The organism is Achromobacter sp. CF-sbj1-Ac2-l, assembly GCF_052698165.1.
The window spans coordinates 1,919,411-2,031,878 of sequence record NZ_CP199855.1 but is presented as its reverse complement, the minus strand read 5'-3'; the positions used below and the strand labels follow the sequence as shown (position 1 = coordinate 2,031,878).

General features: G+C 66.6%; 102 protein-coding genes, 1 tRNA gene and 2 pseudogenes (1 of these 105 only partly in view). 26 read left to right on the top strand and 79 right to left on the bottom strand.

What is annotated here, in order from left to right:
* Positions 1 to 671: 671 nt before the first annotated feature.
* The gene (locus ACUDCK_RS09320) at positions 672 to 2,645 is read left to right on the top strand and encodes a bifunctional diguanylate cyclase/phosphodiesterase (protein WP_244976915.1); all 1,974 of its coding nucleotides are present in this window, start codon (positions 672 to 674) and stop codon (positions 2,643 to 2,645) included.
* Positions 2,646 to 2,809: 164 nt separating this feature from the next.
* Positions 2,810 to 4,192, top strand: coding sequence for a sensor histidine kinase (locus tag ACUDCK_RS09315; RefSeq protein ID WP_244976914.1), 1,383 nt, complete (start codon positions 2,810 to 2,812; stop codon positions 4,190 to 4,192).
* On the opposite strand, the gene ACUDCK_RS09310 is transcribed toward ACUDCK_RS09315, so the two are convergent.
* Positions 4,174 to 4,824, bottom strand: a complete 651-nt coding sequence (locus ACUDCK_RS09310; protein ID WP_231132862.1) for a response regulator transcription factor — start codon at positions 4,822 to 4,824, stop codon at positions 4,174 to 4,176. The genes ACUDCK_RS09315 and ACUDCK_RS09310 overlap by 19 nt on opposite strands.
* Here ACUDCK_RS09310 and ACUDCK_RS09305 point away from each other — a divergent pair.
* Complete coding sequence (locus ACUDCK_RS09305) at positions 4,714 to 5,121, top strand: hypothetical protein (protein ID WP_240317403.1); 408 nt, start codon at positions 4,714 to 4,716, stop codon at positions 5,119 to 5,121. The two genes, ACUDCK_RS09310 and ACUDCK_RS09305, sit on opposite strands and share 111 nt — an antisense overlap.
* Here the strand turns inward: ACUDCK_RS09305 and ACUDCK_RS09300 are convergent.
* Together ACUDCK_RS09300 and ACUDCK_RS09295 are read right to left on the bottom strand one after the other, a co-directional pair.
* Positions 5,113 to 6,600, bottom strand: a complete 1,488-nt coding sequence (locus ACUDCK_RS09300; RefSeq protein ID WP_064523260.1) for a protein adenylyltransferase SelO — start codon at positions 6,598 to 6,600, stop codon at positions 5,113 to 5,115. The genes ACUDCK_RS09305 and ACUDCK_RS09300 overlap by 9 nt on opposite strands.
* Positions 6,597 to 6,968 (bottom strand): DUF2069 domain-containing protein, encoded by a 372-nt coding sequence (locus ACUDCK_RS09295; RefSeq protein ID WP_054503895.1) that lies wholly within the window; start codon positions 6,966 to 6,968, stop codon positions 6,597 to 6,599. Before ACUDCK_RS09295 ends, ACUDCK_RS09300 begins: the two co-directional genes overlap by 4 nt.
* Positions 6,969 to 6,985: 17 nt before the next feature.
* On the opposite strand from ACUDCK_RS09295, the gene ACUDCK_RS09290 reads away from it, so the two are divergent.
* Positions 6,986 to 8,299: a YihY family inner membrane protein gene (locus tag ACUDCK_RS09290; RefSeq protein WP_054503896.1), complete on the top strand. Its 1,314-nt coding sequence runs from the start codon at positions 6,986 to 6,988 to the stop codon at positions 8,297 to 8,299.
* 31 nt (positions 8,300 to 8,330) lie between these two features.
* On the top strand, positions 8,331 to 8,789 hold the full coding sequence (locus ACUDCK_RS09285; RefSeq protein WP_006387928.1) for a CBS domain-containing protein: 459 nt from the start codon (positions 8,331 to 8,333) through the stop codon (positions 8,787 to 8,789).
* Positions 8,790 to 8,897: 108 nt separating this feature from the next.
* On the opposite strand, the gene dusA is transcribed toward ACUDCK_RS09285, so the two are convergent.
* Positions 8,898 to 9,878 (bottom strand): tRNA dihydrouridine(20/20a) synthase DusA, encoded by a 981-nt coding sequence (dusA, locus tag ACUDCK_RS09280; protein WP_244976920.1) that lies wholly within the window; start codon positions 9,876 to 9,878, stop codon positions 8,898 to 8,900.
* A 221-nt stretch (positions 9,879 to 10,099) separates the two neighbouring features.
* Here dusA and ACUDCK_RS09275 point away from each other — a divergent pair, with 221 nt between their 5' ends.
* On the top strand, positions 10,100 to 11,068 hold the full coding sequence (locus ACUDCK_RS09275; protein ID WP_175167659.1) for a homoserine kinase: 969 nt from the start codon (positions 10,100 to 10,102) through the stop codon (positions 11,066 to 11,068).
* Positions 11,069 to 11,133: 65 nt separating this feature from the next.
* Entirely contained in the window at positions 11,134 to 11,937 is an 804-nt protein-coding gene (locus tag ACUDCK_RS09270; protein WP_064523254.1) for a BPSS1780 family membrane protein, read from the top strand.
* A 6-nt stretch (positions 11,938 to 11,943) separates the two neighbouring features.
* Here the strand turns inward: ACUDCK_RS09270 and ACUDCK_RS09265 are convergent.
* The 10 genes and pseudogenes from ACUDCK_RS09265 to ACUDCK_RS09220 all read right to left on the bottom strand — a co-directional run.
* Positions 11,944 to 12,108 (bottom strand): annotated as a pseudogene (locus tag ACUDCK_RS09265) (DUF192 domain-containing protein); the annotation flags it as partial.
* Positions 12,109 to 12,173: 65 nt separating this feature from the next.
* A complete protein-coding gene (locus ACUDCK_RS09260; RefSeq protein ID WP_175167658.1) occupies positions 12,174 to 13,079 on the bottom strand; it encodes a type II secretion system F family protein in 906 nt (301 codons plus the stop codon).
* Between the two features lie 12 nt (positions 13,080 to 13,091).
* Entirely contained in the window at positions 13,092 to 13,937 is an 846-nt protein-coding gene (locus ACUDCK_RS09255) for a type II secretion system F family protein (RefSeq protein WP_175167657.1), read from the bottom strand.
* On the bottom strand, positions 13,934 to 15,595 hold the full coding sequence (locus ACUDCK_RS09250; RefSeq protein ID WP_175167656.1) for an ATPase, T2SS/T4P/T4SS family: 1,662 nt from the start codon (positions 15,593 to 15,595) through the stop codon (positions 13,934 to 13,936). The genes ACUDCK_RS09255 and ACUDCK_RS09250 overlap by 4 nt, the downstream gene beginning before the upstream one ends.
* A 4-nt stretch (positions 15,596 to 15,599) precedes the next feature.
* Positions 15,600 to 16,961: a type II and III secretion system protein family protein gene (locus ACUDCK_RS09245; protein WP_054503902.1), complete on the bottom strand. Its 1,362-nt coding sequence runs from the start codon at positions 16,959 to 16,961 to the stop codon at positions 15,600 to 15,602.
* Positions 16,958 to 17,848: a Flp pilus assembly protein CpaB gene (cpaB, locus tag ACUDCK_RS09240; protein WP_244976913.1), complete on the bottom strand. Its 891-nt coding sequence runs from the start codon at positions 17,846 to 17,848 to the stop codon at positions 16,958 to 16,960. The genes ACUDCK_RS09245 and cpaB overlap by 4 nt, the downstream gene beginning before the upstream one ends.
* Positions 17,788 to 18,447: a hypothetical protein gene (locus ACUDCK_RS09235; protein WP_244976912.1), complete on the bottom strand. Its 660-nt coding sequence runs from the start codon at positions 18,445 to 18,447 to the stop codon at positions 17,788 to 17,790. The genes cpaB and ACUDCK_RS09235 overlap by 61 nt, the downstream gene beginning before the upstream one ends.
* Before the next feature lie 110 nt (positions 18,448 to 18,557).
* On the bottom strand, positions 18,558 to 19,160 hold the full coding sequence (locus ACUDCK_RS09230) for a TadE/TadG family type IV pilus assembly protein (protein ID WP_175167655.1): 603 nt from the start codon (positions 19,158 to 19,160) through the stop codon (positions 18,558 to 18,560).
* Positions 19,157 to 20,575, bottom strand: coding sequence for a hypothetical protein (locus ACUDCK_RS09225; protein WP_175167654.1), 1,419 nt, complete (start codon positions 20,573 to 20,575; stop codon positions 19,157 to 19,159). The genes ACUDCK_RS09230 and ACUDCK_RS09225 overlap by 4 nt, the downstream gene beginning before the upstream one ends.
* A complete protein-coding gene (locus ACUDCK_RS09220) occupies positions 20,572 to 20,802 on the bottom strand; it encodes a hypothetical protein (protein ID WP_006393994.1) in 231 nt (76 codons plus the stop codon). Before ACUDCK_RS09220 ends, ACUDCK_RS09225 begins: the two co-directional genes overlap by 4 nt.
* 509 nt (positions 20,803 to 21,311) lie before the next feature.
* Between ACUDCK_RS09220 and ACUDCK_RS09215 the strand changes: the two genes are divergently transcribed.
* On the top strand, positions 21,312 to 22,448 hold the full coding sequence (locus ACUDCK_RS09215; protein ID WP_445659303.1) for an acyltransferase family protein: 1,137 nt from the start codon (positions 21,312 to 21,314) through the stop codon (positions 22,446 to 22,448).
* Between the two features lie 13 nt (positions 22,449 to 22,461).
* Here ACUDCK_RS09215 and ACUDCK_RS09210 read toward each other — a convergent pair.
* A pseudogene (locus tag ACUDCK_RS09210) lies at positions 22,462 to 22,752 on the bottom strand (MFS transporter); the annotation flags it as partial.
* 15 nt (positions 22,753 to 22,767) lie between these two features.
* Here ACUDCK_RS09210 and ACUDCK_RS09205 point away from each other — a divergent pair.
* Complete coding sequence (locus ACUDCK_RS09205) at positions 22,768 to 22,896, top strand: hypothetical protein (protein WP_269873711.1); 129 nt, start codon at positions 22,768 to 22,770, stop codon at positions 22,894 to 22,896.
* Positions 22,897 to 23,139: 243 nt separating this feature from the next.
* Here the strand turns inward: ACUDCK_RS09205 and ACUDCK_RS09200 are convergent, their stop codons facing one another.
* The 3 genes from ACUDCK_RS09200 to ACUDCK_RS09190 all read right to left on the bottom strand — a co-directional run bounded on the left by ACUDCK_RS09200 (position 23,140) and on the right by ACUDCK_RS09190 (position 25,888).
* Complete coding sequence (locus ACUDCK_RS09200; RefSeq protein WP_144655236.1) at positions 23,140 to 24,282, bottom strand: glycosyltransferase family 4 protein; 1,143 nt, start codon at positions 24,280 to 24,282, stop codon at positions 23,140 to 23,142.
* A gap of 569 nt (positions 24,283 to 24,851) precedes the next feature.
* Positions 24,852 to 25,142 (bottom strand): hypothetical protein, encoded by a 291-nt coding sequence (locus tag ACUDCK_RS09195; RefSeq protein ID WP_175167652.1) that lies wholly within the window; start codon positions 25,140 to 25,142, stop codon positions 24,852 to 24,854.
* Positions 25,143 to 25,279: 137 nt separating this feature from the next.
* The gene (locus ACUDCK_RS09190) at positions 25,280 to 25,888 is read right to left on the bottom strand and encodes a hypothetical protein (protein ID WP_054503909.1); all 609 of its coding nucleotides are present in this window, start codon (positions 25,886 to 25,888) and stop codon (positions 25,280 to 25,282) included.
* Between the two features lie 281 nt (positions 25,889 to 26,169).
* On the opposite strand from ACUDCK_RS09190, the gene ACUDCK_RS09185 reads away from it, so the two are divergent.
* Both ACUDCK_RS09185 and ACUDCK_RS09180 read left to right on the top strand, forming a co-directional pair.
* Complete coding sequence (locus tag ACUDCK_RS09185) at positions 26,170 to 26,451, top strand: hypothetical protein (protein ID WP_116793083.1); 282 nt, start codon at positions 26,170 to 26,172, stop codon at positions 26,449 to 26,451.
* 3 nt (positions 26,452 to 26,454) lie between these two features.
* Entirely contained in the window at positions 26,455 to 27,297 is an 843-nt protein-coding gene (locus tag ACUDCK_RS09180; RefSeq protein WP_175167651.1) for a DUF2243 domain-containing protein, read from the top strand.
* Between the two features lie 82 nt (positions 27,298 to 27,379).
* Here the strand turns inward: ACUDCK_RS09180 and ACUDCK_RS09175 are convergent.
* From ACUDCK_RS09175 to ndk, 20 genes are all read right to left on the bottom strand, one after another.
* Positions 27,380 to 27,458 (bottom strand) — tRNA-Ile (locus ACUDCK_RS09175).
* Between the two features lie 7 nt (positions 27,459 to 27,465).
* Positions 27,466 to 29,733 (bottom strand): RNA polymerase sigma factor RpoD, encoded by a 2,268-nt coding sequence (gene rpoD / locus ACUDCK_RS09170; protein WP_175167650.1) that lies wholly within the window; start codon positions 29,731 to 29,733, stop codon positions 27,466 to 27,468.
* A 718-nt stretch (positions 29,734 to 30,451) separates the two neighbouring features.
* Positions 30,452 to 32,518, bottom strand: a complete 2,067-nt coding sequence (gene dnaG, locus ACUDCK_RS09165) for a DNA primase (RefSeq protein ID WP_064523213.1) — start codon at positions 32,516 to 32,518, stop codon at positions 30,452 to 30,454.
* A gap of 19 nt (positions 32,519 to 32,537) precedes the next feature.
* The gene (rpsU, locus tag ACUDCK_RS09160; protein ID WP_006218592.1) at positions 32,538 to 32,750 is read right to left on the bottom strand and encodes a 30S ribosomal protein S21; all 213 of its coding nucleotides are present in this window, start codon (positions 32,748 to 32,750) and stop codon (positions 32,538 to 32,540) included.
* Positions 32,751 to 33,200: 450 nt separating this feature from the next.
* Positions 33,201 to 33,743 carry a phosphoribosyltransferase gene (locus tag ACUDCK_RS09155; protein WP_006387865.1) on the bottom strand — a complete coding sequence of 181 codons (543 nt, stop codon included), beginning with the start codon at positions 33,741 to 33,743 and terminating at the stop codon, positions 33,201 to 33,203.
* Positions 33,744 to 33,825: 82 nt separating this feature from the next.
* Positions 33,826 to 35,121, bottom strand: coding sequence for an adenylosuccinate synthase (locus ACUDCK_RS09150; protein ID WP_054417791.1), 1,296 nt, complete (start codon positions 35,119 to 35,121; stop codon positions 33,826 to 33,828).
* A gap of 76 nt (positions 35,122 to 35,197) precedes the next feature.
* On the bottom strand, positions 35,198 to 36,355 hold the full coding sequence (locus ACUDCK_RS09145) for an ATP phosphoribosyltransferase regulatory subunit (RefSeq protein ID WP_054503914.1): 1,158 nt from the start codon (positions 36,353 to 36,355) through the stop codon (positions 35,198 to 35,200).
* Positions 36,356 to 36,624: 269 nt separating this feature from the next.
* Positions 36,625 to 37,527, bottom strand: coding sequence for a protease modulator HflC (gene hflC, locus ACUDCK_RS09140; RefSeq protein ID WP_054434291.1), 903 nt, complete (start codon positions 37,525 to 37,527; stop codon positions 36,625 to 36,627).
* 18 nt (positions 37,528 to 37,545) lie between these two features.
* Positions 37,546 to 38,850 carry an FtsH protease activity modulator HflK gene (gene hflK / locus ACUDCK_RS09135; RefSeq protein WP_054503915.1) on the bottom strand — a complete coding sequence of 435 codons (1,305 nt, stop codon included), beginning with the start codon at positions 38,848 to 38,850 and terminating at the stop codon, positions 37,546 to 37,548.
* Entirely contained in the window at positions 38,816 to 39,922 is a 1,107-nt protein-coding gene (gene hflX, locus ACUDCK_RS09130) for a GTPase HflX (RefSeq protein WP_116793124.1), read from the bottom strand. Before hflX ends, hflK begins: the two co-directional genes overlap by 35 nt.
* Positions 39,923 to 40,006: 84 nt before the next feature.
* Complete coding sequence (gene hfq / locus ACUDCK_RS09125) at positions 40,007 to 40,243, bottom strand: RNA chaperone Hfq (RefSeq protein ID WP_006218585.1); 237 nt, start codon at positions 40,241 to 40,243, stop codon at positions 40,007 to 40,009.
* A 161-nt stretch (positions 40,244 to 40,404) separates the two neighbouring features.
* Positions 40,405 to 41,472 carry a histidinol-phosphate transaminase gene (gene hisC, locus ACUDCK_RS09120; RefSeq protein ID WP_054503917.1) on the bottom strand — a complete coding sequence of 356 codons (1,068 nt, stop codon included), beginning with the start codon at positions 41,470 to 41,472 and terminating at the stop codon, positions 40,405 to 40,407.
* 3 nt (positions 41,473 to 41,475) lie between these two features.
* Positions 41,476 to 42,831, bottom strand: a complete 1,356-nt coding sequence (der, locus tag ACUDCK_RS09115; RefSeq protein ID WP_054417793.1) for a ribosome biogenesis GTPase Der — start codon at positions 42,829 to 42,831, stop codon at positions 41,476 to 41,478.
* 25 nt (positions 42,832 to 42,856) lie between these two features.
* Positions 42,857 to 44,014 carry an outer membrane protein assembly factor BamB gene (gene bamB, locus ACUDCK_RS09110; protein WP_175167649.1) on the bottom strand — a complete coding sequence of 386 codons (1,158 nt, stop codon included), beginning with the start codon at positions 44,012 to 44,014 and terminating at the stop codon, positions 42,857 to 42,859.
* Between the two features lie 5 nt (positions 44,015 to 44,019).
* Entirely contained in the window at positions 44,020 to 44,658 is a 639-nt protein-coding gene (locus ACUDCK_RS09105; protein ID WP_064523204.1) for a YfgM family protein, read from the bottom strand.
* A 3-nt stretch (positions 44,659 to 44,661) separates the two neighbouring features.
* Entirely contained in the window at positions 44,662 to 45,948 is a 1,287-nt protein-coding gene (gene hisS / locus ACUDCK_RS09100; protein ID WP_116793158.1) for a histidine--tRNA ligase, read from the bottom strand.
* A 56-nt stretch (positions 45,949 to 46,004) separates the two neighbouring features.
* Positions 46,005 to 47,291 (bottom strand): flavodoxin-dependent (E)-4-hydroxy-3-methylbut-2-enyl-diphosphate synthase, encoded by a 1,287-nt coding sequence (gene ispG / locus ACUDCK_RS09095; RefSeq protein WP_054503921.1) that lies wholly within the window; start codon positions 47,289 to 47,291, stop codon positions 46,005 to 46,007.
* A 15-nt stretch (positions 47,292 to 47,306) separates the two neighbouring features.
* Complete coding sequence (locus ACUDCK_RS09090; protein WP_006387853.1) at positions 47,307 to 47,807, bottom strand: helix-turn-helix domain-containing protein; 501 nt, start codon at positions 47,805 to 47,807, stop codon at positions 47,307 to 47,309.
* Entirely contained in the window at positions 47,804 to 48,958 is a 1,155-nt protein-coding gene (gene rlmN, locus ACUDCK_RS09085) for a 23S rRNA (adenine(2503)-C(2))-methyltransferase RlmN (protein ID WP_175167648.1), read from the bottom strand. The genes ACUDCK_RS09090 and rlmN overlap by 4 nt, the downstream gene beginning before the upstream one ends.
* Before the next feature lie 41 nt (positions 48,959 to 48,999).
* Positions 49,000 to 49,425 carry a nucleoside-diphosphate kinase gene (gene ndk, locus ACUDCK_RS09080; RefSeq protein ID WP_006387851.1) on the bottom strand — a complete coding sequence of 142 codons (426 nt, stop codon included), beginning with the start codon at positions 49,423 to 49,425 and terminating at the stop codon, positions 49,000 to 49,002.
* A 432-nt stretch (positions 49,426 to 49,857) separates the two neighbouring features.
* On the opposite strand from ndk, the gene ACUDCK_RS09075 reads away from it, so the two are divergent.
* The gene (locus ACUDCK_RS09075; protein ID WP_175167647.1) at positions 49,858 to 52,752 is read left to right on the top strand and encodes a valine--tRNA ligase; all 2,895 of its coding nucleotides are present in this window, start codon (positions 49,858 to 49,860) and stop codon (positions 52,750 to 52,752) included.
* Between the two features lie 77 nt (positions 52,753 to 52,829).
* On the opposite strand, the gene ACUDCK_RS09070 is transcribed toward ACUDCK_RS09075, so the two are convergent.
* From ACUDCK_RS09070 to rpsP, 8 genes are all read right to left on the bottom strand, one after another.
* Positions 52,830 to 54,119, bottom strand: a complete 1,290-nt coding sequence (locus tag ACUDCK_RS09070; RefSeq protein WP_064523199.1) for an NAD(P)/FAD-dependent oxidoreductase — start codon at positions 54,117 to 54,119, stop codon at positions 52,830 to 52,832.
* 9 nt (positions 54,120 to 54,128) lie between these two features.
* Entirely contained in the window at positions 54,129 to 54,860 is a 732-nt protein-coding gene (locus ACUDCK_RS09065) for an amino acid ABC transporter ATP-binding protein (protein ID WP_024068345.1), read from the bottom strand.
* Positions 54,857 to 55,510 carry an amino acid ABC transporter permease gene (locus tag ACUDCK_RS09060; protein ID WP_006393967.1) on the bottom strand — a complete coding sequence of 218 codons (654 nt, stop codon included), beginning with the start codon at positions 55,508 to 55,510 and terminating at the stop codon, positions 54,857 to 54,859. The genes ACUDCK_RS09065 and ACUDCK_RS09060 overlap by 4 nt, the downstream gene beginning before the upstream one ends.
* Positions 55,511 to 55,630: 120 nt before the next feature.
* Positions 55,631 to 56,383: an ABC transporter substrate-binding protein gene (locus tag ACUDCK_RS09055; protein WP_024068344.1), complete on the bottom strand. Its 753-nt coding sequence runs from the start codon at positions 56,381 to 56,383 to the stop codon at positions 55,631 to 55,633.
* A gap of 90 nt (positions 56,384 to 56,473) precedes the next feature.
* Positions 56,474 to 57,148 carry a helix-turn-helix domain-containing protein gene (locus ACUDCK_RS09050; RefSeq protein WP_175167646.1) on the bottom strand — a complete coding sequence of 225 codons (675 nt, stop codon included), beginning with the start codon at positions 57,146 to 57,148 and terminating at the stop codon, positions 56,474 to 56,476.
* Between the two features lie 164 nt (positions 57,149 to 57,312).
* A complete protein-coding gene (gene trmD / locus ACUDCK_RS09045) occupies positions 57,313 to 58,131 on the bottom strand; it encodes a tRNA (guanosine(37)-N1)-methyltransferase TrmD (RefSeq protein WP_064523193.1) in 819 nt (272 codons plus the stop codon).
* Positions 58,131 to 58,748 carry a ribosome maturation factor RimM gene (rimM, locus tag ACUDCK_RS09040; protein WP_049075203.1) on the bottom strand — a complete coding sequence of 206 codons (618 nt, stop codon included), beginning with the start codon at positions 58,746 to 58,748 and terminating at the stop codon, positions 58,131 to 58,133. Before rimM ends, trmD begins: the two co-directional genes overlap by 1 nt.
* Positions 58,749 to 58,815: 67 nt before the next feature.
* The gene (gene rpsP / locus ACUDCK_RS09035; RefSeq protein ID WP_006387841.1) at positions 58,816 to 59,076 is read right to left on the bottom strand and encodes a 30S ribosomal protein S16; all 261 of its coding nucleotides are present in this window, start codon (positions 59,074 to 59,076) and stop codon (positions 58,816 to 58,818) included.
* 493 nt (positions 59,077 to 59,569) lie between these two features.
* On the opposite strand from rpsP, the gene ACUDCK_RS09030 reads away from it, so the two are divergent.
* The gene (locus tag ACUDCK_RS09030; protein WP_175167645.1) at positions 59,570 to 60,151 is read left to right on the top strand and encodes a hypothetical protein; all 582 of its coding nucleotides are present in this window, start codon (positions 59,570 to 59,572) and stop codon (positions 60,149 to 60,151) included.
* A 79-nt stretch (positions 60,152 to 60,230) separates the two neighbouring features.
* On the opposite strand, the gene ACUDCK_RS09025 is transcribed toward ACUDCK_RS09030, so the two are convergent.
* From ACUDCK_RS09025 to panD, 7 genes are all read right to left on the bottom strand, one after another.
* On the bottom strand, positions 60,231 to 60,500 hold the full coding sequence (locus ACUDCK_RS09025; protein ID WP_054417798.1) for a sulfurtransferase TusA family protein: 270 nt from the start codon (positions 60,498 to 60,500) through the stop codon (positions 60,231 to 60,233).
* Positions 60,487 to 63,111, bottom strand: a complete 2,625-nt coding sequence (gene alaS / locus ACUDCK_RS09020; RefSeq protein ID WP_175167644.1) for an alanine--tRNA ligase — start codon at positions 63,109 to 63,111, stop codon at positions 60,487 to 60,489. Before alaS ends, ACUDCK_RS09025 begins: the two co-directional genes overlap by 14 nt.
* 33 nt (positions 63,112 to 63,144) lie before the next feature.
* A complete protein-coding gene (locus ACUDCK_RS09015) occupies positions 63,145 to 63,582 on the bottom strand; it encodes a TrbG/VirB9 family P-type conjugative transfer protein (RefSeq protein WP_054503928.1) in 438 nt (145 codons plus the stop codon).
* Between the two features lie 243 nt (positions 63,583 to 63,825).
* Positions 63,826 to 65,166 carry an extracellular solute-binding protein gene (locus ACUDCK_RS09010; protein WP_054503929.1) on the bottom strand — a complete coding sequence of 447 codons (1,341 nt, stop codon included), beginning with the start codon at positions 65,164 to 65,166 and terminating at the stop codon, positions 63,826 to 63,828.
* A 4-nt stretch (positions 65,167 to 65,170) separates the two neighbouring features.
* The gene (locus ACUDCK_RS09005; RefSeq protein WP_054503930.1) at positions 65,171 to 66,427 is read right to left on the bottom strand and encodes a D-amino acid dehydrogenase; all 1,257 of its coding nucleotides are present in this window, start codon (positions 66,425 to 66,427) and stop codon (positions 65,171 to 65,173) included.
* Between the two features lie 194 nt (positions 66,428 to 66,621).
* Positions 66,622 to 67,668 carry a CDP-6-deoxy-delta-3,4-glucoseen reductase gene (locus ACUDCK_RS09000; protein ID WP_054503931.1) on the bottom strand — a complete coding sequence of 349 codons (1,047 nt, stop codon included), beginning with the start codon at positions 67,666 to 67,668 and terminating at the stop codon, positions 66,622 to 66,624.
* A gap of 75 nt (positions 67,669 to 67,743) precedes the next feature.
* The gene (panD, locus tag ACUDCK_RS08995; protein WP_054503932.1) at positions 67,744 to 68,112 is read right to left on the bottom strand and encodes an aspartate 1-decarboxylase; all 369 of its coding nucleotides are present in this window, start codon (positions 68,110 to 68,112) and stop codon (positions 67,744 to 67,746) included.
* Between the two features lie 267 nt (positions 68,113 to 68,379).
* On the opposite strand from panD, the gene sugE reads away from it, so the two are divergent.
* Positions 68,380 to 68,697, top strand: a complete 318-nt coding sequence (sugE, locus tag ACUDCK_RS08990; protein WP_054503933.1) for a quaternary ammonium compound efflux SMR transporter SugE — start codon at positions 68,380 to 68,382, stop codon at positions 68,695 to 68,697.
* Positions 68,698 to 68,746: 49 nt separating this feature from the next.
* On the opposite strand, the gene ACUDCK_RS08985 is transcribed toward sugE, so the two are convergent.
* The 6 genes from ACUDCK_RS08985 to ACUDCK_RS08960 all read right to left on the bottom strand — a co-directional run bounded on the left by ACUDCK_RS08985 (position 68,747) and on the right by ACUDCK_RS08960 (position 73,715).
* Positions 68,747 to 69,619, bottom strand: coding sequence for an MOSC domain-containing protein (locus ACUDCK_RS08985; RefSeq protein ID WP_054503934.1), 873 nt, complete (start codon positions 69,617 to 69,619; stop codon positions 68,747 to 68,749).
* Positions 69,620 to 69,838: 219 nt separating this feature from the next.
* Complete coding sequence (gene thpD, locus ACUDCK_RS08980; RefSeq protein ID WP_064526313.1) at positions 69,839 to 70,765, bottom strand: ectoine hydroxylase; 927 nt, start codon at positions 70,763 to 70,765, stop codon at positions 69,839 to 69,841.
* Positions 70,766 to 70,780: 15 nt separating this feature from the next.
* Positions 70,781 to 71,185 carry an ectoine synthase gene (locus tag ACUDCK_RS08975; RefSeq protein WP_006387829.1) on the bottom strand — a complete coding sequence of 135 codons (405 nt, stop codon included), beginning with the start codon at positions 71,183 to 71,185 and terminating at the stop codon, positions 70,781 to 70,783.
* Positions 71,182 to 72,489 (bottom strand): diaminobutyrate--2-oxoglutarate transaminase, encoded by a 1,308-nt coding sequence (gene ectB, locus ACUDCK_RS08970; RefSeq protein WP_054503936.1) that lies wholly within the window; start codon positions 72,487 to 72,489, stop codon positions 71,182 to 71,184. The genes ACUDCK_RS08975 and ectB overlap by 4 nt, the downstream gene beginning before the upstream one ends.
* Before the next feature lie 120 nt (positions 72,490 to 72,609).
* Complete coding sequence (ectA, locus tag ACUDCK_RS08965; RefSeq protein ID WP_049075228.1) at positions 72,610 to 73,170, bottom strand: diaminobutyrate acetyltransferase; 561 nt, start codon at positions 73,168 to 73,170, stop codon at positions 72,610 to 72,612.
* Entirely contained in the window at positions 73,167 to 73,715 is a 549-nt protein-coding gene (locus tag ACUDCK_RS08960) for a MarR family winged helix-turn-helix transcriptional regulator (protein WP_049075229.1), read from the bottom strand. The genes ectA and ACUDCK_RS08960 overlap by 4 nt, the downstream gene beginning before the upstream one ends.
* A gap of 249 nt (positions 73,716 to 73,964) precedes the next feature.
* Between ACUDCK_RS08960 and ACUDCK_RS08955 the strand changes: the two genes are divergently transcribed.
* A complete protein-coding gene (locus ACUDCK_RS08955; protein ID WP_054503937.1) occupies positions 73,965 to 74,906 on the top strand; it encodes a MurR/RpiR family transcriptional regulator in 942 nt (313 codons plus the stop codon).
* Between the two features lie 70 nt (positions 74,907 to 74,976).
* Positions 74,977 to 76,317 (top strand): aspartate aminotransferase family protein, encoded by a 1,341-nt coding sequence (locus ACUDCK_RS08950; protein WP_175167643.1) that lies wholly within the window; start codon positions 74,977 to 74,979, stop codon positions 76,315 to 76,317.
* Positions 76,318 to 76,329: 12 nt separating this feature from the next.
* Here ACUDCK_RS08950 and ACUDCK_RS08945 read toward each other — a convergent pair whose 3' ends face one another.
* From ACUDCK_RS08945 to parE, 5 genes are all read right to left on the bottom strand, one after another.
* On the bottom strand, positions 76,330 to 77,592 hold the full coding sequence (locus ACUDCK_RS08945; RefSeq protein ID WP_049077985.1) for a DUF418 domain-containing protein: 1,263 nt from the start codon (positions 77,590 to 77,592) through the stop codon (positions 76,330 to 76,332).
* Positions 77,589 to 78,212, bottom strand: coding sequence for a TetR/AcrR family transcriptional regulator (locus ACUDCK_RS08940; protein ID WP_049075236.1), 624 nt, complete (start codon positions 78,210 to 78,212; stop codon positions 77,589 to 77,591). Before ACUDCK_RS08940 ends, ACUDCK_RS08945 begins: the two co-directional genes overlap by 4 nt.
* Before the next feature lie 143 nt (positions 78,213 to 78,355).
* Positions 78,356 to 80,677, bottom strand: coding sequence for a DNA topoisomerase IV subunit A (parC, locus tag ACUDCK_RS08935; protein WP_175167642.1), 2,322 nt, complete (start codon positions 80,675 to 80,677; stop codon positions 78,356 to 78,358).
* Positions 80,678 to 80,712: 35 nt separating this feature from the next.
* Positions 80,713 to 81,324: a YcxB family protein gene (locus tag ACUDCK_RS08930; RefSeq protein ID WP_063582831.1), complete on the bottom strand. Its 612-nt coding sequence runs from the start codon at positions 81,322 to 81,324 to the stop codon at positions 80,713 to 80,715.
* Positions 81,324 to 83,285: a DNA topoisomerase IV subunit B gene (gene parE / locus ACUDCK_RS08925; RefSeq protein WP_049075245.1), complete on the bottom strand. Its 1,962-nt coding sequence runs from the start codon at positions 83,283 to 83,285 to the stop codon at positions 81,324 to 81,326. Before parE ends, ACUDCK_RS08930 begins: the two co-directional genes overlap by 1 nt.
* A gap of 326 nt (positions 83,286 to 83,611) precedes the next feature.
* Here parE and trxA point away from each other — a divergent pair, with 326 nt between their 5' ends.
* Both trxA and rho read left to right on the top strand, forming a co-directional pair.
* A complete protein-coding gene (gene trxA / locus ACUDCK_RS08920; RefSeq protein WP_006387817.1) occupies positions 83,612 to 83,938 on the top strand; it encodes a thioredoxin TrxA in 327 nt (108 codons plus the stop codon).
* Positions 83,939 to 84,055: 117 nt separating this feature from the next.
* Positions 84,056 to 85,315 carry a transcription termination factor Rho gene (gene rho / locus ACUDCK_RS08915; protein WP_006387816.1) on the top strand — a complete coding sequence of 420 codons (1,260 nt, stop codon included), beginning with the start codon at positions 84,056 to 84,058 and terminating at the stop codon, positions 85,313 to 85,315.
* A gap of 196 nt (positions 85,316 to 85,511) precedes the next feature.
* Here the strand turns inward: rho and ACUDCK_RS08910 are convergent, their stop codons facing one another.
* Both ACUDCK_RS08910 and ACUDCK_RS08905 read right to left on the bottom strand, forming a co-directional pair.
* Positions 85,512 to 85,859 (bottom strand): hypothetical protein, encoded by a 348-nt coding sequence (locus tag ACUDCK_RS08910; RefSeq protein WP_054503986.1) that lies wholly within the window; start codon positions 85,857 to 85,859, stop codon positions 85,512 to 85,514.
* Between the two features lie 53 nt (positions 85,860 to 85,912).
* A complete protein-coding gene (locus tag ACUDCK_RS08905; RefSeq protein ID WP_175167707.1) occupies positions 85,913 to 89,533 on the bottom strand; it encodes a YhdP family protein in 3,621 nt (1,206 codons plus the stop codon).
* Positions 89,534 to 89,633: 100 nt separating this feature from the next.
* Here ACUDCK_RS08905 and glnE point away from each other — a divergent pair, with 100 nt between their 5' ends.
* On the top strand, positions 89,634 to 92,399 hold the full coding sequence (gene glnE / locus ACUDCK_RS08900) for a bifunctional [glutamate--ammonia ligase]-adenylyl-L-tyrosine phosphorylase/[glutamate--ammonia-ligase] adenylyltransferase (protein ID WP_144655248.1): 2,766 nt from the start codon (positions 89,634 to 89,636) through the stop codon (positions 92,397 to 92,399).
* Between the two features lie 103 nt (positions 92,400 to 92,502).
* Positions 92,503 to 93,177, top strand: coding sequence for an epoxyqueuosine reductase QueH (locus ACUDCK_RS08895; protein ID WP_054503945.1), 675 nt, complete (start codon positions 92,503 to 92,505; stop codon positions 93,175 to 93,177).
* Positions 93,178 to 93,217: 40 nt separating this feature from the next.
* Here ACUDCK_RS08895 and ACUDCK_RS08890 read toward each other — a convergent pair whose 3' ends face one another.
* The 10 genes from ACUDCK_RS08890 to ACUDCK_RS08845 form a co-directional block, all read right to left on the bottom strand.
* Positions 93,218 to 94,189, bottom strand: a complete 972-nt coding sequence (locus ACUDCK_RS08890) for an AraC-like ligand-binding domain-containing protein (RefSeq protein WP_175167640.1) — start codon at positions 94,187 to 94,189, stop codon at positions 93,218 to 93,220.
* A gap of 139 nt (positions 94,190 to 94,328) precedes the next feature.
* Positions 94,329 to 94,829, bottom strand: a complete 501-nt coding sequence (locus ACUDCK_RS08885; protein WP_244976910.1) for a c-type cytochrome — start codon at positions 94,827 to 94,829, stop codon at positions 94,329 to 94,331.
* Between the two features lie 86 nt (positions 94,830 to 94,915).
* Positions 94,916 to 95,431 (bottom strand): methylamine dehydrogenase light chain, encoded by a 516-nt coding sequence (locus ACUDCK_RS08880; RefSeq protein ID WP_049075261.1) that lies wholly within the window; start codon positions 95,429 to 95,431, stop codon positions 94,916 to 94,918.
* Positions 95,415 to 96,053, bottom strand: a complete 639-nt coding sequence (gene mauD / locus ACUDCK_RS08875) for a methylamine dehydrogenase accessory protein MauD (protein ID WP_064526301.1) — start codon at positions 96,051 to 96,053, stop codon at positions 95,415 to 95,417. The genes ACUDCK_RS08880 and mauD overlap by 17 nt, the downstream gene beginning before the upstream one ends.
* Positions 96,054 to 96,073: 20 nt before the next feature.
* Entirely contained in the window at positions 96,074 to 96,631 is a 558-nt protein-coding gene (locus tag ACUDCK_RS08870) for a MauE/DoxX family redox-associated membrane protein (RefSeq protein WP_175167639.1), read from the bottom strand.
* Positions 96,628 to 97,818: an amine dehydrogenase large subunit gene (locus ACUDCK_RS08865; RefSeq protein ID WP_054503948.1), complete on the bottom strand. Its 1,191-nt coding sequence runs from the start codon at positions 97,816 to 97,818 to the stop codon at positions 96,628 to 96,630. The genes ACUDCK_RS08870 and ACUDCK_RS08865 overlap by 4 nt, the downstream gene beginning before the upstream one ends.
* A 31-nt stretch (positions 97,819 to 97,849) precedes the next feature.
* Complete coding sequence (locus ACUDCK_RS08860) at positions 97,850 to 98,731, bottom strand: transporter (RefSeq protein WP_175167638.1); 882 nt, start codon at positions 98,729 to 98,731, stop codon at positions 97,850 to 97,852.
* Between the two features lie 67 nt (positions 98,732 to 98,798).
* Complete coding sequence (gene styD / locus ACUDCK_RS08855) at positions 98,799 to 100,295, bottom strand: phenylacetaldehyde dehydrogenase StyD (RefSeq protein WP_054503950.1); 1,497 nt, start codon at positions 100,293 to 100,295, stop codon at positions 98,799 to 98,801.
* A gap of 152 nt (positions 100,296 to 100,447) precedes the next feature.
* Entirely contained in the window at positions 100,448 to 101,437 is a 990-nt protein-coding gene (locus ACUDCK_RS08850; protein ID WP_054503951.1) for a quinone oxidoreductase family protein, read from the bottom strand.
* Between the two features lie 63 nt (positions 101,438 to 101,500).
* Positions 101,501 to 102,481 carry a DMT family transporter gene (locus ACUDCK_RS08845; protein ID WP_054503952.1) on the bottom strand — a complete coding sequence of 327 codons (981 nt, stop codon included), beginning with the start codon at positions 102,479 to 102,481 and terminating at the stop codon, positions 101,501 to 101,503.
* Between the two features lie 115 nt (positions 102,482 to 102,596).
* Here ACUDCK_RS08845 and ACUDCK_RS08840 point away from each other — a divergent pair, with 115 nt between their 5' ends.
* The 5 genes from ACUDCK_RS08840 to ACUDCK_RS08820 all read left to right on the top strand — a co-directional run bounded on the left by ACUDCK_RS08840 (position 102,597) and on the right by ACUDCK_RS08820 (position 108,460).
* Positions 102,597 to 103,484, top strand: a complete 888-nt coding sequence (locus tag ACUDCK_RS08840) for a DMT family transporter (protein ID WP_445659302.1) — start codon at positions 102,597 to 102,599, stop codon at positions 103,482 to 103,484.
* 31 nt (positions 103,485 to 103,515) lie between these two features.
* The gene (locus ACUDCK_RS08835; RefSeq protein WP_054503954.1) at positions 103,516 to 104,016 is read left to right on the top strand and encodes a MarR family winged helix-turn-helix transcriptional regulator; all 501 of its coding nucleotides are present in this window, start codon (positions 103,516 to 103,518) and stop codon (positions 104,014 to 104,016) included.
* Between the two features lie 104 nt (positions 104,017 to 104,120).
* Positions 104,121 to 105,548 (top strand): efflux transporter outer membrane subunit, encoded by a 1,428-nt coding sequence (locus ACUDCK_RS08830; RefSeq protein WP_054503955.1) that lies wholly within the window; start codon positions 104,121 to 104,123, stop codon positions 105,546 to 105,548.
* A 20-nt stretch (positions 105,549 to 105,568) separates the two neighbouring features.
* Positions 105,569 to 106,828, top strand: coding sequence for an HlyD family efflux transporter periplasmic adaptor subunit (locus ACUDCK_RS08825; protein ID WP_054503956.1), 1,260 nt, complete (start codon positions 105,569 to 105,571; stop codon positions 106,826 to 106,828).
* Between the two features lie 12 nt (positions 106,829 to 106,840).
* Positions 106,841 to 108,460, top strand: a complete 1,620-nt coding sequence (locus tag ACUDCK_RS08820; RefSeq protein ID WP_054503957.1) for a DHA2 family efflux MFS transporter permease subunit — start codon at positions 106,841 to 106,843, stop codon at positions 108,458 to 108,460.
* A gap of 68 nt (positions 108,461 to 108,528) precedes the next feature.
* Here the strand turns inward: ACUDCK_RS08820 and ACUDCK_RS08815 are convergent, their stop codons facing one another.
* The 3 genes from ACUDCK_RS08815 to ACUDCK_RS08805 all read right to left on the bottom strand — a co-directional run bounded on the left by ACUDCK_RS08815 (position 108,529) and on the right by ACUDCK_RS08805 (position 112,247).
* Complete coding sequence (locus ACUDCK_RS08815) at positions 108,529 to 109,485, bottom strand: hypothetical protein (protein ID WP_116793145.1); 957 nt, start codon at positions 109,483 to 109,485, stop codon at positions 108,529 to 108,531.
* Between the two features lie 27 nt (positions 109,486 to 109,512).
* Positions 109,513 to 110,580: a tartrate dehydrogenase gene (locus ACUDCK_RS08810; protein WP_054503958.1), complete on the bottom strand. Its 1,068-nt coding sequence runs from the start codon at positions 110,578 to 110,580 to the stop codon at positions 109,513 to 109,515.
* 143 nt (positions 110,581 to 110,723) lie between these two features.
* Complete coding sequence (locus ACUDCK_RS08805) at positions 110,724 to 112,247, bottom strand: helicase HerA-like C-terminal domain-containing protein (protein ID WP_054503959.1); 1,524 nt, start codon at positions 112,245 to 112,247, stop codon at positions 110,724 to 110,726.
* Positions 112,248 to 112,406: 159 nt separating this feature from the next.
* Here ACUDCK_RS08805 and ACUDCK_RS08800 point away from each other — a divergent pair, with 159 nt between their 5' ends.
* A protein-coding gene (locus ACUDCK_RS08800) for a YebC/PmpR family DNA-binding transcriptional regulator (RefSeq protein WP_054503960.1) crosses the window boundary here: on the top strand, positions 112,407 to 112,468 show its beginning. Its footprint extends 670 nt past the window's final position; 62 of the gene's 732 nt are visible here — the first part of the coding sequence; its start codon is at positions 112,407 to 112,409; its stop codon lies off the right edge, out of view.

Sequence of the window (112,468 nt, the reverse complement as noted above, 5' to 3'; positions counted from 1 at the left end):
TTGGCTCAGGACGCCGGTCAATTCATCACGCGTCAATCGCCCGCGCAGGACGCGTTCCCGGCGGACGAAAAACAAACTTATCGCTGCAAGTGCGCCCACGAGCGTCAGGCACAGTGCGAGCAGGTAACTCTCACGCACGGAGCCCCCTATCTAGAAACCCTTGGCGTTGTGGTCCGGAAAGAAACCCAAGGGCTGTAACATTTTTTAAATTATGCATTATTTTCGCAAAAAAACGCCACACTTCAGGAGCAACGCGCTCCCTTTCCTTCGATTCCTGCCCTGATCTGGTTGCTCGTTGGGGGTCATGACGGTCCTTGGATAGCAGTCGCTGGCCGGTCCTTTGCGCCATGCCGTGCCCTTACTACGACAGCCGAAGCCCGAAAATTAATACGGCCTGTCTCAATAGTTATCATCCGGGCAATTATCACGAGCGAAATAATTGCACAGGTTGTCTGATATCGCAGTTGATTTCGTAATATTCTGTATGTTCTGTGACATACGGAATTACAGCGTGCGCGGCGACACTGAGGTATTAGTAACGTGTGTCACGTTTCTTATCCAGCATTTTTCCCGTCAGGGCACTTGCGCTGCCCGACGTCTCCCCTTTCACTGGCAGGCCGGCATTGCACGGCACCGGCAACGGTGCGGGCCACGAAGGGAACCTCTAATCCATGTCCACACTACGCCGGCTGATCCTCTGCACCGCTCTCCTGACTGCCTTCATCCTGCTTGGCGCACAGGCGCTGGGGATGCTGGCCGCCCACCGTTATCTCAACACCCAGTTGGCCCAGCAGGGCCAGGCCGGCGCCAGCGCGCTGGCCTGGGCGCTGTCGCACGACCCGGTAGGCGTGCAGGACAAGCGTCAGTTGGCCGACGAGCTGTTCGGGGCCGGGATGTATGCGCTGGTGCGCATTTCCGGTGAGAACGGGGACACGGAGGCCGAACGCCGCGAACCCGCGCAGAAAGGGCAAGCGGGGGCTGCGCGCGACTGGCGCGACACCTGGCTATCCATGGACGCCCCCGCGGCCACCCGCCCCTATCTGGGGCCGGATGGCCGGCGCCTGGGCACGGTCACGGTGCAGGCGGACGCGCGGCCGGCGCGCGACACCCTGTGGCAAGGCGGCGTCCGTGTCATCGGCCTGAGCCTGGCCGCTGGCGTGTTCTGGACACTGTTCGCCGCCAACCTGATGCGCTGGCTCGAGGCGAAGACCGGGCGGCACGGCCTGGGCCGCGCCGGCCCGCTGGCGCGGGGCGAAGCGGATAACCCGCAACCGCGCGGGCCCGCCGGCATCGACGAGGCGCTGCTCGATGCCCAGCGCAAGGCCGCCGCCACGGTGCAGGAACAGAACGCCCGCATCGAATCGCTCGAAAGCGAAATCCAGCGCGACGCCGTCACCCGGTTGCCAAACCGCAAGTATTTCATCGACCACTTCCGCCAGGCGCTGACCGGCCAGGCGGCCGATACCGGCGGCCACATCCTGATGTTCCGGCAACGCGATCTGGCGCAGATCAACCGGCACCTGTCGCGCGCCTTCACAGACCAGTGGCTGCGTTCGTCCGCCGACCGGCTGCGCAGGCTGGTGGACGCCAACGGCGGCGGCGCCATGACGCTGGCGCGGATCGGCGGTTCCGACTTCGCCCTGTTGATGCCGCGCACGTCCGCCCCCCAGGCCGGCCTGCTGGCCGAACGGGTCCGGCATGAACTGCGCTCCTTGCGCGTGCCCATGGACAAGCACGGCTGGTGCCGCTGGGCGCTGGCGATGGCGGCCTTTACGCCCGACGACAACGTCAGCGACACGCTGGCCAGGCTCGATCACGCCCTGATGTGCGCCGAGAGCGCCGACGATGACCAGATCGCCCCCGCCAGCCAGGCGCCCGACAGTACCCGCATCGGCGAATACAGTTGGCACGATGCGCTCTCCACGGCCCTGGAACAGCACCGCTTCTCGTTGACGGTGCAGGCGCTGACGGACGTGCGCGGGGATGTGCTGCATTACGAAGCGAGCCTGACGCTGCACGATAGCCGCGGCGCCGATCCGGTGCCGGCCGCGATCTTCATGCCGCCCGCGGTGCGCCTGGGCCTATCGGCCGAATGCGACATCCAGGCCGTGCGCCTAGGCCTGGACTGGCTCTACACCCACGACGCCGCGCTGACGGTGCACGTATCGCGCGCCTCGCTGGCGCAGGCCGCATTCCTGTCGCGGCTGGAACGCATGCTGGCGGACCGGCCGGCCCTGTCCCCGCGGCTGATCGTCGAAACGGACGCGGGCGCGCTGGTGGAATTGGGCGACGAAATGCGCCAACTGTGCCGCATCGTCACCGCGGCCGGCGGCCGTGTCGGCCTGTCGCGCCTGTCACGGCAATTCGGCGCGATGGAACACCTGCACGAATACCCCCTCTCGTACGTCAAGCTGTGTGGCGGCTTCATTACCGGCATTCTGCACAGCCCGGGCAGCCAGCACCTGGCCGCGACCGTCGTGGCGACCGCCGCCTCGCTCGGCATGTCGGTGTACGCTGAGGACGTTCCCGACGACGCCACCCGCGCCACGCTTGAGAAAATCGGTGTCCACGCGATTCGCGGCGCTGTCGTAAACTTCGCCCGCGCGAACGACCACGCGCCTGACCAACAATGGGTTCCTAGTTGACGGAAGGATTGTTTCTTCGCACCCTTTGGCGCTCGCGCCAATGCCGCGCTGACCGCGCGGCCGCCCAGCGCGCAGCGCGCTCCGCGTGGCCCGTATGGCCGGCAGGCCTGCTCTTGTGGCCCGGCGCGGCACTGGCCGACGCGCCCGGCCACGCATCTGCCGATTTGCTGATCGGCCTTACCGCCGGCATCGCGCTGGCCTGCGCCGTAGCCAGCGCCATCGCCTGGCTCTACACCCGCGCCGCGATCTACGGCGCCGGCCTGGCCTTCGCGCTGGTCGAGGGCATCCTGCGCACCCAACCGACACTGTTCCCGGCGGGCGCGCTGCAGGCGGGCTCGTACGCGGCGTTGCTGGCCATGTCCGTTTCTCTCATCGCTGCGGGCCAGCCGGGCGCCGCGCGCCTGGTCACCGCCTGCCGCTGGACTTGCATCGGGCTGACCGGACTGGCGGCGCTGGCGCTGATCTTCGTCTATGACTCCGATGACGGCATGATGCCCACCCTGATCGCCGGCGCCGGAGCCGCCGCCAGCGTGGTGCTGGCGGCCTGGTTTCTGGCCGTCGCCGCCCGCCCCTGTCCGCGCCGCGCCGCGACGCTGGCGCTGGGCGCGGTACATCTGTCATCGGCCTGGATCCTGGCCCACGACGCCTGGTCCGGGTCCACGGACGGCGGGCCGGTGATGCCGCTGGCGCGGCTGCTCCTGGCGCTGGCCGCCTTGCTGCTGGCGGGACTGGAACGGCGGACGCAGGCGGATCCCGCCCGCCAGCAAACGGACGATGCCCAGCAGTTGGTCCAGGGCGAATTGCGGCTGGTGGAAATGACGGGCGCGCTGGATGCCCAACGGCAGATGAACGCCCTGATCTCCCACGAACTGCGCGCCCCGCTAGCCACCATCAGCGCGGCGGCGCAGTCCCTGGACATGATCCTGTCGGGCAGCGGTGAAGCCGTCGACAACCGGCTGGCGCGGATCCACCGCTCGGTGACCCGCATGACGGAACTGATGGAACAATTGCTGAACCAGGACCGGCTCGGCGAACAGGCCTGGACTCCGCGCGGCGAGCAGACCGACATGTCCGAGCTGGCGGGCGACGTCGTCGCGGCCATGCAACCCGATACCGCCCACGCGCTGCGGCTGCAGGCCGGCGGCGCGCCGCTGCCCGTCTATTGCGACCGCGCGCTGACGAGCGTGGTGGTGCGCAACCTCATCCACAACGCCATCAAGTACTCGCCCGCCAGTGAGCCGATCCGGATCGAGACGGGCGAAACCGAGGCGCAGGGCGTGCCGATGGCCTGGGTGGCCGTGACCGATCGCGGCCCCGGCATTGGCGTGGAGGAACAGGCCCGCATCTTCGAGCCGCGCTTTCGCCGCGCGGCCCATCGCGAAACCCAGGGCATGGGCATCGGCCTGTATCTGGCGCGACGCATCTGCCAGAGCCAGGGCGGCTCGCTGGTCATGCACAGCGAAGTGGGCGTGGGGACGCGTTTCGTCATCACCCTGCCCGCCCGGCCTCCCGAGCCCGATGCGCAGGCTCAGGCCGCGAACACGTAACCCTGGCCGCGCACCGACAGCACCGGCAGCTTCAGCCCGGCGCTCTGCGCCTTGGCGCGCAGCCGGCTCACCAGCACGTCGATACGCCGCAGCTCGAACCCGCCCGGGCTGTCCGGCAGGAACAGCTCGGCCAGGGCCTGTCGGCTGACCGCCGAACCGGCCGCATCCATCAACGCCATGAGAAAGGTCCGTTCCTGGGCGCTCAGGTGCAGCGATGCGCCGTCCGGCGCCACCAGGATCCAGCCGCCATCCTGCAGCGACCAGGAGGTGTCGGCAGCCGCCGCGCGGGTCTCGGCGTCGGCCGGGCGCGGCGCCTTGGCCAGGCGCATGCGGCGCGCCAGGCTGCGGATGACGGAACTGAGCTCCAGCAGGTCGACGGGCTTGGTCATGTAGACATCGGCGCCGCCTTCCAGGCCGCGCACCCGATCCTCGAGCGCGCTGCGGCCCGTCAGCATGACGATCCCCACCGGACTCAACGCGCGCAGGCGCGTCGCGACGGAAAAACCGTCCTCTCCAGGAAGATGGGCGTCAAGTATGACGATATCGCAGGGTTGCTCCTGCAAGCGACGGTAGAACGCCGCGGCATTGTCACAGGCGAACGCCACACGGAAACCGTACCCGCCCAGGCCCAACGCCAACTCCTCCCGGAAGTCCGCATCATCCTCAAGCAGGCCGATACACAGCAAACCATCTGCGCCAGGCATATTCAGAGTGCTTTTATATTGAAAATTGTCGACAAATGCCCCAGTGACAGGCATGCCATCCTGAGTGTCCCGCAGGCGACAATCTTACGACTTTTACAATGGAAACGAATGTTTGCAGAGAAAAAAACCGCGATTTTTCGTCTCAATGCGCCAATTTTCTGCGTTTTACGCCCTCAAAATGGCCGCTTTGTCATCAATACGCGCGCGCAGCGAACATCAGGATGAACAGCTGACCTCGATGCCGTTGGCCCAGTCCGGCGGCAGGCTGGCGTACTTTTCGTAGCCAGCGCGGGCCGTGAACGGCTCGCGCAGCAACGTCATCAGCGTCTCGATTTCGCCCGCGTCGCCCGTCTTGGCGGCGCGGATCGCCTCCTCGGCCAGGTGATTGCGCAATACATATAGGGGGTTGACCCGATTCATGGCCTCGGCCACCTCGGTCGCCGGACGTCCGTCCTGCGCGTGGCGCGCCAGCAGGCGATCGAGCCAGCCCGCGGCCGCCTCGCGGTCGATGAACAGATCCTGGAATGGCGCGCGGTTGCCAGACACAGCATCCGCCAGCCGCCGCCAGGCCAGCGTGAAATCGGCCTGGTTGGCGTCCATCAGCTTGAGCAGGTCGTCCAGCAGCGGCTCATCCGCCGGGCGCCAGGCCGCCAGGCCCATCTTGGCGCCCATGCGGTCATGAAACGCGCGCGTGAACACGCCCTCGAATTCGTCCAGCACCGCGCGCAGGGCGTCGACATCCTGCACCAGCGTATGCAGGCTGCCGCCCAGCCGGTAGAGATTCCACAGCGCCACGGACGGCTGGCGGTTCCAGGAATAGCGGCCCTCGGAATCGGAATGGTTGCAGACATGGCCAAGCCGGAAGCCGTCCATGAAACCGTAAGGGCCGTAATCCAGGGTCAGCCCCAGGATGGACATGTTGTCGGTGTTCATGACGCCATGGCAGAACCCCACGGCCTGCCAGTCCGCCATCAGCAGCGCGGTGCGGCGGGTGACCTCGCGCAGCAGGCGCACGTAGGGCGCGGTGTCGCTTGGCGCCTCGCCGGCGGGCACGGCACGGCATTCGGGGTAGTAGCGGTCGATGACATAGTCGGCCAGCGTCTTGAGCAGGTCCGGCTGACGGCGCGAAGACCAGTGCTCGAACGAGCCGAATCGCACGAAGCTGGGCGACATGCGCGTCACGATGGCCGCCGTTTCCACGGTTTCGCGCCAAACCGGGTCGTCCGAGGCCACCAGCGCCAGTGCGCGGGTGGTCGGAATGCCCAGGCCGTGCATCGCTTCGCTGGCGAGGTATTCGCGCACCGACGAGCGCAGCACCGCGCGGCCATCGCCCATCCGCGAATACGGCGTCTTGCCGGCGCCCTTGAGCTGCAATTCCCAAGCCCCCGCCGGCCCCCGCACCTCGCCCAGCAGGTGGGCGCGGCCATCGCCCAACTGTCCGGCCCACACGCCGAACTGGTGGCCGCTGTAGACCGCCGCCAGGGTGTCGCCGCCTGGCAGCGGCTGCGCCCCGGAAAACACCCGCAGGAATTCCGGCGTCCGCAGCGCGGCCGGGTCCAGCCCGATCAACGCGGCGGCCTCGGCATTGGCATGCAGCAGCCGCGGATTGTTCAGCGGTTGCGGTTCCAGCCGCGTATAGAACGCGGCCGGCAGCGCCGCGAACGAGTTGACGGCTTGCAGTTCGGACAGGGAATGGGCGCTCATGCGCGTTGGCTCCTGGCGGCCCGCTTGGCCGGCCGCACGTAGAAAATGGCGCTGACGAAGAACAGCGTCGACAGCAGGATCTCGCCCCACGCCATCAATACCGACAGCGGCGCCGGATCCGACATGGCGCGCACCACGCCCTCCATCAGGTAGAGCAGCGACAGCATCGAAGCCCACTGATACGTATAGAGGTTGCCGCGCACGACGCCGCGCAGCGGCAGCACCAGCGGCAAGGCCTTGAGCAGCATCCAGGAACCGCCCGGGCGCAGCGGCGCCACCAGCGTTTCCCAGGTGACGCACAGCACGATCAGGGCGAACAGCGACACCGAGGCCGCCAGGCGCAAGCGGGGGTTGAGTTCAGGGTTCATGCTGCTATTATCGCCTGATGAACCGCCCCGCCGAGCCTGCCGCCGCCTCGCCGGCGGCCCCCGAGTCCCCGCCCCCGCGCGCATCGTGGGCGGCGCGGGTCGGGCGTGCCTTTGTCTTCACCGCGCAGCGCGCCGACGAGGAAAAGCTGCTGCAGGTCGCCTCCAGCCTCACCTTCACCACGGTGCTGGCGATCGTGCCGATGCTGGCCGTGGTGCTGTCGCTGTTCACGGCCTTCCCGGTGTTCCAGGAGTTCCGGGTAGCGCTCGAGGACTTCCTCGCCAACAGCCTGATGCCGCCGTCCGTCTCGGACAACATCATGGAGTACCTGAACCAGTTCGCCCGCCAGGCCTCGCGCCTGACCGCGATTGGCGGCGCGTTCCTGCTGGTGACCTCGCTGCTGCTGATCATGACGATCGACACGGCTTTCAACGACATCTGGCATGTCACCCGGCAGCGCCCGCTGCCGCAGCGGGCGCTGGTCTACTGGGCCGTCATCACGCTGGGACCGGTGGTGGCCGGCGCCAGCCTCTGGGCCACCTCGTTCGTGGCGCGCGAATCGCTGGGACTGGTGCGCGACGTGCCGGAAATCGTCAGCGTGGCCATCTCGTTCATTCCGCTGGTGCTGACGGCCCTGGGCTTCGCCGCCCTGTTCATGGTGGTGCCGAACCGCCAGGTGCTGTGGCGCGACGCCCTCATTGGCGGCTGCGTCACGGCGATCGCGCTGGAAGTCATGAAGTCGGCCTTCGCCTACTACCTGACGCGGTTTCCCACCTATACCGTCATCTACGGCGCGTTCGCCACGCTGCCGATCTTCCTGTTGTGGATCTATCTGTCCTGGCTGGCGGTGCTGCTGGGCGCCACCCTGGCGGCCAGCGCGCCGCTGATCCGCCTGGGACGCTGGGAATTCAACCGTTATGCCGGCGCCCCCTTCGTCGATGCGCTGGACGTGCTGCGCGTGTTGCGCCGCGCCCAGTCCCGCACGCCCCCCGGCCTGCCGGCCGGCCAACTGGCCTCGAAACTGAAACTGCACCAGGACGAACTGAACGATGTCCTGGAGACGCTGTGTGACATGAACCTGGTTACACGCACCCCGGACGATCTCTGGGTGCTGACCTGCGACGCCCGCGAGACCTCGCTGGCGCCGGTGGTGGACCGTTTCCTGCTCGATCGCGGCCAGCCGCGGGTGCGCGACGATGGTGAAATCCTGCGGGTCGCGGCAGCCGTGATTTCCCGGGAAAATGCGCCCGTGCTGGAAGAAGTCTGCGGAGAAGCGCAAAATACCGGAAATGGCGTCGCCCCGGTATTGCAGCTGGAAGCGAACAAGAAATAGCAATCAGGGCACCACCGCCCAGGAGAAACCGATGTTGAAGGTCAGCGAGATTCTGCGCGTCAAGGGAGACACGCTTTACACGGCATCGCCGGACATGCCCGTGTCCCAGGCCGTGCAAACCATGAGCGAGCAGGATATCGGCTCGCTCGTCATCATGGAATTCGGCACGCTGGTCGGCATGCTGACGTTCCGCGAGATCATCCGCCACATGCACGCGCATGGCGGCGCGGGCGAAACCACCATCCGTTCCATCATGGACGACGCGCCGGTCAGCGTATCGCCCAACACCAGCGCCGACGAAGTGCAGCGCCTGATGCTCGAAAAGCACGCGCGCTACATCCCGGTCATGGACGGCCCCACGCTGATGGGCGTGATTTCGTTCTACGACATGGCCCAGGCCATCGTGGCGGCCCAGCAGTTCGAAAACAACATGCTCAAGGCCTACATCCGCGACTGGCCCGCCGAAAGCGCGGAGTCGACCCAGTCCTGAGCCACCGGCGGGCGGCGTCATCGCCGGCCCGCGGCGATCGTCCAATGGACAACGCCCAGGCGACCTCGCGGCCGCCTGGGCGTTGTTGCATTCAGGAGGGAGGCGCGTTCAGACGCCCGCCGGCGCCGCCGCCAGCGCGGCGCCGCGTTCCGGCGGCGCATGCCGCTGGCTGCGCCAGGCGTCGTAGATCAGCGCGGGATCGTTCGCGGCCAGCAGCGCTGGATCCGACAACATGCGGCGCCAGCGCCGCGCGCCCGACTGGCCATTCACCAGTCCCAGCATGGGCCGCGTCATGACCCGTAGCGGCACGCCCCGCGCCACCTGGCGCGCGGCGTATTCCATCATCGCGTCGACCACCTGGGCATCGCTGGGCAGGCGCACCGACGGCCACAACTGCAGGGATACTTCGGACAACACCCGGGGCGTGTGCCAGGCAGCGCGGCCCAGCATCACGCCGTCGAAATCGGCGGCCGCGCGCACCGACTGCGCCGCATCGGCCAGCCCGCCGTTCAGCACGAACACGCAGTCCGGGAAGTCCCGCTTGAGCTGGCTCACCACGTCGTAGCGCAGCGGCGGAATCTCGCGATTGTCCTTGGGCGAGAGCCCCTTGAGCACGGCATTGCGCGCATGAGCGATGAACACCCGGCAGCCGGTGTCGTAGATCTTGCCGACGAAATCGCGCACGAAGGCGTACGACTCGTCATAGTCCAGCCCCAGGCGGTGCTTGACCGTCACCGGAATGTCGACCGCATCCTGCATCGCCTTGATGCAGTCGGCGACCAGGGCGGGCTCGGCCATCAGGCAGGCGCCGAAAGCGCCTTTCTGAACCCGTTCCGAAGGACAGCCGCAGTTCAGGTTGATTTCATCGTAGCCCCATTGCCGCCCCAACTTGGCCGACTGCGCCAGGGCGTCAGGCTCGCTGCCGCCCAGTTGCAACGCGACCGGATGCTCGGCCTCGTCGAAGTCCAGGTGACGCGCGACGTTGCCATACAGCAAGGCGCCGGTGGTGATCATTTCGGTGTACAGACGCGCGCGCGGCGCCAGCAGCCGGTGGAAATAGCGGCAATGCCGGTCGGTCACATCGATCATCGGGGCGACGCAAAGCCGCCAGTCGGGGGAGTCCAAGAATCACTCGTCAAAACAAGGGGATGCGGTATTTTACGGTGCTTGGCGGGATTCTGCCCGGCAAGCTGGCCGACGATAGCGCCGCCCCCGCGGGCCATGTGGTCTAAAATTGCGCCGCCGCCGCGCGCAAGCGAGCGCCCGCGCCCGTGGCACACGTCCGCCAACTCCCCTCTTCTCGTAGATCAATGGCCGTATTCACCCCCGTATCCGATGACGACGCACGCGCCCTGCTGGGGCATTTCGACCTGGGTGAGTTCGTCTCGCTGCGGGGGATCACGGCGGGTATCGAGAACACCAATTACTTCCTGTACACCAGCCGTGGCGAGTACGTGCTGACGCTGTTCGAAGTGCTGACGCACGCCCAGTTGCCGTTCTATATCGAACTGATGTACCACCTGGCCAGCCGCGGCATTCCGGTGCCGCAGCCGCAGACGCTGCGCAACGGCACCCGCCTGACCACGCTGCACGGCAAGCCCTGCACGATCGTCACACGCCTGCCCGGCGGCTACGAACCCGCCCCGGGCGTCGCCCATTGCGCCCTGGCCGGGGCCACCCTGGCCCGTGCCCACCTGGCGGCGCGGGACTTCCCGATCCAGCAGCCCAACCTGCGCGGCCTGTCCTGGTGGACCGAGACGGCACCCAAGGTTCTGCCATTCCTCGAAGCCGGCCAGGCGCAGTTGCTGCAGTCCGAGCTGGCCGCGCAACAGGCCGCGGCCGCCAGTCCCGCGTGGCAGGCACTGCCCGCCGGTCCCGCGCACTGCGACCTATTCCGCGACAACGTGCTGTTTGCCGGCACCTTCGAGGATCCGCTCATGGGCGGCATCATCGACTTCTACTTCGCCGGCTGCGACACCTGGCTATTCGACGTCGCGGTCGGGGTGAACGACTGGTGCATCGAACGCGACACGGGTGAATTTATCCCCGAACTGGTCGAATCCTGGCTCGATGCCTATGCCAGCGTGCGCCCGTTCACGGACGCCGAGCGCCAGGCATGGCCGCTGATGCTGCGTGGCGCCGCCCTGCGCTTCTGGCTGTCGCGCCTGTACGACTTTTTCCTGCCGCGCCCGGCCCAGACGCTCAAGCCGCACGACCCCCGCCATTTCGAAAGAGTGTTGCAAGCGCGCCACCGCCCCGGCCTGCCGGTATTGCCGTAATCGTTATGCCCCCCATAATTGGGGGTAGCACGTCCCTTATTGAGAGATCACTTCCCAAGAGAGCCATGCAAGCAGCATTCCTACCCGCGTCTTCCGGCTGGCAATGGGTTCGAGACGGCTTCCGTCTGTTCCGCAAGCAACCCCTGGCCATGTACACCTGGGCGCTGGTCAACAGTCTCCTGGTCATTTTTGCCTTCGCGGCGCAGATCGTCGGTCCGATCCTGTTCATTGCCCTCATGCCGTCGGTCACGCTGATGAGCCTGGCGGCCTGCAAACACGTCGAGGCAGACCGCGTCATGCTGCCCTCGATGTGGGCCAAGCCGCTCAAGCAGCCGGGAGTGTTCCGCAAGCTGTTCCTGATGGGCCTGCTGTACGCGGCCGTCAGCCTGGCGGCCGGGCTCGCCACCTTCCTGCCGTTCTCGGCCGCCTTTTCGGAAGGCATGCGCATCGCGTCCATCGAAAACAGCATGGAACCCGTCCTGATGGCCTTGCGCGCCCCGCTCATCATTTTCACGATTCTCTACATCGTGATCGCGGCGCTTTTCTGGTATGCGCCGGTACTGGTCGCCTGGCACGGCTTGCGACTGACGCAGGCGCTGTTCTTTTCCGGCATCGCCTGCTGGCGCAACAAGTGGGCCTTCCTGGTTTATGCCGCCACCTGGGTCCTGATCGCCCTGTTCCTGGACCTGTGCTCCGGGCTGCTGGTCGCCCTCGGCCTGTCGCCACAATTGGCCAGCACGCTGCAGATTCCGTTCACGATCGCCGCGGCAGGCGTGTTCTATTGCAGCTTCTACCCGTCGTATACCTCCGTGTTCGGCATCAACAGTCCCAGCCCGAATCTCGACAACGGCCACGGCGCCCAGGCATAACGCCACCCGGCAGGGCGCCAGCGCCCTGCACACCTTCACCACCCGCCGATCGCGCGCCACGAACACCACGTCGATGGGATGGCGCATGCCAAAGGTATGCACCGCCCGGCAAGGCGCCAGCAACAGGCCTGAACGCGGCCCCGGGGGCCGGCGCCCCAGCAATCCGCGCATCCGGCCTGGCCAGCTCCCGACCCGCAGCAGCCGCAACCGTGCCCGGGGCCACGGCAGGCGGGCGCTCACCAGGTCCCCTGCAGCAATCGCGCGGCGATGGGAAACGCCAGCACGATGAACGTGCACGGAAAGATGCAGCCTATCAACGGCAAAAGCATCTTCACCGGCGCCTGCAGCGCCAGTTGCTCGGCGCGCCACTGGCGCTCGCTGCGGCATTGCCTGCTCTGCGCCCGCAATACCGGCCCCAGGCTGATACCGAGTGCATCCGCCTGGGCCAGGGCCGCGGTCCACTGGCGTACCAGCGGAATGCCGCAGCGATCCGCCATGGCCTGCAGCGCGGCGGCCCGGGACACGCCGGCGCGCATGTCCGCCAGCGCCTCGCCCAGGACGTCGCGCAACGGGCCGCGGGGACCGTTCGTGGCGGCCATTTGCAAGGCGCCATGCATGCTCAGGCCGGCCTCGACGCACAAGACCATCAGTTCGAGGACGAACGGCAAACCCTGTTCGATCCGGCGCTGGCGTTCCCGTATCCGGCCTCGGAGCCATATTGCCGGCTGCACGCCCGCCATGAGCGCGCCAGCGACGGCCCCCGCGATGTAGTAGCCAATGGCCAATGCATCCCTCGGCGGCGCTCCGGCCAACATGCCACTGCCTCGCAACGCCAACATCGCCAGGCCCGCGAACGCGGTCCCCGCCATTGCGGCCGCCAGACTCAGCGCCATGATGTGCTCGCCGTGCACGGTCGCAGGCAGCCCCGCCCGGGCGGCCATCGCGGCCAGGCGTGTCCGCCAGGTTCGCGGACAAAACCGCCCCACCGCTGGCGCCGTCCACGCGAGCCCGGGCCAGGCCAGACGCCACCACTCCGGCAAATTGGCGACGGCCGGCATGCCGCGTCCGCTGGAGCGCAAAACCCGCCACGCGCATAGCGCCCCGCCCAGCGCCAGGGCAACCATGTCCAGATATCGCCACATCACTACCCTCTCTTAAAAATCGATCCGAACGATCCGCCGGATCAGCAGGACGCCCGCGGCTTCCAGCGTCGCCAGCAGGGCGAGCACCATCCAGCCTTGCCTCGTATGCCAGAGCAACGCCATGCTGTCCGGCTCCAAGCGGTCCAGCACCGCGAGCAGCAACACCGGCAAACCGCCGACGATCCAGGCCTGCATGCGGCCCTGCGAAGTCAGGGCCCGCACTTTCGCTTGCCACTGCAATCCCGCCCGCACCGCCTGCGCGATACCGTCGAGCGCCTCGGCCAGGTCGCCGCCGGATTGCGCGGCGACACGCATTGCCACCACCACGAGTGTGGTCGAATCAGCCGCCATCCGCGTGTTCAGATGCGCCAGCGCCTCGTCCCAAGGCACGCCCAGCCGCTGCTCGCGCAGCACCAGCGCAAACTCCTGCGCCAGCGGCGCATCGCCTTGAGCCACCACCTGCCGCAACGCGGGCGTCAAGGCGATGCCGGCGCGCAGGGCCGAGGCCAGCATCAGCAAGGCCATCGGCAGTTGCTGTTCGAAGCGCCGGATACGCCGTCGTCGCCAGGCGTCCATCAACACGCGCGGCGCCCGCAGGACCAAAGCTGCCGCCAATAACGTGCCGCCGGCGCTGGAGGTGACCATGAAGGCCACCGCCGCCACGAGGACCGACAGTGCCATCGCGCCCGTCCATAGCCATGCCGGGTCGACAAACAGGAACAACTCGCCGAGGCGCCCTTGCGCCTCGTGCGTGTAATGCTCGCGCCAGCGCCGCAATACCGGTGCGAGCCAGCACTGCAAGCTCCAGGCCAATGCCGTGCCGCACACCGTCGCCGCCAGAGCGGCGAGCCAGATCACGACGAACGCGCCGCGCAAACGGCGTCCGCGGCCCCCCCGTCAACGGCGAACCAGGAAACATCCAGGCCGTGGCCCGCCTCCTGCCATGCCTGCGCGAAGCTGGGCACGACCCCGCATCCGGCGAACCCGCCATGACGCTCATGCCGGAACAGTTCCTGCAACTGGATGCGCCCGCTCTCCATACCGGTGACTTCGGCGACGGACACCACCACGCGCCGCCCGTCGGACAATCGCGCCTGCTGCACGATGATGTCGATGCTGGCCGCGATGTGCTCACGCACGACGGCCAGTGGCAGATCCAGCCCTGCCATCAGCACCATCGACTCCAGGCGAGCCAGCGCATCCCTGGTGGAATTGGCGTGCAAAGTGGTCAAGGAGCCTTCGTGCCCGCTATTCATGGCCGTCAACATGTCGAAGGCCTCGGCGCCGCGGCACTCCCCGACCACGATCCTGTCCGGCCGCATGCGCAGCGCATTGCGCACCAGTTCGCGGATATCTATGCGCCCGCGCCCCTCCTGATTGGATGGCCTGGCCTCGAGCGACACCAGATGTTCATGGCTCAACCGTAGTTCCGCCGCGTCCTCGATGGTGACGATGCGCTCGCCTTCCGGGATTTCGTTGGACAGAACGTTCAGCAGCGTCGTCTTGCCCGCTCCCGTTCCGCCTGAGACCAGCAGGTTCTTGCGCAGGCGTACGCATCCGGTAAGGAATTGCGCCATGGCCTCGCTGAGCGTGCCAGCCGCCAACAGGTCCGCCATCTCCGGCCGGCGCTTCGGGAATTTGCGGATGGTCAGGCTCGCGCCTTTCAATGCAACCGGGGGAATGATGGCGTGCACCCGGGATCCGTCGGGCAACCGCGCGTCCACCATGGGCGAGCTTTCGTCGATGCGGCGCCCCAACGGAGTAACGATGCGCTCGATGACCCGGCGCACCGACTGTTCGCTGGTGAAGGCTGCGGCATGGCGCCACAGCCGGCCATCGCGCTCGACGTAGATTTCGTCATGACGATTGACCATGATCTCGGTGACATCCGGCGCCGCCAACAATGGTTCCAACGGCCCCAGCCCGACCGCTTCGTCCAGTACCTCGCGGCACAGGGCCTCCCGGTCGATGGCCAGCGGCAATCCGGCATCCTCGGCCACGATCAACGTCAACAGGCGCGTGGCTTCGGCGCGCAGCGAGGCGTCGCTCATACCCGCCACATCGCGCCGGCGAAGGTCCAGCGCGCCCAGCAGCGCGGCGTGCAGCCGGCGGCGCCATTGCAGGGAGGGCGACGACGGGACAAGCAGGCGTATCGCTGCTGCCTCCCGCACGGGGGGTGACGGCGGAGGTGACGCCGCAGGCACTGCCGCGCTGCGCTCGTCGTCGTGCGTGACGGGCGCCACCTTCAAGCGGCAGGGACCGATCAGGATCTCGTCGCCCGCCCCCACAGGCACATGGCTCGCCACGCGCAGGCCGTTGACGAAGGTGCCGCCAAGCGCACCGAGATCCTCGAGCACGACCACCGACGCTTCGCGCCGCAGCCGCGCATGCTGGCGGCCTACGCGCCAATTGGCAATGCGCAGGTCGCAGTGGACGCCGCGGCCGATCAGCACGGGCGCCGCAGCCACGATTCGTCGCGTGGCCGCGTCATCAACAGTCATCTGGATTTCAAGCATGGTGCTACTCCTGGTTGGCCGGCGCGGGCTTCGGCTCGTCATCGTCCCACTGCGACCCCGCCCCGGCGCGGGTGTTCCAGCCCGCGGTCGCGCGCGACGCGGTTCCCAACCGTGACGGTTGCGGAAATGCGGCGTCAACCAGCGCGTGCGCACGCCGCACCCGATCCGCCATGGCGGGCTCGTCGCGCGACACGATCCGCGGGGTTACAAAAATCGCCAGCTCGGTCTCGCGCAGTTGATAACGCCGCGACGAGAACAGCGCGCCCAGAATCGGGATGTCTCTCAAGCCGGGAATGCCACTGGCATCGTCAGCGCGCTCGCGCGACAGGAAGCCGCCGATGACCAGCGTGTCGCCGGAGCGCACGTTGAATTCGGTGGAAGCCCGGCGTGTCCGCAGCGCCGGCCCGCCCGCGGCGGTCAGCGCCATGTCGACGGAACTGGCCTCGACCTCGATCAGCGAGCGAATGACGCCATTGCGATCGATGCGCGGCGTGATCCGCAAAGATACGCCGTAGGGTTTGAACAGCGTCGTCGGATTGCCGCGCGAGTCGGTCGAGACATAAGGCACCTCGCCACCCGCCAGGAACGTTGCGCTGGCGCCGCTGCGAGCCAACAGTTGCGGCTGCGCCAGCATGACGGCCTCGCCGCTCTGGGCCAGCGCGGCAATACGGGCCGACAACAGCGCATTGACGCCGAAATAGCCTGCGGCGGATGACAGCGGCGCCGGCGCTTGGACCACCTGCTCGCCGGGCCGCGCCATGCGGCCAAGCGACCCGGCATCCCATGCCAGCGCGGCGTTCAGGCCACCCTGCGTCGTGCCGTCCCAGCGGACCCCGAGCTCGCGCAACCTCGACGAGGGGATCTCCACTACCTGCACGTCCAGCAGCACCATGCTGTCCCACCCCACCTGGCCCGTGAAATCGACGACCTCGGGATAGCGCTGCGCCAACGCGGCGATACGGTCACGGTCGTCATCGGACAGGTCATCCCCCTCGATCACGATGCGTCCGCCCACCACCGAACTGCGGGCCCTGGGAATGCGCGACAACAGGGATTCGATTTCCGCCCGCAACCGCGGAGCCCCCGCCGGCACCACTTCGACCGCGTAGGTCTTGACGCCGCCGTCGGCCCACACCTGGACCGACGACATACCTTCGGCGCGTGCGAAAACCACAACCTCGCGACCCGCGGTGGCGACGGCGCTGAGCACCTCGCCATTGCCGATGGCCACCTGGGTCACGCCGGGCGCCGCCAACACGCGGCTTTCCCCGACTTGCATGTCGAGCGCCTGCCCGGCGGACCATGCGGGAAATACGACTGTCCACAGGCACACTGCGGACAGCGCCGCGATCATTCCGACGTTCATGGAAATTCCGATTCAAGGTCCGTTGACGAGACGATCGCTGCATCCGCCCCTTCGCCCAGGCGATCGCCATACAGGATGACCACCCGCGGCGCCGGCCGGGACTTGCGACCGCCATCCAGCAGCGACATCAATTCAGATGGCGGCATGGCCTCGCTGGCCACGGCATCGGCCGCGTTCCGCAACACGGCGGTCAACGTGCCAGCCTGTCTGGCCATGAGGTAGCTGGCGATCTGATCCGCCGATGCCGCCAACGTGATCGGAGGGTTTGCATCGACCGCGGAGGCATCGGTCGCGGCCAGCACCCGCACGCCTCGCAACACGGGCACGACCGCGCCCGGGCCGCGGCGCGGCAGCGTCAGATATACATCGATGGCGTCTCCGGCCCGCAACGTCGCGGCCAGGCTTCCGAGATCGGCGGCCTGCGCCACGAAGGCGCGCTGGCCCGCCTCGAGCCGCGACGCCAACGATGGCTTGACCAGGGAATCCGCAGCGGCGAGGCAGCCATTGAGCACCAGTTCGCCGCCAGTGAGCGCTCCCGCCAGCCGCATGCCCAGCACGCTGTCGATGGCGCCAGGCTCGAGGCTGCTCGCCGGCGCCCACTGCCCCGGAATGTCACGCACAGCGAGATGCCGCTCCTCCAGCACCGTGCCGGCTGCCAGATCGTGCGCGGCGACCAGGCGACTGACCAGCGGAACACGTCCCGCTGCTTCCAGGTCTTCGACACGCTGGCGCACATGTTCACGCACTGCCCAGGCGGACAACAGGCCGGCCGCCAACGCCAGCGCGAAGATGGCTATCTGGCGCGCACCAGGCACGACTCGGCGGGTCATGGCGTCCACCGCCGTATCCACAAACCACTGCCGCCATCCAGCGGTGTCAACATCCATTGCAAGCGCTCGCCGCGCTGCTGCCATGATTGCCAGGCGACGGCCCAACCCCTATCGAGCTCCTGCCAACCCGCGCGCAGCAATCCCTGCCGCAACACCGGCGCCAGACGCGACGGCGCAAGAAAATGGCGCCATATCGACTCAACGACAGTCCCCCGCCCTTGCCGCACGGTGAAATCCAGCATCGGCTGCGCATCGGCCGGCAGCCAGTCGGGCACGTCAGTGACGACGGCCGCCACCGGAGTGATCGACGAAACGCTTCCGATGCTGCGACCGCCCTCAGGGCTGCCCAATTGCGCCACCCAAAAGGCGCCGCCGACCCAGCCGGACAGGATCGCCTGTCCCTGCCGTATCTGGAGATCGCTGAATGCGGGTTGCTGGCGCGACAAGACTTTGATCAATTCCGGCACATCGACGGGCGCATCGAATACCAATGCCTGCATCGGCGCGCCATTCAGCCACATGCGATCCGCCAGGGGTTCGACCCGAGAACCCGGAGGGAAGCGCAATCCGGCCAAAGATGCCGGGTTCGATGACGCGAGGCCGGCCTGCGTAGCGGCTCCGGCGAAGGCCACCGGCCACGCCAGCGCCACCCACATGATCAATATCGAGGCGCCCCGTACGCACGGCGTAGAGCGCCGGTGCGCGCCGCGCGACCGCCCGCGGCCTGAAGGGCCATGCCAATGCCCGCCGGGGAATGGTCGCGCACTCATCGGGGCGCCCTCGCGCTTCCTGCCAATCCTTCCGCAGGCACCACGTCGACCCAGGAAGACAGCCAATCCAGGGAAAGCGCCGGCCGCTGCCAGGGGCCATCCGCGATCATCAACTGATCGCTGATCTCGTGGGCCAGCGACCGGGAGCGCTCCGCAGCCTGCGCCCAGGAAATCGCCGCCGCGCCGATACGGCGACGCAAATCGTCGTCGCCGTCCGCGTTGCCGGCGCCTGCTGCGACACGGATGCGCCGCTCGATACGCAGCGCGCGCCAAGGTCCCACGCCCGCCACGTCGGCGTGTGCCGTAACCGACACCGAGCGGGCCTCGGCACCCACCCACTCAGCCAGCAAAGGCGCCAATCGCGGATCCCCTGCATCGACCGACGGCCCGGCCAGAACGAACGATCCAGATTGCGCGGGAACAATCCCGCCCACGGCGGCGACCATCGCGGTCGAGCGGCTTGCGACGCCAACCTGCTGCGCGGTGAACAGCAACTGCCCCAGCCACGCCACCGCCATGAAGGAGAGGATCAACACGGGCAGCAAAACCAACGCCTCGACCAGCGCCTGGCCGCTTTGCCATACTGGAAGAGGTTTCATGGCGCCTCCCGGGCCCGCAGGGCCTCTTCAGCCGTCACCGAAGCCAGCCGGGCCTGCCAATACGGGAGAAACAGCGTCGGCGGTTCCTCGGGATCGCCGGGATGCGGCTCGGGTCGCGCGAAGTAGGTCTCGGCAGCACTGGTGACCCTCAACCACGCACCCGGACCGGCGCTCGCGCCGCGAGGCCTGCGCACAGGCGCTGCGAAGTCCACATGCCCGAGCCCACCGCGCGCCGCGCTGACCGCCACGGCAAATCGCAGGGGCTCAGCGCCTCGCGCGCTCGCCACCTCGTAATAACCAGGCAAACCCGATCCGGGCCAAGGCCGCAGTTGCGCGATGGCACGGGAATTGGCCAGAGGATTACCTGTGCCGCCACGGACGTCCCAGGTGGTGGCCCCCCTCACCCAGTGCCAGAAGTCCTGGGATGTGAAATTGTCAGGCGGATTCTCGACATACTCCAGCCCATCCGGGCCCGTGGATCCGGGCGCCGACACCACGCCCCAGCCCATCGCATATTCGCGGTAGTAACACCCCGCCCAACGGTTGAAGCGCTGGGAATGGAACGACTGCGTATCCACCGCGCCCCAGCGCCCGTCCGCACCGAGCCAGGTGGCGCCACGGCGACGCAGTTGATGCCGCGCCAGCGGACACTGCGCATTCACGGTCGCGGAACTGACGCGCGTCGCATCACGGCCCGCGAGAAAGCCGTAACGCCCAACGGCCTGCTCGACGGCCGAACGCAGGGCGCTACCGGGCAACGCCGCGCGACGCTGGAGAAATTGCGGCCAGCCATCGCTCAACAGGCGGATCGTCGGCATGTCGGCCGCGGCCCGCGCCGATCCTATCGGCGGCGCCGCGCCTGCCGCCGAATAGTTTTCGCGCAGCACAGCCCGCATGAGGCGATCGCGCGCAGCAGGCAACTCCGCCACCGCCGAAGCGGCCCCCGCCTCGAGCACCTGATGCACGACACGGTCATGCTCGGCATAGGCGCGCATCAACGCCGCCTGCGCGCCGGGTGCGGCGCGTGCCGCGCCATAAGCCAGTCCGATATCACGACCGAACAGCGTGGACAGCAGGCGCGCGGGCGGATTGTTACGCCCGCGTTGGTCGGCAAGCGTATGCGCGAACGACAGCGACGCCCCCAGCGTGACCAGATGCGCCATCGCGATCTGATGGGCGATCTGCGTGCGATTCGCATAAGCCAGGAAATTCATCTGACGGGCCTGCTCCAGCGCGCCGCTGTAGGCCGCGGCATCCGCGGCGTGGATCAAGTGCGCCCGCGCCTCGACGGTGCGCCCCAGCGTATACAGCATGACCAGCGCCGCCGAGACCGTGGCCACGAGCATCACGCCCAGCATCAACGCCTGGCCTCGTTGAACGGTGCGCGGCGCCGCGCGCGTCGCCAGGCCCGTCATTGATCCGCCGCCGCATTGCCCGTGAAGGACTTGAGCGAACGCGCCTTGGTCTGGCCCGCCGCCTTTTGCACCGCCAGTCTCGCGGCGTTCGACTGCGCGCTGCCGTCCTCGCCCGCCAGCTCCCGCGCCATGGCCGCCGTCTGCGACCGCACCACCTGGCCAAGCGACTGGTAGACGGCGATCGCCGCAACCGCCACCAGGGCCACGACCACGATGTACTCCGTCATGCCTTGTCCGGCTTGACGCTTCAGGTATCCCCACACTGTCGATCTCCGCTCGCGATGAATTGAGGGATCCAGTGTCGGTGGATGGGGAAAGCGCAACAATTCGCGAATGCCGAGCTGGATGAATTCGTCCCAAGTCCTTGACGATCCGCCAGGCAACGGTCATTGCCGTGTCTCTCTCTCGCGAATGGCGCGGAGAAAATGTTGTAACCCTCTAATTTATATCGGGTTTTCCCTATTGCCGCCCCTCTGGAGCGGCAGTAGATTGGACTTGCCGGGCTGTCTGACACCCATCGCGTGCGAAGCCGGGCAGGAGCGCCCCAGACTCATCTCGAGCTGGGGCGCTCTTCCATTGGCGGGCTGCGGCGCATCGCGGAGATTGCTTCCCCGCCATTACAAAATCTATACACAGTCGCCCAATCCCCTCACAGTGCGCTGGCTAGCATGGCGTCTTTCCGTATCCAGACTGATCGATGCCTGCTTTCGCCCCGCCGCCCAGGGCCGAGCGCCCCGTGCGGGGCGCCTCCCGCAATCCCGCCATCGATGCCCTGCGGGGCATCTCGATCCTGAGCGTCGTGCTGCTGCACGTGCAGATCCACATCCCGCAGGAACAAAGCCTGCTGGGCAAGGTGCTACCCGCCGCCCTCTTCAATATCGTCTATCGCAGCGGCTATTACGGCGTCATCATCTTCTTCGTGATCTCGGGCTATCTCATCACCGGCGCGGCCATCGAGCGCTGGGGCTGCCTCGAAGCCGTCCGCTGGGGCGAGTTCCTGCGCCGCCGTTTCGCCCGCATCTATCCCTGCCTGCTGTTGCTGCTGGCATTGCTGGCCATACTGCATGCGAGCGAGATGCCGGGATTCGTCATCGAGAACACCAGCCTGGCGCGCGCCATCATCAGCGCGCTGACGTTGCACCTGAATTGGCTGGAGGCGCAGGTAGGCTACCTGCCGGCGGCCTGGAACGTGCTGTGGTCGCAGTCCATCGAGGAAGTCTTCTACCTGGCCTTTCCCGCGATCTGCCTGCTGTCGCTGGCGGCGGGCCAGCGCGCGCTGGTCATGGTCTTACTGCTGTTCGTCGCGCTCGGGCCGTTCGCCCGCGTCGCCTTCACCAGCAACGCGATCTGGGCCGACCACGCCTACCTGGCCGGCATGGACGGCATTGCCATCGGTTGCCTGGCCGCACTGTATGCCGCGCGGCCCGCCGCCCGCGGCCGACTAGCCCGCAAGCTGTTACTGGTCGGCGCCACGCTGTTCGTGCTGGTTTTCTTCCTGCGCAAGGCCACCGGCATGCTGGGGCTCACCGCGCTGGGCCTGAATGTGACCGCGTTGGAAATCGGCGTGGCCTGCCTGCTGATCGGCTGGACCCGCAACCCTCGCCCGACGCGTCCCAACCCGCTTCTCGCCGCATTGCGATGGGCCGGCCAGAACAGCTACGAGATCTATCTGACGCACATGTTCCCGGTCCTGCTGCTGGCGGCGGCGTCCTGCCGCAACTCGGGAGGCGTCGTGTCGACCTGGTGGCGCGCCGGCGCGCTGACCGCCGCCAGCGTGCTGGCGATCCTGCTCTCGGCGATGCTGGGTGGGCTGGTGGCGCGCTATTACTCGACGCCTCTGCGCCGTTGGATCGCGGGAGCCAGAACGCCATGAGCGGAATGACGCGCTAGCCCGCCGCGCGCCGGCCCGAGCCATTCAGGCTCTCGGCGTCCAGGCGCCGGAACACCAGAGCCGACAATAGCGTGATGGCGCCGACACACAGGAACGCCAGCGTGAACGCGCGGGCCAGCATGGCATCATCCGCGCCCGAGAACACGCCGACCAGCCCCCCGCCAATGGTCACCCCCAAGCCGATGGCCAGCATCTGCACCATCGAGAACAGACTATTGCCACTGCCCGCGTCGCGTGCGTTCAGGCCCTTGAGGGTGACGCTGTTCATGGCCGCGAACTGCATGGCGACTCGCTGTACCAAATGACGCTCGCCCACAACCTGCCCAAGGCCGGCCGCGGCGTCACCATCTACGGTGTGCACGGCTACGCCTACATGAATGGTTTCCCGATTGCGACATCCGGCCCTTGCCAGCGGACCTCACCGGTCTGACGGGCTACGACCTCGTCATGCAGATGGATCCGGACAGCCCGTTCGACGACCTCACCCGCATAGGCTACAAACGACCTGATCGAAGGCGTCGCCGCCGAGGTCCACGAGTCAGGCAGATTCATCGGCACAGATCGCGCAGGCGCCCTGCCAGGGCAGGCAGCATCATCCGTCAGGCCCTCAAGGCTGCAGCTACCTTCCCTGAGCGGCAAATACCGGTGATATGCCACCGCTGGAATATCTCGCTTAGGCGGTCGCCTTCATGCTCCTGACCACGCCGGCGTGCGCCATCGCGGCCTCGTAGGCGCTCAGGGTCTCCGCCATTTTCTGTGACAGCATCAGGTGCCGGTCGGCAAAGGTCCGCGCCTGTTCGGCGATCCGGGCTGCTTCGCCGGGATGCGACCAGATCCACGCCAGGTGATCCGCAAAACCCGCAACGTCTCCCGCGGGCGCCAACCAGCCGGTGCTGCCGGGGTGCACGATCTCGGGCAACCCGCCGACCGCGCTCGCCACCACGGGGCAGCGGGAGGCATAGGCTTCCGGCACCACGCGCGACCAGGCCTCGTTGATCGATGGAACCAGCAACGCGTCGGCTGCATGGATGACGTTGCGAATATCTTCACGATGCCCTGCGAACGTCACATGATCGCCGATACCCAGTTCCGTGGCTAGGTCGAGCAGTTGACGGCCATACGCCGCCGTGGCGCGGGTCGGCGCGCCCACCACCAATGCGCGCGCAGGCAGACCACGCTGGCGCAGCAGATGCACCACGCGCAGCAAGTCTTCCTGCCGCTTGTCAGGGCGCAGCATGCCGATGGTCGCCACTACGAACGCGGCGGGATCGATAGCCAGCTCCTGGCGCACAGTATGGCGCAACGCCAGTTTGTCTGCCGTCACGAAAAAACCCTGGTCGGCCCACTCGCCAACGACACTGATGCGATCCCGTTCGGCAAAGCCCGCCTTGACGATGTCTCGCGCCCCTCCCTCGCTTGTCGTGATGACGCGATGGCAACCCAGGCGCCATTCCAGCCGGCGTCGCCAGGACGTGCGCAGCGGCCGCGAGAAATGCCGGGTCCGCACCAGCGAACACAGATCGCGGCACAGCGCGCTGGCCTTGGCGTCGGACGTACCATGCGCATCGATTACCTGGATGCGCAGATCCTTCACGATCTGCCGCAGCCTGAACATGCCTGACCAGGAATACGGTGAGGTGAAATCCATGCCAATGGCCGCCAAGCCCCAACTACGTGCAAGCTTTAAGGTCTCGCTTTGAGGCGGGGCGGCAATCGCCACGGCGTGACCCTGCTCGCGAAGCCAGCGCACCTGATCCAGGACACGGAATTCCAGTCCACCCAGGTTCGGGCTGGAGAGAGTGTGCAAGATTTGCATGAAAATCTAGAACTGCGGAAAACACGAACGGTGCGTATTGGGCTCACTAGACGGGGCGCCCGAGGGGGCGCTAGCGAGAGGATGCTTGCGGGCAAGCGGCGCGTTGTTAGCGAGCGTTTCGCGAAGGCGAATGCCGTAGCGGCAGGGCAATGGACGTGAGCGCGGAAACATCTGTCGGCGAACTGGGCTAGATGGGTTCTAATGCTTGGCGGGCCTGGCTATCGCATCGCTGAAACCGACTGAAACGCCATTTTTGTGAGATTTAGCTACGAGTCAGGAATATAGGCGCGGGGTATGGCAAGAGTTGGAGAGAACTTTTAACCATTGTGAATATTTTTGCTTTTTATGTAACAAAATAAATCAATCCTGCTGTACCGCCAGCCCCGCTTCAACAGTACGCTCGCCTCACGCGCCAATATCGGCCGACAGACGCTGACGGCCGCAAGAACGCCCGCCAGCCGTCGGGCAGGCGAAATCGGGAAAGGGAAAGGGGCGCCACGAGCCTTCGGCACCAGGCGGGCGCGCTGAACGCGCTGGATCAGGTCATCCGACAGGACCGGAAACCCGGTTCAGAAGATGCAAGCCTTGCGCGAACACTCAATCAGGAAGTGCCCGACCATGACCGCCGGATAGAGCACGACGGGCGCGGTCACCAGCACCCACCAGCGTCGCTGACGCCGGAGGACGAGCACGACGCACGCCAGCCAGAGCAGCATGGCGGCCCAATAAGCCGGGAAATACCGTCCCAACCCCAGCGTCAGCCAGTCAACCCGCGTCAGCAGGAGGGCCACCGCGGCAAAAATCGTAACGAGGAGGATCGTCAGACGATTGCCGGGCTTGATGAACGAGCTAGCGGTCATGGATGTCGTTTGAAACGGAACGAACGATTCGGCGCAACCGCCTGAAAACCGACGATACACTACGGAGCCTTGAGATTTCCCGCGGCGGCGCCCGCACGCCTGCGAGCACGCTGACGCGGGACGCGCCACCCGGGACGTCAAAGCATCTTGTCTCGCGCCTGCTCTGCTCTCGACGCACCTATCGCCGTCTCCACGTTCCTGGCCTCCTCTGGAGGAGGCAGCACCGCCGGGAACCCGAGCGATTGAATCCAGAGCTCACGGGCCCACCCCTTCGTGTGATAGAGATGGTGGTCTTCATCTTTTTCCACCGCGTCATAGGCGCGCTGCAGCACTTTCGCCTGCGGCCCGGACAGCTTTTCCGCCACCAGGCCAATCAGCTCCCAGTTTTGGTGGTCCTTGGTCTCGGCGAGCACGACGCACTCCGCCGCCACCAGTTGAGCCGCCTCAGGATTTCCCTGCGACTTCGCCAATTCGATCGCAACAACAAGGCTCTCGCCATGGTGCTTGACCACAGCGCGGCTGGGCACCGCCGCGTTCGGGTCAAGGTTGAGCTCCTCGAATACGGTCAGCAACACGCGCTGGTGCGTCTTCGTTTCGTCTAAATACCCCTGCCACTCCTCGCGCAGGTCGTCGTTGACCGCACATTCGAGCGCCGCCTTGTAAACAAGCTCTCCGCCCAGTTCAGTTTCAAGCGCTTGGTACAGAAGGTCGTGGATTTGCTCGAGGTTGCCAGCTTTCTTCGCCATATTGCCCTCCCGGGGTGACGTCCATTGGGACCACCTGTGGAGCAAGTTCCGTTCCTGCCGAGCCCCTTCCGCTGACGGCTACCGCACTACATCAGTCGGCCGATCGGGCCAGGATTGCGAACGTGTTAATTATGGGAACCGTCCAGCGGCCACAGAGCCGGACGTGCAAACCCACCCTGGTCCCTGGACTGGCACTCCTGGAGAAGCCATATGGCCGCCGGCAGAATTCGGATGGGCATGCCGCTTGCCGATGATGCCACGAGCTATCAACGGAGACAGCCATGGACCAATCACCCAACCGCGACCCGCGCAAGCCGGTTCAACCCGCCCCCGAACCCAGCGACGAAGACCAAGTCGATATTGCATCCGATGTACAACGAGGATTGGAGAAAGCGAATAACAAATCCGAAAGCGATCGGCAAACCCCTCCCGATGGCCATAAGGCTACCGAGTTCGATGGATCGCCGAACCCGCGCGCAGATGAGGGCGCCCGGGTATTCAAACCCGCCGATGACACGCCCGCCGTGATGCCCAAACGCCAAGGGCCAAAGAACCCGGAGTAGGACATGCCTATTCCCGCCACTACTTTGTCAACTTCCGACCGCCGAATGCGACGTGCGGGCGGCCTCCTCGGCTTTGCAATGGGCGGCTTCTTCGACGGCATCCTGCTGCATCAGATATTGCAATGGCACCACCTTTTGTCGGCTGTCCGTACCGGAGTCTTCGGGGACCTACGGGTTCAGGTTGCGGCCGACGGGTTCTTTCATGCTCTGATGTACGTCATTGCCGCGGCCGGCTTGTGGACGCTCTATCATGCGCGCGCCAACACACCAGTGGCGTCGATGCGGCCGCTCTGGCCGACGTTCTGGATGGGCTTCGGAGGCTGGCATATTGTCGACGCGCTGTTCTCGCATTGGATCACCGGCATTCACCGAATTCGGATGGATTCGGATGTGCCCCTGTTCTGGGACCTGACCTGGTTGGCGGTGTTCGGATTGATACCGTTTATCCTGGGCTGGCGCAGCCGTTCTGCGGGGGGAAGCCCGCCGCAACGCGGACAACACGCGTCGATACGATTGCTGCTTGTTGCACTGGTCGGGGCTGCGGCGGCGAACCTGTTTCCGCCACGTGGCGATAACGACACAACTGTCGTGGCACTGATGCCGAACGCGTCAGCCGCCAGACTATTGCTGGCCCTGAACGGTACGCAGGCCCGTATTCTCTGGGCTGACACGGCCGGCGGCGTATGGGTGATGAAGGGCCTTTCAATGCGCCAGGGCCTCGCGCTGTACCGTTCCGGCGCGCTCTTCGTCAGCGGCACGGCCTCGCCGGCAGGTTGTGCCGCGTGGGTGCGGTCAACGCAGGAAGCGCCAACCCGACCGTCAACCGCTTTCACGGAACCGACATGACCTTGCGTCGATTTGCGGAAAAGGCCCGGGATTGCGGAAAAGACAACGGGTCTTGGATTGCTCCAAGACCCGCATGTTTCTTTGGTAGGCCCCCCGAGAGTCGAACTCGGCACCAACGGATTATGAGTCCGCTGCTCTAACCAGGCATGAGCTAGAGGCCCAGGAAACTTATTGCCCTTCCAGGAAGCTCTTCAGCTTGTCGGCCCGGCTCGGGTGACGCAGCTTGCGCAGCGCTTTGGCCTCTATTTGGCGGATGCGCTCACGCGTGACGTCGAACTGCTTGCCCACTTCTTCCAGGGTCTGGTCGGTGCTCATTTCGATACCGAAACGCATGCGCAGCACCTTGGCCTCCCGCGGGGTCAGAGAGTCTAGCACTTCCTTGACCACGTCGCGCATGGAACCATGCAGCGCGGCGTCCGAAGGCGCGAGGGTCGAGGTGTCCTCGATGAAATCGCCCAGGTGCGAATCGTCGTCGTCGCCGATCGGCGTTTCCATGGAGATCGGTTCCTTGGCGATCTTCAGGATCTTGCGGATCTTGTCCTCGGGCATGTCCATCTTCTGCGCCAGGGTCGCGGGATCCGGCTCGGCGCCGGTTTCCTGCAGGATCTGGCGGCTGATCCGGTTCATCTTGTTGATCGTTTCGATCATGTGGACCGGGATACGGATGGTGCGCGCCTGGTCGGCGATGGAGCGGGTGATGGCCTGACGGATCCACCACGTCGCGTAGGTCGAGAACTTGTAGCCGCGACGGTACTCGAACTTGTCCACGGCCTTCATCAGGCCGATGTTGCCTTCCTGGATCAGGTCCAGGAACTGCAGGCCGCGGTTCGTGTACTTCTTGGCGATCGAGATCACCAGGCGCAGGTTGGCCTCGGTCATTTCGCGCTTGGCCTTGCGGGCCTTGGCTTCGCCGGTGGCCATGCGCTTGTTGACGTCCTTCAGGTCCTTGAGCGGCAGCACCACGCGGGTCTGCAGGTCGATCAGCTTCTGCTGCAGTTCCTGCACGGCGGGGATCTGGCGCTCCAGCGTTTCGGCGTACGGATGGCCCGCGGCCACTTCGTCGACGACCCACTGCAGGTTGGTTTCATTGCCCGGGAACACCTTGATGAAATGCGTGCGCGGCATGCCGGCACGGTCCACACACGTGTGCAGGACGGCGCGCTCGAGCTGGCGCACTTCTTCCACCTGGTTGCGCAGCGTGTCGGCCAGCTTCTCGACCATCTTGGCGGTGAAGCGGATGCCCATCAGTTCGTTCTGGATCGACTCTTGCGCGCGCACGTAGACGTCCGACTTGTAGCCGTCCTTCTCGTACGACAGGCGCATCTTGTCGAACTGCTTGCCGACCTCGTCGAACTTGGCCAGCGCCTTCACGCGCAGGTCTTCCAACTGCTTGCTGGACATGCCGCCGGCGGGGCCGTCGTCGCTCTCGTCTTCGTCGGCGGTGACACCGGCGCCGGCGTACTCTTCGCCGTCTTCCGGATCGACCAGGCCGTCGACCACTTCGTCGATCTGCGCCTGGCCTTCACGCACGCGCAGGACGTGGGCGAGGATTTCGTTGATGGTGGTCGGGCAGGCCGAGATGGCCATGACCATGTGCTTCAGGCCGTCTTCGATGCGCTTGGCAATCTCGATTTCGCCTTCGCGCGTCAGCAGCTCCACCGAGCCCATTTCGCGCATGTACATACGCACGGGGTCGGTAGTGCGGCCAAAATCGGAGTCCACGGTGGTCAGCGCGGCTTCGGCTTCGTCTTCGACGTCATCGTCGTTGGACGCGACCGGCGCGTTTTCGCTCATCAGCAGCGTTTCGGCGTCGGGCGCCTGGTCGTAGACCGCGATGCCCATGTCGCTGAACGTGCTGATGATGCCGTCGATGGCTTCGGCGTCGACCAGGTCGTCAGGCAGATGGTCGTTGATTTCGCCGTAGGTCAGGTAGCCGCGATCCTTGCCCAGCTTGATCAACTGCTTGAGGCGGTTGCGGCGGGCTTCGTATTCTTCGGCCGAGACGGGGCCGCGGGCAATCAGATCCTTGGGGTCGGCCTTGCCGCGCTTGCCGCCACGCTTGGGCGGCTTCAGATCCGGCAGGACTTCGCCTTCGCCGTCCATGGTGTCGTCGAAACCGTCGGAATCGTTGTTGGCATTCTTGGCCGGGCGGCCGGGGCGGCGGCCGCTGGGGACCGGACGCGCGCTGCCGACCAGATCGGCGAGCTTGTCCTCGGCCTTCTTGGCACGCGCCTTGGTCACCTTCTCGGGCTTGTCTACCGCCGCCGTCTTGGCAGCCGCCTTCTTGGCGGCCGTCTTCGCGGCAGGCTTGGCGACCTTCACCGCCGTCTTGGCGGGCGCTTTTTCCGCCGCCATGCTGACGACACGCTTGGCCTTGGTGGCCTGGGTGTCGGTCGCATCAATTGCAGAGGAGGATTTGCCGGTGGATTTGGTCATAGTCGCTTCCGTGGTCGTCGCAACCCGTTCGGGCATGTGCACCGCATGAAACCGCTGCCGGGCAAAGGCCCATCGCGGCATCCATGCGGGTAAAACTGGTGAATCGGCGGAACCCCTGCGGCTGCGTTGTTCGCGGCACAAGCTCTTGCGAGCCCGCTTGGCGTCATTGCGGTCCGTGACCGGCTGAACGCCTGGCGTGCATGGTTTCATCCAGCCGCGGACTCCCGGCATCGAGGGGGGCTGTCTGCCTATAAATAGGCGTTGCTTGCCTGGCGGGCCTTGCCCTTGGCAGCTAGATAGACACAGCACCCAAACCTCAGACGCGACGCGAAGATAACCGCCGCCGAACTGCGTGATTCACCACTCAGCTATAGTAATTAACTATGTAACAAATTTGATGCGCACGTCCGCTTTTTTTCGCGCTAGCGCTTGGGGCTCATCCACCCCAGACCGACCCGTTCAACCGGTATCCGCCTTGCCCGCCAGCCCGGCATCGCTTCAGCCGACCTGCCCATCAAACCCTAAAACTATTAGATTCCAGCAACGGAAATAGATTCCGTCCGCCGTTCTTTTTCCTGCCGCTTGCGCAGTCGTTTTCGCACAACCGTGCCCCAACACTGGCGCGATAGCGAAGATTCATCGCAATACAGCCAACAACTACAGCCACACAACGGTTTGCGGCAATGCCGCGGCGGGAAAACCCTTGATTTTACCGCATTTAGCGTATGCCGGCACCTTTGAGCACCAGCATGCGGCTCGACAGCTCCAGGTAGCGCTTGCGCGCCTCCTCGGTCGCCAGGCCGGCCGCGGCCAGCTTGGCCATTTCCGCCTTCGCCGAATCGAATTCGATGCGCCGCAGCGCATCGTCCCATTCGGTTTGCGGATCCGGCAGATCTTCCTGGGACAAAATGTCGACCCGCAGCCCCTTGAGCACCGTGGCGAGATCCGAGTCCGGCTCGGCCGCTTCCAGCAAGGCGCCCACATGGCGGGCGCCGCTGGATTGGGCCAGCATGATCAGATCCCTTACCAATCCTAGATGGGGGCCGTGGTCGATGACTTCAAGCTGCTGGTCGCCCATGGAGTCGACCAGTTCCGGATGGGCCAGCAACAGACTCAACAGCCGCTTGGCCAGGGACGGCATGGTGCGGCGCCCTTCGAAGCCGCCGACGTCATCGCGCTTGCCCTTCCAGTTGCCCTTGCCGCCTTTCCAGTCGCCTTTGCCCTTCCAGTCGCTCTTGCCCTTCCAATCGCCCTTGCCTTTCCAGTCCTGCTTGCCACCGCCGCCACTCCAGCCGCCGCCCGATTCGCCGCCTGGCGACGAGAATTGGCCATAGTCCACGTACTCGCCATCGTCGGCGGGAATGTCGTGAAAATCGTGGCCAGCGAAGTCGTAGCCGCCTTCGTGCGGCACGCTACCCTCTTGCGGCGCCGGTGCGCCGGCGTTGCCCGCCTCGCCCGCGGCCGGCTTGGCCGGCGCGCCGAACGGCTTGGCGGGTTGCTGCGCCAGCACCTGCGCCATTTCCTCCGGCGTCAGTTGCACCAGCTTGGCCATCTCGCGTTCGATCTGCACGCGCAGCGCGCATTCCGGAATCGACGCCAGCAGGGGCTTGGCCTCATGCAGGCAACTGGCGCGCCCTTCGGCTTCGTCCATGTTATGGCGCGAGGCCAGCTCGTCCAGCAGGAAGCGCGACAACGCCACCGCCTCGCCCAGGCAGGCGCGGAACGCTTCGGCGCCCAGTTCGCGCACATACGAATCCGGGTCATGCTCGGTCGGCAGGAACAGGAAGCGGATGGCGATGTCGTCGCGCAGCACCGGCAGGCACGCCTGCAGCGCGCGCCACGCGGCCCGGCGGCCGGCGCCGTCGCCGTCGAAGCTGAAAATCACCTTGTCGCTGGTACGCAGCAACTTCTTGACGTGATCCGGCGTGGTCGCGGTGCCGAGCGTGGCGACGGCATTGGCGATGCCCTGCTGCGCCAGGCCGACCACGTCCATATAGCCTTCGACCACGATGACTTGACCTTCCTGGCGGATCGCCTGACGCGCTTCCCACAGCCCGTACAGTTCCTGCCCCTTGGAAAACAGCGGGGTTTCCGGCGAATTCAGGTACTTGGGCTCGCCCTTGCCGATGATGCGGCCGCCAAAGCCGATCAGGCTGCCGCGCGCATTGCGGATCGGGAACATGATCCGTTCGCGGAAGCGGTCGTAGCGGCGACCGTCCTCGGACTCGATGACCAGGCCCGACTCCACCAGGGTCGGATCTTCGTAATTCGGAAAAACCTGCGACAGCCCGTGCCGGTCCGTGCCGGACCAGCCCAGCCCGAAATGCGCGGCGATCTCGCCGGTCAGGCCGCGCTGCTTCAGATAGCGGATCGCGGCGGGCGACGCGCGCAACTGCTTCAGGTAATGGGCTTGAGCGGCATCCAGCACCTGCGTATGGCGGGACTCCTCGGCCTTGCGGCGCGCGGTTTCCTGCTGCTGGCGGGGACTGCGATTTTCTTCGGGGACCGTCATTCCCGCCGAAGCCGCGAGCGTGCGCACGGCCTCGGGGAAACTGGCGCCCGTGTGTTCCATCAGGAAGGTGATGGCACTGCCGTGGGCTCCGCAACCAAAACAGTGATAGAACTGCTTGGTGGGGCTGACAGTGAACGACGGACTTTTTTCGTTATGAAAGGGGCACAGGCCAAGCAAGTTGGCCCCACCCTTTCGCAACTGCACGTATCGCCCGACAACATCGACAACGTCGACCCGGGCGAGTAGTTCCTGGATGAATGATTCTGGAATCAATAGATTCGGGAATCAGAAATCAATACAGGCGCGGGGGCAGTTGCTGGCTACGGATGCGCTTGTAGTGGCGCTTCACAGCGGCGGCGTGCTTGCGCTTGCGCTCGGCCGTGGGCTTCTCATAGAACTCGCGCGAACGCAGTTCGGTGAGCAAACCGGTCTTTTCGATGGTGCGCTTGAAGCGGCGCAGAGCGGCTTCAAACGGTTCGTTTTCCTTCAGTCGAACGATAGGCATAAAGTGATTGGCCTGCTTGTAGGGTAACAAAAGTTGATGACAAACCTGGCTTGCTTACCAGCAACGCCACGTGGTTCCGGACGGCGAACCGCCTGTACGCTCAGGCCGCAGACTATGCACGCGTCAATAGTAATCGCGCATGCTGTCCGGACCAAGAGTTCAAGAGCCCCGCGTACAGGATTCCCTGCCCGCCGACCTCTTTGCTTCCAGGCGCCAGCGCCAAGAGCCTTGCAGCGCTAAAGTCCTAAAATCGGCTGGCTCTAGGGCCGGTTGCGTTACCCAAAGACTACCTAAAGAGTAACAAGCCAAGTTCGGTTTAGCGATAACCAGCGATTCTAGCATGGTCATGGCTATTTTGACTACCCGGGGAACCGTCTGGCGCCCTGCCCTCGCACGGTCGTGCCGCACATCGGTGGCGGGGATCGCCAGACTATCCGTCCCCATATGATTTCACCCCTTGGAACCCTTGCGGATCCAGGCTTCAAGCTGGTGCGGACGCAGGCTGTCGTAATCCTCGAACGGCTGATGGATCCAGGGGTTGGTCGGCAGCTTGTCGACGTAATAGTCGGGCTGCGCCTGGGAATGCCCCTTCCACCACAGCACGGCGCTGCGCAATTCGGTGATGTCGGCGAACTGGCTCTTGAGGTGGTCGTACACCTTCATGAACGTCTTGCCGGTATCCACCATGTCGTCCACCAGCAACACCCGCCCGGACAGCGTGCCGCGCGTGATGGTGATGAACTGCGCGATATCCATGTCGCCCTGTTTGGTGCCCGCGGCCTCGCGGTAGCTGCTGGTCGCCAGAATGCCCAACGGCACATCAAAAATACGGGACATGACGTCGCCCACGCGCATACCGCCACGCGCCAGGCACAGAATCTTGTCGAACTCCCAGCCGGACTGATGCACCTGCAAGGCCAGGCGCTCGATCAAGCGGTTGTAGTCGTCCCACGTCACCCACAGATGGCTATCGTCACTGGTTGGCGCGCTCATAGGCAAGGATCTCCTGCGTGAAAATACGAAAAGGCCGCCGCCGGTATGAGCCGGCGGCGGCCTTGCGAATAATAACCCGATGTCAGCCCTTCAGGGGATGACGCAGCACGATGGTTTCGTTGCGGTCGGGACCGGTCGACACCAAATCGATCGGCACGCCGCAGACTTCGGCCACACGCTCCAGGTAGCGACGGGCGGCCTCGGGCAGCTTGTCGTACTCGGTGATGCCGACCGTGGATTCGCTCCAGCCCGGCAGCTCTTCCAGCACCGGCTGGGCTTGCGCCACGGCATGGGCGCCGTAGGGCAGCACGTCGCGGAACTCGCCATTGACGCGGTAGCCGACGCCCAACTGGATGGTTTCCAGGCCGTCGAGCACGTCCAGCTTGGTGATGCACAGGCCGGTGATGCCGTTCAGGCGGACCGAGCGCTTGAGCGCGGCGCCATCGAACCAGCCGCAACGGCGCGGACGGCCGGTGACCGAACCGAATTCCTTGCCAATGGTGGCCAGGCGGGTGCCGATCTCATCGACCAGCTCCGTGGGGAACGGGCCCGAGCCGACGCGCGTGGTGTAGGCCTTGGTGATGCCCAGGACGTAGTCCAGCGACTGCGGACCGACGCCCGCGCCCGCCGAAGCGGCGCCTGCGACGCAGTTGCTGCTGGTGACGAACGGATAGGTGCCGTGGTCGACATCCAGCAACGCGCCCTGCGCGCCTTCGAACAGCAGGCGCTTGCCTTCCTGCTGCATGGCGAACAGCGTGCTGGAGACGTCCGCGACCATCGGAGCGATCGCCGGCGCCAGCGCCATGGCCTGATCGCGCACTTCGTTGGCCGACACGGCTTCGGCGCCAAGATATTGGGTCAGCACGAAGTTGTGGTAGTCCAGCACTTCGGCGAGCTTTTCGTCGAACAGCGCGGGATTGAACAGGTCCTGCACGCGCAGCGCGCGGCGGGCGACCTTGTCCTCGTAGGCCGGGCCGATGCCGCGACCGGTCGTGCCGATCTTGCCATCGCCCTTGCGCGCTTCGCGGGCCTTGTCGACGGCCACGTGGTACGGCAGGATCAGCGGGCAGATCTCGGAGATGCGCAGACGCGAGCGCACGTCCAGGCCGGCGGCCTCGAGCTCTTCGATTTCCTTGAGCAGGGCCTCGGGCGACAGCACCACGCCATTGCCGATGAAGCAGGTGACGCCGGGATGCATGATGCCCGACGGGATCAGGCGAAGAATCGTCTTCTTGCCATTGATCCACAGCGTGTGGCCGGCGTTGTGGCCGCCCTGGAAGCGAACCACGCCCTGGACGGATTCCGCCAGCCAGTCGACGATCTTACCCTTGCCCTCGTCACCCCACTGGGTGCCGATTACGACTACGTTCTTGCTCATGTTACGAATCAATATCGAGTTTCTCGGGAAATCCGGAAATCTCCCCGCGGCCCTCTCGTTAACGAGAGGGAGTTAGTCACAGCGTTCTGACCGTCCAGGCGCCATCCTGCAGCGCCAGCTCGCGATCGCAAACGAATTCGTCCTGATCCTGCTCGTGACCGGGCAATACCTGAACGACGATTTCCCCTGACCGGCGCAGGCGGCGGACCGCCTCGACCAGGGCGGGGGCTTGCCCCCAGGGCGCGCGAACCGCACGCGCCCGTTCCGCCGGCGGCAAACCCGCCGCCAGCTTGCGTAAATCCAGACTGAAGCCAGTGGCCGGACGGGCGCGCCCGAACGCCAGGCTGACGTCGTCATAGCGGCCGCCGCGCACCAGCGCGTCGCGCCAGCCTTCGGCATACAGCGCGAACTTGACGCCGGAGTGGTAGCCGTAGCCGTCCACGTCCGCGAGATCGACACCGAAATCGACGTTCGGCTGGCCGTCCACCAGCACCTGCAACGCATCCAGTGCGGCGACGACGCCCGGCAGCAGCGGCAGGTCGTGGCGGGCCCGCTTCAGCACCTCGGGACCGCCATAAAGCTTGGGCAGCAACTGCAACGCCTTGAGCGTTTCAGCGCGCATGCCGGGGGTGCGCGCGGCCAGTTCGGTCAGGCCCGGCACGTCTTTCTCGCGCATCAGGCGGATGACGTCCTGCGAGACCGCGGCAGCGGCCGGATCGGCTTCGACGATGCCGCGCAGCACGCCCGGATGGCACAACACCAGGCGCGGATTGCGCACGCCGGCAATGGCCACCGTTTCCAGCACTAGCTGGATGATTTCGAGGTCGGCCTCGAAACCGGCATGACCGTAGATTTCGGCGCCGATCTGCAGCAGCTCGCGGCTGGACAACAGGTCCGCCGGGCGGGCATGCAGCACGTTGCCGCAGTAGCACAGGCGGGTCACGCCAGCGCGGTTCAACAAGTGCGCGTCGATGCGCGTGACCTGGGGCGTCATGTCGGCGCGAACGCCCAGCGTACGGCCCGACAATTGATCCACCAGCTTGCAGGTACGCAGATCCAGATCGCTACCGGTGCCGGACAGCAATGAATCAATGTATTCGACCAGCGGCGGCGCGACCAGCTCGAAACCGTAAGTGCGGTACAGATCGAGAAGTTCGCGGCGCACTTCCTCGATGCGCCGGGCCTCTGCCGGAAGTACGTCGGCAAGGCTCTCGGGCAGCAACCAGTTACCCATGAATGTTTACCTGAATAACGCCTAGAGATGCGTGGGCGTCGCCCAAACGAAAAAGCGGCTGAGGGGGCGTAAGCCCGCTCAGCCGCTGCGGAATGTTTTCTAGCTTACGGGGTATTGTACATGGTTCAGGCGGCAGCGCCAGCCGGGAAAGCCAGCGGCGCAACACCGTCCCCGATTGCGGGGGCGGCCACCGGACCGTGCCTGGCACGCCAGGAAAAAGCCCCTTGGCGCAGGCCAAGGGGCTTCGGGATACCGCAAGCGGCGCCGCCTTACTTGGCGGGCACGGTCACCGGCGCCAGCGCCTGGCCGGCGGGATCCTTCATGAACTGGAAGAAGCTGGAACTGGGGTCGACCACCAGCACGTCGCCCGGCTTCGAGAACGAAGCGCGATAGGCTTCCAGGCTCTTGTAGTACGTGTAGAACTGCGGGTTCTTGCCGTAGGCCTGCGAGTAGATCGCGGCGGCCGCGGCGTCGCCCTCGCCCATGATCGTCTGGGCCTTGGCGTAGGCCTGGGCCACGATCACTTCGCGCTGGCGGTCGGCTTCGGCGCGGATCTTCTCGCCCTCGGCGGCGCCGATCGAGCGCAGCTCGTTGGCGACACGGGTACGTTCGGCTTCCATGCGGCGGTACACCGACTCCGAGATCTCGGGCGCGAACTCGATGCGGCGCAGGCGCACGTCGACGATCTGCACGCCCAACGGCTCGGCGCGCTTGGCGACGTTGGTCAGGATTTCGGCCATGATCTTGTCGCGTTCGGTCGAGACCACGTCACGCACCGTGCGCACGTTGACCGAGGCGTTGAGCGCGTCGCGGATCTGCGCTTGCAGGCGTTCCTGCGCGGCGCGTTCGTTGCCGCCGAAGGTCACGTAGTACAGGCGGGGATCCGCGATGCGCCACTTGACGTACGAGTCGATCAGCAGGTTCTTCTTTTCGGAAGTCTGGATGCGCTCGGCTTCGTTGGTTTCGATCGTCAGGATGCGCTTGTCCAGCGTCACCACGTTCTGGAACGGCGGCGGCGCCTTGAAGTACAGGCCGGGCTCGTTGATGACCTTGCGCACTTCACCCAGTGAGAACACCAGGGCGTAGTCGCGCTCGCGCACCACGAACACGCAGGAAGAAAGGGCGGCCAGCACGATGAGCAGGCCAACCAGGATGGGCATAAGACGTTGCATGATCAAGAATCCTCCGGGTTAGCGCGACTGGCGGTCGCGGGGCAGCGCGTTGCTATTGCTGCTGCCGGAGGGTTGCGGCGCCGGCGCCGCGCTGCCACGCAGTGGCGCTTGGAGCGGCGGACTGACCAATGCGGGCGATCCGGGGTTGCCTACCGCGGACTTGCTGGCATCCTGGGCGGCCAGATGCATGATCTTGTCCAAGGGCAGATACAACATGTTGTTGTTGCTCTTGGTGTCGACCATGACCTTGCTGGCGCGCGTGAAGATGTCCTGCATGCTCTCCAGATACATGCGCTGGCGCATGACCACCGGGGATTTCTCGTACTCGCCGAGGATGCTGGTGAAGCGCGCGGTATTACCCTGCGCGTCGCCCGTCACCTTGGCGCGGTAGCCTTCGGCCTGCTCCAGCATGCGCGAGGCCTGGCCGCTGGCCAGCGGCACGACCTGGTTGGCGTAGGCCTGGCCTTCGTTGATCTGGCGCTCGCGATCCTGGCCCGCCTTGACGGCATCGTCGAAGGCGGCCTGCACCTGCTCGGGCGGCTGCACGTTCTGAATGGCGACGGTGCTGACCTGCACGCCGGTCTGGTAGCGGTCGAGGATCTGCTGCATCAGCGCCTGGACCTGGGTGGCGACCGTGGTACGACCTTCGTACAGCACGAAGTCCATGGACTGCTTGCCGACCACTTCGCGCATGGCGGTTTCAGACGCCTGGCGCACGGAATCGTCCGGGTCGCGCGTCATGAAGAGGTAGTCGGGCGCGCCATCGGCACGCAGGCGGTACTGCACGACGAACTGCATGTCGACGATGTTCTCGTCCGTCGTGAGCATCAGCGCCTCGGGCAGCACCTTGTTGCGGGCGCCGCCACGGAAACCGACTTCGAACGTGCGCAGTTGCGACACGTTGACCATTTCATGGCTCTGGATGGGGTACGGCAGGCGCCACTGGAAGCCGGCTTGTGAGGTGCTCTTGTATTTGCCGAACTGCGTGACGACCGCGACCTGGCCTTCCTGGACGATATAGAAACCGCTGGCCGCCCAGATGCCGACCGCGACCAGGGCGATCACTCCCAGTCCGATGCGCGCGCCACGCGGCGACGGCGGCGTCATGCCACCGCGATTGCCACCCGGGCGGTTGTTGCCGCCCCCGCCCTTGCGGCCGAATAACGATCCGATGCGATTATTGAAATCGCGCCAGACCTCGTCGAGGTCGGGCGGACCGTCTCCGTTGCCTTGGGGCCGCTTGGGCGGCGGCTCGGAGCCATTATTGTTTCCACGACCCCAACCGGGGTCATTCAGATTGAAGAGTTTGATAATTCGAGGCATTGTTTCCCACAATCTGTCCGGTCTCCGCAATTGCCCCGCGCAACGCGTCCAAACCGGCGCGCTCGGTGGCGCTTACAAATACTCGCGCAATCGTACCATGGGCATCGCGCTCCGCCCGGGGTTCCAGGCCAGCGCGATCGATCTTGTTGTATACCAGAATGGTGGGAATCGCGGCAGCCCCGATTTCGGCCAGAACCTTGTTGACCTCGAAGATCTGCTCGTCACGCTGCGGACTGGCCGCGTCGACCACGTGCAGCAGCAGATCGGCGTGCACGGTCTCCTCGAGCGTGGCGCGGAACGCGGCGATCAGGTCGTGAGGCAGGTCGCGGATGAAGCCCACCGTATCCGACACCACCACATTGCCCGCCCCTTCAATCCAGATGCGGCGCGTCGTGGTGTCGAGCGTGGCGAACAACTGGTCCGCCGCGTAGGTGTCGGCGCGGGTCAAGGCATTGAACAGGGTCGACTTGCCCGCGTTGGTATACCCCACCAGCGACACCGACAATGCGCCGCCGCGCGCCCGCGCGCGCCGCTGCGTGATGCGCTGGCGCTCGACGCGGTCAAGGCGCTCGCGCAGCGTCTTGACCTTGGCGCCGATCATGCGGCGGTCCATTTCGAGCTGCGATTCGCCGGGGCCGCGCATGCCGATGCCGCCGCGCTGGCGCTCCAGGTGGCTCCACATGCGGGTCAGGCGCGTGGCCAGGTGCTGCAACTGGGCCAGTTCGACCTGCAGCTTGCCTTCGTGGCTCTTGGCGCGCAGCGCGAAAATATCCAGGATCAACGCCACGCGATCCACCACGCGCAGGTTGAAGACCCGTTCCAGGTTGCGCTGCTGGGCCGGCGACAGCGGCTGGTCGAACAGCACGATGTCGGCCAGCAGCGCCTGGGCCATGCCCACGCCTTCGTCGGCCTTGCCGGAACCGATGAAGAACTTGGCGTCGGGGCGGTCGCGCCGGGCCGTGAGCGTGCCGACGATTTCCGCGCCGGCGCCCTTGGCCAGCATGGCGAATTCCTCGGCGTGGGCGGCGAAGTCGGGATCACCCAGATCCACGCTGATGATCAGTGCGCGCATACATGCACCATTTTGGAGCCAAAGCGAAAATGCCCGCCGACGTGGAACGCCTGGCGGGCAATAAAAGGTACTGCGGGAGCGAGATTACTCAGCAGGGACTTCCACCTGGAAATTCACGGCGCGGGCGGGAACGACGGTGGAAATGGCGTGCTTGTAGACCATTTGCGTGACCGTGTTACGCAGCAGCACCACGTATTGGTCGAAAGATTCGATTTGCCCTTGAAGCTTGATACCGTTCACCAGGTAGATCGACACCGGCACATGATCCTTGCGCAGCGTGTTCAGGAACGGATCTTGCAGAGTTTGCCCTTTATTGCTCATTGGCCAGGCTCCATTTGTTTGTTATTGAGTGGTGACGCGCTTTTTACAGGTGGGGCACGCCGAAGCATGTACTCTACAGGGTTTTCCCGGCCCGTGCTACTTGTGTCGGATGCAAAAGATGACACCAGAGTTTTCCGCCGGAAAGGCCCTGGCGCTGGGGTTCAGACGAGCTCGGCGAGCGCTTTCAGGAGCAATTCGCACTGCTCGTCCGTGCCCACTGTAATACGCAGAAACTGGTCGATGCGCGGCAGGCGGAAATGGCGCACGATGATGCTGCGTTCGCGCAGGCCGGCGGCCAGCGCGGCGGCATCGCGCGAGGCGTGCCGGGCGAACACGAAATTGGCGCTGGACGGCAGCACCTCGAAGCCCAGGGCCTCCAGGCCGGCTGTCATCCGCACGCGAGTCTGGATCACCGCCTGGCGGGTCCGTTCGAAATACTCGACATCCTCGAGCGCCGCGACCGCGCCGGCCGAAGCCAGGCGATCCACCGGATAGGAATTGAAGCTGTTCTTGACGCGTTCCAGGCCGTCGATCAGCGCCGGGCTGCCGACCGCGAAGCCGACGCGCAGGCCCGCCAGCGAACGCGATTTGGACAAGGTCTGGATGACCAGCAGGTTGTCGTAACGCGCGGTCAGCGCAATAGCCGATTCGGCGCCGAAATCGACGTAGGCCTCGTCCACCACCACCACGCAATCCGGATTGCCCGCCAGCACGCGCTCGATCTCCGCCAGCGTCAACGCACGGCCGGTCGGCGCGTTGGGATTGGGGAAAATGATGGCGCCTGCCTGGCCATGACGGCCAGGCAGGTAGTCTTCGACGTCGATGCGGAAATCGTCCGTCAGCGGCAGCGTTTCGTAGTCGATGCCGTACAGGCCGCAGTAGACGGGATAGAAGCTATAGGTGATGTCCGGAAAACGCAGGGGACGCTCGTGCTTGAGCAACGCCAGGAAGGCATGCGCCAGCACCTCATCCGAACCGTTGCCGACGAAGACACTGGCCGGCGCCACGCCGACGGCCGTCGCCACCGCCTGGCGCAGGCGGTCGGACGACGGATCGGGATAGAGCTTGAGCGTGTCGTCGCACGCCGCGCGGATCGCCTCGAGCACCTTGGGCGACGGCCCGTAGGGGTGCTCGTTGGTGTTCAGCTTGACCAGGTTCTGAAGCTTGGGCTGCTCGCCCGGCACATACGGACTGAGCGTCCCGACCACGGGACTCCAGAAACGGCTCATGGATCAGCTTTCCTGCGCGTAGGGGTTGTGCGAAGACTTGAATTCGATCCGCAGCGGCGTGCCGGCCAGATCGAAAGCGTTGCGGAAACGGGTTTCCAGGTAGCGGCGGTACGAATCGGGCACCGCGTCCAGCGCGTTGCCGTGGATGACCACCAGCGGGGGATTCTGGCCGCCCTGGTGCGCATAGCGCATCTTGGGACGGAAGATGCCCTTGCGCGGAGGCGGCTGCTGCTCGACGGCAGCTTGCAGCTCGCGCGTCAGCTTGGGCGTGGACAGCTTGGCGAAGGCCGCGGCGTGGGCGGCATTGACCGACTTGAGCAGCGGCTTGATGCCCTGGCCGCGCAGGGCCGAAATGGTATGCACGCGAGCGAACGACAGGAAGCGCAGCTTGCGCATGAACTCGCGCTCGATGCGTTCCTTTTCCTCGCCGTCCAGGCCATCCCACTTGTTGACGGCCACGACCACGGCGCGCCCGGTTTCCAGCACGAAGCCGGCGATGTGGGCGTCCTGCTCGGAGATTTCGGTCTGCGCGTCCAGCATCAGCAGCACGACGTTGCTGGCCTCGATGGCCTGCAGCGTCTTGATGACCGAGAACTTCTCGACCGCCTCGAACACCTTGCCGCGCTTGCGCAGGCCGGCGGTGTCGATCAGCGTGTAGCGGCGGCCATCGCGTTCGAAGTCGATCTCGATGGCGTCGCGCGTGGTGCCGGGCATGTCGAACGCGATCACGCGCTCTTCGCCCATCAGGGTGTTGATCAGCGTCGACTTGCCGACGTTGGGACGGCCGACGATGGCCAGCTTGATGCGGTGGTCGTGCTCGCCCTCTTCGGCCGGCTCTTCTTCCTCGGCCGGCGGCTCGGCCAGGTCCTGCAGCGCGAGTTCGATCAGGTCGACGATGCCGTCACCGTGCGCCGCCGAGATGGGATAGGGTTGCCCCAGACCCAGCTCGTGGAATTCGGCGATGGCGGCGCCCGCCCCCATGCCTTCGGCCTTGTTCACCGCCAGCAGCACGCGCTGCTGTCCCGACTTGCGCAGCAGCGTCGCGATCTCGTGGTCATGCGCGTTCAGGCCGGCGCGGGCGTCCACCAGGAACACCACGACGTCGGCCTCGGCGATGGCCTGCCGGGTCTGGCGTGCCATCTCCAGCAGGATGCCGTCCTTGGCGACCGGCTCGAAACCGCCCGTGTCGATGACGATGAAGGGGATATCGCCCACCCTGCCCTCGCCGTAGTGGCGATCGCGGGTCAGGCCGGAAAAATCGGCCACCAGCGCGGCGCGCGATCGCGTCAGGCGATTGAATAGGGTCGATTTCCCCACATTGGGGCGGCCGACCAGGGCAACGACAGGCTTGAAAGACACGGTGTAAGGCTTTGTTCTTGAGGGTTTAGTTGGTGCCGATCAGGACGAGATTGCCATTGCCCGTCTGGACCAGCACACCTTGGGGAGTCGTCTGCGGCGGCGAAACGATGGCACCGCCGCCCACCGACAGGCGCGCCATCAGGCTGCCGTCGCTGCGCGACAGGAAATGCACGTAGCCGTCCAGGTCGCCGACCGCGAGCGCGCCGCCCAGCAGGGCCGGCGCGGTGAGCTGGCGATTCTTCAGCGCAGCCTGCTTCCAGACATTGCCGCCGTTGTCCAGCGCAAAGGCGTTGACCACGCTGTTCTGGTCGGCAGAGTAGGCAAAACGCTGATCCAGGGTCATGCCACTGACGCTGGAGAAGTCCTTCGCCCAGATCGGACGGCCGCCGGCCGTGACGTCAAAGCACACGATACGCCCTTGGTAGGCCACCGCGCAAAGCAGATTGCCGGCGATGCGTGGCGCGCCGACCACGTCGGTCAGGCGTTCCAGGTCGCTGGCGCCGCGCGGGGTGGCGACGGTGCCTTCCCATTGCACGTTGCCGCTGTCGGAGGCGATGGCCATCATCTTGCCGCCGGGCAGGCCAGTGATGACGAGGCCTTCGGCCAGCACCATCTGCGCGGCGCTGCGCAGGGCCAGCGCCGGGCCGGGCCGCTGCACGCTCCAGAGACGCTCGCCGTTGTTGGCGTCGAAGGCCTGGATGCGGTAGTCGCCGCTGCGGACCACGACGATGCCATAACCCACCACTGGCGGGATGTTGACGTCGCTGGTGGCGCGCACCTTCCATTTGACCTTGCCGCTGTCGTCGAAGGCGACCACGTCGCCGTCGGGGGAGGCCACGGCCGTGGTGGTGCCGTCGCTGCCCGCGCCCGCGGTCAGCTTCACGCCGGCCTGCGACTTCCAGATGGGACGACCGCTCTGCAGGTCGAACTTGCCGACCGAGCCATCGGGCGTGGCGGCGTAGACCGCGTTCTCGAGCACCGTGGGCGCAAAGCCGAGGCCGGAGCCGCTGCCGATCGAGGTCGACCAGACCTGGCGCACCGACATGCCGGCCTTGTATTCGGTCAGGGGAGCAGGGTCGTAACGGCCGTCGTCATGGGAAAACAGGCCGCAACCGCCCAGGGCGAGCAAGCTCGTCAGGCAAACAGCGCCACGCCACGTCCGGCCAAAGGCAAATTTACGCATTACAGTCACGCTCCGCTCAGGGCATCCAGTTTCAGTTGCACAACCTGGGTCAGCGGATTCGCCGTGCCCAGGCCATCAATGGCGCTTTGCCATGCCGCACGCGCGTCCTCGCGCTTGCCTTGCGCCGCGAGGATATCGCCACGGCGGTCGGCGAACAAGGCGGCGAACGCGGCCGGGGCGTTGTTCAGTTGGCCCAGCGCGGCGTCGTATTGCTTCTGATCGAGCAACAGACCCGCCAGGCGCAGCCGGGCGACGGCCTGCATGGACGGGTTCTTGGATTGACTGGCCAGCCACTCGAGCTGCTGGCGGGCGCCGTCGACGTCCTTCTGGGCCTGCAGCGCCTGGGCCGCCACCAGCGCGCCGCGGGCGGCGTAGCCGGTCGAGCCGTATTGGTCGCGCAAGGTCGCCGCGGCGGCCTTGATGCGCACCGACGAATCGGCGCCACCCAGGCGGGCGGCGTCTTCGAGCGCCTCGAAATAACCCATGGCCTGGTTGGCCTTGTGCGACTGGTAGGCCTTGGCGCCCCACCAGCCGCCCCATGCCACCGCCACGGCGGCCACCAGCGACAGCATCAGCGTGCCGTAACGAGCCCACCACGCCTTGATCGCGTCGAGTTTTTCCTGTTCTTCCAGATCGTATGCCATGCCCTAACCCTTGATATTCAATACGTCGGCCAAGCCCGCCAACGGGACTTGCTGCTGCGCGGCATCGCCTTGGGCGTCGGCGCGCAGGAATTTGATGCTGGCGGTCTGCGAAGCCACTTCATCGGCGCCAAGGATAACCGCAACCCGGGCGCCGCTGGCGTCCGCGCGCTTGAATTGGGACTTGAAGCTGGCGGCGCCGGCATGCACCACCACCGACAGGCCGGCGTCGCGCAGGTCTTCGCCGACCCGGGCGGCCAGGCGCTGCGCCGCTTCGCCCTGGTGCACGACATAGACCTCGCATTCGGCAGGCGACTCGATCTGCACGCTCTGCTCCCACAGGTCCAGCAGGCGTTCCATGCCGATGGCGAAACCGACGGCCGGCGCGGGCTTGCCGCCCAGCAGCTCGATCAGGCCGTCATAGCGGCCGCCGCCGCAGACGGTGCCCTGGGAGCCGAGGCGGTCGGTCACCCATTCGAAGACGGTCAGGTTGTAGTAGTCCAGCCCGCGCACCAGGCGCGGGTTGAGGCGGTATTCGATGCCGGCGTCGGTCAGGCGCTGGCACACGCCCTCGAAGTGCGCGCGCGATTCCTCGCCCAGGAAGTCGAACAGGCGCGGAGCGCTGTCGGCCATTTCCTGCATGGCGGGGTTCTTGGTGTCCAGCACGCGCAGCGGATTGGTATACAGGCGGCGCTTGCCATCCTCATCGAGGATGTCGACGTGCTTTTCCAGGTGCGCGATCAGGGCGGCGCGGTGCGCGGCGCGCTCGGCCGGCTGGCCCAGCGAATTCAGTTCGAGGCGCACGTCGGTCAGGCCCAGCAGCTTCCACAGGCGGGCCAGCATGACGATCAGTTCGGCGTCCACATCGGGGCCGGCGAAGCCCAGGGCCTCGACGTCGATCTGGTGGAACTGGCGGTAGCGGCCGCGCTGCGGGCGCTCGTGGCGGAACACCGGGCCGATCGAGTAGACGCGCTGCGGGCGGTCGTACAGCAGGTTGTGCTCGATCGAGGCGCGCACGATGCCGGCGGTCATCTCGGGCCGCATGGTCAGCGATTCGCCGTTGAGCGCGTCGGTGAACGTGTACATCTCTTTTTCGACGATGTCGGTCACTTCGCCAATGCCGCGCGTGAACAGGCGCGTATGCTCAAGCACGGGCGTACGCACATTGCGATAGCCGTAGCCGCGCAGCCAGCCGCGCACGATTTCCTCGAATTGCTCCCAGCGGGCGCTGGCCCCTGGCAGCAGGTCATTCATGCCGCGAATGGCGGCGACTTTCTGGAAAGCTTGAGTCATCTTGATCATGCCGCTCCGCGCGCCGGCAAGCGCGCCTCGCGGCCACACCCTTTCTTTTAATGAGAGGCGAGCGCGCCGTAGCGACGCGCAACGTAGTCTTCAACGATGGCCTGGAATTCTTCGGCGATGTGGTCGCCCTTCAGGGTGACCGTGCGCTCGCCGTCGACGAACACCGGCGCGGCCGGCACCTCGCCGGTGCCCGGCAGGCTGATGCCGATGTCCGCGTGGCGGCTTTCGCCAGGCCCGTTGACCACACAGCCCATGACCGCGACATTCATGCTTTCGACGCCGGGGTACTGGGCGCGCCACACCGGCATCTGCCGGCGCAGGTAGGATTGGATGCTATCGGCCAGTTCCTGGAAGAACGTGCTGCTGGTGCGGCCGCAACCGGGGCAGGCCACCACCATGGGCGTGAACGCGCGCAGGCCCATGGTCTGCAGGATCTCCTGCGCCACCACGGCCTCGCGGCCGCGGTCGCCGCCCGGTTCCGGCGTCAGCGAGATGCGGATGGTGTCGCCGATGCCCTGCTGCAGCAGCACGGCCAGCGCGGCGGTCGAGGCGACGATGCCCTTGCTGCCCATGCCGGCTTCGGTCAGGCCCAGGTGCAGCGGATAGTCGCAACGCGCCGACAGGTCGCGGTAGACCGCGATCAGGTCCTGCACGTGACTGACCTTGCACGACAGGATGATGGCATCGCGGCGCAGGCCGAGTTCCTCGGCGCGCTGGGCGTTGCTGATGGCGGACACCACCAGCGCGTCGCGCATCACCGCCTGCGCTTCCCAGGGCTGGGCGCGGCGGCTGTTTTCGTCCATCTTGCGCGCCATCAGCTCGTGATCCAGGCTGCCCCAGTTCACGCCGATGCGCACCGGCTTGTCGTAGCGGCAGGCCACTTCGATCATCTGGGCGAAATTGTCGTCACGACGCTTGCCGCCGCCCATGTTGCCCGGATTGATGCGGTACTTGGACAGCGCCTGGGCGCAGTCCGGGAATTGCGTCAGCAGCTTGTGGCCGTTGTAGTGGAAGTCGCCCACCAGCGGCACGTCCACGCCCATGCGGTCGAGCTGCTCGCGGATCGCCATGACTTCCCTGGCGGCTTCGGGCGTGTTGACGGTGATGCGCACCATCTCGGAGCCAGCCAGCGCCAATTCCTTGACCTGGATCGCCGTGGCGATGGCATCGGCGGTGTCGGTGTTGGTCATGGACTGGACCACCACCGGCGCGTCGCCGCCGATCATGACCGTGCGGTCGCCCCACTTCACCGCCACCGAACGCGTGGCGCGGCGGGGAGCCGCGCCCACGGCGGGCGGCGGCGCATCCTGGCAAGGCAGAGAGGAATCTTGCATCGGCGAAACCGGTATTTACTTGGACAGCTTGGGAAGCCAGTCGAACGCCAGCCATTGCTGCGGCAGCCAGCCCTGCCAGAAGGCATAGGCGACGCCGGCGGCAAGCACCAGCACGATGGCGATCAGCCAGCCCCAGGAGGTCGAGGACGCGCGATCGTCGTCGGCGCCGGACTGGGGAATGGAATGGGCCGAATGCAGCGCCCCCGGACTCAGCTTGACCGGGCCCGTGACGCGGGCCTTGGGGTCGAGCGAATCAACGATTGCCTGCGAATCGGCGCCCAGCATGCGGGCGTAGTTGCGGATCAGGCCGCGCAGCGAGACGCCGGTGGGCAGTTCGCCCCACTGTTCGTTCTCGAGGGCCTCGATCTGCTTGGCCGAAAACTTGATGCGGCTGGACACTTCGTCGAGCGACCAGCCCTTGGATTGGCGCAGCGTGCGCAGCGCCGAGCCCACATTGCCCGAACCGCCCGCGCTCGCGGGCGTCTCTGAAACTGCAGAAGCGATATCCTGCGTCATGCATGCACCTGTCTAATTGGTATGGTCTGGCGCTGCGCGGCGTTCCGCTCGGTGATGCGGGTACGGTCGCGCACTTCTCCAGCCAGTTGACCACAAGCGGCGTCGATATCGTCCCCCCGGGTCTTGCGCACCGTCGTGATGATGCCGGCGTCCATCAGACGCTGGGCGAACACCTTGACGCGGGCCGAAGGCGAACGCTTCAGGCCGGAGGCGGGGAAGGGATTGAACGGGATCAGATTGAGCTTGCAGCGGATCTGGCGGGCAATGTGTATCAGTTCCTTGGCGTGCTGGTCGGTATCGTTGATGCCATCCAGCATGCAGTATTCAAACGTGATGAAGTCGCGCGGCGCGAAAGCCAGGTAGCGTTCGCACGCGGCCAGCAACTCCTTCAACGGGTATTTCCTGTTCAGCGGCACCAGCTCGTCGCGCAGCGCGTCGTTGGGCGCATGCAGCGACACGGCCAGCGCCACCGGACAGTCCTGCGACAGGCGGTCCATCATGGGCACCACGCCCGACGTGGACACCGTGACGCGGCGGCGCGACAGGCCATAGGCGTTGTCGTCGAGCATCAGGCGCAGGGCCGGCAGCACCTGGTCGTAGTTGAGCAGGGGCTCGCCCATGCCCATCATGACCACGTTGCTGATGACGCGGGTGTCTTCGGTGGCGCGGGCGCTTTCCAGGCGCGCGGTGCCGACGTCGGCTTCCAGCACGCGCTTGGCCCACCACAACTGGCCGATGATCTCGCTGGTCTTGAGGTTGCGGTTGAACCCCTGGTGGCCGGTCGAGCAAAAACGGCAGTTCACCACGCAGCCCGCCTGGCTGGAGATGCACAAGGTGCCGCGGTCGTCCTCGGGGATGAAGACGGTTTCGATGGCGTTGCCCTGCCCCACGTCGAACAGCCACTTGCGGGTGCCGTCCGACGAGCGCTGCTCGGTGTTGACCGCCAGCGCCTCGATGACGCAACGGGACGCCAACTGGCCGCGGAAATCGCGGGCCAGGTCGGTCATGGCGTCGAACGAATCGGCGCCGCGCTGGTGCATCCAGCGCTGCAACTGGCGGGCGCGAAACGGCTTGCCGCCCCACTGCCCGACGAGTTCGGACAGGGCGGAGCCATCCAGCCCCAACAGGTTGATTCGTTCGACGGATTCCATGACCAGGGTATTGCTATGACGCTAAAGGAATTTCCGGGAAATCAACGGCTGTGGATGTTGATTTCGGGGAAGAAGAAAGCCACTTCGACAGCGGCCGTTTCCGGCGCGTCCGAGCCGTGCACGGCGTTGGCGTCGATGCTGTCGGCGAAGTCGGCGCGGATGGTGCCCGGGGCGGCCTTCTTGGGATCGGTGGCGCCCATCAGGTCGCGGTTCTTCTGGATGGCGTCTTCGCCTTCCAGCACTTGCACGAACACGGGGCCCGACACCATGAAGTCAACCAGGTCCTTGAAGAAGGGGCGCTCTTTGTGGACGGCGTAGAAACGCTCGGCGTCGGCGCGCGACAGTTGGGCCAGGCGGGCGGCGATGACCTTCAGGCCGGCTTGCTCGAAGCGGGCGACGATCTGGCCGATGACGTTCTTGGCGACGGCGTCGGGCTTGATGATCGAGAGGGTGCGTTGGACGGACATGAGAACTCCAAAAACGGATACTGACTGGTTTCTATGATTGCCTGGCGTGGCCTGCGCTCGTTGGTGTCACCCTTCAAGCGGCAGCGCGCCATGGGCGCGCAAGCGACTCGGAACAACTGCGTTGACAGCGCGTTCCGGGCCGTCCCGGCCGCCTGTGCCAAGGCGGGGATTCGACACTGCCAACCCTTCGGAGTGATCCCGGGGTTGCCCCCGGGCTGTCCCACCTCGAATGCTTCGCTCGATTCATTGCGCTGAAATTCGCAGCGTTTTTTCAATGAACTTTTGGCGAAACCTCAATGAATTCAGGGACTTCTAAAAGGTTTACAGTAACCCGGTATTCTAACACGCCGATACGACCGCATTACATCTTAAAATGAGCGGTTTGCTTGCCCGTTTCCATCGACCGGGCGCCCTGTCTGCCGGAACCCTGTAATGACTCAAGCCGCTCCCCCGAACGCCGCGTCCGCCGCGACCGACTCCCCGGAACTCTCCAAGAGCTTCGAACCTGCCGAACTCGAATCCCGCTGGTACGCCGAGTGGGAAAAGCGCGGCTACTTCGCCGCGGGGTCGCACGTAAAAACGGGGACCGAAGGCCAGCCTTACGTCATCCAGTTCCCGCCGCCCAACGTGACGGGCACCCTGCACATGGGCCATGCGTTCAACCAGACCATCATGGATGGCCTGATCCGCTACCACCGCATGCTGGGCGACGACACCGTTTTCATTCCGGGGACGGATCACGCCGGCATCGCCACGCAGATCGTGGTTGAAAGACAGCTCGACGCGCAGAAGGTTTCGCGCCACGACCTCGGCCGCGAGAAATTCGTCGAAAAAGTGTGGGAGTGGAAGGAAAAGTCGGGCAACGCCATCACCGGCCAGGTGCGCCGGCTGGGCGCCTCGGCCGACTGGCCGCGCGAGTACTTCACCATGGACGACCGCATGTCGCGCGGCGTGGTGGAGACCTTCGTGCGCCTGCATAAACAGGGCCTGATCTACCGCGGCAAGCGCCTGGTCAACTGGGATCCCAAGCTGCTGACGGCCGTGTCCGACCTGGAAGTCCAGTCGGAAGAGACCGACGGCCACATGTGGCACATCCTCTACCCCTTCGTCGACGGTCCGCAGACCATCGTCGACAAGGACGGCCAGACGGTCACCCTGCGCGGCATGACCATCGCCACCACCCGCCCCGAGACCATGCTGGCCGACGGCGCGCTGTGCGTGCACCCTGAAGACCCGCGCTACAAGCACCTGGTCGGCAAGGAAGTCGAACTGCCGCTGTGCGACCGCAACATCCCCATCATCGCGGATGACTTCGTCGACCCCGAATTCGGCACCGGTTGCGTCAAGATCACCGGCGCGCACGACTTCAACGACTACGCCTGCGCGATGCGCCACGACCTGCCGCTGATCGTGATCTTCACGCTCGACGCGCACATCAACGAGAACGGCCCCAAGCAGTTCCAGGGCATGGAGCGCTACGAGGCCCGCAAGGCCGTGGTGGCCCAACTGGAAGCCGAAGGCTACCTCGTCAAGGTCGAGCCGCACAAGATGATGCAGCCCAAGGGCGACCGCACCGGCGTCGTGCTCGAGCCCATGCTGACCGACCAGTGGTTCGTCGCCATGAGCAAGCCGGCCCCCGAGGGCACGCTCAACCCGGGCAAGAGCATCACCGAAGTGGCGCTGGAGGTCGTCGCCGACGGCCGCATCCAGTTCTACCCGGACAACTGGACCACCATCTACAACCAGTGGCTCAACAACATCCAGGACTGGTGCATTTCGCGCCAACTGTGGTGGGGTCACCAGATTCCCGCCTGGTACTCGGATGACGGCCAGGTGTTCGTCGCGCACGATGAGGCCGAAGCCGTCCAGCAGGCCCGCGCCGCCGGCGTCACCGGCGAACTCAAGCGCGATCCGGACGTGCTGGACACGTGGTTCTCATCGGGCCTGGTGCCCTTCACCACGCTTGGCTGGCCCGACAAGACGGCCGACCTGGCGCGCTACCTGCCGTCCAGCGTGCTGGTCACCGGCTTTGACATCATCTTCTTCTGGGTCGCGCGCATGGTCATGCTGACCACGCACCTGACCGGCCAGATCCCGTTCAAGCACGTCTACGTGCACGGCCTGATCCGCGACGCCGACGGCCAGAAGATGAGCAAGTCCAAGGGCAACACGCTGGATCCGGTCGACCTGATCGACGGCATCGACCTGGACGGCCTGGTGGCCAAGCGCACCTACGGCCTGATGAATCCCAAGCAGGCCGGCGCCATCGAAAAGGCCACGCGCCGCCAGTACCCGGACGGCATTCCCGCCTTCGGCACCGACGCACTGCGCTTCACCATGGCCGCCTACGCGACCCTGGGCCGCAACATCAACTTCGACCTGAAGCGTTGCGAGGGCTATCGCAACTTCTGCAACAAGCTCTGGAACGCCACCCGTTTCGTGCTGATGAACACCGAAGGCCACGACCTGACCGGTCCGGACGCGGGCGAAACCTCGTTCGTCGACCGCTGGATCGTCAGCCAGCTACAGGCGCTGGAAGCCGAGGTGGCCCGCGGCTTCGCCGACTACCGTTTCGACAACGTGGCCAACGCGCTGTACCGCTACGTCTGGGACGAATACTGCGACTGGTACCTGGAACTGGCCAAGGTGCAGATCCAGACCGGCACGCCGGCCCAGCAACTGGGCACGCGCCGCACGCTGATCCGCGTGCTGGAAGGCGTGCTGCGCCTGGCCCACCCGATCATTCCGTTCATCACGGAAGAGCTGTGGCAGAAGGTCTCGGTGGTGGCCGGCAAGCGCAAGCAAGGCGTGGCAGACAGTGTCAGCGTGCAGCCGTACCCGCAGGCCAATCCGGCCGCCGTGGACACCGCCGCCGAAGCCGACGTGGCCGAACTGAAGGCCCAGGTCGAGGCCGTGCGCGCGCTGCGCGGCGAGATGAACCTGTCGCCGGCGCAGAAAGTGCCGCTGTGCGCCCAGGGCGACGCGCCCACGCTGACGCGCAACGCCCCCTACCTGGCCGCGCTGGCCAAGCTCAGCCAGGTGGACGTGCTGGACGCCCTGCCCGACGCTGGCGCGCCGGTGCAGGTGGTGGGCGCCAGCCGCCTGATGTTGCATGTCGAGATCGACGTGGCCGCCGAGCGCGTGCGCCTGGACAAGGAAATCGCCCGCCTGGAAGGCGAGATCGCCAAGGCCAACGGCAAGCTGTCCAACGCCAGCTTCGTTGAACGCGCCCCGGCCGCCGTGGTCGAGCAGGAAAAGGCCCGCCTGGCTCAATTCGGCGAGACGCTGCAGAAGGTGCGCGAACAGCGCGGCAAGCTGGGCAACTGATCGCCCGGCAATGCGTTCATGCAAAGGGCCCCGGATCCTCTCCGGGGCTTTTTTTCGCGCGGCCTGATCGCATCGGCCTATACGCCGCCGTCGGTCATCCGGTACCAGGTGACCACGGCGTTCACGTACAGGCGGCGCAGTCCATAGAGCGGAAACGGCTTTACGGGCGACAACGGCACCGGCAGCGCCTTGGCGTCGCCGCTGACGAGGTACTGCGCCATGGCGCGGCCCATGCTGGTCTGCAGGCCCACGCCGCGCCCCTGGCAGCCGATATCCACCAGCAGCCCGGGCTGCGGCTCGTGCAGGTGCGGCAGATAGTCGCGGGTGATGGCCACGCGGCCGCACCAGCGGTACTCGAACGGCGTGCCGGCCACCTGCGGGAACATCTTCACCATCACCCGTTCCAGGTGGGCCCAGTCCTGCGGCCCCTTGGGCTCGCGGAAGGGCCCACGCCCGCCCATCAGCAGGCGGCCCTGGTGGTCCAGGCGAAAATACAGCAGCAGGTTGCGGGTATCGGACGTGACGTGGCCTTCCGGAAAGATGCCTGCGCGCAGGCGCTCCGGCAGCGGCGTGGTGGCGACCTGGAAGGTATTGGCGTCGATGATCGAGGTCTTCAAGCCCGGCAGCAGATCGGCGCCGTAGGCGTTGGTGCACATCACCACGCGGTCGGCGGTCACGCTGGCGCCGCCGGGAGTCGTGGCGGTCCACTTGCCGCCGTCGCGCTTCAGACCGGTGACTGGCGTGTCGGTATGAATCACGGCGCCGGCATTCAGGGCGGCGCGGGCCAGTCCGCGCGCATAGCTCAGCGGCTGCACCGCGCCCGCGCGGCGGTCGACCCAGCCGCCCAGGTAGCGGTCGGCCCCGATCAGCCGCGCCACCTCGGCCCGGTCCAACGGCTGCGCGTCGGCGCCATGGCGCGCCCATTGCGCGGCGCGGGCGTGCGCCAGTTCCAGCGCGGCGGGATTGTGCGCGCCCTGGATCCACCCCCTGCGCACATGCGGCACGTCCATGGCATGCCGTTCGATCAGGTTGAACACCGCGTCGGCGGTGGCGCCAGCGAAGCGCACCAGGCGTTCGCCGCGCTCGGCGCCGAACATCGAAACGAGCGCATCGGGATCGTACTTGAGGCCGGGAATGACCTGGCCGCCGTTGCGCCCCGAGCCCCCGAAGCCGATCTCGCGCGCTTCCAGCAGCACCACCCGCACGCCCTGCTCGGCCAGGTGCAGCGCGGTGCTCAGGCCGGCGTAGCCGCCGCCCACCACCAGCACGTCGGCCTGCTCGGACTGCGTCAGCGGCTGCGTGTCCGGCGGCGGCGCCGCGGTGGCGGCCCAGAGCGACGGGGAAAGCGGAAACGGCGTCTGCGACATGATGGTTCCTCACATGGGATGCAGCACGCGGCGCAGGAAATCCTGCGTGCGCGGGTGCTGCGGCTGATTCAGCACTTCACGGGCGGCGCCCTGCTCCACCATCACGCCGCCGTCAAAGAACATGACGCGGTCGGCAACCTCGCGCGCGAAGCTCATCTCGTGCGTCACGACGACCATGGTCATGCCGGCCTCGGCCAGCTTGCGCATCACGCCCAGCACGTCGCCCACCAGCTCGGGGTCGAGCGCCGAGGTCGGTTCGTCGAACAGGATCGCCTTCGGCTGCATCGCCAGGGCCCGCGCGATCGCCACGCGCTGCTGCTGGCCGCCGGACAGTTGCGGCGGATGGGCGTCGGCCTTGTCGGCCAGGCCGACACTGGCGAGCAATTCACGGCCGCGCTCCAGCGCCTGCGCGCGCGGCTCGCCCTTCACGTAGATCGGACCTTCCACCACGTTCTCCAGCGCGGTGCGATGCGGGAACAGGTTGAAGCGCTGGAACACCATCGCCACCTGCGTGCGGATGGAAACGATGGAGGCCGCATCGCAGTCCACCAGTTCGCCATCCACGGTGATGCGGCCGGCGTTGTAGCGCTCCAGCCCGTTGATGCAGCGCAGGATGGTGGACTTGCCCGAGCCGGATGGCCCGATCACGCATACGACTTCGCCCTTGCTGACCGAGGCATCGATGCCCTTGAGCACCTCCAGCGACCCGAAGCTCTTGCGCACGCCCTTGAGTTCGATCATTTGGCGGCACTCCTCTTTTCCAGATGCCGCACCAGCAGGATCAGCGGCACGCACATCACCAGGTACATCAGCGCCACCAGCGAGAACACGGTGGCGTTCTTGAACGTCGACACGGCAATCAGCTTGCCTTGCAGGGCAAGCTCGGCCACCGTGATGGTGGACGCCTGCGACGAGTCCTTGAGCATCATGATCATGATGTTGCCGTAGGGCGGCAGCACGATCTTGACGGCCTGCGGCAGCACCACGCGGCGCATGGTCATGCTCCAGCTCATGCCCATCGCCATGGCCGCCTCGATCTGGCCGCGGTCGATGGCTTCGATCCCCGCGCGGAAGTTCTCGGCCTGGTAGGCCGAGTAGGCGATGCCCAGCCCGATGATGGCCGCCTGCACCGCCGTCAGGGCGATGCCCATGTCCGGCATCACGAAATAGATGTAGAACAGCAGCACGATGATCGGGATGCCGCGCAGCAGGTTGATCACGCCCGCGCTGAACTTGGACAGGTATTTGTTGCCGGAGACGCGCATCAGCGCCCACACCAGCCCCAGCAGCGTGGACAGGACCAGCGACCCGAGCGTCACCAGGATGGTGAGCTTGGCGCCCTGCAACAGGATCGGCAGGTATTCCGCCGCGTCTTTGAAGAATTCCGTCATGACTCGATTCACCCCAACTGGGCCGCCTCCGGAAACCCGGGGACGCGGCCGGTCCGCGCGCCAGGGCGCGCAGTCAGGGCGGACGCCTGCCGCGGCGCCACGCCCGCCATCAAACGGCCGTCAGCCGCCCAGCCCCCACTTCTTCAGGATCTGGTCGATGGCGCCATCGGCCTTGAGCTTGGCCAGCGCCTTGTTGATGCGTTCGAGCAAGGCGGTGTCGTCCTTGCGCGTGGCCAGGCCCAGGCTGCCCATGACGGTGGGCTGGTAGGACTGCGCCATCTTCAGGTTGGGATAGTTGCCCTGGGTCAGGATGTAGGCGGCGATGGGATAGTCCATGAACCCGCCCTGGATGCGGCCGGCGTTGGCGTCGCGCATCATGTCCGGCGGATTGTCGTAGAGCTTCACCTCCTTGAACACGCCGCTCTTCTGGATCGGCTCGACAAATGCGGTGCCGACCTGCACCCCCACCGTCATGCCCTTCATGTCGGCGAATGACTTGTATTCCTTGTTGTCGCTCTTGAGCACCATCAGGCCTTCGCCATAGCGATAGACCGGCTCCGAGAAACTCACCACCTGCTGGCGCTGCGGCGTGATGAACATGGCCGCCGAGACGATGTCGATGCGCTTGGAAGTCAGCGAACCGATCAGCGCCGAAAACGCCATGGGCTCGATCTGCACCTCGAAGCCAGCCTCCTTGCCGACCGCTTTAACAATATCGACCATCACCCCCTCGATGGAGTTGGTCTTGGTGTCAAGAAAAGTGAACGGACTGCCGGTGGGCGTGGATCCCACCTTCAACACCGTCTGGGCCTGCGCGGCCGTGGCCGTGGACAATGCTGCGAATACAGAGACAACCAGAGTCTTGAATTTCATGACATTTCCTCATCTAGGCAAAGCGTTCCGGAGCGTGCCCGGAAGGCGGATGATCCCCAGTGTCATCGCGCCGATTCACTGCCCGCGCGCTCAAGGCGGCGGTTGCGTCATATCCCCCGCGGCTTGATTGATATTCGAGATGGCCCAGATGACTTCGGTCACCTGCGAGCCGGGATTGCGCCAGCGCCGCGGCGTGCTGCTGGCATAGCAGAAACTGTCGCCCTCCTTGAGCAGCACGACGCGGTCGCCCACCCAGAGTTCGAGCGCGCCCTTGAGCACCACGCCGATCTGCTCGCCCTGCCCGGTCACGAACAGTTCGTTGCCGGTCGAGCCGCCGGGCTCGATGGTGGCGCGGCACAGGTCCATGCTGCGGCACGCGGGCGGCGTGTACATCTCCTTGACGATGCCTTTCTCGCGCAGGTCGATATAGCGGTGCGTGCCGGCGCGGGCGACGCGGCCGCCGTCCTCGCCTTCGGTGTGCTCGGCGTTGCGCAGCAAGGCGTTGACCGACACGCCGAACTCGCGCGCCAGTTGGTGCAGCGTCTTGACCGACGCGGAGCTCAGCCCGCGCTCGATCTGGCTGAGCAGCCCCAGCGACATGCCGCAGGCCTGCGCCACGTCCGCCAGCGAGCGGCCCTGCTGCTTGCGCAACTGGCGCAACTGCTGGCCCAGCCACATGTCGACGGCGGACTCAGGGCGACCCGCCGCCAGCGCTGGCTTGGAGAGCGCGGCGGCATCACGCGGCACGGGAGAGGATCGGCTCATATGAAAATTTCATTTTTATGTAATTTTCAATACTAAGGAGCGCGCCGAGTCGCTACAACCTAGGAGCATCCCTAGGCTGATCGGGTCTTGGAAAATGGGAAAAGGCTTGCGAAGAAAGCCGGGCTTGAGTTGGGGGGGGGGCGGGGGGGGATGCGCCTGCCGGCTCAGGAAGCCTTGGGCTTGGACCCGCGGCGGCGCTTGGCGGGCAGCGGCGGCAACGGCTCGCCGGCCAGCTCGGCCAGGAAGCGCTCGTCGGCGAGCGACAGCCACCCCTGGGCGCGGGCCGACTCGATCAGCTCGGGACGTCGCGCAACGGTCAACGCCAGCGAGCGTTCACGGCGCCAGCGCGAGATGTTGGCATGGTGGCCGCTGAGCAGCGGCGCCGGCACGGGCGCGCCCTCGTAGACTTCGGGGCGCGTGTAATGCGGGCTGTCCAGCAGGCCGGACAGCGTGTCGTTGAAGGAGTCCTGCAGCGCGGAGTCGCCGTCGTTCAGCACGCCCGGCAACAGGCGCACCGCGGCGTCGATCACGGCCAGCGCCGCGATCTCGCCGCCGGACAACACGAAGTCGCCCAGCGAGATTTCGTGGGTGACACAACGCTCGATGAAGCGCTGGTCGACCCCTTCGTAGCGACCGCAGATGAGAATCAGGCCGTCGCTGGCAGCCAGCGCCTCGGCGCCGGCCTGATCGTAACGCTTGCCCACGGGTGCGAGTAGCGCCACCGGGGCCGGCCCCAGGCCTTGGGCCGCGCGCGCCGCCTGGGCGGCGCTGACGGCGGCTTCCAGCGGAGCGGCCATCATCACCATGCCGGGGCCGCCGCCATAGGGGCGGTCGTCCACGGTACGGTGGGGATCAGTGGTGAAATCTCGCGGATTCCACGCATGCAGCGCCCACCGGCCCTGGGCATGGGCCCGGCCGGTGACGCCGAGGTCGCGCACCACCCCGAACATCTCGGGAAAGAGCGTCACGACATCGATGCGCATCAGAGATCCGCGGGCCAGTCGCTATCGATGCGGCGCGCGGCCAGATCGACGGCTTGGATGTGCGCGCGCACGAACGGAACGAGCATTTCGGCGGGCTTTCCCTTGGCGTTCAGCAAGGTTTCGGGGCCGTCGGCTCCGACCTTCTGGCGCAAGACCTTCAAGACGGCGTGAGCGCCGTTATCCAGGACCTCGTCCACCACACCAATGAGCGCGGCGTCGCCATCCGCCGTGGTATACAGCGAACAGCCAATGAGATCGACCCAGTAGTATTCGTCTTCTTCGGGCGCAGGGAAGGAACCCCGCGGCGCCTGCACGGAATAACCGCGCAGCGCTTCGGCCTGGTCACGGTCGGCGATGCCGGCCAACTGGGCCACCACGGTGGCGCCCTGCGAACGGACTTGCACGACCTTGTATGCGACAGGCGCAGACGCGACAGCGCCCCGCGCCAATTCAGGCACAGGGCGAGTCAACCACCATTGAGAAGCTGAGAGCAGCACTTCGGCATTGGCCGAATGCGGCTGCACCTTGACCCAGCCTTTCACACCGTAGGCCGCACTGATGCGGCCCAACTCGATCAAGTCCGCAGGCGCCGCGTTGGAATGTGCGGCATCAGACATGTATCGGGCTATCGGTTTCGTACAGCGTAGCTAGAAACTAGCAGGGTTCAGGCGTGCGACGCGGGCATTAAGCCGCGGCGGAAACCTTGGCCGAGTAGTCCTTGACCAGACGCTCGACGGCCGGCGACAGCTGGGCGCCGTTGCTGGTCCAGTGCTGCACGCGATCCAGCGCGATGCGCAGGTTTTCCGCGCCTTCGTTGCCGACGGGGTTGTAGAAACCCACGCGCTCGATGAAACGGCCGTCGCGACGGTTACGCGAATCGGTGGCCACCAGGTTGTAGAACGGACGCTTCTTGGACCCACCGCGGGCCAGGCGAATCACCACCATAGGTAATCCCTTGAATTAGTTGTGAAAAACGGGAAATTCTAGCACTTAAACAAGCCGACTGGCAAATGCGCATGCTGAATATCGGAAGGCGCGGCGCGATTTATACGCGAAAACACCACATATGCACCACATACGGGTATTCTACAAAATCCGGGCAGGAGCCCGCCGCAGACAGAGTGTAGCCCGTCACGGGCCGCCGTGCTGCGCCGGGGCGCATGAAAATCGCCCGGCGGCGTTGCCATCCGGGACGCGCCGCCCGACCGGCACCCTTTGCAAGTGCGTGTGAAGCATTTCCCCGATTGGAGAGATCGGAATGTCATCCTACGCCACATCCGCAAGCCCGCTCCCCCCGGCCGCGCCGCAACGGTGTTGCCCTTCCCCGCCCTCACGCACCGCATGCCCGCGCGAACGCCCCCGTTTTCGCAGGGGCTGATCGCGCCCTGTTTCTCCCCAGCGTTTTCCCACAACTTCCTCTACCGGAGGGTGCTACACCATGAAGAACCGTAAAACTGTCTTCACCCCTGTCGCGCGCCTGGCGGCAACAGGTTTGGTGGCGGGCATGCTGGCGCTGCCGATGGCGGCCCAGGCCCGGGTGGTCGGCGCCGCGTTGACCACCGCCACCGGCAAGGTCACCGCGGTGGATCCCGCCACCCGCACCATCACCCTGCAGGGCGCCAATGGCAACGTAGTGGATATCCAGGCCGGACCTAACGTGCGCAACTTCAAGCAAATCAAGCCGGGCGATTCGCTTACGCTGGACTATTACGAATCGGTCGCCATCGACGTGCGGCGCGCGGGTTCCGGCGCGCCGGAGGTGGTCACCGAGACCGCCGCCACGCGTAGCGCCAAGGGCGCCAAGCCGGGTGGCGCGATGGGCCGGCAGACCACCATCACCGCGGAAATCTGGCACATCAACAAGAGCGCCAATCTCGTGACACTGAAGGGTCCGCAAGGCGGCCTGCGCACGATCCAGGTGCAGGACCCCGCCTTGCAGGCCCGGTTGGCGCAGCTCAAGGAAGGCGACCTGGTGGACTTCACCATCACGCAAGCCGTGGCGGCGGCGATTCATAAATAAGGCGCGACGAGCGCCGACAAAAAAAGGCCAGCCTGGGGAGAGGCTGGCCTTTTTCATGTGTCGCGCGGCAACTGCGTGGCTAGCGGCGGCGCAGGAAATGCACGCCGCGACCGTCGGCCTCGTGTTGCGCGACCAGCACGTTGCCGGTCTGGCGCGAAAAGGCCTGGAAATCGCGGATGGCGTTGCGGTCGGTGGTGACGACACGCAGCACCTGCCCGCTTTCCATCTGCGCCAGGGCCTTCTTGGCGCGCAGGATGGGCAAGGGGCAGGTCAGGCCGCTGGCATCCACCTCCTGGTCGAACGACGGCGCCGTGGCGCCTGACGCGTTGTCCATGTCAGAGGCGCTCATCGACCCACTTCTGCACGCTGGCGATCGCGGCAGGCAGCGCCGCCAGATCGGTGCCGCCGCCCATGGCCATGTCCGGACGACCGCCGCCCTTGCCGCCCACCTGGCTGGCGACGAAGCCCACCAGGTCGCCGGCCTTGATGCGGTTGGTCAGGTCGGCCGTGACGCCGCCGACGACGCTGATCTTGCCGTCGGCCGAGCCGGTGGCCAGCAGCACCACGGCGGGCTTGAGGCGGTCTTTCAGGTTGTCGACCATGCCGCGCAGGGCCTTGGGGTCGACGTCGCCGATGCTGGCGGCCAGCAGCTTGATGCCCTTGACCTCGACGGCCGCGGAGCTGGCCAGGTCGTTGCCGGCGCTGGCGGCGAGCTTGCTGCGCGATTGTTCCAGGTCTTTTTCGAGCTGCTTGACCTGGTCCTGCACCTGCGCGATGCGGGCCGGCAGGTCGGCCGGCGTGCTGCGCAGCATGCCGGCCACCTGAGCCAGCAACGCGCTCTGGTTCTGCACCCAAGCCAGGGCGTTGTCGCCCGTGATGGCCTCGATACGGCGCACGCCGGCGGCCACGCCGCCTTCGGACACGATCTTGAACAGGCCGATGTCGCCGGTGCGGCTGACGTGGGTGCCACCGCACAGTTCACGCGAGAAACCGATGTCGAGCACGCGCACGGTGTCGCCGTACTTTTCGCCGAACAGCGCCATGGCGCCGCCCTTGACGGCGTCATCGTAGGCCATGACCTGAGCCACGGTGGGCTGGTTGGCGAGGATCTCGGCATTGACGATGGCCTCGACGCGAGCGATCTGCTCGGCCGTCAGGGGCGCGTCCTGCGCGAAGTCGAAACGGGTCTTGTCGGGGTCGACCAGCGAGCCGCGCTGCTGTACGTGCGCGCCCAGCACCTGGCGCAGGGCCTTGTGCATCAAATGGGTGGCCGAGTGGTTGCGCACGGTGCGGGCGCGGCGCACCGCGTCCACGCGCGCCAGCACGGTGTCGCCGACCGCCAGCTTGCCCTCTTCCAGCGTGCCGTGATGGCCGAACACGCCGGACTGGATCTTGAGCGTGTCGCCCACGGCGAAACGCACGCCGACCGCTTCGAGCAGACCGGTGTCACCGACCTGGCCGCCGGACTCGGCGTAGAACGGGGTGGCGTCCAGCACCACCACGGCGCTCTGGCCGGCCTGCACCTGTTGCACCTGGGTGCCGTCGAGGTACAAGGCCGTGACCTTGACGTTGTCGAGTTCGAGCTTTTCGTAGCCTTCGAAACGCGTTTCCGCGCCTTCGTAGCTCAGGCCTTCGGCCATCTTGAACTTGCCGGCGGCGCGCGCCTGGTCGCGCTGGCGTTCCATGGCGACTTCGAAGCCGGCCATGTCGACGTCGACTTCGCGTTCGCGGCAGATGTCGGCGGTCAGGTCTACCGGGAAGCCGTAGGTGTCGTACAGCGTGAACAGCGTGGTGCCGTCCAGTTGGCCGCCCTTGGGCACGTTGGCCAGCGCGCCGTCAAGGATGCGCATGCCGTGTTCCAGCGTTTCGCCGAAGCGTTCTTCTTCCTGCTTGAGCACCTGCGCCACGCGCTCGGCGGTGGCGGCCAGCTCGGGATAGGCTTCGCCCATCTCGGCGACCAGGTCGGGCACCAGGCGGTGGAAGAACGGCTTGGTCTGGCCCAGCTTGTAACCGTGGCGCAGCGCGCGGCGGACGATGCGGCGCAGCACGTAGCCGCGGCCTTCGTTGCTGGGGATGACGCCGTCGACGATCAGGAACGAGCAGGCGCGGATGTGGTCGGCGATGACCTTGAGCGAATTGTTCGCAAGGTCCTTGACGCCGGTTTCGCGCGCGGCGGCGGCGATCAGGTTCTGGAACAGGTCGATTTCGTAGTTGGAGTGGACGTGCTGCAGCACGGCCGCGATGCGCTCCAGGCCCATGCCGGTATCGACACAGGGACGCGGCAGGCGCGGCATGTTGCCGGCGGCGTCGCGCTCGAACTGCATGAACACCAGGTTCCAGATCTCGATGTAGCGGTCGCCGTCTTCCTCGGGCGATCCCGGGGGGCCGCCCCAGATCTCGGGGCCGTGGTCGTAGAAGATTTCCGAGCACGGGCCGCAGGGACCGGTGTCGGCCATCTGCCAGAAGTTGTCCGACGCGTAGCGCGCGCCCTTGTTGTCACCGATGCGGATGATGCGCTCGGCCGGCACGCCGACTTCCTTGGCCCAGATGTCATAGGCCTCGTCGTCTTCCTGGTAGACGGTGACCCAGAGCTTCTCGGCCGGCAGCTTGTAGACCTGCGTCAGCAGTTCCCAGGCGTACTGGATGGCGTCGCGCTTGAAGTAGTCGCCAAAGCTGAAATTGCCCAGCATTTCGAAGAACGTATGGTGGCGGGCGGTGTAGCCCACGTTCTCCAGGTCGTTGTGCTTGCCGCCGGCGCGCACGCTGCGCTGCGACGACGTGGCACGCGTGTACGACCGCGATTCCTTGCCCGTGAAGACGTCCTTGAACTGGACCATGCCCGAATTGGTGAAAAGCAGGGTCGGATCGTTGCCCGGCACGAGCGACGACGAAGGAACGATGGTGTGTCCCTTGGACTTGAAGAATTGCAGGAACTGCTGGCGAATCTCGGAGGATTTCATCGTGGATGAAGCAGAATTTAGGCGAATCTTTGATTATAGAGGGTTGTCGGCGCCTTGCGCCGTCGGGGACGACCCGCAGGCGTCGCGGCCTTCCTGGAGCGGACGCGACGCGCGGCGCGCCCGCGCCGCCAGCCGCCCGCCGCGGAACACCAGGGCGTCCCAGCAGCCGGCCAACACCAGATAGGGGTCACGACGCGCGTAAGGCAGCACTCGCATGCCGCCGGGATCGACGCCGAAAATGGCCGGCACAGGCTGGTCCGGCGCGAATTGCAGCCAGATTTCGCGGCCGTCGTCGAACACCTGCAACGGCGCCACGGCCGGATCGCCGGAGAGCCGCCAACCGAAATCGTACTCCCGCGACGCGGCCGCGGCCGACCGCCAGGCCGCCTCGGTCGCCGGCCGAGCGGACGGCCAGGCCGCGCATCCAGCCAGGCCCGCCAGCCCCGCCGCCAGGAAGAATCTTCGTACCATCCACGCCACCCTCGTAAAGACGGCGGCCCGGAAGCGGACCGCACCGCCATCATGGTGCAGGCGTGCCGGCCATCCTCACAGACCGGCATGTACGCAGGGAGCAATCCATCCCTCCCCCGCCGGCGCCGCGCAACCTCGCCCCCCCTCCGCGCCGAGGGTCACGGGCATGAAAAAAGCCCGGTTCGGAAACCGGGCTTTCGGATGGCCGGGCGGCGCCGGGGCGCCTGCCCGACGGGCCTGCGATCAACGCTGCGTGGCGATGGCGCGGGCCTGGTTGGCGGCGTTGTTCAGCGCCGACACCGGCGGCGTCTTGCCTTCCAGCGCGTCGTTGAGCTGCTGGTTGAACACGGGCTCGATGCGGTCGTAGTTGGCCATGCGGAAACCGCGGCTGTTGGCGACCGGGCGGGTGCTCATCGAGGCCACCACGGCTTGCGCGCCGGGGATGCTCTTGTAGAACGACACGTCCGAGGCGCGGAACGCGGCTTCGGTCAGCGGCAGGTAGCCGGTGCGCTGATGCCATTCCGCCGCGATCACGGGCTTGGACAGCCAGGCCAGGAACTGCGCCGTGGCCTTTTCCTCGTCCTTGGGACGACCATCCAGGGCCCACAGGGCCGAGCCGCTCACGAACGGCTGGCCGCCGGTCTGGGTGGCCTGGTCGTAATAAGGCAGCGGCGCCACGCCGAAGGCCAGCGACTTGGTGTTCAGGAACTGGCCAAACGAGCCCGAGTTGCCCGTCAGCACCGCGCATTCGCCCTTGGCGAACAGCTTGTCGGCGCTGTTGTCGGCGGTGTGCGCCATGAACAGCAGCGAACGCTTCCAACTGACCATCAGCGAGATGTGGCGCATGTAGAGCGTGTCGAACTGCATCGCCGGCGCCGCGCTCTTCTTGGTGACCGCGTCCAGGCCGTTGTTGTTGCTGGTGTACTGCTGGTTGTTTACCGGCGCCAGGTTTTCCAGGTGAATCGAGACCTGGTCGCTGGAGGCGTAGGGACAGTCGAGGTCGGCCACGTCGCGCAGCTTCAACAGCTCGCCCTGCAGGCCGGTCCAGGTGCGGGCGGGCTTGTTGGGATCGAGGCCGGCCTTCTTGTAGGCGGCGGTGTTGTAGAACATCACCGGCACTTCGGCCATCCAGGGGAACGCCAGCAGGCGGCCCTTGCCGTCGCGCACGAAGCTGCTGGTGGCCGGCACGAACCAGTTCAAGTCCTTGACCGGATACTTGGCCAGCAATTCGTACATCGGCAGGATGGCCTTGTGTTCAGCCACGACTTCCGGCGAGTGGTTGTCGTTCAACTGCACCAGGTTGGGGGCCTTCTTGGCCTTGACCGCTGCGGTGGCTTCCTGCTGCAGTTGCGCCTGCGAGGCGAAGGCGCGCAGGGTCACTTTGACCTGGTCCTGCTCCTTGTTGTACTGCTTGGCGAGCTTCTCGAACTCGGCCTTGTTGGCGTCCGGCAGCGTGTGCCAGACCTGGATTTCGACGGGAGCGGCATGGACCGCGCCCGCGACCGCCATGGCGGCGCCAAAGACCCATGTGCGCCGGCTGGCGAACATCGCGCGGGCAATGCCCGCCAATTGCAATTTCTTCATAGGTTCATAGACCAAGAAAAGGGAATTCCGGTTCTGGACGACGTCCGCTCAGCAGGTCGGCCAGTGCCCGGCCCGAGCCGACGCCCATCGTCCAGCCGAGAGTACCGTGTCCGGTATTGATATACAAATTGGGAATGCGGCTGCGGCCGATGATGGGCACGTTCGAGGGAGTGGACGGGCGCAGGCCCGACCAATAGCTGACGCGCTCGAAATCGAGCGCGTCGGGAAAGAGTTCGCGGGCCAGCCGCGTCATGGCTTCGCAGCGACCGGTATTCAGGCCGCGCGAATAGCCGGACAGCTCGGCCGTGCCGGCCATGCGCAGGCGGTCGCCCAGGCGCGAGAACACCACCTTGTGGCTGCTGTCGGTCAGGCTGACCGTGGGCGCGCCACCGGGATTCAGGACCGGGAAGGTCGCCGAATAGCCCTTGGCCGGGTAGACGTTGCACGGGATGCCGAGCGGGCGCAGCAGCGACGGGCTGAAACTGCCCATGGCCACCACGTAGGCGTCGGCCGCCAGGGCGCCGTAGCGGCCGTCGGGCTCGATCAGTTCGACGCCGCTGACCGCCCCGGCTTCGGTGATGAGCCGGGTGACGCGGGTGCTGTAGCGGAATTCGACGCCGGCGCGCGCGCAGCGTTCGGCCAGCGCGACGGTGAACAGATGCACGTCGCCGCTTTCGTCCTCGGGGGTGTAGTCGCCCCCGACGATGGTGTTGCGATGCGGCGCCAGGGCCGGTTCGATGGCGATGACCTCGTCCGTCGAGACGACGCGGCGCTCGACGCCGAAATCGCGCATCAGGCCGGCAGCGCGCTGCGAGTTCTCGAATTCGTGCTGGTCGCGGTAGAAATTCAGGATGCCGCGCTCGAGGTGGTCGTATTCGATGCCCAGCTCGGCGCGCATGCCGCGCAGCGTGGCGCGGCTGTATTCGGCCATGCGGACCATGGCGCGGATGTTCGGCGCCAGGCGGCCCGGCAGGCACTCGCGCAGGAAGGCCAGGCCCCACATCCACTGGCGCCAGTCCAGTTGCGGGCGGAACAGCAGCGGCGCATTGTCCTGGAACATCCACTTGAGCAGCTTCAGGGGCGCCTGCGGATTGGCCCAGGGCTCCGCATAGGAAACCGAAATCTGTGCGCCGTTGGCGAGGCTGGTCTCCTGGGCGGGTCCGGTGCAGCGGTCGATGACCACGACGTCGTGGCCGGCCTGGCTCAGCCACCAGGCGCTGGAGATTCCGATGATGCCGCTACCCAATACCGCTACTTTCATGCCCGCATTGCTCCCTGCGTACCCGCTGAGCCCGCGGACACGATGTCCGCCTCCCGCGGCAAGCCGCTGCCAAGATGACACCGCAGTTTACCCCGGCGCCCCGCCCCCGCCTACGGCCGATTCCATCAAAAAAAGGGAAGGAACCCGCCACCGCCGGATTGCTTCCCTTTTGCGTCATGCGCCGTCCTGCTGATTCAGGGCGCGGCCTTTGCCAGATCGGCCTCGGACGTGAAGGCATCGGCGTAGAACTCTTCCGGAGGCAGGCCGCACTGGGCGCTGAATTCGCGCCGGGCGGCGTCCACCATCGGCGGCGCGCCGCAGGCGTAGACCTGATGGCCCGACATGTCGGGGATGTCCTGCAGCACGGCCTCGTGGACGAAGCCGTCACGGCCGCTCCAGCCGTCTTCCTCGAGCGCATTCGACACCACGGGCACGTAACGAAAATCCGGCAGGTCGCGGGCCCACGACTTCGCCAGTTCGTCCATGTACAGGTCGCGCGGGCGGCGGCCGCCCCAGTACAGCGAGACCGGCCGGCGGATGTTCTTGTGGATCATGTGCTCGACGATGGCCTTGACCGGCGCGAAGCCGGTGCCGCTGGCCAGCAGGATGATCGGCTTGTCGCTGTCTTCGCGCAGGAAGAACGAACCGAACGGGCCTTCCAGGCGCAGGATCTCGCGCTCTTTCATCTGCGTGTCGCCGGCGCCGAACACGTGGTCGGTGAACACGCCGCCCGGCAGGTGACGGATGTGCAATTCCAGCGGGCTGCCGGTGTGCGGCGCGCCGGCCATGGAATAGCTGCGGCGACGGCCATCCTTGAGGATGACTTCGATGTACTGGCCGGCGTAGTAGCGGAACTGCTCCGAGGCGGGCAATTGCAGCTTGAGCACGATCACGTCCGGCGCCGCGCGTTCCATCGTCTGCACGCGCGAAGGCAGCTTGCGGATCTGGATGTCGCTGGCCAGGCGCACTTCGGTGGACTCGACCACCAGGTCGGAGGCGGGCCGGGCCTGACAGAACAGGGTGTAGCCATCGGCCAGTTCCTCGGGCGACAGGATCTGCGCGGGGTACTGGCCGGCGTCGAACTCCCCGGACACCACTTTGCCCTTGCAGGTGGAGCAGGCGCCGTTGCGGCAACTGTAGGGCAGCACGATGCCCGCGGCCAGGGCGCCGTCGAGCACGGTCTGGCCGGGCTCGACCGGGAATTGATGCTTGCTGGGTTGGATGATGACCTGGAAGCTCATGATGAAACGTATCAGGGGGGATCAGGGTTGACGGCGCTCGCGGGACCCGCCCACGGCGCGCCGCCCGGCCCGGCCTCAGGCCGGGAACTTGCGGATTTCCTTGACGCGGTTGGCGTCGTCCACCAGCACGACCTGCGGCTTGTGGGTGGCGGATTCTTCTTCGGACATGGGACCATAGGTGCAGATGATCATCAGGTCGCCGACCTGCGCCCGGCGCGCGGCCGCGCCATTGAGCGAAATGATGCCGCTGCCGCGGGCCGCCTTGATGATGTAGGTGTCGAAGCGTTCGCCGTTGTTGATGTTGTAGAGCTCGATGCGTTCGAACTCGCGCATGCCGGCGGCGTCCAGCAGGTCTTCGTCGATGCCGCAAGACCCTTCGTAGTGCAGGTCGGCTTCGGTGACCGTGACGCGGTGCAGCTTCGCCCGCAGCATAATGCGTTGCATGATGGGAATATCCTGGTTTCGCGTGCCGGAACGCGAAGTGATGCGATGAATGCGAAACACCCGCGGATGGCGCGCACCTGCGGGCATGCAGCCGAACGGCACCCGGTTTTGCCGTCGGAAGCCGGTATTCTATAATTTTTGCCGCGACGGGACGGCCCGTTGCTGCGCTGGCCGCCACATGGCGGCATTTGCCATCGGCAACGACGGCATTGGCCATTGCCGCGGGCGCACCAATCCGGGGACGACCCCTCTCAAGTAGGAGTCGTCATGACCTGGATCATCCTCATCCTGGCCGGCCTGTTCGAAATCGTCTGGGCCGTCGGCCTCAAATACACGCACGGATTCACCCGCCTGGTGCCGTCGGCCGTCACTGTCGGCGGCATGCTCATCAGCTTCTGGCTGCTGGCGCTGGCGATGAAGACGCTGCCGCTGGGCACCGCCTACGCGGTATGGGTCGGCATCGGCACCGTCGGCGCCTTCGTGGCCGGCATCATCCTGTTCGGAGAATCCATCAGCTGGCTGCGCATCGCCAGCGTGGCATTGATCGTCGTGGGCCTGATCGGCCTCAAACTGTCCTCGGCCTGATCAGCGGGCGGATGCCGCCGCCCCGGCCGCGCGCCGGGGCGGCGACGGGCTAGAAATCCAGTTCGATCTCGACCGCGTCGCCCACCTTCAGGCGGGCGCCGGCCGGCGCATCGACAATCGCATTCTGGCCGAACACCACCCCGATCTCCAGATTGCGATAACCCGCCAGTGTGCGGCCCGGCTCGTCGTGCTGCACGGCGGTGCGCTGGTCGATGTCGGGAATCGAACAGCGCGTGCAAGGCTTGACGAACGCCATGCTGACCGCGCCCGTGGTGATCATGGCGGTATGGTCTTCCTCGAAGGCCTCCCAGTCGCCCTGCACCACGATGTTGGGACGGAACCGATCCATCGGCACCGGGGCCACGCCCTTGGCCTGCAGGCGGGCATTCAGGTCATCGAGCGACGCCTGGTTCGCCACCAGCAACGGGAAGCCATCGGCGAAGCCGAAGAAGTGATCTCCCCCGAACGTCTGCGCCAAGTCTGGATGGCTTTCGGCCCACTTGTCGACCCATTCCGGCTTGGCGGGCCGCGTCGCGCCGGTGTCGACCTTGTACAGGCGACAAGGCGTCTTGAGGAAATCCGAGCACCACTGCGCCGCCGCCTCGCTCTCGCGGCGCGCGTCGAGCGTGTCCTTCCAGACGCCCACGCTTTCGACCCCGGGCTGCAGCGCCGAGCCGTCCAGCGGCACGTCCAGGTCGGGCATGCCGGGCGCCGAAAGCCGCAGCGTGTCGGCCGTGAGCGCCGTGCGGATCAAGGCCATGGCCGCCCACTGGCGCTGCGTCATGAAATGGCCGTCCGCCCCCACCAGCATCCAGCGACGGTCGTGGGCCAACCCGGCGCGGTCCACGGGCGACTCGGACAGGTCGATACCGGCACAGGATTTGACGGGGTAGATATGCAGACTGAGGATGCGGGCGGACATGGTGCGGCTTCCGGCAGGGAAAGACGGCAGAGCATAGCGGAACGACGAAAAAAAGCCCAGGCCGAACGGCCTGGGCTGCGGCGCACGCAAGCGGCGCGGGCGTTCTTTCCCTCACGGGAAAGCGCGCAGCGGGAACGGCATGGGTCGCCCCCGCGCGCGGCCGGCCAGGCCACGCCCCGACCAGCGCCGGCAAGCATCCGCCGCGGACAACGTGCCGCGCTAGCTGCCGACCAGCTTCAACGTATCGAGCGGCGTGACCGCCTTGAACGCCTTGCGGGTGGCGATGTGCTCGGGACGCGGGGTCAGTCCGTACTTGGGCGGCTCCAGCGTGTTTTCCATGCTGTTGTAGACCATGAACACGTTGGCGCGCGGCCACGGCGAGATGTTGCTGTTCGAACCGTGCATGGTGTTGCAGTCGAAGAACACCACCGAGCCGGCCTTGGCCGTCATGGTGCGGATGCCGCCCTGCTCGACCAGCAACTGCAGGCTGACAGGATCCGGCACGCCGTACTCCTGCTTTTTCAGCGACTGCTTGTAGTGCTCGTTCGGCGTTTCGCCGACGCACGAGATGAACTGCCGGTGCGAACCCGGCACCAGCATCAGCGGGCCGTTGCAATCATTGTTCTCGGTCAGCAGCACCGAGCAACTGAGCGCGCGCATCGACGGCATGCCGTCTTCCACGTGCCAGGTCTCGAAATCCGAGTGCCAGTAGAACTCCTTGCCCTTGAAGCCGGGCTTCATGTTGGCGCGGGACTGGTGGATGTAGACCTCGGAACCCAGGATCTGGCGCGCCACATTGACCAGCCGCGGATCGCGCACCAGGCGCGCCAGCACGGGGTTGAGCACGTGCACCATGAAAATCGAGCGCACGGCGTTGCTGCCGGGCTCGGTGATCGACTCTTCGCGGCGGATGATCGACGGGTCGCGCGTCATGCGCTCGACCTCGGCCGACAGCGCCCGCACTTCGGCTTCGGAGAACACGTCCTCCAGCAGCAGGAAGCCATCGCGCTCATAGCTGCCGACCTGCTCGCCGCTCAGGGCGTTGGCGTACTTGCCTTCTCCGTAGACCACCGGATCCTGGCGGGAAATGATGGCGGAACTGCGATCCGTACGGGAGGCGTACGGATCCTGCGCAGGTGAGATCATGCGAACCTCCTTGTATCAGGCCGCTTGGGCTTCGGCTTCAGGCAGGGCGTAGACGCCCTCTTTGTCGTGCACTTCCTGGCCGGTCAGCGGCGGGTTGAAGACGCAGATGACGCGCAGCGGCTCCTTGCCGCCGCACAGCCAGTGCTCGTCATGCTCGTTCAGCGCGTAGACCACGCCCGGGCCGAGTTCATACTTCTTGCCGTCGGCAATCGTCTCGATGGAGCCGTCGCCCTCGATGCACCACACCGCCTCCAGGTGATTCTTGTAGTGGATGTGGGTGCGACCGCCCGGGAAGATGGTGGTTTCGTGGAAGGAGAAGCCCATGCCGTCCTTCTTGAGCAGCACGCGGCGGCTGACCCAGGTATCGGTGCGGACTTCGTCGGCGGTGCCGATCACATCTTTGACATTGCGTACGATCATTGACGTTTTCCTCCAAATTTCAGGATGCGGGCGGACTGCCCCTCTTCGGCCAGCGCGTCGGCCACGCTGGCCTCGATCACTTCCAGGCCCTTGGACAGCAGTTCTTCCTCGATGGTCAGGGCCGGCAGCAGCTTGAGCACTTCGTCATGCGCGCCCGAGGTCTCGATGACCACGCCGCGCTTGAAGGCGTTGGCGGCGATGCGGTTGGACAGCGCCGGGGTGGCATTGCTGACCAGGCCCTGGATCAGGCCGCGGCCACGCACCGACAGGCCGGCGTTGGGATAGCTGTGCACCAGGTTTTCCAGCCAGTCGCGCACCAGGCGCTCCTTGCGCTGGATCTCGGCGGTGAACGCGGTGTTGGTCCAGTAGGTTTCCAGCGCCTGGGTGGCGGTGACGAAGGCCAGGTTGTTGCCGCGGAAAGTGCCGCTATGGGCGCCGGGCTTCCAGACGTCCAGCTCGGGCTTCATCAGCACCAGCGACATCGGCAGGCCAAAGCCCGACAGCGACTTGGACAGCGTGATGATGTCGGGGCGGATGCCGGCGGCCTCGAAGCTGAAGAAGGTGCCGGTGCGGCCGCAGCCGACCTGGATGTCGTCCACGATCAGCAGCATGTCGTGGCGCTTGCAGAGCTTGTCCAGTTCCTTGAGCCAGCGCAGCGTGGCGACATTGACGCCGCCCTCGCCCTGCACCGTCTCGACGATGACGGCGGCGGGCTTGTCCATGCCGCTGCTGGGATCTTCCAGCATGCGCTCCAGGTAGGCCATGGTGTCCACGTCCGGGCCGAAGTAGCCGTCATAGGGCATGAAGGTGGTGTTGGCCAGCGGGTAGCCGGAGGCGTCGCGGAACTTCATGTTGGCGGTCACCGCCAGCGAGCCGCCGCTGACGCCGTGAAAGCCGTGCGTGAAGGAAATCACATTGGGACGCCCCTTCACCTGGCGCGCGATCTTGAGCGCCGCCTCGACCGCGTTGGTGCCGGTGGGGCCGGTGAACTGCAGGGTGTATTGCCAGTTGCGCGGCTTGAGCAGCACGCGGTCGACCGCCTCGAGGAAGCTTTTCTTGGCGCTGGTGGCCATGTCCAGGCCATGCACCACGCCGTCCGCCTGCACGTACTCGAGCAGCTTTTCCTTGAAGATGGGATTATTGTGGCCGTAGTTCAACGTGCCGGCGCCGCTGAAGAAGTCGATGTACTCGCCACCGTCCTCATCCACCAGCGTCGATCCCCTGGCCTGGCTGAAGATCACGGGAAACGACCGGATATAGCCCCGTACTTCCGACTCCATCCGGTCGAAGATTTTCAAGTCCATGTGATTATTCCTCCCTTTCATCTCATAAGTTGACAGACGGCCAGATCCCTTCCGCATGCGCGCCAGGCGCATCCGGATGCGTCAAAGCCATCCCGGTTTTCGACAGGTCCGCGTTGCCGCCTAGGGAGCGGGCAAGGTGAACGGGCCTATCCTCAACAACATCTCGTCGTCATGGTCCGCGCCGCCGAACAGTTGCCGATCGAAGAACGGCTGCTCGGAGACGTGGGCGCCCAGTTCGCCGGCCAGGCCGGCGAAGGTGCGGCGCGAGGCCTGGTTGTCAGGCGCCACCGTGGTTTCAAGATGACGAACATGCGCGAGCCCCTCGCGTTGCAAGAGCGCCCGAAGCATGGCGCGGCCTAACCGTTGGCCGCGTGCGCGGGTGTGCACGGCGACCTGCCAGACGAACAACACGTCGGGCCGGTCGGCAAGCACGTAAGCGGAGATAAATCCATCGATGCGTCCTCCGGCGCTTTCGGCCAGGACGCAGGTGCCGCGGTTGTGCTCGCACAGGAGCAGGTACGCGTATAGGGAATTGAGGTCGAGTGGCGGGCACTCGGAAATGAGCTGGTGGATCGCGGCGCCGTCCTTGCGGCGGGGCTCACGCAACAGATGCGTTTTGCTGCCCGCCGCCGGCGCCACGGCACTTGAGTTCGTAGGGTCGTGCAGTTCGTTTGCTCTCATACAACCAATCCTGATTCGGGAGGCGCGCCACCGGTGGGCACCTCGAGGATGGGCGACGACGCGTCGCCCTGGGGTTCCGTCGCCACCCCGCTCTCTTCTTCCATGAGCGCGACGATGCGCTCGAGCGACAGGGTGATGGTGGCCTGCTCCAGCTCCGGCAACGCGTTGAGCGCGTCGGCCAGGTGCTTTTGCAGCGGCGACGGCGCCTGCTGCGCGACCTCGCGGCCGGCGTCGGTGGCAGTCACGAAAACAATGCGGCGGTCTTCACGGCCGCGTTCGCGGCGGATCAGGCCCTTGTCTTCCAGGCGGTCGAGAATGCCGACGACCGTGCTGGGGCTGACATGGATCTCGCGGCTGATCGCCGTGGCCGTCATCGGCCCATTGGCAATGACCGTGCGCAGGCACATAAGCTGCGGCGCGGTGATATGACTCACCGCCGACAACTGGCGCGAATGCAACGCGATGGATCGTGTGATCCGGCGCAGCGCCCGCAGGATGCGCAGGTCATATTGCTGCGCGGGGTCGGTTACGGTCTGTTTATTCATGACTGAATTAGTTCAGCTAAATTGATTTCTATACGAATGATATGGGTGACCTATCCCTGTGTCAAACCGGATCGACCCTCATTTTGTAATCATTTCCGCGCATTCCGTCGTCAAGTCGCCGGGGGCGTTCCCGGGAACGGCGGTCGTTACGATTTGCGGGAATCGTTCTACATTTCGCAAATAAAACATCTGTTTTATTTTTATCCAGACAACGGTAGCATTTGTTTTATTCCTTTCACTTTTTCCGCCATGATCGCGCCCCTGCAAGACCACCTGCGCCGCCTCAGCGCCACCCTGCCCGCCGAATTGCAGCGCGCGGCGCATTGGGTGCTGGCCAATCCGGCCGAAGTGGGACTGTGGTCGATGCGCCGGCAGGCGCAGGCAGTGGGCGTCTCCCCCGCCACCATGCTGCGCCTGGCGCGCGCTGCCGGGCATGACAGCTACGAGGCCTTCCGCGCGCCATTCCAACGCGCTTTGGCCGGCGCCGCCGACAACGGCTTGCGCGAGCGCGCGGCGCGTCTGCAGGCCGCGCACGCCCACCCGGCCGGCGGCACGGGGCAGGATGCGCTGACGCAATGGCAGACGGCGGCCCTGGCCTCGGTCTGGCAAGCCAACGACGCGATGGCGTTCGACGCCGCCGTCGATACCTTGCTGCGCGCGCGCCAGGTCGGCTTCCTGGGGACGCGCTCGGCCTTCGGCGTCGCCTTCCAGATGCGCTATGCCTACCACCTGCTGCGCCGCAACGGCATCCTGATCGATGGTTTGGGCGGCGCCGCGGCCGAGGATGCCGACAGCCTGCAGGCCGGCGACGCCCTCGTGGTGATATCGCAGGCCCCTTATCCGACCGCGACGGTGCGCCTGACCCGCGAGATCGCCGCCCGCGGCGTCGCCGTGCTGGCGCTGACCGACAGCGACACCAGCCCGGTGGCGCGGGCCGCCCGCCATGTGTTGCGCTTCACCCGTCCCGCCGACACCGGGCCGGATGACGGCGAGGCGCGGGATCCCGCGTCCTTCTTCCACAGCACCGCGGGTCTGCTGGGCCTGGCCGAACACCTGATCGCGCGGCTCGCGGCCCGCGGCGGCGAGGCGGTGCTGCAACGCCTGGACGAGATCGAGGCGCGGCTGCAGGCCGACGGCGCCTATTGGCGCGAGCCGCCGCGCGGGCGCAGCGCGGCGCCGGCTCCAGAATGACCCCGCCGCGCGCCGCTTCCCACCTCTTCGCCATCCGTCATCCGCCCTTCCCGCTCCGGAGTTCCTCATCATGACCCATACCCGAGTCCTTCATCGTTCCCTGCGCAGCACGCCCCCGGTCGCGGTCCGCGGCCAGGGCGCCTGGCTCTATGACCAGGACGGCCGCGCCTATCTGGACGGTTCGGGAGGCGCCGCGGTCTCGTGCCTGGGGCACAACCATCCCGACGTGCAGGCCGCGATGCACGCGCAGATCGACGCGCTGGCCTATGCCCACACCAGCTTCTTCACCACCGAGGTCGCCGAGCGGTTGGCCGCGACGCTGGTCGCCGACGCGCCGGCCGGCACCTCGCATGCGTACTTCGTCTCCGGCGGCTCGGAGGCGATCGAGGCCGCGCTGAAGATGGCGCGCCAGTACTACGTCGAGATCGGCCAGCCTCAGCGCCGCCACATCGTGGCCCGGCGCCAGAGCTACCACGGCAACACGCTGGGCGCGCTGGCGGTGGGCGGCAACGCCTGGCGCCGGGCGCAGTTCGCGCCGCTGCTGATCGACGTGGCGCACGTGTCGCCATGCTATGCCTACCGCGACCAGGCGGCTGGCGAAACCGATGATCAATACGCCGAACGGCTGGCGCAGGAGCTGGAGCAGACCTTTCAGCGCCTCGGCCCCGACAGCGTGATGGCCTTTGTTGCCGAGCCGGTGGTGGGCGCGACCTCGGGCGCGGTGACCGCCGTGCCGGGCTACTTCCGCCGCATCCGCGAGGTCTGCGATCGCCACGGCGTACTGCTGATCGCCGACGAGGTCATGTGCGGCATGGGCCGCACCGGCACCTTGTACGCCGTCGAGCAGGAAGGCATCACGCCCGACCTGATCACCATCGCCAAAGGCCTGGGCGGCGGCTACCAGCCGATCGGCGCGGTCATGGCGCAGGAACGCATCGTGCAGGCGATGCAGCAGGGCAGCGGCTTCTTCCAGCACGGCCACACCTACCTGGGCCACGCCACCGCGTGCGCGGCCTCGCTGGCGGTGCAGCAGGTGATCAAGCGCGACAACCTGCTGGCGCGCGTGCGCGCCCAGGGCAAGGGACTGCGCCAGCGCCTGCGGCAGGCGCTGGGCGACCATCCGCACGTCGGCGATATCCGCGGCCGCGGGCTGTTCATGGGCGTGGAACTGGTGCGGGACCGCGCCAGCAAAGCGACCTTCGACCCGGCCCTGTCGCTGCATGCGCGCATCAAGCGCGAAGCCATGGCGCGCGGCCTGATGGTCTATCCGATGGGCGGCACCATCGACGGCCGCCAGGGCGACCACGTGCTGCTGGCCCCGCCCTTCATCATCACGGACGACGAGCTGGACCAACTGACCGAACGCCTGGCCGGCGCTATCGACGCCGCCATTGCCGACAGCGGCCGCTGAACCGCAGGCGGCCTAGCCGGCCGGCGGCGTCGGCTGGCGGCGCCACGCGGGCCAGGCGCCGACGGTCAGCGCGCGCAGCAGCCATTCGACCGGGCCGTAGGCGTGGCGGCGCAGCCACCACGCCGACAGCGGCAGCTGCGCCAGGAAGATCCCCACGGCGATCGCCAGGCCCGCGCCCGGCGACACGCTGCCCGTCAGGCGCAGGCCCCAGCCAGTGAAGAGGAACGCGCACACCACCGATTGCATCAGGTAGTTGCTCAGCGCCATGCGGCCGGCCGGCGCCAGCGTACGCGCCAGCGCGGCGCCCGGCCGCGTGCGCATCGCCAGCAGCAGCGCCGCGGCGTACGACATGCTCAACAGCGGCGCCGTGAACAGGTCCATGGCCAGGCCCGGGGTTTCCCACAACGGGGACATCGACGGCAAGGCGGTGGTCGCATAGGCGGCGGACCCGGCCAACCCGGGCAACGCCCCCAGCGCGCACAACAGCCACAACGCGCGCGGCTGGCGCCACGGATCGGCCAGCGCCTGGCGCCGGCCCAGCGCGTAGCCGACCAGGAACATGGCGAAGACAAAAGGCCCCTGCACCAGCAGGATGACGCCCCAGATGCTGGTGGTCAGCTCATGCCAATGGCGGGCCACAGTGCTGCCGATGGTGCCGCGATAGGCCTCGATGGCGGCCTGCGAATCGGCCACCGCAACCCCATTGGCGGCGCGGCTCAATTCGACGGTGCCGGCGGGATCGAGCAGGCTCAACGCGCCCAGCAGCGTCCAGGCCAGCGACACCAACCCGATCAGCCACAGCGCGCGGCGCAAGGCGCGCCCCGGATCCATGCGGCGGCACGCCATCAGCACCACGCCCAACGCCGCGTAGGTCAGCAGGATATCGCCCTGGTAGAACAGCACGGCGTGCGCCAGTCCCAGCAACGCCAGACCGAGCAGGCGCCGCAGGAAGCGCGGCCCGAAGGCGGCGCCGCCACGCTCGGCCGCGCTCATCTGCAAGGTGAAGCTATAGCCGAACAGGAACGAAAACAGCAGGTAGAACTTGGTCTCGAACAACCATGCCACCAGCCATCGCATCGCTAGGTCCCACGGCCGCGAGAAGGCGGGGTCGGTAATGCCGTTGGCATAGAACGGCGAGGCGAACACGCCAATGTTGACGACCAGGATGCCGAACAGCGCGAAGCCGCGCAGCGCGTCGACGTGGGCAAGGCGCGGCGGGGCCGCCGTGGCGGCGCCCGCAACAGCGCTGACAGGAGCGTTCAGGGGGACGGTCATGACCGCCCGCCCGCCGTGTCGGGCGTCGGCGGCAGGCAACCCTGCAATGCCGCCTCGAGCAGCCGCCCGCCGGCCGCCGCGTCGAACCGCGGGTCCACCACCGACCGGCTGTAGATGCCGTCCAGCAGCAGCAACAGCAGGTCGGTCATTTCGGACACGGGGCGCGGCATGGCGTCCGGCGGCGCGTCCTGCCATACCGCCGCCAGCAGCGCCGCCAGCGATGCCTTGCGCTCGTCTTCGTTGGCCATGACCAACGTGTGCACACGGGGGTTGCGCACTGCCTCGGCCAGGATCTCCATACCCAACCGCGCGAAACCCGGATCGCGGTACTGCGCGAGGTTCTCGTCGATCCAGCCGATCAACGCGGCGCGCGCATCGCCCGCGACGGCGCCGGCCAGGCGGCGTGCGCGCAACGCGTCGGTGTCGGACGCGATCAGCGCCTCGATGATCTCGGCCTTGCTGGCGTAGTAATGGAACAGGTTGCCGGGACTCATCCCCGCGCGCGCGCAGATCTGCGCGGTCGAGGTGGCATGGAAGCCGTTTTCGGCGAAACACTCGGCGGCGGCGGCCAGGATCTGGCGGCGCCGCTCCTGCTGCCGGGCGGGGTCGATTTTGCGCATGCTGCGTCAGAGATCAATTAATAGACTGATTGATCTATCTATTAAATATCGGGCTCCCGGACAACGTCAAGTCGCGGTTCCGGAAACAAAACGGCGGACCCTGCGGGGTCCGCCGTTGAGAGACATCGCCAACCGGACCGCGATCAGCCCAATACCGGCGACAGCAGCGGCTGCTTGGGCCGCACGTCCAGCGCCCGCCCTTTGCGCGCGCGCTTGCCGACGTACACCGCCAGCGCCGCGCCCGCCAGGATGTCTTCGGTGTGCTTGTTGCGGTAGATGCCCGCCGCGCGCAGGCCGAGCGCGCCGATCGGCACGGTCTGATCCAGCTTGTCGGCGCCGTCCAGCCCCATCAGGATGGTGCCGCGTCCGCCGCCGGACAACGATTTGACCTCGTCCAGCCCGAACACCAGGAACTTGCCCTTCTGCGACAGCAGGGCCAGTTGCGTGGCGCCCTCGAACAGCGGCACCGGACGCAACAGTTCGTCGCCCGCCTCCAGCGTGATGAACTGCTTGCCGGCGCGCTGGCGGCTGGTCATATCCGACAGCCTGGCGGCAAAGCCGTAGCCGCCGCGCGTGGCCAGCAACCAGCGGCTGTCGGCCGCCGCCGCGATGGTGTGGACGATGCGGGTGCCGCTTTCCAGGTCGATCATGGTGGTGACCGGCTGGCCGTCGCCGCGCGCCGACGGCAGGCCGGACACCGGCACCGAATAGACGCGGCCGTTGTCGCCCATGGCGATCAGCGTGTCGGTGGTGCGGCATTCGAAGGCGCCGTAGAGATCGTCGCCCTGCTTGAAGGCGAATTGCGAGGCGTCGTGGCCGTGGCCCTGGCGGGCGCGCAGCCAGCCCTTCTGCGACACGATCACCGTAACCGGCTCGTCCAGCACCTTGGTCTCGAGCACGGCGCGTTCGGCGGTCTCGATCAGGGAGCGGCGATCGTCGCCATACTGCTTGGCGTCGGCCTCGATTTCCTTGACCAGCAGGCGCTTGAGCGCGTTGGGATTGTCCAGCAGTTCCTGCAACGCAACCTGTTCCTTGCGCTTGTCCGCGAGCTCCTGCTCGATCTTGAAGCCTTCCAGGCGCGCCAGCTGACGCAGGCGCATTTCGAGGATGTCCTCGGCCTGGCGCTCGGACAGCTTGAAGCGCTCCATCAGCGCCGCGCGCGGCTCGTCCGATTCGCGGATGGTCTGGATCACCTCGTCCACATTCAGGTAGACCACCATGCGGCCTTCCAGAACGTGGATACGGTCGATGACCTTGTCCAGGCGGAAGCGGGTGCGGCGCATCACGGTGTTGGTGCGGAACGCCAGCCATTCGGTGAGGATGTCGCGCAGGCCCTTCTGGCGCGGGCGGCCGTCGGTGCCGATGCAGACCAGGTTGACCGAGGCGCTGCTTTCCATGCTGGTCTGCGCCAGCAGCGTGTTGACGAACTCGTCGCGGTCGACGCGCGAGGTCTTGGGTTCAAACACGAGGCGCACGGCGGCGTCCTTGCCGGATTCGTCGCGCACTGCGTCCAGCAGGTTCAGCATGACGGCCTTGGCCTGCGTCTGCTCCGGCGTCAGGCTCTTCTTGCCGCTCTTGACCTTGGGGTTGGTGATTTCCTCGATCTCTTCGAGCACCTTCTGGCACGAGGTGCCCGGCGGCAGCTCGGTGACCACCAATTGCCACTGGCCGCGCGCCATTTCCTCGAACTGCCAGCGCGCCCGCACCTTGAGCGAGCCGCGCCCGCCGGCGTAGATCTGCGCGATGTCGGCGGCTGGCGTGATGATCTGGCCGCCGCCGGCGAAGTCCGGGCCGGGGATCATGCCGAACAGCTCGGCGTCCGGCAGTTGCGGCTGCTTGATCAGCGCCACGCAGGCCTGCGCCACTTCGCGCAGGTTGTGCGGCGGGATCTCGGTGGCCATGCCGACCGCAATGCCTGAGGCGCCGTTCAGCAGCATCACCGGCAGGCGCGCCGGCAGCATCTGCGGCTCCTGCTGGCTGCCGTCGTAGTTGGGCACGAAATCGACCGTGCCTTCGTCCAGTTCGTCCAGCAGCAGCTTGGCGATCGGCGTCAGGCGCGCTTCGGTGTAGCGCATGGCGGCGGCGTTGTCGCCGTCGCGCGAACCGAAGTTGCCCTGGCCGTCGATCAGCGGATAGCGCAGGGAGAAGTCCTGCGCCATGCGCACCATGGCGTCATAGGCGGCCTGGTCGCCGTGCGGGTGGTACTTGCCCAGCACGTCGCCGACGACGCGGGCCGACTTGACGGGCTTGGCGCCCGCGCCCAGTCCCATGGCCTGCATCGCGAACAGGATGCGGCGCTGCACGGGCTTCTGCCCGTCACCCACGTCCGGCAGGGCGCGGCCCCGCACCACGGACACTGCGTAGTCCAGATAGGCCTGTTCGGCGTAGCGCGCCAGGGTGATGGCGGCATCGCCGCCCTCGTCGGGCGCGGCGTCGAACAAACCTTGTTGATTGCTGTCGGTCATGATGGTTTCAGGTAGACAAATTCATTGAAACGGCGTCATTGGGGACGCGCGGCGCCCAGCAGCTGGGCATCGGCCACGTGCTCGCGCAACTGGGCGCGCACCGCGTCCAGGGTGGCGGCGTCCTGCCCGCGCTTGGGAATGATCACGCCTTGCAGCGTCCCCAGGATGACATACAGATGCTGCGGCGTTTCCTCGACCCGCCGCACGTCGCCCCAGTCGATGCGCCCCGAGGCGTCGGCAATGCTGTCCTCGATGCCGTCGGCGCCGAACACCAGCTGGTGGCGCCCCAGGAACAAGCCGTCGGGCCGCTTGGCCAGCATGCGGCGCGTGTTCATGCGCACCAGTCCAGGCAGCACGAACTCGTAGGCCAGCGCCAGCAGCGCCAGGATGCCCAGACCCACCGCCAGCCCCTCGAAGTACACCGGCAACAGCGCGCCCCAGTTGGGGCCGTGCCCGTCCCAGGTCTGCCAGACCAGGTAGCCCAGCAGAACCACCACCATCAACACCGCGAAACGCAGGTGCGACAGGTAGCGGCGGCGGCGCAGTTCCGGCCGCTTGTACACGTAGGCCGCGAATTCGGCGTAGTCGTCGGCGGTCAGGTCGACCGCCATGGCGGCGGACGGCGGCGGGGACGCGGACGGCGTCATCAGATATCCAGCTCCGCCAGGTTGCCCTTCTCTTCGATCCAGGCGCGGCGTTGCGAGGACTCGCCCTTGCCCATCAGCATGTCGAACATGCGGGTGGTGTCTTCAGGGGTCTGGTCGCCATAGCCCACCGGCAGCAGCCGGCGCGTGTCCGGATTCATGGTGGTTTCCCACAGCTGCTCGGGGTTCATTTCGCCCAGGCCCTTGAAGCGGCTGACCGACCAGCTGCTTTCACGCGAGCCTTCCTTGCGCAGCTTGTCCTGCGCGGCTTCCAGCTCGCCTTCGTCCAGGCAGTAGATCTTGCGCGCCGGGCGCTTGCCCTGCGCCGGCACGTCCAGGCGGAACAGCGGCGGCTTGGCGACGTAGACGTGGCCGGCCTCGACCAGCTTGGGAAAGTGCTTGTAGAACAGCGTCAGCAGCAGCACCTGGATGTGCGAGCCGTCGACGTCGGCGTCCGACAGGATGCAGATGCGGCCGTAGCGCAATCCCGACAGGTCGGGCGAATCGCCCGGGCCGTGCGGATCGACGCCGATGGCGACGGAGATGTCGTGGATCTCGTTGTTGGCGAACAGGCGGTCGCGGTCGACCTCCCAGGAATTGAGCACCTTGCCGCGCAGCGGCAGGATGGCCTGGAATTCCTTGTCGCGGCCCATCTTGGCCGAGCCGCCGGCCGAGTCGCCCTCGACCAGGAAGACCTCGGTGCGGGTGGCGTCGCTGGATTCGCAGTCGGTCAGCTTGCCGGGCAGCACCGCCACGCCGGAACTCTTGCGCTTCTCGACCTTCTGCGCCGAACGCTGGCGCGCCTGCGCCTGGCGGATGGCCAGTTCGGCCAGCTTCTTGCCGTATTCGACATTGCTGTGCAGCCACAGGTCGAGCGCGCTCTTGGCAAACCCGCCCACCAGGCGCACGGCGTCGCGGCTGTTCAGGCGTTCCTTGATCTGGCCCTGGAATTGCGGGTCCAGCACCTTGGCGGACAGCACGAAACTGGCGCGGGCGAACACGTCCTCGGGCAGCAGCTTCACGCCCTTGGGCAGCAGGCTGTGCAGCTCGGCAAAGCCCTTGACGGCGCCGAACAGGCCTTCGCGCAGGCCCGACTCGTGGGTGCCGCCGGCCGGCGTCGGGATCAGGTTGACGTACGACTCGCGCACCGCGTTGCCATCTTCGGTCCAGGCCACCACCCATTGGGCGCCCTCGCCTTCGGCGAAGGTTTCGTGGTCGGCGCCGGCATATTGCTGGCCTTCGAAGAACGGCACCATCAGTTCGGCGCCCGCCAGCGCCTCGGACAGGTAGCCGCGCAGGCCGTCCTGATACTGCCAGGTCTTGGTGTCGCCGGTCTTTTCGTTGACCAGCGAGACCTTCACGCCCGGCAACAGCACGGCCTTGCTGCGCAGCAGGTGGGTCAGCTCGCCCAGCGGGATATTGGGGCTGTCGAAATATTTGGCGTCCGGCCAGACCCGCACGCGGGTGCCGGATTTCTTGCGGCCGCCTTGGTCGTAGGGCGCCAGCGGTTCGGCGACGTCGCCGCCCTTGAACACCAGGCGGTTGACGGCGCCGTCGCGCCAGACCACCACTTCTAGGCGGGTGGCCAGGGCGTTGGTGACGGATACGCCGACGCCGTGCAGGCCGCCGGAAAAGGCGTACGCGCCGCCGCCAGCCTTGTCGAACTTGCCGCCCGCGTGCAGCCGGGTGAAGACCAGCTCGACCACGGGGGCGTTTTCCTCGGGGTGCAGGCCGACGGGAATGCCGCGGCCGTCGTCCTCGACGGAGACGCTGCCGTCGATGTGCAGCGTGACCAGGATCTGTTTGCCGTGACCGGCCAGGGCCTCGTCCGCGGCGTTGTCGATGACTTCCTGCACGATGTGCAGGGGGTTTTCGGTGCGGGTGTACATGCCCGGGCGCTGCCGCACGGGCTCCAGCCCTTTCAGGACGCGGATGGACGCCTCGTTGTAACGTGGAGTGGCCAAGTTATCCCCAACATCTGTGGAAAAAAACCGACATTTTACGGATAAGCCCAGATTCTGCGCGGCTCCGGGTGGGATGCGCACGACCTGACCAGCTCCGAATTCGGTAGGATGACGATAGAGACACAGCCAGCGGATCCGGGTTCAACGCCCCGGATCGCGATAACTGCGCCGCGATATCCTACACAAAAGCGGCGAATACTGTTGTTATAAACAGTGGTATGCCTGTTGTTTTTGACAGTGGTATGCTTTAATCCAATCCACAAACAAGAACAACGGCAAGGCGTCCCTCTTTTCGCCTTTTGCTGCCGAACCCGAGAATCACCATCATGAGCGACCAAATCAAGAACGTCAGTGACGCGAGCTTCGATGCCGATGTGTTGAAGTCCGGCCAGCCGGTGCTGGTGGACTACTGGGCTGCCTGGTGCGGCCCCTGCAAGATGATCGCCCCGATCCTGGAAGAAGTCGCCACCGAATACGCCGGTCGCCTGACGATCGCCAAGCTCAACGTGGACGAAAACCAGGGCACCGCCGCCAAGTACGGCATCCGTGGCATCCCCACCCTCATGCTCTTTAAAGACGGCCAGGCTGCCGCCACCAAGGTTGGCGCGCTGTCGAAGTCGCAACTCACCGCATTCCTGGACGGCGCGTTGTAAACTGCGTGCTGTGAACGAAGGCGCCGCCCTGGGGGCGGCGCGCATTCAATACCGCGCGAGCCCGTCCGTGGCGCGCCGCCAGAACCCTCCTTTACTTTTCCCCCAACACTCACCGCGATGCACCTCAACGAACTGAAGGCGCTGCATGTCTCGCAGCTGCTGGAAATGGCCGCTGGCCTGGAAATCGAGAACGCCAACCGCCTGCGCAAGCAGGAGCTGATGTTCGCCATCATGAAACGGCGCGCCAAGCAGGGCGAGCAGATCTTTGGCGACGGCGTGCTGGAAGTCCTGCCCGATGGCTTCGGTTTCCTGCGCTCGCCCGAGACCTCGTATCTGGCCAGCACGGACGACATCTACATCTCGCCGTCCCAGATCCGCCGCTTCAACCTGCACACCGGCGACTCGATCGAAGGCGAAGTGCGCACGCCCAAGGATGGCGAACGCTACTTCGCGCTGGTCAAGGTGGACAAGGTCAACGGCGTGGCGCCCGAGGCGATCAAGCATCGCATCATGTTCGAGAACCTGACGCCGCTGCATCCGAACCAGCCGCTGCGCCTGGAACGCGACATCAAGAGCGAGGAAAACCTCACCGGCCGTATCCTCGACGTCTTCGCCCCCATCGGCAAGGGCCAGCGCGGCCTGATCGTCGCCAGCCCCAAATCCGGCAAGACGGTGATGATGCAGCACATCGCGCACGCCATCACCACCAACTACCCCGACGCGGTCATGATCGTCCTGCTGGTGGACGAGCGCCCCGAGGAAGTGACCGAAATGCAGCGCACCGTGCGCGGCGAAGTGGTCGCCTCGACCTTCGATGAGCCCGCCACCCGCCACGTGCAGGTCGCCGAAATGGTCATCGAAAAGGCAAAGCGCCTGGTCGAAATGAAGAAGGACGTGGTGATCCTGCTGGATTCGATCACCCGTCTGGCCCGCGCCTACAACACCGTGGTGCCGGCTTCCGGCAAGGTGCTGACCGGCGGTGTCGACGCCAACGCCCTGCAACGTCCCAAGCGCTTCTTCGGCGCCGCGCGCAACCTCGAGGAAGGCGGTTCGCTGACCATCCTGGGCACCGCGCTGATCGAGACCGGCAGCCGCATGGACGAAGTCATCTACGAAGAATTCAAGGGCACCGGCAACTCCGAAGTGCACCTGGAACGTCGCCTGGCGGAAAAGCGCGTCTACCCGTCCATCAACCTGAACAAGTCGGGCACCCGCCGCGAAGAACTGCTGATCGCGCCGGACCTGCTGCAGAAGGTCTGGGTGCTGCGCAAGTTCATCCACGACATGGACGAAGTCCAGTCCATGGAATTCATCCTGGACAAGATGCGCGCCACCAAGACCAACGCCGAATTCTTCGACATGATGAAGAAGAAGTAAGCCGTCGCCGCCCGCATGCCGGGCGCACGCATCGATTTGGCGAGGATTGCCCCACGGCGGTCCTCGCCAAATGCTTTCAGGGGCGGCGTTTCGAGCCGGCCCGCATTGAATCCACCCAGAGGGGCCCGTCGGCCCGCACACTATCCGCGGCGGCGCTCACGGCCAGCCCGCAACCGATCCGCCACCCGGCCGTCGTTCAGTGCAACTTGGGATCCGGGAACGGCAGCTTGTCCTGGGACATGCTGGGCTGGGCCTTCCACGTCTTGCCCTGCCTGTAGAAGTCCATCTGGTTTTCGTTGACCGCGGCGCCCATCGTCACCGCCACCGTGCAGGCGACCTGCCCCGGGTGGCTGGCCTGCTCTGCGGCCACACAGGTGCCCAGTTTGACCTCGGACGGGCGCGACAGGCCGGTGCCCGCGAGCATATCGACGATCGCATCCGTCGCCTCCGGAATGGTGGGCAGGGCCAGGTTCTGGGCCTGGGCCCAGGCGGAAACACTCGTCAATGCGACGACGGTTGCCAGGCGGATGCGGGACTTGGCCATGCGAAGACTCCATCCGGTCTGTATCCCAATGTCAGGTGGCGGCGGCCGCCGGATCAGTGCTCGATGAACTCTTCCAGGCTGCGCGGCTTGGGTGTCTGCTTGGGCGCCGGCTTGCCCGAGTCGTCGATCGGGTCGATCTTGGGATCGTCCCAACTGCCGGTCACGGCGTATTCCATGGTCATGGCGCGGGCCAGCGGCTGCTTGAGCAACCATTGCGTCACGAAGGCGCCCAGGCCGATCAGCGGGTTGACCGCCAGCGCCGTCACCATCGCCGCGCCGCTGGCGTCCAGGTTGGGAATCACCACCGCCTTCAGGTTCCAGCGCTCCTGCACGATATTGACGTCGCCCGCCAGCACGATGGCGGCGACCGGGCCGTTGATCTTGTAGCCCTCGGTCTTGAGCGCGCCGTCCGCCAGCTTGAGCTGTCCGCGCACGGTGTCGAACGGGAAACCGTCGCGCAGCAGGTTGGTCGGGTTGACGTCGAGCCGCGCCAGGCGCTGCAGCGATTGCAGCGACAGCAGCTCCAGCAGGCGCGCCGTGCGCGAATTGACGTGCATGAAGCGGCCCTTGTCCAGGGAGATCTCGGCATCGCCGATGACGTCGGCGATATCGTGGGTCCAGGGCAAGTTGCGCCACGTCACATTGGCCTTGACGGCGCCGGTGCCGCCCGACACCACGCGCTCGAAGCCGATGCGGTCCATGAAGCTGCCTACGTTCTCGAACTTGGCAGTGGCATCCACCGTCAGGCCGCGGTCCGGCCCTTCGAGGCGCCAGGCGCCGGTGGCGTTCAAGGTGGCGGCGTCATTGGTGATCGACAGCTTGTCCAGGCGCCACTGGCGGCCACGTTCGAGGTTGGTGCCCAGCACCTGCAGCTCCCCCAGGTTCTTGCCGTACAGGCGGAATTCCTTGGCCTGCAGGTCGATCGCCGGAATGTCCGACAGGTCGTTGCCCGAGGACAGCGCCTTGTCGGCCTCGTTGGCGTCGTCCGCGCCGCCCAGCGCCAGGTGCTTGAAGCGCGCGGTGATCTGGCCGGCGATGGCGCCGGAGGCTTCGCGCCACGACAGCGAGCCCGCCGTCTGGCGCGACTGGATATCCACGCGCCATTGGGCCGGGGCCGGCCGGGTGGCGTACAGGGTCAGGTCGTTGAGCGTATAGCCGCTGGCGCGCAGCACGCCGGTGGCCAGGCTGATGCGCTCGGCCACGGGCAGCAGCGGCCGCGGCGCCGCGCGTCCCTTGACGGGTGGCGGGTCGAAACCGTCGGACACCTTCTCCCAGGCATCCATGTCCAGTTCCGGCAGGCTGGCGCTCAGGCTCAGGCCGCGCTCGGGCAGGCTGGCTGGACGGTTGATGCCGAGCGCCCCGCGCGCGAAGTACGACGGCGCGGCATCGGCCGGATCGCGCTCGAACAGCGCGTTGATGTTGTCGCCCAGGCTGGCGGTCAGCCAGCGCCGGCCCTTGGCGCCGCGGTCCTGCGCCGCGCCCCATTGCAATTTGAGCGGCCGCGCCAGCGGCGCCGCCTTGCCGACGGGCGCCGGCATGTCGATGGCCAGTCCGGTCAGGTCGGACTCCATCGACAGCTCCACCGAACCGCCGCGCTGGTAGCCGACCTTGCCCTTGTAGGCGGTCTTGCCCGAAAAGCGCCCCATCGACGGCGTATTGCTGATCTGCGTCAGTCCGGACCCGGCCAGCACGCCCTCGAAGCGCAGGGCATCCGTCGGCTGCGCCAGGCTGCCCGAGATCTTGACCGGGCCGCCCAGGAACTGCGCGCGGATTTCCTTGGTGCGCACGCCCTTTTCCGAAAACTCCAGGTCGCCGTGCATCTGGCTGAGCAGCGGCATTTCCGGCATGAAAGTGAAGGTGTTGTCGGCGAACTGGATCTTGCCTTCGACCTGGGTGTCGTCGGTGTTCATCAACGGCACTTTCAGCTTGAGCGGCATGCGCCAGTTACCCGTGCCGCGCGCCTCGTCGAGCGCGCCGTCCAGCAACTGGCCCAGCGGCGAGCTGTCCGACAGCGCCAGGTAGGCCGGCACCGTCCCGCTGGTGTCGCCGCTGACCGTCAACTCGGCGTTGTGCTCCATGTCGGGAATGCTGGCGGTAACCGCCCCCAGCGTCACCGTCTGGCCCGGCCCCGTATGGGCCACCGCGCCGCCCGGACTGTCGAGCACCAGCCCGACCTTGTCGACTCGGAAGTTGCCCGACAGGTTCTCCAGCATCGGCCAGCCCTTGCGATGCGGCCGGGCCGGCGCGTAATCGACCTTGGCACCGGTGTAGGCGCCGGCGATGACAAACTCTCCGGTGGAACCTGGAGCGCCGAAGGGGAATTCGTCCAGGTCGCCCTTGAGGGTGATGGCGGCCGACTCCATCTGGCCGGCCGGCAAGCCGGTCGCGAGCCATTCGCGCGCGTCCGCATTGACCTCCAGCGGCAGGTAGCGGTGGATCGCATTCATGGCGCCACGCACCAGCGTGCCGCGCATGTCGACACTGCCCGCGGCGCTCTTGCCTTCCTTGCGCCACTGGCCCCGCAAGCGGACGTCGAGATCGTCGTTGACGACCCGCAGCTGGCCCACCTCGACAAACCAGTCGCGCGCGTCGGCGCCTTTGACGTGGGCATCCAGCGCGATCTCGCTGGCGCCCAGCTCGGGCTGTTCGAAGATGCCGGGCAAGGCCACGCGCAATTGCTCGACGCGGCCGCTGACCGACAGGTCCGCCGCGCCCGCGCTGCGCGCCAGCGGCACCTGCTCGCTCTGAACGAAATCGCCCGGCGTGCCTTCGATGCGGAACTGCGCGTAGCCGGCCCGCGCCGCCGGGCCATCCGGCGCCGGCGCCCAATCGACGCCACGCGCCGCGACGTCGGTGGTCAGCTTGGTGAAGGCGCCATGATCCAACTGCAGCCAGGCGCGGGCGCTGACGCGCCCCTTGATGGCCGGCGGCGATATCCAGGGCGCCCAGGCCATCGGCTCGGCGTCATCCAGGGCAGCGTAGACCTGCCCGCTCCAGTTGGCCGGACTGGCGGCGCTGGCGCTGAACAGGCTGCGGTTGAACTCGCCGCGCAGGTCCACCCTGCGCGCCAGCGCCGGATCGGCATCGGCGCGCAGCACGAAACGGTGCGACAGGCTGCCGTTGCGCACCAGGAAATCGACATTGCTCAGGACCAGTTCAGGCGCCCGGCGCAGTTCGTCCTGCCAGCGGATGCGGGCGCCGCGCACCAGCAGTTCGCGCTGCGCGGTCAGCCAGCGCAGCGCCGGATGATCCAGGTCCGAGCGGTGATCGCTGGCATTCAGGTCGATGCCCTGCCCCGTCACCCACAGGCGGTTGTCGGCATCGCGGCGCAGGGTCAGTTCGGGTTGTTCCAGGCGTAGCCGCACCAACTTTGGTGACAGCGTCAGCAGGCTGCGCCAGGCCAGCACCGCCGACACCGAAGGCAGCGTCAGCACCGGCGCGGCCTGGTCGTCGTAGACCTGGACCGAGGAAAGATCCAGGCGCGGATTGAGCCCCTGCCAGTCCGCCTGGATGGCGCCGATCGTGACGCGGGCGCCCAACGCCTGGCTGGCGTAGGCTTCGATCTGGGGACGCCACTGGTCCACGCGCGGCAAGACCCAATAGCGCACGCCCAGGAGCCCGATGGCCACGACGCCGTACACGGTCAGCGCCGCCCAGAACAGGCAGCAGAGCACTTTTTTTGAAACAGACACGGATCGGTGGGCAGGAGAATAGTCTTGCGGTATCGTCCCCACTTATACCTGAAACGCGTCCATTCGTCTCCGTCCGATCGCCATGTCCACGCCCGCCCTGTTTGCCCCCGCCCTCGCCTGGTCCGGCCATCTGCGCCGCCGTCTCGACGCCCATCCGGATCTGGCCGCCTGGCTGGCCGAAGCGGTGCAACAGCCGGTCACAGCCGAGCGGCTGGCGCAATGGCAGGCGGAGCTGGCCGGCCCCGGCGCGCCCGACGTCCTGCCGGTGGATCTGTGCCGCCAGGTGCTGCGCAAATTGCGCGAACGCGTCTTCAGCACCCTGATCGTGCGCGACCTGTCCGGCCAGGCGCCCCTGGAAGAAGTGGTGGGCGCGATGACGGCGCTGGCCGACGCGGCGGTGGCCGCCGCCTACCGCAGCGTGGCCGCCGACCTGGCAGCGGTGCACGGCGTGCCGCGCGATCCGGCCACCGGCCTGCCGCAGGAAATGCTGATCGTCGGCATGGGCAAACTGGGCGGCGGTGAATTGAATGTCTCGTCCGATATCGACCTGATCATGCTGTACGGCGAGGAGGGCGACACCGACGGCCCGCGCCGCATCAGCCACCACGAGTTCTATGGCCGCCTGACGCGGCGCATGATGCCGGTGCTGTCCGAAGTCGACGCCCACGGCCAGGTCTTCCGCACCGACCTGCGCCTGCGCCCGGACGGCGACGCCGGCCCGCTGGCCTGGAGCCTGGACGCGTTGGAACACTACCTGATCGGCCAGGGCCGTGAATGGGAGCGCTACGCCTGGCTCAAGGCCCGCCTGATGCCGGCCCAGGCCTTCGAGGGCAGCGACAGCGCGGCCCAGGCCCGCCAACTGGAAAGCCTGCGCGTGCCGTTCGTCTACCGCAAGTATTTCGATTTCGACGCGCTGGCCGCGCTGCGCGCGCTGCGCGAGCGCATCCGCCAGGACTGGCAGCGCCGCGCCTCGGCCCGCAACGGCATTGACAGCGCCAACAACATCAAGCTGGGCGACGGCGGCATCCGCGAAATCGAGTTCGTGGTGCAACTGGCGCAATTGATCCGCGGCGGCCGCATGCCGGCGCTGCAGCAGCGCGGGCTGCTGGCGGCGCTGCACGCCGAACAGGTCGCCGGGCTGGTGCCCGAGGACGACGCGCGCCGCCTGGAGGAGGCCTACCGCTTCCTGCGCCGCACCGAACACGCGCTGCAATACCGCGAGGATGAGCAGACCCACCTGCTGCCGGGCGACCCTGGCCAGCGCGCCGCGCTGGCCGCCGCGCTGGGGCTGAGCCCGCAGGATTTCGAAAGCACGCTGGCCGCGCACCGCCAATTCGTCTCGCGTACCTTCCGCAACGTGTTCCGCATGGTGGGCATGGACAAGGAGGACACCGCCGATGCCGGCGCCGACACGCCCGCCGACGAACCCGACGAGGAATGCGCCCTGGCCGAGCAGATCCGCCAGGCCTTCGGCGAGCAGGCCGACGACCTGTTGCGACGCGCCGAAACGCTGCTGGGCAGCCACCGCGTGCGCAGCCTGCCCGAGAGCAGCCGGCGCCGCCTGGAAACGCTGCTGCCGGCCGCGCTGCGCGCCGCGCGCCAGACCAGCGCGCCGCTGGACGCCGCGGTGCGCCTGTTCGACCTGATCGAGAAGATCGCCCAGCGCAGCGCCTACCTGGCCCTGCTGGCCGAATATCCGGACACCCTGGCGCGGGTCGCGCGCATGGTCGCGGCCAGCCCCTGGGCGGCCCAGTACCTGACGCAGCACCCGCTGCTGCTGGACAGCCTGATCGACTGGCGCACGCTGTTCGAGCCGCTCGACTTCGCCCAGATCGCACGCCAGTTGTCCGCCGACCTCGACGCCTGCCGCCTGCCCGATGGCGACCCGGACATCGAGCGCCAGATGAACCTGATGCGCGACGTGCAGCGCCAAGCCAGCTTCCAGTTGCTGGCGCAGGACCTGGAAGGCGAGCTGACCGTTGAAAAGCTCGCCGACCAACTGTCGGCGCTGGCCGACCTGCTGCTGACGGAAACCATCCGCCGCACCTGGCCGCTGGTGAACAAGATCGCAGGCGCCACGCCGCGCTTCGCCGTCATCGCCTACGGCAAGCTGGGCGGCAAGGAACTGGGCTACGCCTCGGACCTGGACCTGGTGTTCCTGTATGACGATCCGCGCGAGGATGCCGCCGAGGTCTACGCCAAGCTGGGCCGCCGCATGACCTCGTGGCTGTCCACGATGACCTCGTCGGGCCGCCTGTACGAGGTCGACCTGCGCCTGCGCCCGGACGGCGACGCCGGCCTGCTGGCGGTGTCAGTCGAGGCCTTCGAGCAGTACCAGCAGAAGCACGCCTGGGCCTGGGAACACCAGGCCCTGACGCGTGCCCGTTACGCGTCAGGCGACGCCGGGGTCGGCCAGCGCTTCGAGCAGATCCGCGAGGCCATCCTGGTGATGCCGCGCGACACGGCCAAGCTGCGCCAGGAAGTGCTGGCAATGCGTGAGAAGATCAACGCCGGGCATCCCAACAGCACCGACAGGTTCGACCTGAAGCACGACGCCGGCGGCATGGTCGACGTCGAATTCGTGACCCAGTACCTGGTGCTGTGCCACGCGGGCACCCATCCCCTGCTGGTGCGCAACCTGGGCAACATCACCCTGCTGCGCCTGGCCGGCGAGGCCGGGCTGATCGATCCGGCGCTGGCCGCCCGGGCCGGCGACGCCTACCGCACGCTGCGGCGCGTGCAGCACCAGTTGCGCATGCAGGGCGTGGAGAAAGCCCGCGTGGCGCCCGACCAGTTGCAGGCCGAACGCGCCGCGGTGCGCGAGCTATGGGACGCGGTGCTGGGGTAAGCCGCGGCAAGGGCTTGCTGGCGGCGCGGGCCGCCGCCCCAAGGCCAAGGCGGCAACTCAGCGTAAAATAAGGACTTTTACGCCTTACCGCCTGCTTTCAATCATGTCCGAATTCGTGCGCCCCAAACTCGACCTGCCCGCCGGCCGCCGCAAGGTGCTGATGCACTCGTGCTGCGCGCCCTGTTCCGGCGAGGTCATGGAAGCCATGACGGCTTCCGGCATCGACTACTCGATCTACTTCTACAACCCGAACATCCATCCGGTCAAGGAGTACGAGATCCGCAAGCAGGAGAATATCCGCTTCGCCGAGCAGCACGGCATCGAGTTCATCGACGCCGACTACGACATGGACAACTGGTTCGAGCGCGTCAAGGGCATGGAAAACGCCCCCGAGCGCGGCGAGCGCTGCACCGCCTGCTTCGACATGCGCTTCGAGCGCACCGCGCTGTACGCCCACGAGCATGGCTTTGACACCATCACCAGCTCGCTCGGCATCTCGCGCTGGAAGGACATGAACCAGATCAACGGCTGCGGCGAACGCGCGGCCGCGCGCTACGACGACCTGATCTACTGGACCTACAACTGGCGCAAGGGCGGCGGCTCGTCGCGCATGATCGAGATCAGCAAGCGCGAGAACTTCTACCAGCAGGAATACTGCGGCTGCGTCTATTCGCTGCGCGACACCAATCGCCACCGCCGTGCGCAGGGGCGCGAGCGCATCCACATCGGCGTGAAGTTCTACGGCAAGGAAGACCTCATCAACGAGGAAAACCTCTGATCACGCCGGGTCGTCCCGCCCGCGGGCGGTAGCTCCCGCATCAGGCCGATTCGCCCGGCAGGCGCCCCTGGCGCCGGTATTCCGACGGCGATACCCCATAGCGGTTGCGGAACGCGTGGCTGAAACGCGCCGCATCCGAAAACCCATGACGAAACGCGATCTCGCCGATCTGGCGCCCGGTCTGCGCGGCGTCGGCCAGCATGTCGCGGCAACGCTCCAGGCGCGCGCTGAGAATGAAATCGGCCGGCGTCGTGGCGGCCTGCGCGAACAGGTTGTATAGATAGCGGCGCGACACGCGCAGGGCCTCGGCCGCAGTCGCCGGGGACAGGTCCGGGTCATGCAGGTTTTCGATCAGGTACTGCTGCACGCGGCGCAATTGCGCCTGGCGCATTTCGCGTTGGTCCAGCGCGCCCGCGCCGCCGGCCCGCTCGCTGATATCCAGCCCCATCATCTGCATGACGGCGTTGGCCGCATCGCGCGCCGCGCTGTCCGACAGATGGGCGTGCTCGCTCAACGCCACCCGCAAGAGGTCCATGGCCATGCGGCCGCAACCGTGGCGGGCGCTGAAGCTGCGCGCCACCGCGTTGCGCATGGCCGGCAGCCAGGCCTCGGATTGCTTGCCCGGCACCTGCATCACCAGGAAATGGGCGTCGTCGTCGACGTCGACTTCGTACGGACGGGTGGTGTCGTAGATGCCCCACTCGCCCGGCATCAGCAAGGCGGTGCGCGCCGCCTGCCGGATCTCGCTGCGGCCATCGAGCTGCAGCGTGACCTTGTAGCCGGACGCCTCGGCACGCTCCGCGAGCAAGCGCGTGCGGCGCACGCGCTGCGCGCCGGTGCGCATTTCGCAGACCTGCATCCAGCCCAGCGAATCCACCGCCACGCTGCTGCGAAAACGCTTTGGATTGGCGGCCGACACCTCCAGCGGCACAAAGGTGTTGCTGATGTTTTCCTTCCAGCTTGCGCAATCCAGGAACTGCTGGGGCGCGCTGCGTAAGAGAGGGTGGGACATGGCGGCTCCGGCGCGCGGCATGGAACAAAAGGCGGTCTTCTTTCTATCACCGAGCCCCGGGCCGGGAGTATCCGTGACAACCCCTAGGGCCAGCTCACCCTGCCAGGATCCCCGCACAGGCTCCGGGCGCCGCGCGGCCTCAGGGCTTGCGGGCGCTGCCATATGAATAGTCGGACAACGCCAGGCCCAGCGCCGCCAGCTCGCGCGCCAGGCCATGGCGCACCGGCACCACGTCGTCGTAGCGGCGCGGCCGCGCCGCCGCCACCTCGCTCTCCGTATAGGGCGTGAAATCGGCCGGCAATTGCGCTGGACTGAACGTGAGCAAAAGCCAGTTCAACACATTGGCCAACTCGGCATTGCTCAACTGCGAGTAGGCCGCGCCCGGGACCCGGACCAGGTATTCGCGTCCGGCCGGCAGGTGCGTGAAGGCGCCCACCGAATTGCGGAAATCGGGAATGCCGTGCGGCGTGCTGCCGCGGCCGTCGACCCGGTGGCAGCCGGCGCATTGCAGCACGTAGTCCGCGCGCGCGGCCTGCCTCAGCGTGTCGGCGCCGGGCACGCCATTCGCCGCTGCCTGCGGCCCCGCGGCGGCCTGCGCGGCCGCAGGCACCGCTTCGTCGGCGAGCGCTGCCGCCCCCACGGCCGCCGCCCCGATCGCCGCGCAGGCCAGCCCGGCAGCGGCCCCGCGCCACCGCCCTCGCCCGCTGCCCCGTCCCGCCGCGTCCATCATGGCTTCTTCTTGGCCAACCCCACGATCACGGAGGTGGTGCAGTGGAAGATCGACGACTCGTTGGACATGCACCAGTTGACGTCGTTGTGAAGGAACATCTGGTAGCCCGGCCGCTCACGTTCGGCCGAGGCGCACATGCACTTGCCGCAGGCCGTCTTGCCGCAGCAGTCGTTGTAACTGATGAGGTAGTCCTTGCCATCCAGCGGGTTGTGGCAGGTGCCGACCCACGACACCGCCGACGGCGAGGTGCCCGGCGGGCAAGAGGTCATGCTGCCGCCGCAGCACGAGCACAGGAAGCCATCCACCGCGCAATAGCGCCAGTAGTCGCAGGCGGTCTCGTCGGTCTGCGGCTTCTTGGCCGCCGCCGGCGCGGATCGGGCCACCGGCAGCACCGGCACCAGGAAGGCGGTGCCGACCAGCACGCGACCGATGCGGTTGAGCACGCTGCGACGCGACGTGGCGTGGGCGACGGAGCGCGTGGCGCGCTCTCCAAGCTTATCCAACCAGCGCATTGCCGTTCTCCTTGCGTGAAATGCGGGTCTCTTCCAGCGCGCCGCCGGCCAGGAATTCCTGCACCGAGGCCACGCCCAGCTCCTTGGCCGTGAACAGGCTTTCCAACTGTTCGCGCGAATTGATCAGGCCCTTGGCGCGGATCACGCCGGACTCGTCGATCAACACCGCGTACGGCAGCTTGCTGATCTGGAACTTCATGCCCAGCTCGGTCGACAGCAGGTAGGGAAAGCGCTCCAGCCCGGCCTGGCGGTAGAACGCCAGATGCTCCGGCATCTCGCCGTCGCTGGCCAGGACGATGCGCAACCACGCGCTTTCCGTGCCGGCCACCGACTTGAGGATCGGCAAGAGCTTCTTGCACACCGGGCAGGTCGGCGACAGGAAGAACAGCAGTTGGCTGTGCTGGCCGCGCTCGCCGATAGTCAGGCGCCGGCCCAGCAGGTCGGCCAGTTCGAAGCGCGGTGCGGCTTCGCCCACCGCCGGCCCCTTGTCCATGGTCAGCGCCCCCATCGGCGCCACGCGTTCGTACAGCACGCCGATCTGGCGCGACAGCGCCAGGATGACCAGCAGCAGGCAGAGCACCACGCCCCACAGCAGAAAATTGGAAATGATCAAGGCTTCCATATCGTGTCGCTCCGTTGTTCCTAGATGTGCAGGTGCCGCAGCTTCAGGTGCGAAGCCAGCAGGTGGTTAGCGGTGAAATACAGGGCCACGGCGCTCATCGCCAGGCCGAAGACCGAGGCGGCGTCGGTCCATTGGAGGCTGCGTGACGCGCCCTGCGCGGCGGCGAACACCGGCAGCGTCCACGACGCCAGCAGGGCATTGCGCAGCACCATCCACCAGGACAGCCCGGCGCCGCGCGCCGCCGCGCCCCGGAAGGCGGGACCGCCGCAGCCGCAATCGATATCGCGGCGGCCGCGCGCCAGGTTCAGGGCCACGCCAGCCGTGGCCAGGGCCAGCACCAGCAATGCCAGCGCGGCCCCCGCCACACGCAGGCCCGGCGCCAGCAGCAAGGCGCCGGCCAGCGCCTCGGCCAGCACATAGCCCCACGAGAAAAGGCTGGCCAACCCGGTCGGCAAAATGTCGTAGGCATGCACGGCAGCGCTGAACGCCGCCATATCCTTTAGTTTTTCCAGCGCGCCGAGCAGCAGCACGCAGGCCAGCGCCGCGCTGGCGGCATAGAGCAGCACGGGATCGGTCATTGCGCGCCTCCCGGCTGCGGCTCGACCTGCAGCGCCGTCTCGCCGGCGCCCTGGATCGTGCCCTTGAGCACCGGCGCCGCTGGCGCCGCGTCATAGATGTTGACATTGCCGCCGTCGATGGTGAACAGGCGCGGCTTGTCGTCCTGCGACACGGACATCGACAACGCGTTCTTGCCGGGAATGCGCGCCAGCCGCTTGTGCGTGGCCAGGTCGTAGACCCAGATCTCGGCCGCCGGCGTCTTGTGCGTTCCCTCGGCGCCATTCGGATGCATGCCCACGTACAGCCGCTTGCTGGCGCGATTCACCGCCAGCAGGTTGTAGCCGCCGGGACGCCAGCCGCGATCCTTGCCCGAAGCGTCCAGCAGCGACCAGCGCTCGCCGAAGCGGGCCTGTTCGCCGCTGAAATCGGCGCTGTAGACGTTGCCGTTGTATGAGACGAAGTAGAAGGTGTCGCCCAGGCGATCTGTATGCGTGAAGATCGGATCCTTCTCGACCTCGAACATGGGCTTGCTGCGCTGCTGGCCCGACGGCTTGCCGGCGGCGTCCAGGTCGACCGTGACGAACGAGCCGTCGCCGCAGATGCTGGCGAAGCTGCGCGGCCGCGACGGCGGCACGATGATGCTCCAGCAGCCGGCGGCCGCGGTCACTTCGTCGGCGAACTTGCGCGTCTTCAGGTCGACCACCGTGACCGACGAGGCCGGCGTGGCGTTCTGCACGAACAACAGGCCGCCGTCGGAACTCTGCTGCAGGTAGTTGCGGTAGTTCAGCGCCTGCGCGCGTTTCTCGGGTATCGGCACCTCGTACTTGGGCGTCAGCGTCTCGGCGTCCCAGGCCTCGACCACGTCGGTGCGCTTGCCGCGGTTCAGGCGCTCGTAATAGGTGGTCATGATGTAGATGTCCTTGCCATCCGCCGACACCGTCATGTGGCCGTTGAACGACGAGGGCACCAGCCCCAGGAATTTCAGGGTGTCGCCGTCGTAGATGTTGACGCGGCTGTCGACCAGGTGATTGAACACCGCGTCCATCACGTACAGCCGGTGCGGCGTGGCGGGCGGCAGGCGGGTGCCGCCCTTGAGCTCCTCGACCGGCAGGTCGGCGCGGGCAAGCCCGGCGGCCGCGGCCAGGGCCGCGCACAGCGCCCATTTGCCCGCCCGCGCGGCGCCCCTGTTGGCACAAAGCGCAATCATTGGATCTCTCCTGCTGTCATGTCCGTTGCTCCTAGAAGGCGTAGACGTAGCGCATCTGCACGCCCCGCATGCGCGGGCCGTTCTCGACCTTGAGGTCGTGGATGTACTGCATCTGGATCTGGTTGGCGTCGTTGATCTGGTGCGTCAGCTCCAGCGCCAGTTGGTGGTTGCGGGCGCGGCTGGTCACCGTTTCGCCGGCGGCGCGCTCGCGGCCGCCGGTCTCGTAGCGGTAGCGGATGCCGGTGTAGGTGTTGTCCGTGATATTGGTGGAGGCCAGCGCGAAGAAGCGAAAGGACGGGTCTTTCTTGAGGGTCTGGCTCATCCAGTCGCTGTTGCGGCCGTAGATCTCCACTTCGCCGATGGCCTCCAGGAAGGTGGATTCGCCAACGCCCTTGACGAACGAGAAGTCCTGGATGGTGGACCAGCGGTTCTTGCCCGGCGACGTGTCCGGGCGCGAACCGTCGTAGCGGCCCACCGGCACCACCACGAACGGCTCCCAGGCAAACCAGGTCTTGGTCTGCTCATTGTTGTAGAGCCAGATGGCCGACCCCAGCGTCACATCGCCGACGCCGGTCTGGCGGTCGCGCGTGGCGCCCGGCAGTTCCATCGTGGTGCGCGACATCGGCACGATGAACTCAAGCTGCACGGTCTTGCCGAACAGCTCCCGGTAATGCATCTGGCGGTAGATCAGCGCGTCCACGTCCACCGAGGCGCCGTCGACGCGCTTGCCCGCCGAATACAGCCCCGACGAGCGCAGTCCGGCCAGATAGCCGGCGATGATGTTGGTGCCCACCGGCGCGGGTATCCAGTCGCGCGCGCTCGGGTCTCCGGCCCATGCCGCCTGCGCCAGGGCCAGGCCCGCCAGCAGCAATGCTGTGCGCGCCCCAGCCCGGCAATTGGTCTTGCCTGCCATGCACTTCCCCTTGGTTGCGCGGCCGCGCGCGCCGGTATCTCCCGGCTTGTCTCGCGCGGCCGTCAGTCTAGTAAGCGATACAAACGGACTTCTTCTCCAGGTACATGTCCAGTACGGCGCGGCCGTGCTCTCGGCCGATGCCGGACTGCTTGAAGCCCCCGAACGGCATGTTCGGGTCCAGCATGTTGTGGGTGTTGATCCAGAGCGTGCCCGCGTCGATGCGCGGGATCAGGCGCTGGACCCGCGTCAGGTCGTTGCTCCAGAGGCTGGCGCCCAGGCCGAAGGCGCTGTCGTTGGCCAGCCGCACGGCGTCGTCGAGCGTATCGAACGGCTGCGCCACCACCACGGGGCCAAAGATCTCCTCGCGGGCAATGCGGGCGCCGGGCGCCACGTCGGCGAACACCGTCGGCCGCACGAAATAGCCGGCGCCCTCGCCCGCGGCGCCGCCCGCCAGCACCTTGCCGCCCTCGGCGCGGCCGATGCCGATGTAGTCCATTACGCGCTGCTGGTGGCGCGCCGACACCAGCGGCCCCACCTGCGTATCCGGGGCAAAACCGGAACCCAGCTTCATGCCGGCGGCAAGGTCGGCCAGCCGCTGCACCACCTTGGCGTACAGGCCCTTCTGCACGTACAGCCGCGAACCGGCGGTGCAGACCTGCCCCTGGTTGAAGAAGATGGCGGCGGCCGCGCCCTGCGCGGCCACGTCGGGGTCGCAGTCATCCAGCACGATCACGGGCGACTTGCCGCCCAGTTCCAGCGACACGCGCTTCATGTCGTCCATGGCGGCGCGGCCGATGAGCTTGCCGACCTCGGTGGAGCCGGTGAAGGCGATCTTGTCCACGCCCGGATGTGCCACCAGCGCCGCGCCGGCGGTCTCGCCACGACCGGTCACCACGTTGACCACGCCCGGCGGAAAGCCCGCCTCCAGCACCAGTTCGGCCAGGCGCAAGGCGGTCAGCGGGGTTTCCTCGGCGGGCTTGAGCACCACCGTGCAGCCGGCGGCCAGCGCCGGGGCGATCTTCCAGATCGCCATCAGCAGGGGGAAATTCCACGGGATGATCGCCGCCACCACGCCCACCGGTTGCGGCAGCGTGTAGGCGCTGTACTTCACGCCGGGCGGGAACGGGATCGACAGCGCCAGCGTGTCACCGGTCAACTTGGTGGCCCAGCCCGCCATGTAGCGCAGCCATTGCGCGCCGGAGCCGACCTCCAGCCCCTGGGCCACGCCCAGCAGCTTGCCGTTGTTCAGGGTCTCGAGCCGCGCCAGTTCCTCGCCGTGGCGTTCCACCAGGTCCGCCAGGTTCAGCAGCAGGCGCTCGCGCCCGGCCGGCAGCATGTCGCGCCATGGCCCGCTGGCAAACGCCCGGCGCGCGGCCTGCACCGCCAGGTCGATCTGCGCCGGACCGGCGTCGAGCTGGGTGGCGATGACCTCGCCGGTGGCCGGGTCGTGCACGGCAATGGGGTCGCCCTGCCCCTGGCGCAGCGGCTTGCCGTCGACGATCATGTATTCCCGGATGGCGGCCAGTTCCGGGCGGCCGGAGGCGGAGGGATGGGCGGACGACATGCGTGAGGCTCCAACGGATAGGGTGAAGCCAGGATAGCAACGGCCCACCGCGCTGGCTTGTCCGCCCGTGCATGGAGATTTGTCCCGGTGCGCACGAAAAAAACGGGACGCGCCATGCGTCCCGCCTTGTCCGTGGCGCCAGGGGCGCCGGATCAGTCCAGCATCAGCACCGTGGCGCCGGTGGTCTTGCGCGAGGCCAGCGCGGTCTGCGCGTCGCCGGCTTGTTCCAGGCTGTAGCGCTGGTCGATGCGAACCTTGATCTTCTTCTTCAGCACCAGGTCGAACAGCTCTTCCGAGGCGGCCTGCAGCTTTTCCAGCGTATTGACGTGCACGCCCAGCGACGGCCGCGTCACGTACAGGCTGCCCTTCTGGTTCAGGATGCCCAGGTTCACGCCCGCCACCGGACCGGAGGCGTTGCCGAAGCTGACCATCAGGCCGCGCGGCTCCAGGCTGTCCAGCGAGGTTTCCCAGGTGTCCTTGCCGACGCCGTCATAAACCACCGGCACCTTCTTGCCGCCGGTCAGTTCGAGCACGCGCTCGGCCACGTTCTCGCGCGAATAGTCGATGGTTTCCCAGGCGCCGTTGGCGCGGGCCAGCTCGGCCTTCTCGGGGCTGGAGACCGTGCCGATCAGCTTTACGCCGAGCGCGCGCGCCCACTGGCAGGCGATCAGGCCCACGCCGCCGGCGGCCGCGTGGAACAGGATGGTTTCGCCGCCTTGCAGGCGATAGGTCTGGCGGAACAGGTACTGCACCGTCAGGCCCTTGAGCATGAGCGCGGCGGCTTCGTCGAAGCCGATGCCCTTGGGCACCTTCACGACCTGGTTGGCCGGCACGTTGCGGGCCTTGGCGTAGGCGCCGATCGGGCTCTGGCCGTAGGCCACGCGGTCGCCCTTCTTCAGGTGCTTGACGTCGGCGCCCACGGCGGTGACCACGCCCGCGCCCTCGAAGCCCAGGCCATGCGGCAGCGGATGGGGATACAAGCCCGTGCGGAAATAGATATCGATGAAGTTCAGCCCGGCCGCGTGCTGGTCGATGGTGACCTCATTGGCGGCCGGCGGCGGCACCTCGACTTCGACCAGTTTCAGGACCTCGGGACCGCCATGCTGCTCGATACGAATTGCCTTGACGAGATTGCTGGCCATGCTGGCCTCCTTTCATTGAAATGTTGCGACGCAAGCTTGAAAATCAAATACGCAATTCGGACGTCAGCGCGCGGACGCGCTGCCGCCCGGCGCGGCGGGCGGCGGCTTGGCGGCCCCGCCCCCCATCAATACGAATACCCCGGCCAGGACCAGCGCGGTGCCCGCCATCTGCCAGACCGTCACGGGCTCGTGCAGGAACCACGACGCCAGGAACAGCACCGACACCGGTCCCAGCATCCCCAGCAGCGACGCGGTCGGCGCGCCGATCAGCGCCACCGCCCACATCAGCATGAAGACCGGCACCACCGTGTTCAGGGTGGCATGGATGATCGAGTAGCCGTACACGCCCATCGGCTGCACCAGCACGGAGGCCGGATGGATCACGAAGAACTGCACGATGCAGGCCACGCACGACACCAGCATGGCATACGCCACCAGCCGGGTCGGCCCGACACGCTTGATCAGTTCTCCGGAGCAAATCAGGTACACAGAATAGCTGAGCGCCGAACCGAAGACGAATAAAGACCCTAACAGCACCTCGGCGGAACCGCCAAAGCTCAGATCATGCGCGAAAACCAGCACCACGCCGGCATACGACAGCGTCATCGCCAGCCACTGCCGGCGCTCGACCGGCCGTTTGAACCAGAAGGCCGAGATCAGCACCACCAGCGATGGCGACAGGAACAGGATCAGCCGCTCAAGGCTGGCGGTGATGTAGCGCAGGCCGAGGAAATCCAGGAAGCTGGACAGGTAGTATCCCAACAGGCCCAGCAGGCAGACCTGAATGCGTTCCTTCCAGGTCATGACCACGATCTCGCCGCGAGCCGCCAGGCGCGACTGGTGCCACGCCACGGCCGCGAAGAATGGCATGGCGAACAGCATGCGGAAGGCGATCAGGGTGACCGCGTCGATCCCGTAGCGGTAGGTGAACTTGACGACGATGGCCTTGGCGGAGAACAGGATGGCGCCAAGCGCGGCCATGAAAAATCCGGCCGCGCGGCTGGAGGGACGAGAGGCCGGCAAAAGCTTGGCAATGCGATTCATGCGATGATTTTAGATTCAGCGCCGCGGGATTTGCACGCCTGGCGCGCATTTTCAGCCTGCCGCGGCCGGCCATGAACCGGCTCCGCCCCTTCCGTTCCCTGCCCTCTCCCTGCGAATGACCCGACACCGCGCCCTGACTTACATCCATATCGCCGCCATCCTGTTCGGCCTGACCGGCGTCTTCGGCGAGCTGATCCAGGCCAGCGCGGCAGTCATCACACTGGGGCGGGCAGTCTTCGCGGTGATCTCGCTCGGCCTGTTCGCCCGCATGCGCCGGCGCCCGCTGCTGGGCGCCCTGACGCCAGCCCAATTGTTCGTGCTGGTGATCGCGGGCGCCCTGCTGGCGGCCCACTGGGTCACCTTCTTCATTTCGGTCAAGGTCGGTGGCATCGCCATCGCCACGCTGGGCTTCGCGAGTTTCCCGGCCTTCATCACGCTGTTCGAGGGATTGATCTTCCGGGAACGCGTGCGGTTGGCCGAATGGCTGCTGCTGGGCCTGGTCACTGCCGGCCTGGTGCTGGTCACGCCGTCGTTCGACCTGGCCGACCAGGGCACCATCGGCCTGGCCTGGGGCCTGCTGTCGGGTCTGACCTTCGCCCTGCTGGCCCTGAGCAATCGGCGCTCGGCCTCGGGCATGGATCCGATGCAGGTCGCCTGCTGGCAAAACCTGGTGGTGGCGCTGGTGATGCTGCCGTTCGCCGTCGGCCAGTTGCCCGCCCTGCCCGCCATGGACTGGTTCTGGCTGGCGCTGCTGGGCGTGTTCTGCACCGGCCTGTCGCACTTCCTGTTCGTCTCCAGCCTGACTCGCCTGAACGCCCGCAGCGCCGGTCTGGTGATCGCGCTGGAACCGGTCTACGCCATCGCCTTCGCCTGGGCGCTATTCGGCCAGCAGCCGACGGTGCGCATGATGGCCGGCGCCGCCCTGATCGTGGCCGCCATCGTCTGGTCCGGGCTACGCAAGGCCCCGGCCGCCCCCGAAAGCGCCCCTCAAAAGCAGCCTTGACAATTACTGCCTGGGCAGTAAAATCCGCTGCATGAATGCCTCGTCACGCCCTGAATCCTCCGAAAATCCGGTTCACTATCGCGGTGATACCCGCTGCATGATGGAAGAAAACGCCGGCTACCTGATCAAACTGGTGGCCAACTCCCTGAACCGCATGCTGGACCAGGAAATGGCGCCGCTCGACCTCACCGCGATGCAATGGCGGCCGATCGCCATGGTTGCCCTGGGCCGGGCCGATACGCCCGCCGAACTGGCCCGGCTCAACGGCGTCGACACCGGCGCCATGACCCGCACGCTCGACCGGCTCGAGGCCAAAGGCCTGCTGCGACGGGCCCGCAACCAGCTCGACCGGCGCGTCGTGAAGATCGAATTGACGGAACTGGGCGAAACCAAGGCGCGGGCGATCCCGCCCAATATCGCCCGCGTGCTGAACCACCACCTGCGTGGTTTCTCCACCGACGAAGTGACGCAGTTGATGCACCTGCTGCGCCGCATGATCGCCAACGGCTCCGCCTCCGCGCCCGAGCGCTGACGACGCCCGCTTGAGCCGCCCGCCCCTGCAAAAGGGGTTTTATTTGACATAATATTTGCCTAGGCAAATACAGATTAATCAATTACTTTCAGCAGATTGTCAGGATGAAACGCCTTCTTTCTACCGCATTAGCGCTGGCCTTGAGCGGTTGTGCCCTGATGGAACCCGGCCCTGAGCCGGTGGCCGCCCTGAATGAAACCAAGCTGGGCCTGACCGCCCAGGACGTCGCCTGGCCTGACACGCAATGGTGGCATCGCTACGGCGACAGCCAACTCAACGCGCTGATGGACGAAGCGCTGGCCAACAGCCCGTCCATGACTGCCGCCCAGGCGCGCCTGGCCAAGGCCAATGCCGCCGTCAGCACGGCCCGCGCTCCCCTGATGCCGCGCGTGGACGCCAACTACACGCTGAACCGCGAGCACCTGTCGAGCGACTACATTTACCCGGCGCCGCTGGGCGGATCGGTCGTCAGCGACAACCGCCTGGCGCTGGACTTCAGCTACGAGCTCGATTTCTGGGGCAAGAACCGCTCGCGCCTGAAGGCCGCGGTCTCGCAGCAGGCCGCCGCCGCGGCCGACGCGCAGGCAGCGCGCAACGTGCTGGCCAGCGCCACCGTGCGCGCCTATCTCAACCTGCAGGACGCCTTCGCCCAGCGCGACGTCATCAAGCGCGTGCTGGCCCAGCGCGAGGAAGTGCTGTCGCTGACCCGCGGCCGCTATTCCGCCGGCCTGGACACCCAAGTCGAGGTGAAGCAGGCCGAATCGTCGCTGGCCGCCGGCCAGGTCGAGCTGACCCAGACCGAGACCACGCTGGCGCAACTGCGCAATCAGGTCGCGGCACTGGCCGGCGCCGGCCCGCAGCGCGGCCAGTCGCTGGTGGAAGCGGCGCTGACCGCGCCCGCCGGCGGCGTGCCAGCGAGCGTACCGCTGGACCTGCTGGGCCACCGTCCCGACGTGGTCGCCGCGCGCTGGCGCGCCGAGGCCGCCCGGCACCAGATCGACAGCGCCCGCGCCGAGTTCTACCCCAATGTCAACCTCGTGGCCTTCGCCGGCTTCCAGGCCATCGGCACCGGCAACCTGCTCGGCGCCGCCGCCCGCACCGCCGGCATCGGCCCCGCCATCACCCTGCCGATCTTCCACGGCGGCGAGTTGAACGCCAACCTGGCCGGCCGCCGCGCCGATGCCGACCTCGCCGTGTCCGACTACAACCAGACCGTGCTCGACGCCGTGCACCAGGTCGCCGACGCGCTCGACGGCCTGCGCCTGCTGGAGCAGGAACGAGCGCAGCAGCGCCAGGCGCGCGAAGCCATCGAGGCCGCTTATGAACTGGCCGTCAACCGCTACAAGGCCGGCATGGGCAACTACCTGACCGTCCTGGTCGCGCAGACCGGCGTACTGACCCAGGCACGGCTCGACACCGACCTGCGCATCCGCGCCTATCAGCTCGACGCCAACCTGGCCAACGCGCTGGGCGGCGGCTACGTCCCCGCCCCCGCGCAGCAGCCCGCGCCCGCCACGAACTCCACTCATTGAACGCTCCGGATTCAGACGTCATGAACGCAGCCACTCCCACGACCAATCCCGCCCGCAAACGCCTGCTGCTGATCGCGACCGGCGTTTTCATCCTCATCGCGATCGCCTACGGCATCTGGTGGGCGCTGTTCGGCGCCCACTTCGAAAGCACCGACGACGCCTACGTGCACGGCAACCTGGTGCAGATCACGCCACAGGTGCCCGGCACCGTGGTGGCCATCGAGGCCGACGACACCGAAACCGTCACCGCCGGCCAGCCGCTCGTGCGCATCGACCCGGCCGACACACAGGTCGCCTTGCAACAGGCCGAGGCCAAGCTGGCTCAGACCGTGCGCCAGGTCCGCACCTACTATGTCCAGAACGATGCGCTGGCGGCTGACGTCGACCTGCGCCAGGCCGACATCCAACGCGCCCAGGCCGAACTGACCCGCGCCCAGAGCGACGTCACCCGTCGCCAGCAACTGGCCAAGTCCGGCGGCGTCAGCGGCGAGGAAATCCTGCACGCCGAAGCCGCGCTGAAGACCGCGCAATCCGGGCTGGCGCAGGCCCGCGCCGCGCTGGCCGCCTCGCGCGCCAAGCTGGCGACCAACCAGGCGCTGACGCAAGGCACCACGGTGGCCGAGCACCCTGACGTGCGCCAGGCCGTTGCCGGCCTGCGCAACGCGTGGCTGGCCCAATCGCGCACGGTCCTGCCCGCCCCCGTGGGCGGCGTCATCGCCCGCCGCACCGTCCAGGTGGGCCAGCGCGTGGCCCCGGGCGCCGCGCTCATGACGGTGGTGCCGCTGGACCAGGTCTGGGTCGAAGCCAACTTCAAGGAAGGCCAGTTGCGCAAAATGCGCATCGGCCAGCCGGTCAAGATGACGGCCGACCTGTACGGCAGTTCGATCACCTACCACGGCACCGTCGCCGGACTGGACGCAGGCACCGGCAGCGCCTTCGCCCTGCTGCCTGCACAGAACGCCACCGGCAACTGGATCAAGGTGGTGCAGCGCGTGCCCGTGCGCATCGCGCTCGATCCCGAGGATCTGAAGACGCATCCGCTGCGCGTGGGCCTGTCGATGGACGTGGAAGTCGACGTCGGCAAGCAGGACGGCGCAGCGCTGACCGCCGCCACCCGCAAGGAACCGGCCTGGTCGACGCGCGCGTTCGAACCGGCCCATGACGAGGTCGACGCCCTGATCGGCAAGATCATCCAGGCCAACCTCGCCTCCGACGAATTCACGCCGCAGGCGGCGCAATCGCCCGTGGCCAAAGAGGGCTTGGCGCGCGGCGCCAAGTAAGGGGATCTTCCCATGAGCACCACCGCTCAGCCCGCGGCCGGCGGCGCCCCCGCCGAGCCCACCGTACTTCCGCCCGGGACCTACCCGCCACTGGAAGGCGCCACCCGCATCATCGGGTCGATCGCCCTGTCCACGGCGGTGTTCATGAACGTGCTGGACACCTCGATCGCGAACGTGTCCATTCCCACCATTTCCGGCGATCTTGGCGTCAGTTCCAGCCAGGGCACCTGGGTCATCACGTCGTTCGCCGTGGCCAACGCCATCACGGTGCCGCTGACCGGCTGGCTGACGCAGCGCTTCGGCCAGGTCCGGCTGTTCCTGATATCCACCCTGCTGTTCGTGCTGGCGTCGTGGCTGTGCGGCTTCTCGCCCTCGCTCGAAGCGTTGATCGCATTCCGCGTGCTGCAAGGCGCCGTGGCCGGGCCGATGATCCCGCTATCGCAAACGTTGATGCTGGCCAGCTTCCCCAAGTCCAAGGCGGGCATGGCGCTGGCGGTCTGGTCGATGACGACACTGGTGGCGCCAGTGGCGGGACCGCTGCTGGGCGGCTGGATCTCCGACAACTACACCTGGCCGTGGATCTTCTACATCAACGTGCCGGTGGGCCTGCTGGCGGCATGGATCAGCTGGCGCATCTACGGCAACCGCGAATCGCTGACCCGCAAGTTGCCGATCGACAAGCTCGGCCTGGTGCTGCTGGTGGTGTGGGTTGGCGCGCTGCAGATCATGCTCGACAAGGGCAAGGAATTGGACTGGTTCGCCAGCCCCACCATCATCGCCCTGGCCGCCATCGCTTTCGTGGCATTCGTCTTCTTCCTGATCTGGGAATTGACCGACGCGCATCCGGTGGTCGACCTGCGCCTGTTCAAGATCCGCAACTTCACGGTCGGAGCGCTGACGCTGGCGGTGGCCTATGGCGTGTTCTTCGGCAACGTGGTGCTGCTGCCGTTGTGGCTGCAGAGCTACATGGGCTACACGGCCACCTATGCCGGCCTGGTGACCGCGCCGGTGGGCCTGCTGGCCATCCTGCTCACGCCGATGGTGGGCAAGATGCTGGCCACGCGCGACCCGCGCCAGATCGTGACAGTGGCGTTCCTGATCTTTGCGCTGGTGTGCTTCATGCGTTCGGGCTTCAACACCCAGACCGACGTGCGCACGCTGATGATCCCGACCATCATCCAGGGCGCGGCCATGGCGGCGTTCTTCGTGCCGTTGACGTCGATCACGCTGTCGAGCATCGAGCCTTGGCGCATCCCGGCCGCCTCGGGCCTGTCGAACTTCCTGCGGCTGACCGCGGGCGCCTTCGGCACCTCGATCGCGACTACGCTGTGGGAGAACCGCGCCACGCTGCACCATGTGCAATTGACCGAGGCGGCGCGGCCCGGCCAGCAGGCGTTTGACCAGACACTCAACGTGCTGCAGAACACGGTCGGCATGTCGCACCAGCAGGCCTTGAGCACGGTCGACCGGCTGATCAACGCGCAGGCGTTCACGATGTCCGCGGTGGATGTGTTCTACGCCTCGGCGGTGATCTTCCTGTTGCTGACTGGCCTGGTCTGGTTCGCCCGGCCACGCTCGGCCAAGGCGGGCGGTGGCGGCGGCGCGGCCGAAGCCGCGGCGGGCGCCCACTGATCGCCGCCCAGCCCTGTCCCTGACAGGGCGCGCACCCAAAAAAAGGCCCGGCGGATGCCGGGCCTTTTTCAATGTTTAAGCAGCGTGTGCCAGTCCTGCCGTTCGATCACCTCCGGCGGCAGCGCGCTCACCGGCGACAGGTTGATCACCGACACGCCGCGCCCACGCCACTGCTGCGCGGCGAAGCGGAACGAGGGCTCGATCAGGCGGGCGAAGTTGCGCGCCAACCGGCTGGCCTGCGGCGTCTCGCCTTCGTCGTAGAAGCGCATGCCGTGCTGCAGTGTCAGGTCCAGGCCGTGCAGATAGACCTTGCGCGCGCCCCCCGAAATCATCACCTGCAGCGCCACGTAAGCCACCGTATCCGCGTCGAACACCCCGAGCGACGCGTCGAAGCTGTAGCCCAGGCCCTGCTTGGCGTCCAGCAGCCGCAGGTCGGGCGAGGCGGCCACCATGCGCTTGAGCACCGCGGGCGCGGCGCTGCGCTGGTAGGCGCGCTCGGAAATGAACTCGATGATGCAGATGCGGCAGCGGATCTCTTCCTGCGCAATCCCCTGCATGATGTAGCGCAGCACGTCGGGCAGCACATACAGCGTCAGGTCACAGGCGACGATCTCGCGCACCAGATCGATGCGGTCCCGCACGAAATTCTGGTCGATGATGCAGTAGTACTTGAACTGCAGATTGAACTTGCGCGCCAGCGCGATCGAACCATTCACCCCCATGGCTGCCCGGATGTCCAGGCGGTCATAGGGAATCTCGGCGATCGACGGCCCGCTCAGGATCAGGTGCATCTCGTCGTCGTCGGGGTCGTACCCCTGCTCCAACGGCGTGATGGGCACCGAGCGGCCGAACGCGCGGAAACCACAGATCACCCCCGCGGGATTGCGCCAGATGCGCACGAACGGCCACAGGTGCTGATTGTGGCGCTGCGTGCGCGACCGCAACATCCGGAACAGCTTGCGGGCGAAACGGTCGGCACGGCTGCCACCCACCGGGGCGGAGCGGGAGGCGATGGAATCGACCACGGTCTGGGCCCCGGTCAACGCATCGCGCTAGGTCGCCGCGATCAGCGACGCAATGGCGTCGCCTACTTCGGCAGTGGACGCAGTGCCCTTCATGTCGCGCGTGCGCGGGCCATCGGCCAGCACCGTTTCAATGGCGCGGACCACGGCCGCCGAGGCGGCGTCATAACCCAGGAAGTCGAGCATCAGCGCGCCGCTCCAGATCTGGCCGATCGGGTTGGCGATGCCTTTGCCATAGATATCGGGTGCGGAGCCATGCACGGGCTCGAACAGGGACGGGAACTTGCGCTCGGGGTTCAGGTTGGCCGACGGCGCGATGCCGATCGTCCCAGTGCAGGCGGGGCCGAGATCGGAAAGGATATCGCCGAAAAGGTTGGAAGCCACGACCACGTCGAACCAGTCAGGATGCTGCACGAAATGCGCGCAGAGGATATCGATGTGATATTTGTCCCAGCGGACATCCGGATAGTTCCCAGCCATTTCCGCCACGCGCTGGTCCCACCATGGCATCGAAATCGAAATGCCGTTGGACTTGGTCGCCGCCGTCAGGTGCTTGCCGCGCTTGCGGGCCAGTTCGAAGGCGAATTTCAGTACGCGCTCGGCGCCGATGCGGGTAAATACGCTTTCCTGGATGACCACTTCGCGCTCGGTGCCGCCAAACAGGACGCCGCCGCTGTTGGAATATTCACCTTCGGTGTTTTCACGCACGATGAAGAAATCGATCTCGCCGGGCTGGCGGCCGGCCAGCGGCGAAGGCACGCCGGGCATCAGGCGCACCGGGCGCAGATTGATGTACTGGTCGAATTCGCGGCGGAACTTGAACAACGAGCCCCACAACGCCTCGTGGTCCGGCACTGTGGCGGGCCAGCCGATGGCGCCGAAGAAAATCGCTTCATGCTGGCCGATCTGCCGTTGCCAATCGTCCGGCATCATTTTGCCGTGCTTGGCGTAGTAATCGCAGCTCCAGTCGAAGTGGTCCCACTGGAAATCAATGCCGAAGCGCGACGCAACGGCGTCAAGCACTTTCAGGCCTTCCGGAACGACTTCCTTGCCGATTCCGTCCCCTGGGATCACCGCAATCTTGTGTTTTTTTGCCACCACCGTTTCCTTTGTAATCCTGGATTGCACCGCCCAGAATCATAGGCATAAATGGCGGTAACGCAATACCCCAAGTTACAAACAACGTACTACCCGACGTTACAGCGCCGGGTACAGTTTGTTCCGGAGATGGAATACAGAATTCAGCGACGCGTCTTGGAGCCCAGCAGCGATCCCAGGATGCCGCGCGCCAGTTGCGTCGCGATCGAACGCGCCGTGCTCTTGGCGAAAGTCTGCACCACCCCATCGCGCTTGCCGCCGCGCGGGCCGGTGGAGCCGAACAGCACATCGTTCAGGCTGTCCATCAGGCCGCCGCCCTGCGCCTGGCCCGGCGCGCCGCCCGCAGTCGGCGTCGGCGCGGCCTTCCCGGACGCCTGATCGGCCGGGGCCGCGGCGCGTCCGGCCAGCACTTCGTAAGCGGATTCGCGGTCGATGGCCTTGTCATACTTGGCCGACATCGGGCTGCCCTGGCGCAGGGCCAGGCGCTCGGCGTCGGTGGCCGGGCCGATGCGGCTGCCTGGCGGCACGATCCAGGCGCGCTCGGTCGGCATCGGGCGGCCCTTGGCATCCAGCAGCGAGACCAGCGCTTCGCCCACGCCCAGTTCGGTGATGGCCGCCTCGATATCCAGTCCCGGATTGGGCCGCATGGTCTGGGCCGCGGTCTTGACAGCCTTCTGGTCGCGCGGCGTGAAGGCGCGCAAGGCGTGCTGCACCCGGTTGCCCAACTGGCCCAGCACGGTGTCCGGAATGTCCAGCGGGTTCTGCGTCACGAAATAGACGCCCACGCCCTTGGAACGCACCAGCCGCACCACCTGTTCGATCTTGGTCAGCAACGCTGGCGGCGCGTCGTTGAACAGCAGGTGCGCCTCGTCGAAGAAGAACACCAGATTGGGCTGGTCGACGTCGCCCACTTCCGGCAGTTTCTCGTACAGGTCGGCCAGCAGCCACAGCAGGAAGATGGCGTACAGCCGCGGCGCCTGCATCAGTTTGTCGGCGGCCAGCACGTTGACGATGCCACGTCCCTGGGCGTCGGTGCGCATCAGGTCGGCGACGTCCAGCATCGGCTCGCCGAAGAATTTCTCGGCGCCCTGCGACTCCAACGCCAGCAGGCCGCGCTGGATCGCGCCGACGCTGGCGGCGGACACGTTGCCATAGCGGGTCTTGAGCTCGGCGGCGCGGTCGGCGACGTTCTGCAGCATGGCGCGCAGGTCTTTCAGGTCCAGCAGCAGTTGGCCTTCGTCATCCGCCACCTTGAACACCAGCGTCAGCACGCCTTCCTGGGTGTCGTTCAGCTCGAGGATGCGCGCAAGCAGCAGCGGCCCCATGTCGGTGATGGTGGCGCGCACCGGCGTGCCCTGCTCGCCGAACACGTCCCACAGCGCGACCGGGCTGGCGCCCCAGGCCGGCTCGTCCAGGCCCAGGTTCTTGAGCCGCTCCTGCAGCTTGGGGCTGGCCGCCCCCGCCTGCGAAATGCCGGTCAGGTCGCCCTTGACGTCGGCCATGAAGACCGGCGTGCCGATGCGGGAGAAGGATTCGGCCAGCACCTGCAGGGTGACGGTCTTGCCGGTACCGGTGGCGCCAGTGATGCAGCCGTGGCGGTTGGCCAGGGCGGGCAAGAGGGCCAATTCGGTCTGCGCGTTCTTGGCGATGACGATGGGATTGGGCATGGACTGCTCTCCGGACCGGAATGACTCAGATGCCCAAGTGTAGAGCCTGCGATGACGCTTGTGCGCGTGGCAATATGGACACAGGCGGCCCGCTCCCGGGCGCGGAGGCCGCCGGCACGGTAAAATGCCGTTTTTGCAGACAATTTATCCTGGGAAGCCATGGCCGGACACAGCAAATGGGCCAATATTCAGCACCGCAAAGGCCGTCAAGACGCCAAACG

Excerpts from the sequence above, each read along its gene's own strand:
- ACUDCK_RS08940 (WP_049075236.1), bottom strand. The coding sequence starts at position 78,212 with ATGCGCAAAATCGACCCCGCCCGGCAGCAGGAGCGGCGCCGCCAGATC.
- ACUDCK_RS09290 (WP_054503896.1), top strand. The coding sequence starts at position 6,986 with ATGAACCGCCCCGCCGAGCCTGCCGCCGCCTCGCCGGCGGCCCCCGAG.
- ACUDCK_RS08930 (WP_063582831.1), bottom strand. The coding sequence starts at position 81,324 with ATGACGCCGTCCGCGTCCCCGCCGCCGTCCGCCGCCATGGCGGTCGAC.
- ACUDCK_RS09070 (WP_064523199.1), bottom strand. The coding sequence starts at position 54,119 with ATGTCGCAGACGCCGTTTCCGCTTTCCCCGTCGCTCTGGGCCGCCACC.
- rlmN (WP_175167648.1), bottom strand. The coding sequence starts at position 48,958 with ATGGAATCCGTCGAACGAATCAACCTGTTGGGGCTGGATGGCTCCGCC.
- ACUDCK_RS09250 (WP_175167656.1), bottom strand. The coding sequence starts at position 15,595 with ATGCTTGAAATCCAGATGACTGTTGATGACGCGGCCACGCGACGAATC.
- hflX (WP_116793124.1), bottom strand. The coding sequence starts at position 39,922 with ATGCGCGCACTGATCATCAGCGTGGATCTGGGTGATCCCGACTTCGCC.
- alaS (WP_175167644.1), bottom strand. The coding sequence starts at position 63,111 with ATGAAATCCTCCGAGATTCGCCAGCAGTTCCTGCAATTCTTCAAGTCC.
- ACUDCK_RS09225 (WP_175167654.1), bottom strand. The coding sequence starts at position 20,575 with ATGACGGGCCTGGCGACGCGCGCGGCGCCGCGCACCGTTCAACGAGGC.
- ACUDCK_RS08910 (WP_054503986.1), bottom strand. The coding sequence starts at position 85,859 with ATGGCCAAGTCCCGCATCCGCCTGGCAACCGTCGTCGCATTGACGAGT.
- trxA (WP_006387817.1), top strand. The coding sequence starts at position 83,612 with ATGAGCGACCAAATCAAGAACGTCAGTGACGCGAGCTTCGATGCCGAT.
- rho (WP_006387816.1), top strand. The coding sequence starts at position 84,056 with ATGCACCTCAACGAACTGAAGGCGCTGCATGTCTCGCAGCTGCTGGAA.
- ectB (WP_054503936.1), bottom strand. The coding sequence starts at position 72,489 with ATGGACTTGAAAATCTTCGACCGGATGGAGTCGGAAGTACGGGGCTAT.
- ACUDCK_RS09285 (WP_006387928.1), top strand. The coding sequence starts at position 8,331 with ATGTTGAAGGTCAGCGAGATTCTGCGCGTCAAGGGAGACACGCTTTAC.
- ACUDCK_RS09300 (WP_064523260.1), bottom strand. The coding sequence starts at position 6,600 with ATGAGCGCCCATTCCCTGTCCGAACTGCAAGCCGTCAACTCGTTCGCG.
- ACUDCK_RS09200 (WP_144655236.1), bottom strand. The coding sequence starts at position 24,282 with ATGCAAATCTTGCACACTCTCTCCAGCCCGAACCTGGGTGGACTGGAA.
- ACUDCK_RS08830 (WP_054503955.1), top strand. The coding sequence starts at position 104,121 with ATGAAACGCCTTCTTTCTACCGCATTAGCGCTGGCCTTGAGCGGTTGT.
- bamB (WP_175167649.1), bottom strand. The coding sequence starts at position 44,014 with ATGCGTAAATTTGCCTTTGGCCGGACGTGGCGTGGCGCTGTTTGCCTG.
- ACUDCK_RS08825 (WP_054503956.1), top strand. The coding sequence starts at position 105,569 with ATGAACGCAGCCACTCCCACGACCAATCCCGCCCGCAAACGCCTGCTG.
- ACUDCK_RS09105 (WP_064523204.1), bottom strand. The coding sequence starts at position 44,658 with ATGGCATACGATCTGGAAGAACAGGAAAAACTCGACGCGATCAAGGCG.
- ACUDCK_RS09190 (WP_054503909.1), bottom strand. The coding sequence starts at position 25,888 with ATGGCGAAGAAAGCTGGCAACCTCGAGCAAATCCACGACCTTCTGTAC.
- ACUDCK_RS08870 (WP_175167639.1), bottom strand. The coding sequence starts at position 96,631 with ATGACCGATCCCGTGCTGCTCTATGCCGCCAGCGCGGCGCTGGCCTGC.
- hflK (WP_054503915.1), bottom strand. The coding sequence starts at position 38,850 with ATGCCTCGAATTATCAAACTCTTCAATCTGAATGACCCCGGTTGGGGT.
- ACUDCK_RS09185 (WP_116793083.1), top strand. The coding sequence starts at position 26,170 with ATGGACCAATCACCCAACCGCGACCCGCGCAAGCCGGTTCAACCCGCC.
- ACUDCK_RS08865 (WP_054503948.1), bottom strand. The coding sequence starts at position 97,818 with ATGATTGCGCTTTGTGCCAACAGGGGCGCCGCGCGGGCGGGCAAATGG.
- ACUDCK_RS08805 (WP_054503959.1), bottom strand. The coding sequence starts at position 112,247 with ATGCCCAATCCCATCGTCATCGCCAAGAACGCGCAGACCGAATTGGCC.
- ACUDCK_RS09055 (WP_024068344.1), bottom strand. The coding sequence starts at position 56,383 with ATGAAATTCAAGACTCTGGTTGTCTCTGTATTCGCAGCATTGTCCACG.
- ACUDCK_RS08945 (WP_049077985.1), bottom strand. The coding sequence starts at position 77,592 with ATGACCGTCCCCCTGAACGCTCCTGTCAGCGCTGTTGCGGGCGCCGCC.
- ACUDCK_RS09075 (WP_175167647.1), top strand. The coding sequence starts at position 49,858 with ATGACTCAAGCCGCTCCCCCGAACGCCGCGTCCGCCGCGACCGACTCC.
- ACUDCK_RS09050 (WP_175167646.1), bottom strand. The coding sequence starts at position 57,148 with ATGAGCCGATCCTCTCCCGTGCCGCGTGATGCCGCCGCGCTCTCCAAG.
- parC (WP_175167642.1), bottom strand. The coding sequence starts at position 80,677 with ATGACCGACAGCAATCAACAAGGTTTGTTCGACGCCGCGCCCGACGAG.
- ACUDCK_RS09220 (WP_006393994.1), bottom strand. The coding sequence starts at position 20,802 with ATGACGGAGTACATCGTGGTCGTGGCCCTGGTGGCGGTTGCGGCGATC.
- sugE (WP_054503933.1), top strand. The coding sequence starts at position 68,380 with ATGACCTGGATCATCCTCATCCTGGCCGGCCTGTTCGAAATCGTCTGG.
- hfq (WP_006218585.1), bottom strand. The coding sequence starts at position 40,243 with ATGAGCAATAAAGGGCAAACTCTGCAAGATCCGTTCCTGAACACGCTG.
- ACUDCK_RS09245 (WP_054503902.1), bottom strand. The coding sequence starts at position 16,961 with ATGAACGTCGGAATGATCGCGGCGCTGTCCGCAGTGTGCCTGTGGACA.
- ACUDCK_RS09195 (WP_175167652.1), bottom strand. The coding sequence starts at position 25,142 with ATGACCGCTAGCTCGTTCATCAAGCCCGGCAATCGTCTGACGATCCTC.
- ACUDCK_RS08845 (WP_054503952.1), bottom strand. The coding sequence starts at position 102,481 with ATGAATCGCATTGCCAAGCTTTTGCCGGCCTCTCGTCCCTCCAGCCGC.
- rpoD (WP_175167650.1), bottom strand. The coding sequence starts at position 29,733 with ATGACCAAATCCACCGGCAAATCCTCCTCTGCAATTGATGCGACCGAC.
- ACUDCK_RS08985 (WP_054503934.1), bottom strand. The coding sequence starts at position 69,619 with ATGTCCGCCCGCATCCTCAGTCTGCATATCTACCCCGTCAAATCCTGT.
- trmD (WP_064523193.1), bottom strand. The coding sequence starts at position 58,131 with ATGCGCATCGATGTCGTGACGCTCTTTCCCGAGATGTTCGGGGTGGTG.
- rpsU (WP_006218592.1), bottom strand. The coding sequence starts at position 32,750 with ATGCCTATCGTTCGACTGAAGGAAAACGAACCGTTTGAAGCCGCTCTG.
- cpaB (WP_244976913.1), bottom strand. The coding sequence starts at position 17,848 with ATGGATGTTGACACCGCTGGATGGCGGCAGTGGTTTGTGGATACGGCG.
- ACUDCK_RS09025 (WP_054417798.1), bottom strand. The coding sequence starts at position 60,500 with ATGAGCGCCTCTGACATGGACAACGCGTCAGGCGCCACGGCGCCGTCG.
- ACUDCK_RS09260 (WP_175167658.1), bottom strand. The coding sequence starts at position 13,079 with ATGTGGCGATATCTGGACATGGTTGCCCTGGCGCTGGGCGGGGCGCTA.
- ACUDCK_RS09065 (WP_024068345.1), bottom strand. The coding sequence starts at position 54,860 with ATGATCGAACTCAAGGGCGTGCGCAAGAGCTTCGGGTCGCTGGAGGTG.
- ACUDCK_RS09030 (WP_175167645.1), top strand. The coding sequence starts at position 59,570 with ATGAAGAACCGTAAAACTGTCTTCACCCCTGTCGCGCGCCTGGCGGCA.
- ACUDCK_RS08895 (WP_054503945.1), top strand. The coding sequence starts at position 92,503 with ATGTCCGAATTCGTGCGCCCCAAACTCGACCTGCCCGCCGGCCGCCGC.
- ACUDCK_RS09150 (WP_054417791.1), bottom strand. The coding sequence starts at position 35,121 with ATGAGCAAGAACGTAGTCGTAATCGGCACCCAGTGGGGTGACGAGGGC.
- ACUDCK_RS09090 (WP_006387853.1), bottom strand. The coding sequence starts at position 47,807 with ATGACGCAGGATATCGCTTCTGCAGTTTCAGAGACGCCCGCGAGCGCG.
- hisS (WP_116793158.1), bottom strand. The coding sequence starts at position 45,948 with ATGACTCAAGCTTTCCAGAAAGTCGCCGCCATTCGCGGCATGAATGAC.
- glnE (WP_144655248.1), top strand. The coding sequence starts at position 89,634 with ATGTCCACGCCCGCCCTGTTTGCCCCCGCCCTCGCCTGGTCCGGCCAT.
- ACUDCK_RS08860 (WP_175167638.1), bottom strand. The coding sequence starts at position 98,731 with ATGGCAGGCAAGACCAATTGCCGGGCTGGGGCGCGCACAGCATTGCTG.
- ACUDCK_RS09305 (WP_240317403.1), top strand. The coding sequence starts at position 4,714 with ATGGGCGTCAAGTATGACGATATCGCAGGGTTGCTCCTGCAAGCGACG.
- ACUDCK_RS08835 (WP_054503954.1), top strand. The coding sequence starts at position 103,516 with ATGAATGCCTCGTCACGCCCTGAATCCTCCGAAAATCCGGTTCACTAT.
- ACUDCK_RS08950 (WP_175167643.1), top strand. The coding sequence starts at position 74,977 with ATGACCCATACCCGAGTCCTTCATCGTTCCCTGCGCAGCACGCCCCCG.
- hflC (WP_054434291.1), bottom strand. The coding sequence starts at position 37,527 with ATGCAACGTCTTATGCCCATCCTGGTTGGCCTGCTCATCGTGCTGGCC.
- ACUDCK_RS09005 (WP_054503930.1), bottom strand. The coding sequence starts at position 66,427 with ATGAAAGTAGCGGTATTGGGTAGCGGCATCATCGGAATCTCCAGCGCC.
- thpD (WP_064526313.1), bottom strand. The coding sequence starts at position 70,765 with ATGATCTCACCTGCGCAGGATCCGTACGCCTCCCGTACGGATCGCAGT.
- ACUDCK_RS09230 (WP_175167655.1), bottom strand. The coding sequence starts at position 19,160 with ATGAAACCTCTTCCAGTATGGCAAAGCGGCCAGGCGCTGGTCGAGGCG.
- ACUDCK_RS09010 (WP_054503929.1), bottom strand. The coding sequence starts at position 65,166 with ATGAAGAAATTGCAATTGGCGGGCATTGCCCGCGCGATGTTCGCCAGC.
- ispG (WP_054503921.1), bottom strand. The coding sequence starts at position 47,291 with ATGCAAGATTCCTCTCTGCCTTGCCAGGATGCGCCGCCGCCCGCCGTG.
- ACUDCK_RS08850 (WP_054503951.1), bottom strand. The coding sequence starts at position 101,437 with ATGGCCAGCAATCTCGTCAAGGCAATTCGTATCGAGCAGCATGGCGGT.
- ACUDCK_RS09180 (WP_175167651.1), top strand. The coding sequence starts at position 26,455 with ATGCCTATTCCCGCCACTACTTTGTCAACTTCCGACCGCCGAATGCGA.
- rimM (WP_049075203.1), bottom strand. The coding sequence starts at position 58,748 with ATGTCTGATGCCGCACATTCCAACGCGGCGCCTGCGGACTTGATCGAG.
- ACUDCK_RS09015 (WP_054503928.1), bottom strand. The coding sequence starts at position 63,582 with ATGGTACGAAGATTCTTCCTGGCGGCGGGGCTGGCGGGCCTGGCTGGA.
- hisC (WP_054503917.1), bottom strand. The coding sequence starts at position 41,472 with ATGAGCCGTTTCTGGAGTCCCGTGGTCGGGACGCTCAGTCCGTATGTG.
- styD (WP_054503950.1), bottom strand. The coding sequence starts at position 100,295 with ATGTCGTCCGCCCATCCCTCCGCCTCCGGCCGCCCGGAACTGGCCGCC.
- mauD (WP_064526301.1), bottom strand. The coding sequence starts at position 96,053 with ATGGAAGCCTTGATCATTTCCAATTTTCTGCTGTGGGGCGTGGTGCTC.
- ACUDCK_RS08975 (WP_006387829.1), bottom strand. The coding sequence starts at position 71,185 with ATGATCGTACGCAATGTCAAAGATGTGATCGGCACCGCCGACGAAGTC.
- ACUDCK_RS08880 (WP_049075261.1), bottom strand. The coding sequence starts at position 95,431 with ATGCGCTGGTTGGATAAGCTTGGAGAGCGCGCCACGCGCTCCGTCGCC.
- ACUDCK_RS09270 (WP_064523254.1), top strand. The coding sequence starts at position 11,134 with ATGCAAGCAGCATTCCTACCCGCGTCTTCCGGCTGGCAATGGGTTCGA.
- ACUDCK_RS09320 (WP_244976915.1), top strand. The coding sequence starts at position 672 with ATGTCCACACTACGCCGGCTGATCCTCTGCACCGCTCTCCTGACTGCC.
- ndk (WP_006387851.1), bottom strand. The coding sequence starts at position 49,425 with ATGTCCGTCCAACGCACCCTCTCGATCATCAAGCCCGACGCCGTCGCC.
- ACUDCK_RS08890 (WP_175167640.1), bottom strand. The coding sequence starts at position 94,189 with ATGTCCCACCCTCTCTTACGCAGCGCGCCCCAGCAGTTCCTGGATTGC.
- rpsP (WP_006387841.1), bottom strand. The coding sequence starts at position 59,076 with ATGGTGGTGATTCGCCTGGCCCGCGGTGGGTCCAAGAAGCGTCCGTTC.
- ACUDCK_RS08955 (WP_054503937.1), top strand. The coding sequence starts at position 73,965 with ATGATCGCGCCCCTGCAAGACCACCTGCGCCGCCTCAGCGCCACCCTG.
- panD (WP_054503932.1), bottom strand. The coding sequence starts at position 68,112 with ATGCAACGCATTATGCTGCGGGCGAAGCTGCACCGCGTCACGGTCACC.
- ACUDCK_RS08820 (WP_054503957.1), top strand. The coding sequence starts at position 106,841 with ATGAGCACCACCGCTCAGCCCGCGGCCGGCGGCGCCCCCGCCGAGCCC.
- ACUDCK_RS09295 (WP_054503895.1), bottom strand. The coding sequence starts at position 6,968 with ATGAACCCTGAACTCAACCCCCGCTTGCGCCTGGCGGCCTCGGTGTCG.
- ACUDCK_RS09145 (WP_054503914.1), bottom strand. The coding sequence starts at position 36,355 with ATGGGTAACTGGTTGCTGCCCGAGAGCCTTGCCGACGTACTTCCGGCA.
- ectA (WP_049075228.1), bottom strand. The coding sequence starts at position 73,170 with ATGAGAGCAAACGAACTGCACGACCCTACGAACTCAAGTGCCGTGGCG.
- ACUDCK_RS09205 (WP_269873711.1), top strand. The coding sequence starts at position 22,768 with ATGACGCTCGCCCACAACCTGCCCAAGGCCGGCCGCGGCGTCACCATC.
- ACUDCK_RS08960 (WP_049075229.1), bottom strand. The coding sequence starts at position 73,715 with ATGAATAAACAGACCGTAACCGACCCCGCGCAGCAATATGACCTGCGC.
- ACUDCK_RS08840 (WP_445659302.1), top strand. The coding sequence starts at position 102,597 with ATGACCCGACACCGCGCCCTGACTTACATCCATATCGCCGCCATCCTG.
- ACUDCK_RS09060 (WP_006393967.1), bottom strand. The coding sequence starts at position 55,510 with ATGACGGAATTCTTCAAAGACGCGGCGGAATACCTGCCGATCCTGTTG.
- ACUDCK_RS09275 (WP_175167659.1), top strand. The coding sequence starts at position 10,100 with ATGGCCGTATTCACCCCCGTATCCGATGACGACGCACGCGCCCTGCTG.
- ACUDCK_RS09235 (WP_244976912.1), bottom strand. The coding sequence starts at position 18,447 with ATGTGGGTGGCGCTGGCGTGGCCGGTGGCCTTCGCCGGAGCCGCTACG.
- dusA (WP_244976920.1), bottom strand. The coding sequence starts at position 9,878 with ATGATCGATGTGACCGACCGGCATTGCCGCTATTTCCACCGGCTGCTG.
- ACUDCK_RS09155 (WP_006387865.1), bottom strand. The coding sequence starts at position 33,743 with ATGAGCGCGCCAACCAGTGACGATAGCCATCTGTGGGTGACGTGGGAC.
- ACUDCK_RS09000 (WP_054503931.1), bottom strand. The coding sequence starts at position 67,668 with ATGAGCTTCCAGGTCATCATCCAACCCAGCAAGCATCAATTCCCGGTC.